Origin of the sequence: Actinophytocola glycyrrhizae, from assembly GCF_042653545.1 — a bacterium.
In the GTDB taxonomy this organism is placed as follows: domain Bacteria; phylum Actinomycetota; class Actinomycetes; order Mycobacteriales; family Pseudonocardiaceae; genus Actinophytocola; species Actinophytocola glycyrrhizae.
On record NZ_JBHSIS010000003.1, the window covers coordinates 1 to 109,534 of the forward strand.

General features: G+C 70.8%; 120 protein-coding genes and 1 pseudogene (2 of these 121 running past the window's edge). 83 read left to right on the plus strand and 38 right to left on the minus strand.

What is annotated here, in order from left to right; genetic code table 11:
• Window positions 1-411 (minus strand): helix-turn-helix domain-containing protein (locus tag ACFPCV_RS39005; protein WP_465251552.1); only part of this gene is annotated, 411 nt, incomplete at its 3' end.
• A 278-nt stretch (window positions 412-689) separates the two neighbouring features.
• A complete protein-coding gene (locus ACFPCV_RS06015; RefSeq protein ID WP_378055035.1) occupies window positions 690-1,445 on the minus strand; it encodes a MerR family transcriptional regulator in 756 nt (251 codons plus the stop codon).
• Between the two features lie 62 nt (window positions 1,446-1,507).
• Here ACFPCV_RS06015 and ACFPCV_RS06020 point away from each other — a divergent pair, with 62 nt between their 5' ends.
• Window positions 1,508-2,344, plus strand: a complete 837-nt coding sequence (locus ACFPCV_RS06020) for an ADP-ribosylglycohydrolase family protein (RefSeq protein ID WP_378055036.1) — start codon at window positions 1,508-1,510, stop codon at window positions 2,342-2,344.
• A 10-nt stretch (window positions 2,345-2,354) separates the two neighbouring features.
• Here ACFPCV_RS06020 and ACFPCV_RS06025 read toward each other — a convergent pair whose 3' ends face one another.
• Both ACFPCV_RS06025 and ACFPCV_RS06030 read right to left on the minus strand, forming a co-directional pair.
• Complete coding sequence (locus ACFPCV_RS06025) at window positions 2,355-3,179, minus strand: methyltransferase domain-containing protein (protein ID WP_378055037.1); 825 nt, start codon at window positions 3,177-3,179, stop codon at window positions 2,355-2,357.
• Window positions 3,158-3,646: a DUF2505 domain-containing protein gene (locus ACFPCV_RS06030; RefSeq protein ID WP_378055038.1), complete on the minus strand. Its 489-nt coding sequence runs from the start codon at window positions 3,644-3,646 to the stop codon at window positions 3,158-3,160. The genes ACFPCV_RS06025 and ACFPCV_RS06030 overlap by 22 nt, the downstream gene beginning before the upstream one ends.
• Before the next feature lie 25 nt (window positions 3,647-3,671).
• Here ACFPCV_RS06030 and ACFPCV_RS06035 point away from each other — a divergent pair, with 25 nt between their 5' ends.
• Window positions 3,672-4,739: a UDP-N-acetylmuramate dehydrogenase gene (locus tag ACFPCV_RS06035; RefSeq protein ID WP_378055039.1), complete on the plus strand. Its 1,068-nt coding sequence runs from the start codon at window positions 3,672-3,674 to the stop codon at window positions 4,737-4,739.
• Here the strand turns inward: ACFPCV_RS06035 and ACFPCV_RS06040 are convergent.
• Window positions 4,736-5,470, minus strand: a complete 735-nt coding sequence (locus tag ACFPCV_RS06040) for an SDR family NAD(P)-dependent oxidoreductase (RefSeq protein WP_378055040.1) — start codon at window positions 5,468-5,470, stop codon at window positions 4,736-4,738. The genes ACFPCV_RS06035 and ACFPCV_RS06040 overlap by 4 nt on opposite strands.
• 140 nt (window positions 5,471-5,610) lie before the next feature.
• Here ACFPCV_RS06040 and ACFPCV_RS06045 point away from each other — a divergent pair, with 140 nt between their 5' ends.
• The 5 genes from ACFPCV_RS06045 to ACFPCV_RS06065 all read left to right on the plus strand — a co-directional run bounded on the left by ACFPCV_RS06045 (window position 5,611) and on the right by ACFPCV_RS06065 (window position 10,669).
• Window positions 5,611-6,777, plus strand: a complete 1,167-nt coding sequence (locus ACFPCV_RS06045) for a L,D-transpeptidase (protein WP_378055041.1) — start codon at window positions 5,611-5,613, stop codon at window positions 6,775-6,777.
• Window positions 6,778-7,608 carry an alpha/beta fold hydrolase gene (locus ACFPCV_RS06050; protein ID WP_378055042.1) on the plus strand — a complete coding sequence of 277 codons (831 nt, stop codon included), beginning with the start codon at window positions 6,778-6,780 and terminating at the stop codon, window positions 7,606-7,608.
• A gap of 60 nt (window positions 7,609-7,668) precedes the next feature.
• Entirely contained in the window at window positions 7,669-8,949 is a 1,281-nt protein-coding gene (gene mshA / locus ACFPCV_RS06055) for a D-inositol-3-phosphate glycosyltransferase (protein ID WP_378055711.1), read from the plus strand.
• A 22-nt stretch (window positions 8,950-8,971) separates the two neighbouring features.
• On the plus strand, window positions 8,972-9,475 hold the full coding sequence (locus tag ACFPCV_RS06060) for a type III secretion system chaperone family protein (protein ID WP_378055043.1): 504 nt from the start codon (window positions 8,972-8,974) through the stop codon (window positions 9,473-9,475).
• Window positions 9,476-9,907: 432 nt separating this feature from the next.
• Window positions 9,908-10,669 carry a phosphoglyceromutase gene (locus ACFPCV_RS06065; RefSeq protein ID WP_378055044.1) on the plus strand — a complete coding sequence of 254 codons (762 nt, stop codon included), beginning with the start codon at window positions 9,908-9,910 and terminating at the stop codon, window positions 10,667-10,669.
• A 314-nt stretch (window positions 10,670-10,983) separates the two neighbouring features.
• Here the strand turns inward: ACFPCV_RS06065 and ACFPCV_RS06070 are convergent, their stop codons facing one another.
• The gene (locus ACFPCV_RS06070; protein ID WP_378055045.1) at window positions 10,984-11,616 is read right to left on the minus strand and encodes a helix-turn-helix transcriptional regulator; all 633 of its coding nucleotides are present in this window, start codon (window positions 11,614-11,616) and stop codon (window positions 10,984-10,986) included.
• A gap of 94 nt (window positions 11,617-11,710) precedes the next feature.
• On the opposite strand from ACFPCV_RS06070, the gene ACFPCV_RS06075 reads away from it, so the two are divergent.
• The 8 genes from ACFPCV_RS06075 (at window position 11,711) to ACFPCV_RS06110 (ending at window position 19,677) form a co-directional block, all read left to right on the plus strand.
• Complete coding sequence (locus ACFPCV_RS06075) at window positions 11,711-12,580, plus strand: oxidoreductase (RefSeq protein ID WP_378055046.1); 870 nt, start codon at window positions 11,711-11,713, stop codon at window positions 12,578-12,580.
• Window positions 12,581-12,687: 107 nt separating this feature from the next.
• Window positions 12,688-13,836: a sensor histidine kinase gene (locus ACFPCV_RS06080; RefSeq protein ID WP_378055047.1), complete on the plus strand. Its 1,149-nt coding sequence runs from the start codon at window positions 12,688-12,690 to the stop codon at window positions 13,834-13,836.
• Window positions 13,833-14,519 carry a response regulator gene (locus ACFPCV_RS06085; RefSeq protein WP_378055048.1) on the plus strand — a complete coding sequence of 229 codons (687 nt, stop codon included), beginning with the start codon at window positions 13,833-13,835 and terminating at the stop codon, window positions 14,517-14,519. Before ACFPCV_RS06080 ends, ACFPCV_RS06085 begins: the two co-directional genes overlap by 4 nt.
• Before the next feature lie 79 nt (window positions 14,520-14,598).
• Window positions 14,599-15,537 carry a Ppx/GppA family phosphatase gene (locus ACFPCV_RS06090; protein ID WP_378055049.1) on the plus strand — a complete coding sequence of 313 codons (939 nt, stop codon included), beginning with the start codon at window positions 14,599-14,601 and terminating at the stop codon, window positions 15,535-15,537.
• 118 nt (window positions 15,538-15,655) lie between these two features.
• A complete protein-coding gene (locus ACFPCV_RS06095) occupies window positions 15,656-16,912 on the plus strand; it encodes a hypothetical protein (protein ID WP_378055050.1) in 1,257 nt (418 codons plus the stop codon).
• On the plus strand, window positions 16,909-17,685 hold the full coding sequence (locus ACFPCV_RS06100) for a sugar phosphate isomerase/epimerase family protein (RefSeq protein ID WP_378055051.1): 777 nt from the start codon (window positions 16,909-16,911) through the stop codon (window positions 17,683-17,685). Before ACFPCV_RS06095 ends, ACFPCV_RS06100 begins: the two co-directional genes overlap by 4 nt.
• 158 nt (window positions 17,686-17,843) lie before the next feature.
• Window positions 17,844-18,770, plus strand: a complete 927-nt coding sequence (locus ACFPCV_RS06105; protein WP_378055052.1) for a proline dehydrogenase family protein — start codon at window positions 17,844-17,846, stop codon at window positions 18,768-18,770.
• Window positions 18,771-18,828: 58 nt separating this feature from the next.
• Window positions 18,829-19,677 (plus strand): thioesterase family protein, encoded by an 849-nt coding sequence (locus tag ACFPCV_RS06110; RefSeq protein WP_378055053.1) that lies wholly within the window; start codon window positions 18,829-18,831, stop codon window positions 19,675-19,677.
• A gap of 438 nt (window positions 19,678-20,115) precedes the next feature.
• Here ACFPCV_RS06110 and ACFPCV_RS06115 read toward each other — a convergent pair whose 3' ends face one another.
• Window positions 20,116-20,694: a ribosomal protein L7/L12 gene (locus tag ACFPCV_RS06115; RefSeq protein WP_378055054.1), complete on the minus strand. Its 579-nt coding sequence runs from the start codon at window positions 20,692-20,694 to the stop codon at window positions 20,116-20,118.
• 33 nt (window positions 20,695-20,727) lie between these two features.
• On the opposite strand from ACFPCV_RS06115, the gene proC reads away from it, so the two are divergent.
• The 5 genes from proC to ACFPCV_RS06140 all read left to right on the plus strand — a co-directional run bounded on the left by proC (window position 20,728) and on the right by ACFPCV_RS06140 (window position 24,261).
• Window positions 20,728-21,543 carry a pyrroline-5-carboxylate reductase gene (gene proC / locus ACFPCV_RS06120; protein WP_378055055.1) on the plus strand — a complete coding sequence of 272 codons (816 nt, stop codon included), beginning with the start codon at window positions 20,728-20,730 and terminating at the stop codon, window positions 21,541-21,543.
• A 135-nt stretch (window positions 21,544-21,678) separates the two neighbouring features.
• On the plus strand, window positions 21,679-21,897 hold the full coding sequence (locus ACFPCV_RS06125; RefSeq protein ID WP_184816121.1) for a helix-turn-helix domain-containing protein: 219 nt from the start codon (window positions 21,679-21,681) through the stop codon (window positions 21,895-21,897).
• Between the two features lie 147 nt (window positions 21,898-22,044).
• Window positions 22,045-22,146: a 30S ribosomal protein bS22 gene (locus tag ACFPCV_RS06130; RefSeq protein WP_018684825.1), complete on the plus strand. Its 102-nt coding sequence runs from the start codon at window positions 22,045-22,047 to the stop codon at window positions 22,144-22,146.
• A 178-nt stretch (window positions 22,147-22,324) separates the two neighbouring features.
• Window positions 22,325-23,245: an NAD-dependent epimerase/dehydratase family protein gene (locus tag ACFPCV_RS06135; RefSeq protein WP_378055056.1), complete on the plus strand. Its 921-nt coding sequence runs from the start codon at window positions 22,325-22,327 to the stop codon at window positions 23,243-23,245.
• A 65-nt stretch (window positions 23,246-23,310) separates the two neighbouring features.
• Window positions 23,311-24,261, plus strand: a complete 951-nt coding sequence (locus ACFPCV_RS06140; protein ID WP_378055057.1) for a lysophospholipid acyltransferase family protein — start codon at window positions 23,311-23,313, stop codon at window positions 24,259-24,261.
• Here the strand turns inward: ACFPCV_RS06140 and ACFPCV_RS06145 are convergent.
• The 5 genes from ACFPCV_RS06145 to ACFPCV_RS06165 all read right to left on the minus strand — a co-directional run bounded on the left by ACFPCV_RS06145 (window position 24,258) and on the right by ACFPCV_RS06165 (window position 27,583).
• Window positions 24,258-24,590, minus strand: coding sequence for a hypothetical protein (locus ACFPCV_RS06145; protein ID WP_378055058.1), 333 nt, complete (start codon window positions 24,588-24,590; stop codon window positions 24,258-24,260). The two genes, ACFPCV_RS06140 and ACFPCV_RS06145, sit on opposite strands and share 4 nt — an antisense overlap.
• 4 nt (window positions 24,591-24,594) lie before the next feature.
• Window positions 24,595-24,717 (minus strand): hypothetical protein, encoded by a 123-nt coding sequence (locus ACFPCV_RS06150; protein ID WP_378055059.1) that lies wholly within the window; start codon window positions 24,715-24,717, stop codon window positions 24,595-24,597.
• Window positions 24,714-25,619, minus strand: coding sequence for an HAD family hydrolase (locus ACFPCV_RS06155; protein ID WP_378055060.1), 906 nt, complete (start codon window positions 25,617-25,619; stop codon window positions 24,714-24,716). Before ACFPCV_RS06155 ends, ACFPCV_RS06150 begins: the two co-directional genes overlap by 4 nt.
• A gap of 118 nt (window positions 25,620-25,737) precedes the next feature.
• Window positions 25,738-26,910: a DUF5667 domain-containing protein gene (locus ACFPCV_RS06160; RefSeq protein ID WP_378055061.1), complete on the minus strand. Its 1,173-nt coding sequence runs from the start codon at window positions 26,908-26,910 to the stop codon at window positions 25,738-25,740.
• Between the two features lie 37 nt (window positions 26,911-26,947).
• Window positions 26,948-27,583 (minus strand): sigma-70 family RNA polymerase sigma factor, encoded by a 636-nt coding sequence (locus ACFPCV_RS06165; RefSeq protein WP_378055062.1) that lies wholly within the window; start codon window positions 27,581-27,583, stop codon window positions 26,948-26,950.
• 181 nt (window positions 27,584-27,764) lie between these two features.
• On the opposite strand from ACFPCV_RS06165, the gene ACFPCV_RS06170 reads away from it, so the two are divergent.
• The 20 genes from ACFPCV_RS06170 (at window position 27,765) to ACFPCV_RS06265 (ending at window position 47,352) form a co-directional block, all read left to right on the plus strand.
• Window positions 27,765-29,246, plus strand: coding sequence for an AMP-binding protein (locus ACFPCV_RS06170; protein ID WP_378055063.1), 1,482 nt, complete (start codon window positions 27,765-27,767; stop codon window positions 29,244-29,246).
• Between the two features lie 4 nt (window positions 29,247-29,250).
• Window positions 29,251-29,478, plus strand: a complete 228-nt coding sequence (locus ACFPCV_RS06175) for a glutaredoxin family protein (protein WP_378055712.1) — start codon at window positions 29,251-29,253, stop codon at window positions 29,476-29,478.
• 58 nt (window positions 29,479-29,536) lie between these two features.
• Window positions 29,537-31,090 (plus strand): molybdopterin-dependent oxidoreductase, encoded by a 1,554-nt coding sequence (locus tag ACFPCV_RS06180; protein WP_378055064.1) that lies wholly within the window; start codon window positions 29,537-29,539, stop codon window positions 31,088-31,090.
• A 218-nt stretch (window positions 31,091-31,308) separates the two neighbouring features.
• A complete protein-coding gene (locus ACFPCV_RS06185) occupies window positions 31,309-32,079 on the plus strand; it encodes a redox-sensing transcriptional repressor Rex (RefSeq protein WP_378055065.1) in 771 nt (256 codons plus the stop codon).
• On the plus strand, window positions 32,076-33,374 hold the full coding sequence (locus ACFPCV_RS06190) for a glutamyl-tRNA reductase (protein ID WP_378055066.1): 1,299 nt from the start codon (window positions 32,076-32,078) through the stop codon (window positions 33,372-33,374). Before ACFPCV_RS06185 ends, ACFPCV_RS06190 begins: the two co-directional genes overlap by 4 nt.
• Window positions 33,371-34,336: a hydroxymethylbilane synthase gene (gene hemC, locus ACFPCV_RS06195; RefSeq protein WP_378055067.1), complete on the plus strand. Its 966-nt coding sequence runs from the start codon at window positions 33,371-33,373 to the stop codon at window positions 34,334-34,336. Before ACFPCV_RS06190 ends, hemC begins: the two co-directional genes overlap by 4 nt.
• Before the next feature lie 26 nt (window positions 34,337-34,362).
• Entirely contained in the window at window positions 34,363-35,907 is a 1,545-nt protein-coding gene (locus ACFPCV_RS06200; protein ID WP_378055068.1) for a bifunctional uroporphyrinogen-III C-methyltransferase/uroporphyrinogen-III synthase, read from the plus strand.
• A gap of 62 nt (window positions 35,908-35,969) precedes the next feature.
• Window positions 35,970-36,941: a porphobilinogen synthase gene (gene hemB, locus ACFPCV_RS06205; RefSeq protein ID WP_378055069.1), complete on the plus strand. Its 972-nt coding sequence runs from the start codon at window positions 35,970-35,972 to the stop codon at window positions 36,939-36,941.
• 29 nt (window positions 36,942-36,970) lie between these two features.
• Complete coding sequence (locus ACFPCV_RS06210) at window positions 36,971-37,633, plus strand: MFS transporter (protein ID WP_378055070.1); 663 nt, start codon at window positions 36,971-36,973, stop codon at window positions 37,631-37,633.
• The gene (locus ACFPCV_RS06215) at window positions 37,630-38,067 is read left to right on the plus strand and encodes a hypothetical protein (protein WP_378055071.1); all 438 of its coding nucleotides are present in this window, start codon (window positions 37,630-37,632) and stop codon (window positions 38,065-38,067) included. Before ACFPCV_RS06210 ends, ACFPCV_RS06215 begins: the two co-directional genes overlap by 4 nt.
• A gap of 4 nt (window positions 38,068-38,071) precedes the next feature.
• A complete protein-coding gene (locus tag ACFPCV_RS06220) occupies window positions 38,072-38,620 on the plus strand; it encodes a hypothetical protein (RefSeq protein ID WP_378055072.1) in 549 nt (182 codons plus the stop codon).
• Window positions 38,621-38,633: 13 nt separating this feature from the next.
• A complete protein-coding gene (locus ACFPCV_RS06225; protein WP_378055073.1) occupies window positions 38,634-38,957 on the plus strand; it encodes a hypothetical protein in 324 nt (107 codons plus the stop codon).
• Window positions 38,958-39,008: 51 nt separating this feature from the next.
• Window positions 39,009-40,316, plus strand: coding sequence for a glutamate-1-semialdehyde 2,1-aminomutase (hemL, locus tag ACFPCV_RS06230; RefSeq protein ID WP_378055074.1), 1,308 nt, complete (start codon window positions 39,009-39,011; stop codon window positions 40,314-40,316).
• Entirely contained in the window at window positions 40,313-40,945 is a 633-nt protein-coding gene (locus tag ACFPCV_RS06235; protein WP_378055075.1) for a histidine phosphatase family protein, read from the plus strand. Before hemL ends, ACFPCV_RS06235 begins: the two co-directional genes overlap by 4 nt.
• A complete protein-coding gene (locus ACFPCV_RS06240; protein ID WP_378055076.1) occupies window positions 40,942-41,520 on the plus strand; it encodes a TlpA disulfide reductase family protein in 579 nt (192 codons plus the stop codon). The genes ACFPCV_RS06235 and ACFPCV_RS06240 overlap by 4 nt, the downstream gene beginning before the upstream one ends.
• A 64-nt stretch (window positions 41,521-41,584) precedes the next feature.
• Complete coding sequence (locus ACFPCV_RS06245; RefSeq protein ID WP_378055077.1) at window positions 41,585-42,337, plus strand: cytochrome c biogenesis CcdA family protein; 753 nt, start codon at window positions 41,585-41,587, stop codon at window positions 42,335-42,337.
• Between the two features lie 38 nt (window positions 42,338-42,375).
• The gene (gene resB, locus ACFPCV_RS06250; RefSeq protein ID WP_378055713.1) at window positions 42,376-43,923 is read left to right on the plus strand and encodes a cytochrome c biogenesis protein ResB; all 1,548 of its coding nucleotides are present in this window, start codon (window positions 42,376-42,378) and stop codon (window positions 43,921-43,923) included.
• On the plus strand, window positions 43,923-44,861 hold the full coding sequence (gene ccsB, locus ACFPCV_RS06255) for a c-type cytochrome biogenesis protein CcsB (protein WP_378055078.1): 939 nt from the start codon (window positions 43,923-43,925) through the stop codon (window positions 44,859-44,861). Before resB ends, ccsB begins: the two co-directional genes overlap by 1 nt.
• Before the next feature lie 156 nt (window positions 44,862-45,017).
• Window positions 45,018-45,752 (plus strand): hypothetical protein, encoded by a 735-nt coding sequence (locus tag ACFPCV_RS06260; RefSeq protein ID WP_378055079.1) that lies wholly within the window; start codon window positions 45,018-45,020, stop codon window positions 45,750-45,752.
• A gap of 280 nt (window positions 45,753-46,032) precedes the next feature.
• Window positions 46,033-47,352, plus strand: coding sequence for a MinD/ParA family ATP-binding protein (locus ACFPCV_RS06265; RefSeq protein ID WP_378055714.1), 1,320 nt, complete (start codon window positions 46,033-46,035; stop codon window positions 47,350-47,352).
• 224 nt (window positions 47,353-47,576) lie between these two features.
• On the opposite strand, the gene ACFPCV_RS06270 is transcribed toward ACFPCV_RS06265, so the two are convergent.
• A complete protein-coding gene (locus tag ACFPCV_RS06270) occupies window positions 47,577-47,795 on the minus strand; it encodes a hypothetical protein (protein WP_378055080.1) in 219 nt (72 codons plus the stop codon).
• 78 nt (window positions 47,796-47,873) lie between these two features.
• Window positions 47,874-48,089, minus strand: coding sequence for a BldC family transcriptional regulator (locus ACFPCV_RS06275; RefSeq protein ID WP_324922875.1), 216 nt, complete (start codon window positions 48,087-48,089; stop codon window positions 47,874-47,876).
• 176 nt (window positions 48,090-48,265) lie between these two features.
• Between ACFPCV_RS06275 and ACFPCV_RS06280 the strand changes: the two genes are divergently transcribed.
• The 3 genes from ACFPCV_RS06280 to cds1 are packed head-to-tail and all read left to right on the plus strand — an operon-like array spanning window position 48,266 to window position 50,123.
• On the plus strand, window positions 48,266-48,730 hold the full coding sequence (locus ACFPCV_RS06280) for an Lrp/AsnC family transcriptional regulator (RefSeq protein WP_378055081.1): 465 nt from the start codon (window positions 48,266-48,268) through the stop codon (window positions 48,728-48,730).
• A gap of 10 nt (window positions 48,731-48,740) precedes the next feature.
• Complete coding sequence (locus ACFPCV_RS06285) at window positions 48,741-49,025, plus strand: DUF4229 domain-containing protein (protein ID WP_378055082.1); 285 nt, start codon at window positions 48,741-48,743, stop codon at window positions 49,023-49,025.
• Entirely contained in the window at window positions 49,026-50,123 is a 1,098-nt protein-coding gene (cds1, locus tag ACFPCV_RS06290) for an L-cysteine desulfhydrase Cds1 (RefSeq protein WP_378055083.1), read from the plus strand. It abuts the gene before it with no gap.
• Here cds1 and ACFPCV_RS06295 read toward each other — a convergent pair.
• The 4 genes from ACFPCV_RS06295 to menE all read right to left on the minus strand — a co-directional run bounded on the left by ACFPCV_RS06295 (window position 50,109) and on the right by menE (window position 53,797).
• Entirely contained in the window at window positions 50,109-50,984 is an 876-nt protein-coding gene (locus ACFPCV_RS06295; RefSeq protein ID WP_378055084.1) for a 1,4-dihydroxy-2-naphthoate polyprenyltransferase, read from the minus strand. The two genes, cds1 and ACFPCV_RS06295, sit on opposite strands and share 15 nt — an antisense overlap.
• A 245-nt stretch (window positions 50,985-51,229) precedes the next feature.
• On the minus strand, window positions 51,230-52,414 hold the full coding sequence (locus ACFPCV_RS06300; RefSeq protein ID WP_378055085.1) for a hypothetical protein: 1,185 nt from the start codon (window positions 52,412-52,414) through the stop codon (window positions 51,230-51,232).
• A 44-nt stretch (window positions 52,415-52,458) separates the two neighbouring features.
• Window positions 52,459-52,659: a hypothetical protein gene (locus ACFPCV_RS06305; protein WP_378055086.1), complete on the minus strand. Its 201-nt coding sequence runs from the start codon at window positions 52,657-52,659 to the stop codon at window positions 52,459-52,461.
• 25 nt (window positions 52,660-52,684) lie between these two features.
• Window positions 52,685-53,797 (minus strand): o-succinylbenzoate--CoA ligase, encoded by a 1,113-nt coding sequence (gene menE, locus ACFPCV_RS06310; protein WP_378055087.1) that lies wholly within the window; start codon window positions 53,795-53,797, stop codon window positions 52,685-52,687.
• Window positions 53,798-53,835: 38 nt separating this feature from the next.
• Between menE and ACFPCV_RS06315 the strand changes: the two are divergent.
• A pseudogene (locus ACFPCV_RS06315) lies at window positions 53,836-54,624 on the plus strand (arylamine N-acetyltransferase family protein); the annotation flags it as partial.
• An 88-nt stretch (window positions 54,625-54,712) separates the two neighbouring features.
• Here ACFPCV_RS06315 and ACFPCV_RS06320 read toward each other — a convergent pair.
• Window positions 54,713-55,624 carry a 1,4-dihydroxy-2-naphthoyl-CoA synthase gene (locus ACFPCV_RS06320; protein WP_378055088.1) on the minus strand — a complete coding sequence of 304 codons (912 nt, stop codon included), beginning with the start codon at window positions 55,622-55,624 and terminating at the stop codon, window positions 54,713-54,715.
• Between the two features lie 63 nt (window positions 55,625-55,687).
• Between ACFPCV_RS06320 and ACFPCV_RS06325 the strand changes: the two genes are divergently transcribed.
• The 4 genes from ACFPCV_RS06325 (at window position 55,688) to ACFPCV_RS06340 (ending at window position 59,667) form a co-directional block, all read left to right on the plus strand.
• Window positions 55,688-56,854, plus strand: coding sequence for a hypothetical protein (locus ACFPCV_RS06325; protein ID WP_378055089.1), 1,167 nt, complete (start codon window positions 55,688-55,690; stop codon window positions 56,852-56,854).
• A gap of 28 nt (window positions 56,855-56,882) precedes the next feature.
• On the plus strand, window positions 56,883-58,568 hold the full coding sequence (gene menD, locus ACFPCV_RS06330; protein ID WP_378055090.1) for a 2-succinyl-5-enolpyruvyl-6-hydroxy-3-cyclohexene-1-carboxylic-acid synthase: 1,686 nt from the start codon (window positions 56,883-56,885) through the stop codon (window positions 58,566-58,568).
• An 86-nt stretch (window positions 58,569-58,654) separates the two neighbouring features.
• The gene (locus ACFPCV_RS06335; protein WP_378055091.1) at window positions 58,655-58,837 is read left to right on the plus strand and encodes a DUF397 domain-containing protein; all 183 of its coding nucleotides are present in this window, start codon (window positions 58,655-58,657) and stop codon (window positions 58,835-58,837) included.
• Window positions 58,834-59,667: an aldo/keto reductase gene (locus ACFPCV_RS06340; protein ID WP_378055092.1), complete on the plus strand. Its 834-nt coding sequence runs from the start codon at window positions 58,834-58,836 to the stop codon at window positions 59,665-59,667. The genes ACFPCV_RS06335 and ACFPCV_RS06340 overlap by 4 nt, the downstream gene beginning before the upstream one ends.
• 16 nt (window positions 59,668-59,683) lie before the next feature.
• Here the strand turns inward: ACFPCV_RS06340 and add are convergent, their stop codons facing one another.
• Both add and ACFPCV_RS06350 read right to left on the minus strand, forming a co-directional pair.
• The gene (gene add, locus ACFPCV_RS06345; RefSeq protein ID WP_378055093.1) at window positions 59,684-60,658 is read right to left on the minus strand and encodes an adenosine deaminase; all 975 of its coding nucleotides are present in this window, start codon (window positions 60,656-60,658) and stop codon (window positions 59,684-59,686) included.
• Window positions 60,659-60,794: 136 nt separating this feature from the next.
• Window positions 60,795-63,176: an immune inhibitor A domain-containing protein gene (locus tag ACFPCV_RS06350; RefSeq protein WP_378055094.1), complete on the minus strand. Its 2,382-nt coding sequence runs from the start codon at window positions 63,174-63,176 to the stop codon at window positions 60,795-60,797.
• A 223-nt stretch (window positions 63,177-63,399) separates the two neighbouring features.
• Here ACFPCV_RS06350 and ACFPCV_RS06355 point away from each other — a divergent pair, with 223 nt between their 5' ends.
• The 8 genes from ACFPCV_RS06355 to ACFPCV_RS06390 all read left to right on the plus strand — a co-directional run bounded on the left by ACFPCV_RS06355 (window position 63,400) and on the right by ACFPCV_RS06390 (window position 69,564).
• On the plus strand, window positions 63,400-63,828 hold the full coding sequence (locus ACFPCV_RS06355; RefSeq protein WP_378055095.1) for a DUF3592 domain-containing protein: 429 nt from the start codon (window positions 63,400-63,402) through the stop codon (window positions 63,826-63,828).
• Between the two features lie 41 nt (window positions 63,829-63,869).
• Entirely contained in the window at window positions 63,870-64,799 is a 930-nt protein-coding gene (gene paaA / locus ACFPCV_RS06360; RefSeq protein ID WP_378055096.1) for a 1,2-phenylacetyl-CoA epoxidase subunit PaaA, read from the plus strand.
• Window positions 64,796-65,092, plus strand: a complete 297-nt coding sequence (paaB, locus tag ACFPCV_RS06365; protein ID WP_378055097.1) for a 1,2-phenylacetyl-CoA epoxidase subunit PaaB — start codon at window positions 64,796-64,798, stop codon at window positions 65,090-65,092. The genes paaA and paaB overlap by 4 nt, the downstream gene beginning before the upstream one ends.
• Window positions 65,089-65,982 carry a 1,2-phenylacetyl-CoA epoxidase subunit PaaC gene (paaC, locus tag ACFPCV_RS06370; protein ID WP_378055098.1) on the plus strand — a complete coding sequence of 298 codons (894 nt, stop codon included), beginning with the start codon at window positions 65,089-65,091 and terminating at the stop codon, window positions 65,980-65,982. The genes paaB and paaC overlap by 4 nt, the downstream gene beginning before the upstream one ends.
• Window positions 65,983-66,084: 102 nt before the next feature.
• A complete protein-coding gene (gene paaD, locus ACFPCV_RS06375) occupies window positions 66,085-66,588 on the plus strand; it encodes a 1,2-phenylacetyl-CoA epoxidase subunit PaaD (protein WP_378055099.1) in 504 nt (167 codons plus the stop codon).
• The gene (gene paaE, locus ACFPCV_RS06380) at window positions 66,589-67,644 is read left to right on the plus strand and encodes a 1,2-phenylacetyl-CoA epoxidase subunit PaaE (protein ID WP_378055100.1); all 1,056 of its coding nucleotides are present in this window, start codon (window positions 66,589-66,591) and stop codon (window positions 67,642-67,644) included.
• A gap of 123 nt (window positions 67,645-67,767) precedes the next feature.
• Window positions 67,768-68,838: a glycosyltransferase family 4 protein gene (locus tag ACFPCV_RS06385; RefSeq protein ID WP_378055101.1), complete on the plus strand. Its 1,071-nt coding sequence runs from the start codon at window positions 67,768-67,770 to the stop codon at window positions 68,836-68,838.
• Window positions 68,839-68,859: 21 nt separating this feature from the next.
• Window positions 68,860-69,564: a demethylmenaquinone methyltransferase gene (locus ACFPCV_RS06390; protein WP_378055102.1), complete on the plus strand. Its 705-nt coding sequence runs from the start codon at window positions 68,860-68,862 to the stop codon at window positions 69,562-69,564.
• Between the two features lie 153 nt (window positions 69,565-69,717).
• On the opposite strand, the gene ACFPCV_RS06395 is transcribed toward ACFPCV_RS06390, so the two are convergent.
• Window positions 69,718-70,410 (minus strand): DUF4328 domain-containing protein, encoded by a 693-nt coding sequence (locus ACFPCV_RS06395; RefSeq protein ID WP_378055103.1) that lies wholly within the window; start codon window positions 70,408-70,410, stop codon window positions 69,718-69,720.
• A 138-nt stretch (window positions 70,411-70,548) separates the two neighbouring features.
• Between ACFPCV_RS06395 and ACFPCV_RS06400 the strand changes: the two genes are divergently transcribed.
• Complete coding sequence (locus ACFPCV_RS06400) at window positions 70,549-71,844, plus strand: geranylgeranyl reductase family protein (protein ID WP_378055104.1); 1,296 nt, start codon at window positions 70,549-70,551, stop codon at window positions 71,842-71,844.
• A gap of 100 nt (window positions 71,845-71,944) precedes the next feature.
• On the opposite strand, the gene ACFPCV_RS06405 is transcribed toward ACFPCV_RS06400, so the two are convergent.
• Both ACFPCV_RS06405 and ACFPCV_RS06410 read right to left on the minus strand, forming a co-directional pair.
• A complete protein-coding gene (locus ACFPCV_RS06405) occupies window positions 71,945-72,307 on the minus strand; it encodes a hypothetical protein (protein ID WP_378055105.1) in 363 nt (120 codons plus the stop codon).
• Between the two features lie 3 nt (window positions 72,308-72,310).
• Complete coding sequence (locus ACFPCV_RS06410; RefSeq protein ID WP_378055106.1) at window positions 72,311-72,814, minus strand: SigE family RNA polymerase sigma factor; 504 nt, start codon at window positions 72,812-72,814, stop codon at window positions 72,311-72,313.
• A 65-nt stretch (window positions 72,815-72,879) separates the two neighbouring features.
• On the opposite strand from ACFPCV_RS06410, the gene ACFPCV_RS06415 reads away from it, so the two are divergent.
• Window positions 72,880-73,980, plus strand: a complete 1,101-nt coding sequence (locus tag ACFPCV_RS06415; RefSeq protein ID WP_378055107.1) for a hypothetical protein — start codon at window positions 72,880-72,882, stop codon at window positions 73,978-73,980.
• A gap of 134 nt (window positions 73,981-74,114) precedes the next feature.
• Here the strand turns inward: ACFPCV_RS06415 and ACFPCV_RS06420 are convergent, their stop codons facing one another.
• A complete protein-coding gene (locus tag ACFPCV_RS06420; protein WP_378055108.1) occupies window positions 74,115-75,335 on the minus strand; it encodes an acetyl-CoA C-acetyltransferase in 1,221 nt (406 codons plus the stop codon).
• Between the two features lie 13 nt (window positions 75,336-75,348).
• On the minus strand, window positions 75,349-76,194 hold the full coding sequence (locus tag ACFPCV_RS06425) for an SGNH/GDSL hydrolase family protein (RefSeq protein WP_378055109.1): 846 nt from the start codon (window positions 76,192-76,194) through the stop codon (window positions 75,349-75,351).
• Window positions 76,195-76,391: 197 nt separating this feature from the next.
• Here ACFPCV_RS06425 and ACFPCV_RS06430 point away from each other — a divergent pair, with 197 nt between their 5' ends.
• The 5 genes from ACFPCV_RS06430 to ACFPCV_RS06450 all read left to right on the plus strand — a co-directional run bounded on the left by ACFPCV_RS06430 (window position 76,392) and on the right by ACFPCV_RS06450 (window position 81,384).
• Window positions 76,392-77,768, plus strand: coding sequence for a cystathionine beta-synthase (locus ACFPCV_RS06430; protein ID WP_378055110.1), 1,377 nt, complete (start codon window positions 76,392-76,394; stop codon window positions 77,766-77,768).
• A gap of 117 nt (window positions 77,769-77,885) precedes the next feature.
• Complete coding sequence (locus ACFPCV_RS06435) at window positions 77,886-79,148, plus strand: hypothetical protein (RefSeq protein WP_378055111.1); 1,263 nt, start codon at window positions 77,886-77,888, stop codon at window positions 79,146-79,148.
• Between the two features lie 89 nt (window positions 79,149-79,237).
• Window positions 79,238-79,828: a hypothetical protein gene (locus ACFPCV_RS06440; protein ID WP_378055112.1), complete on the plus strand. Its 591-nt coding sequence runs from the start codon at window positions 79,238-79,240 to the stop codon at window positions 79,826-79,828.
• A gap of 67 nt (window positions 79,829-79,895) precedes the next feature.
• Window positions 79,896-81,053, plus strand: a complete 1,158-nt coding sequence (locus tag ACFPCV_RS06445; protein WP_378055113.1) for a cystathionine gamma-synthase — start codon at window positions 79,896-79,898, stop codon at window positions 81,051-81,053.
• A gap of 70 nt (window positions 81,054-81,123) precedes the next feature.
• Window positions 81,124-81,384, plus strand: coding sequence for a hypothetical protein (locus tag ACFPCV_RS06450; RefSeq protein ID WP_378055114.1), 261 nt, complete (start codon window positions 81,124-81,126; stop codon window positions 81,382-81,384).
• A gap of 59 nt (window positions 81,385-81,443) precedes the next feature.
• Here the strand turns inward: ACFPCV_RS06450 and hppD are convergent, their stop codons facing one another.
• Window positions 81,444-82,607 (minus strand): 4-hydroxyphenylpyruvate dioxygenase, encoded by a 1,164-nt coding sequence (hppD, locus tag ACFPCV_RS06455; protein ID WP_378055115.1) that lies wholly within the window; start codon window positions 82,605-82,607, stop codon window positions 81,444-81,446.
• A gap of 147 nt (window positions 82,608-82,754) precedes the next feature.
• Here hppD and ACFPCV_RS06460 point away from each other — a divergent pair, with 147 nt between their 5' ends.
• A complete protein-coding gene (locus ACFPCV_RS06460) occupies window positions 82,755-83,249 on the plus strand; it encodes an Lrp/AsnC family transcriptional regulator (RefSeq protein ID WP_378055715.1) in 495 nt (164 codons plus the stop codon).
• Between the two features lie 298 nt (window positions 83,250-83,547).
• Here the strand turns inward: ACFPCV_RS06460 and greA are convergent, their stop codons facing one another.
• The gene (gene greA, locus ACFPCV_RS06465; RefSeq protein WP_378055116.1) at window positions 83,548-84,045 is read right to left on the minus strand and encodes a transcription elongation factor GreA; all 498 of its coding nucleotides are present in this window, start codon (window positions 84,043-84,045) and stop codon (window positions 83,548-83,550) included.
• A 176-nt stretch (window positions 84,046-84,221) separates the two neighbouring features.
• Window positions 84,222-84,662, minus strand: a complete 441-nt coding sequence (locus ACFPCV_RS06470) for a DUF4307 domain-containing protein (protein WP_378055117.1) — start codon at window positions 84,660-84,662, stop codon at window positions 84,222-84,224.
• A gap of 146 nt (window positions 84,663-84,808) precedes the next feature.
• Here ACFPCV_RS06470 and mca point away from each other — a divergent pair, with 146 nt between their 5' ends.
• Both mca and ACFPCV_RS06480 read left to right on the plus strand, forming a co-directional pair.
• Entirely contained in the window at window positions 84,809-85,690 is an 882-nt protein-coding gene (gene mca / locus ACFPCV_RS06475) for a mycothiol conjugate amidase Mca (protein WP_378055118.1), read from the plus strand.
• On the plus strand, window positions 85,687-86,010 hold the full coding sequence (locus tag ACFPCV_RS06480) for a hypothetical protein (RefSeq protein ID WP_378055119.1): 324 nt from the start codon (window positions 85,687-85,689) through the stop codon (window positions 86,008-86,010). Before mca ends, ACFPCV_RS06480 begins: the two co-directional genes overlap by 4 nt.
• Here ACFPCV_RS06480 and ACFPCV_RS39010 read toward each other — a convergent pair.
• Complete coding sequence (locus ACFPCV_RS39010; RefSeq protein WP_465251553.1) at window positions 86,007-86,843, minus strand: hypothetical protein; 837 nt, start codon at window positions 86,841-86,843, stop codon at window positions 86,007-86,009. The two genes, ACFPCV_RS06480 and ACFPCV_RS39010, sit on opposite strands and share 4 nt — an antisense overlap.
• A gap of 157 nt (window positions 86,844-87,000) precedes the next feature.
• On the opposite strand from ACFPCV_RS39010, the gene ACFPCV_RS06490 reads away from it, so the two are divergent.
• On the plus strand, window positions 87,001-89,007 hold the full coding sequence (locus ACFPCV_RS06490) for a thioredoxin domain-containing protein (protein WP_378055120.1): 2,007 nt from the start codon (window positions 87,001-87,003) through the stop codon (window positions 89,005-89,007).
• 295 nt (window positions 89,008-89,302) lie between these two features.
• Window positions 89,303-89,899, plus strand: a complete 597-nt coding sequence (locus ACFPCV_RS06495; protein ID WP_378055121.1) for a hypothetical protein — start codon at window positions 89,303-89,305, stop codon at window positions 89,897-89,899.
• 52 nt (window positions 89,900-89,951) lie between these two features.
• On the opposite strand, the gene ACFPCV_RS06500 is transcribed toward ACFPCV_RS06495, so the two are convergent.
• A complete protein-coding gene (locus tag ACFPCV_RS06500; RefSeq protein ID WP_378055122.1) occupies window positions 89,952-90,482 on the minus strand; it encodes a pyridoxamine 5'-phosphate oxidase family protein in 531 nt (176 codons plus the stop codon).
• A 681-nt stretch (window positions 90,483-91,163) separates the two neighbouring features.
• Here ACFPCV_RS06500 and ACFPCV_RS06505 point away from each other — a divergent pair.
• The 10 genes from ACFPCV_RS06505 to ACFPCV_RS06550 all read left to right on the plus strand — a co-directional run bounded on the left by ACFPCV_RS06505 (window position 91,164) and on the right by ACFPCV_RS06550 (window position 97,191).
• The gene (locus ACFPCV_RS06505) at window positions 91,164-92,297 is read left to right on the plus strand and encodes a DUF262 domain-containing protein (RefSeq protein ID WP_378055123.1); all 1,134 of its coding nucleotides are present in this window, start codon (window positions 91,164-91,166) and stop codon (window positions 92,295-92,297) included.
• Window positions 92,298-92,840, plus strand: a complete 543-nt coding sequence (locus ACFPCV_RS06510; RefSeq protein ID WP_378055124.1) for a HEPN domain-containing protein — start codon at window positions 92,298-92,300, stop codon at window positions 92,838-92,840.
• Window positions 92,841-92,914: 74 nt separating this feature from the next.
• On the plus strand, window positions 92,915-94,156 hold the full coding sequence (locus ACFPCV_RS06515) for a helix-turn-helix domain-containing protein (RefSeq protein WP_378055125.1): 1,242 nt from the start codon (window positions 92,915-92,917) through the stop codon (window positions 94,154-94,156).
• The gene (locus ACFPCV_RS06520) at window positions 94,156-94,710 is read left to right on the plus strand and encodes a flavoprotein (RefSeq protein ID WP_378055126.1); all 555 of its coding nucleotides are present in this window, start codon (window positions 94,156-94,158) and stop codon (window positions 94,708-94,710) included. Before ACFPCV_RS06515 ends, ACFPCV_RS06520 begins: the two co-directional genes overlap by 1 nt.
• Before the next feature lie 113 nt (window positions 94,711-94,823).
• On the plus strand, window positions 94,824-95,108 hold the full coding sequence (locus ACFPCV_RS06525; RefSeq protein ID WP_378055127.1) for a hypothetical protein: 285 nt from the start codon (window positions 94,824-94,826) through the stop codon (window positions 95,106-95,108).
• Window positions 95,109-95,110: 2 nt separating this feature from the next.
• Window positions 95,111-95,563, plus strand: coding sequence for a hypothetical protein (locus ACFPCV_RS06530; RefSeq protein WP_378055128.1), 453 nt, complete (start codon window positions 95,111-95,113; stop codon window positions 95,561-95,563).
• 80 nt (window positions 95,564-95,643) lie between these two features.
• Entirely contained in the window at window positions 95,644-95,868 is a 225-nt protein-coding gene (locus ACFPCV_RS06535) for a hypothetical protein (RefSeq protein ID WP_378055129.1), read from the plus strand.
• Window positions 95,868-96,116 carry an AMED_5909 family protein gene (locus ACFPCV_RS06540; RefSeq protein ID WP_378055130.1) on the plus strand — a complete coding sequence of 83 codons (249 nt, stop codon included), beginning with the start codon at window positions 95,868-95,870 and terminating at the stop codon, window positions 96,114-96,116. Before ACFPCV_RS06535 ends, ACFPCV_RS06540 begins: the two co-directional genes overlap by 1 nt.
• Window positions 96,117-96,337: 221 nt before the next feature.
• Window positions 96,338-96,598, plus strand: coding sequence for a hypothetical protein (locus ACFPCV_RS06545; protein WP_378055131.1), 261 nt, complete (start codon window positions 96,338-96,340; stop codon window positions 96,596-96,598).
• Window positions 96,595-97,191 carry a P-loop nucleotide/nucleoside kinase family protein gene (locus tag ACFPCV_RS06550; RefSeq protein WP_378055132.1) on the plus strand — a complete coding sequence of 199 codons (597 nt, stop codon included), beginning with the start codon at window positions 96,595-96,597 and terminating at the stop codon, window positions 97,189-97,191. The genes ACFPCV_RS06545 and ACFPCV_RS06550 overlap by 4 nt, the downstream gene beginning before the upstream one ends.
• 62 nt (window positions 97,192-97,253) lie before the next feature.
• On the opposite strand, the gene trhA is transcribed toward ACFPCV_RS06550, so the two are convergent.
• Together trhA and ACFPCV_RS06560 are read right to left on the minus strand one after the other, a co-directional pair.
• Window positions 97,254-97,931: a PAQR family membrane homeostasis protein TrhA gene (gene trhA / locus ACFPCV_RS06555; protein ID WP_378055133.1), complete on the minus strand. Its 678-nt coding sequence runs from the start codon at window positions 97,929-97,931 to the stop codon at window positions 97,254-97,256.
• A 52-nt stretch (window positions 97,932-97,983) separates the two neighbouring features.
• Window positions 97,984-98,421, minus strand: coding sequence for a CoA-binding protein (locus tag ACFPCV_RS06560; RefSeq protein WP_378055134.1), 438 nt, complete (start codon window positions 98,419-98,421; stop codon window positions 97,984-97,986).
• Window positions 98,422-98,469: 48 nt separating this feature from the next.
• Between ACFPCV_RS06560 and ACFPCV_RS06565 the strand changes: the two genes are divergently transcribed.
• The 3 genes from ACFPCV_RS06565 to ACFPCV_RS06575 all read left to right on the plus strand — a co-directional run bounded on the left by ACFPCV_RS06565 (window position 98,470) and on the right by ACFPCV_RS06575 (window position 102,076).
• Window positions 98,470-99,261, plus strand: coding sequence for an isoprenyl transferase (locus tag ACFPCV_RS06565; protein WP_378055135.1), 792 nt, complete (start codon window positions 98,470-98,472; stop codon window positions 99,259-99,261).
• Between the two features lie 716 nt (window positions 99,262-99,977).
• Window positions 99,978-101,321 carry a PhoH family protein gene (locus ACFPCV_RS06570; protein ID WP_378055136.1) on the plus strand — a complete coding sequence of 448 codons (1,344 nt, stop codon included), beginning with the start codon at window positions 99,978-99,980 and terminating at the stop codon, window positions 101,319-101,321.
• A 74-nt stretch (window positions 101,322-101,395) separates the two neighbouring features.
• Complete coding sequence (locus ACFPCV_RS06575; RefSeq protein ID WP_378055137.1) at window positions 101,396-102,076, plus strand: DUF998 domain-containing protein; 681 nt, start codon at window positions 101,396-101,398, stop codon at window positions 102,074-102,076.
• Between the two features lie 524 nt (window positions 102,077-102,600).
• Here ACFPCV_RS06575 and ACFPCV_RS06580 read toward each other — a convergent pair.
• From ACFPCV_RS06580 to ACFPCV_RS06590, 3 genes are read right to left on the minus strand one after another with little or no spacing between them, the layout of a single operon-like run.
• On the minus strand, window positions 102,601-103,062 hold the full coding sequence (locus tag ACFPCV_RS06580) for a GNAT family N-acetyltransferase (protein ID WP_378055138.1): 462 nt from the start codon (window positions 103,060-103,062) through the stop codon (window positions 102,601-102,603).
• 4 nt (window positions 103,063-103,066) lie between these two features.
• Window positions 103,067-104,539, minus strand: coding sequence for a GuaB1 family IMP dehydrogenase-related protein (locus tag ACFPCV_RS06585; protein WP_378055139.1), 1,473 nt, complete (start codon window positions 104,537-104,539; stop codon window positions 103,067-103,069).
• Window positions 104,540-104,552: 13 nt separating this feature from the next.
• Window positions 104,553-106,064: an ATP-dependent DNA ligase gene (locus tag ACFPCV_RS06590; RefSeq protein ID WP_378055717.1), complete on the minus strand. Its 1,512-nt coding sequence runs from the start codon at window positions 106,062-106,064 to the stop codon at window positions 104,553-104,555.
• Window positions 106,065-106,192: 128 nt separating this feature from the next.
• On the opposite strand from ACFPCV_RS06590, the gene ACFPCV_RS06595 reads away from it, so the two are divergent.
• Window positions 106,193-107,212 (plus strand): MerR family transcriptional regulator, encoded by a 1,020-nt coding sequence (locus tag ACFPCV_RS06595; RefSeq protein WP_378055140.1) that lies wholly within the window; start codon window positions 106,193-106,195, stop codon window positions 107,210-107,212.
• Here ACFPCV_RS06595 and pdxR read toward each other — a convergent pair.
• Entirely contained in the window at window positions 107,199-108,575 is a 1,377-nt protein-coding gene (gene pdxR, locus ACFPCV_RS06600; RefSeq protein WP_378055141.1) for a MocR-like pyridoxine biosynthesis transcription factor PdxR, read from the minus strand. The genes ACFPCV_RS06595 and pdxR overlap by 14 nt on opposite strands.
• 47 nt (window positions 108,576-108,622) lie before the next feature.
• On the opposite strand from pdxR, the gene ACFPCV_RS06605 reads away from it, so the two are divergent.
• Window positions 108,623-109,534 carry the 5' portion of a DMT family transporter gene (locus ACFPCV_RS06605; RefSeq protein ID WP_378055142.1) on the plus strand. Its footprint extends 3 nt past the window's final position, so 912 of the gene's 915 nt are visible here — the first part of the coding sequence; its start codon is at window positions 108,623-108,625; the stop codon falls past the right edge of the window.
• A protein-coding gene (locus ACFPCV_RS06610; protein WP_378055143.1) for a class II fumarate hydratase crosses the window boundary here: on the minus strand, window positions 109,489-109,534 show its 3' portion. The gene runs 1,349 nt beyond the window's last position; only the last 46 of its 1,395 coding nucleotides appear in the window; its start codon lies off the right edge, out of view; it ends in the stop codon at window positions 109,489-109,491. The two genes, ACFPCV_RS06605 and ACFPCV_RS06610, sit on opposite strands and share 49 nt — an antisense overlap.

A 109,534-nucleotide genomic window follows, 5' to 3' on the forward strand; every position in this document is an offset into this window, starting at 1 on the left:
CCGCAACTCGCGGTTACCGGCCTCAGCCAGCTTCGCGACCTTCGGCCGCCGCGCCCGCTCCCGCGCCGCCACCTCCGCCCGATACGCCCGATACCCATCCCGGCCACCGTTGTTCCTGACCTCACGACTGACCGTCGAGGGCTCACGACCCAACTTCCCGGCGATCTCCCGAAACGGACGCTTCGCGGACAGACCACGCGAGATCTCCTCCCGCTCAGCCAACGACAGATAGCGCTCGCCCAACGGGCGCGGTGCGTTCCCGATCACCCCACCAGCCTCACGAAACCACCGCCGCCCCGTCTCGTGCGACACGCCCGCCGCCAACGAGGCAGGCCTCACAGCCCGACCAGCACGAACCTCCTCCCAAAACCGCACCCGCACCACACGCGGCAACACCAACCCAGCAGCCATCACAAACTCCCAGCTCACAGAGGGTGTTGCAACGACCGAGTGAATCCACCCGTCTTTCGGGACGTCGGCGGGTGTCTCACCGGCGCGACATGACGGTTTGCCAGGGAACGACGCGACCAGGTCGGAGACCCTGGATTGCGGGCCGCCGGTACCCCCGGAACCGGCGGTCCGCCGTCTCGAAGGGCACCTTCGAGACAACGGGGTGCCGTGCGGGAGCAGGGCTCCTGCTTGGCACCGGTCACGTCCCGAGGGTGCCCTTCGGGACGTGCCTCCCCGGACTACAGGCGGGCCTGCGCGTAGGCGGCCATGGCCTTGCGCATGAACTCCGCCAGCCGTGGGTCCGTCTTGTCGAAGTTCGCGCGGAACCTCGGGTCGTCGGCGTACAGGTCGCCCAGACCGGTGTAGGACTCGCGGTTCGGCGTCCAGTGCCCGGACGACAGCCAGCGGTAGTGCCCGTCGACCACGTCGAGCACCTCGGTGTCAGCCGGCTCGTGGCCCGCGTCGATCAGTGCGACGAGTGCGGCGAGCTGCTCTGCCCACAGCTTGCCCTGGGACTGCCACCATTCCTTGGACTTGTCCTTGACGTGCGCGTTCGCGGCGTCCACCTGTTCGGCGCCCCACCGCTGTCGCGCCTCCTCCTGCAGTTCCTCCTGCTTCGTGGAGTCGAACCCCTCGAACCAGTGCTCCATCGATGTCACGTTGTCACCTCCTTCCAGTTCCTCGATCGTGCGTGTGACGGTGCGCGCGAGCCGTGCGAAGCGGTCCTGCTCGGCCAGCAGCCAACGCCGGTGCATCCGCAGCACCTCGACCGGGTCCCGGCCCTGCTGGACGATCTCCCTGATCGCGTCCAGTCCGACGCCCAGCTCCCGCATCACGAGGATCTGCTGCAGCCGCAGCAGTTGTTCCTGCTCGTAGTAGCGGTAGCCGTTGCCGCCGACCCACGCCGGCGGCAGCAACCCGATCTCGTCGTAGTGCCGCAGGGTGCGGGACGTCACCTTCGACATCTTCGCGACCTGCGCGATCGACCACGCCATGTGAACGACGATAGAAGTTGACGCAACGTCAAAGTCAAGCGTGCGTGTGGTAGAAGCACGACGTGCGCGAACACGCTTACGCGAGCCTGGTTGGCACCGCCGTCGGGGACGCTCTCGGCGAGGGCCTGTACCTGCGGGACAACGCGGTCCGCCGCCGCCTCCCGGCCGCCCCGTGGCGCTGGACCGACGACACGGAGATGGCCTGCTCGGTCTTCCGGGTGCTCGACACCCACGGCCGCGCCGACCCGGAGGCCCTCGCGGCGAGCTTCGTCGCGCACCACGACGTCGACCGCGGCTACGGCGCGGGCATCGACGCGATGATGCGGGAGGTCAGCCGCGGCGGGGACCTGCGTGCGCTGGCGATGTCGGCGTTCGGCGGCACCGGTTCGTGGGGCAACGGCGCGGCCATGCGGGTGGCGCCGCTCGGCGCGTGGTTCGCCGGTGACCCGCTCCGGGCGGCGGCGGAGGCCGCGGTGTCCGCGGCGGTCACGCACACGCACCCCGAGGGTGTCGCGGGAGCGGTGGCGGTGGCGGTCGCCGCCGCGGTGCCGCCGGGGCACATGTTCGCCGAGGTCCTGCGCCACACGCCGCCGGGCGAGGTGCGTGCCGGGATCTCGAAGGCCGCCGCGCTGGCCGCCACCCCGGAGGAGGCCGCGACCGAGCTGGGCACCGGCGGCCGGGTGAGCGCCCCGGACACGGTGCCGCTCGCGCTGTGGGTGATCGCCCGCCACCCCCACGACTACGAGGAAGCCGTGTGGGAGGTCGCCGCGCTGGCCGAGGACGTCGACACGCTGTGCGCGATCGTCGGCGGCGTCATCGCGACCCGCGTCGGTCAGGAGGGGATCCCGGCCGGGTGGCGCCGGTCCGTGGAGCCGCTCCCCGGCTGGCTGATGCCCTGACCGACGCTTTTCAGGGCGTCGGGGCCGCGGCCGACCAGTCGAGGGTCACCTCGCCGAGGCGCCACCGTTTGCGGCGGTCGCGCACCGGCCAGTCCCGCGCCAGCAACGCCACCGCCTCCGTCCACCTGGCGCGGGGCCCGAAGTTCGCGAACGGCGCGGCACGGGCCCAGCAACGGTCGAGCGCGGTGAACAGGGCGTGCACCCGCTCACCAGGCACGTTGCGGTGGATCAACGCCTTCGGCAGCCGTTCCGCCAGGTCGGAGGGCTGCTCCAGATCGTTCGGCAGGCAGGCGAGCGTCAGTGTGCGGGGACCGGCCGCGTCGAGCGTGACCCAGCAGCAGCGGCGGCCGAGCTCGTCACAGGTGCCCTCGACGATCAGCCCGCCCGGCGCGAGCCGCTCCCGCATCGCGGTCCAGGCGGCGGCGACCTCCGCCTCGTCGTACTGGCGCAGCACGTTGAACGCCCGCACCAGCACCGGCCGCGTGCCGGCCAGCTCGAACCCGCCCCGCCGGAACTCCAGCCTGGGCGGGTCGGCGGCGGGTGCCGCGGCCGCGACCCGCTCGGGGTCGATCTCCAGCCCGAGCACCCGGACGTCCGCGCGGACCGTCGCGGCACGGCGGGCCAGCTCGACGGTCGTGACCGGGGTGGCGCCGTAGCCGAGGTCGACGACCAGCGGGTCGGCGGCGTCGGCGATGGCGGCACGGACCCGGTGCGTGCCCGCGACCCAGCGGTCGCAGCGCCGCAGCCGGTTGGGGTTGGTGGTGCCGCGGGTCAGGGTGCCGAGCGGCTTCGCGGACCGGGCAGCCGGTCCGGTCAGGCGCGCTCGGCCAGCCACTTCTCTGCGTACTCCGCTTCGGCGGCGAGCAGCTTCGTGACCTGCTCGGCGACCACCTTCTCGATCTTCCCGCCGACCAGCGGGATGGCGACCTTCACCTCGGCGCTGATCACCAGCTCGGTGCCGCCGCCGCGTTCGGTCAGCCGCCCGCGCGAGGTGATGTCGGCAGGCACCCCGTTGATCGTCGCCCGGCCCGCCGACTCGTACCCGCGCCAGCGCTCCTCCCGCTCCACCACGAGGTCGCCGTTGACGATCGACCGCACGACACTCGGCAGCTTGCTCCCGTCGACGCCCTGGCGGAGGCGGAACGCGGCGCTCTCGCCCGTGCTGTGGTGGTCGAGCAGCGCGGCGGACTTGCCGCCGAGGTCGCGCAGGCGCGCGGTGAGGAACATCTCGTCCACCAGGGTCGAGAAGACGTCGCCGGCCTGCGCGGCGAAGGTGGCGCGGTGCTCGAAGCGGCTGGGCATGAACGGGAGGTTACCGTTGGAGCCCATGACGAGCCTCCCCCTCGCCGCCGTACCGCTGTCCGGCTACACGACGCTGCGTGTCGGCGGCCCCGCCGCCCGGTTCGTCTGCGCCGAGTCGGCGGAAGAGGTGGTCGCCGCCGTCCGCGCGGCCTCCGACCGGCTTCTGGTCCTCGGCGGCGGCTCCAACCTGGTGGTCTCCGACGACGGTTTCGACGGGACGGTCGTGCGCGTCGCCAACACCGGCAGCAAGATCGACTCCCTCGGCGACGGCCGGGTCGCGCTCACCGTCGAGGCGGGCGAGGACTGGGACACCGTCGTGTGCCGCACCGTCGAGGCGGGACTGGGTGGCCTGGAGTGCCTGTCGGGCATCCCCGGTTCGGTCGGCGCGACCCCGGTGCAGAACGTGGGCGCGTACGGCGTGGAGATCGCGCAGCTGCTGATCTCGGTCGACCTGCTCGACCGCGCGTCCGGCGAGGTCCGCACCCTGTCGACCGCCGAGCTCGGCCTCGGCTACCGCACCAGCATGCTCAAGAACACCGAACGTGCGGTGGTGCTGCGCGTCCGCTTCGAACTCGCCGACGGCGGCATGTCCGCCCCGATCCGCTACACCGAGCTGGCCAGGGTCCTCGGTGTCCGGCAGGGCCGCCAGGTCCCGGCGGCGGACGCCAGGGCGGCGGTGCTGGAGCTGCGGCGCGGCAAGGGCATGGTCCTCGACGCCGACGACCACGACACGTGGAGCGTCGGGTCGTTCTTCACCAACCCGGTGGTCGCGGACGGCGAGCTGCCCGGGGTCCTGTCCCGCATCGCGTCGGTCCTCGGCGCCGACACCCCGGTGCCGAGGTACCCGGCGGGTGTCGGCACCTCGAAGCTGTCGGCGGCGTGGCTGATCGAACGCGCTGGCTTCGCGAAGGGCTACCCGGGGGAGACGAGCCCGGTCACGCTGTCGACCAAGCACACGCTGGCCCTGACCAACCGGGGCGCGGCGAAGGCGGCCGACGTGGTGGCACTGGCACGGGAGATCCGCGACGGCGTCGACACGCGGTTCGGGGTGTCCCTGCACCCGGAGCCGGTGCTGGTTGGCTGCTCGCTCTAACCGCGGGACGCGCGGGTGGCCGATGCCTGCGCGCGTGGCTTCATGACGATCTGGTCCAGGTTGACGTGCGCGGGGCGGGTCACCGCGAACGTGACCACCTCCGCGACGTCGTCGGCGGTCAGCGGCACCAGCCCGTCGTACACCGCGGCCGCCCGCGAGGTGTCGCCGTCGAAGCGGACCAGTGAGAACTCCGTCTCCACCATCCCCGGCAGCACCTCGGTGAACCGCACCGGCTGCCCGAGCAGCTCACCGCGCAACGTCCGGTGCAGTGCCGACTGCGCGTGCTTGGCGCTCGTGTAACCGGCGCCGTTGTCGTACACCTCGGTCGCCGCGATCGACGTGATCGTCACCACGTGGCCGTCGCCCGACGACACCAGCGACGGCAGCAGCGCCTTGGTCATCCGCAGCGTGCCGAGGACGTTCGTCTCCCACATCCAGCGCCAGTGGTCCTCGTCGGCGTCGGCGACCGGCGCCATGCCCCTGGCGCCGCCCGCGTTGTTGACCAGCACCCGGCACGGCCCGGCGGCGGCCACGAACGACTCGATCGACGAGGGCTCCGTCACATCCAGCGGCAGCGCCACCCCGCCGACCGAGTCGGCCAGTTCGGTGAGCCGGTCGAGCCGCCGTGCGCCGAGGACCACCCGGAAACCCGCGTCGGCCAGGTGCCGGGCGGTGGCGGCGCCGATGCCCGAGCTGGCTCCGGTAACAATCGCTGTGCCGAGGTTGTTCACGTTGACGATCCTGCACACGCGGGTAACCCGATCAGTGGGAGGGTGTCGGGTGACGACTGTCACACCCCGTACTCGCGCACCAGGACGGCACTGGGGCGTCACTACAAAGAGGGACCCAAGCAAGGCGGAGGTTGGAAACGGTGAGATCCGGACGGCGGTTACTCGGCACGGTCGCGGCCCTGGTCGCCGCGCTCACGTTGCTCGCATCGTGCACGTCGGCGGTCGAGGGGAAGGGCAGTGGGCCGGCCGAGAAACCGGCGCCCGCCGCCAAGCTCGCGTTCGCGCCGGAGATCGGCGCCGTCGACGTGCCGCCGACCACGCCGGTGAAGATCACCGTCGCGGACGGCGAGCTGACCGAGGCCACCGTCACCAACCCGGAGGGCCAGCCCGTCGCGGGGGAGATCGCTCCCGACAAGAAGAGCTGGACCAGCGGTGAGGCCCTCGGCTACGCCAAGGCGTACACGTACACGGTCAAGGCGGAGAACGCCGACGGCGAGGTGACCGAGAAGACGGGCGCCTTCAACACCCTCGCGCCCGCCGCGACCCCGCGCGCCACGATCAACCCCGGCGACGACGCGACCGTCGGCGTGGGCATGCCGGTCAGCATCAAGTTCCCCGAGGGCGGTCCCGAGGACAAGGCGGCCGTGGAGAAGGCGCTGACCGTGGAGACCTCCGAGCCCGTCGAGGGCTCGTGGGCGTGGATCAGCGACAGCCAGGTCGACTGGCGGCCCAAGGAGTACTGGCCCGCGAACACGCAGGTCACGGTGAACGCGAAGCTGTACGGCCTGGCCTACGGCGGCGGCGCGTACGGCAAGGCGGACCTGTCGACGAAGTTCACGATCGGCCGCAACCAGGTCGTGAAGATCCACACCCCGGACCACGTGATGAACGTCTACCGCAACGGTGAGCTGTACGCGAGCTACCCGTCGAGCAACGGCGACGACAACGACCCGAACCTGAACACGCCGAATGGCACCGTCATCGTCATGGCGAAGGAGCCGGTCGGCGACTTCTCCAACCCGGAGTACGGGTACACGAACGTGATGAAGAAGTGGGCCGTGCGCATCTCCAACCACGGCGAGTTCATCCACGAGAACAACGACAACGCCGCCAACATCGGCAAGAAGAACAGCTCGCACGGCTGCGTCAACCTGCTCGAGGCCGACGCGAAGGCGTACTTCGACAGCGCGCTGATCGGCGACCCGGTGGAGATCACCGGGTCGAAGGTGAACTTCCCGACGACCTCCGACGTGTTCGACTGGCTGATCCCGTGGGACCAGTGGCAGTCGATGTCGGCGCTGAGCTGAATGGGGCGCGTCACCGGTGCGGGCGGCTCTCGCCTCGCCTTCCGCACCGCCGGTGATCCACAGGGGCCACCGATCGTGTTCGTGCACGGCTGGGCCGCGTCCGGTGCGGCGTGGTCCGGCCAGCTGAGTGATCCTGCTCTCGCCGGGCACCGGCTGGTCGCCGTCGACCTGCGCGGCCACGGCGCGTCCGACGTGCCCGCCGACGGCTACGACCGGCCCGAGGTGTGGGCCGGTGACCTCGCCGCCGTGCTCGACCACTGCCGCGCCGCCACCGGGCTCCCCCCGGTGCTCGTCGGCTGGTCCTACGGCGGCCTCGTCGTCACCGACTACCTGCGGGAACGCGGCACAGCCGGGATCGCGGGCGTCGTGTACGCGGGCGCGCTGACCGAGGTGGGCCGCGACCGGCCGGGCGGGGTGATCGGCCCGGCGTGGGACGGGATCATGCGGCCCGCCCTGTCCGACGACCCCGAGGATGCGATCCCGGCGCTGACCACGCTCGCCAGGCGGATGACCGCGGCGCCGCTGCCGGGCGCCGACGTCCAGCGGTACGTCGGTGACATGCTCCGCGTGCCGCCCTCGGTCAGGAAGGCGCTGTTCCGGCGGGACGTCGGCAGCGCCGAGGTGCTCGCGGCGATCGACGTGCCGGTGCTGGTGGCGCACGGCACCGCCGACACGGTCGTCGCCCCGGCGAGTGCCGAGTACACGGCCGGGAAGATTTCGACCGCCGTCGTGCGTTGGTTCGAAGAAGTGGGACACATGCCGTTCGTGGAACGCCGTGCGGAGTTCAACGCGGCCCTGCTCGAGTTCGCGGGGCCGGTCGCCAACCACTAGTCGGGAGTGGATGTGACGGTCCGAGCGGATCAAGAGGATTCCGAGGGGTCGGTACTGCGCATGCGGCGGCTGCCGCGCAGGGTGGCGGTGCTGTCGCTGCACACCTCGCCGCTCGAACAGCCGGGCACCGGCGACGCGGGCGGCATGAACGTCTACGTCACCCAGACCGCGACCCGCATGGCGAGCCGGGGCATCGAGGTCGAGGTGTTCACGCGGGCCACCTCGTCGGATCTGCCGCCGGTCGCCGAGCTGGCGCCCGGGGTGCTGGTCCGGCACGTCAACGCCGGGCCGTACGAGGGGCTCGGCAAGGACGAGCTGCCGGCCCAGCTGTGCTCGTTCACCGCGGGCGTGCTGCGGGCCGAGGCCCGGCACGAACCCGGCCACTACGACCTCGTGCACTCGCACTACTGGCTGTCCGGCCAGGTCGGCTACCTGGTGCGGGACCGGTGGGGCGTGCCGCTCGTGCACTCCGCGCACACGCTCGCGAAGGTCAAGAACGCCGCGCTCGCCCACGGCGACACCCCGGAGCCGCGCACCCGCGAGATCGGCGAGCAGCAGGTCGTCGACGAGGCCGACCAGCTCATCGCCAACACCGACGTCGAGGCCGCGCAGCTCGTCGACCTCTACGGCGCCGCGCAGGACAAGGTGCACACGGTCGCGCCCGGCGTCGACCTGGACCTGTTCCGGCCGGGTGACCGGGCCGCGGCCCGTGCCGCGCTCGGCATCGCGCAGGACGCCACGGTCCTCGCGTTCGTCGGCCGCATCCAGCCGCTGAAGGCACCCGACGTGCTGCTGCGCGCGGCCGCCGAGCTGCTGGCCGGCGGCGCGGTGAGCCGGGACCGGCTGGTCGTGGTGGTCGCCGGCGGGCCGTCGGGGTCCGGGCTGGAGGCGCCGACCGCGCTGCAGGAGCTGGCCGCGACGCTGCGCATCACCGACGTCGTGCGGTTCCTGCCGCCGCGCAGGGGTGCCGCGCTGCGGGACGTGTACCTGGCCGCGGACGTGGTCGCCGTGCCGAGCCACAACGAGTCGTTCGGGCTGGTCGCGCTGGAGGCGCAGGCGTGCGGAACGCCGGTGGTCGCGGCGGCGGTCGGCGGGCTGCCGGTCGCGGTGTCGAACCGCGAGTCCGGGCTGCTCGTGACCGGGCACCACGCGGGCAGGTGGGCCTCCGCGCTCGCGCACGTGGCGCTGCGGCCGGACGTGCGCGCCCGGCTGTCGGTCGGCGCCGTCGAGCACGCCACCCGGTTCTCGTGGGACCGTACGACTGACGCGCTGGTCGCCGGGTACGTCGACGCCGCGACCGCGTTCCGGCGCGCGTTGTTCGAGACCGAGGTGGCGGTGTGAACGGAGCTTGCGGAGTGGGCCGATGCCGTTGAGTGAGCTGAACGAGGTCATCGAGGAGACCCTCGCCGAGCGGGAGCTGAAGTATTCCAGTCCCGCGGCGGGGCGGTACTTCGTCACGCTGCCGGGCACCAAGAAGCTGCAGACCAACGTGTGGCTGCGGGTGAACCCGCACGCGCTGGTGCTGGAGGCGTTCGTGTGCAGGCGCCCGGACGAGGCGTTCGAGGACGTGTACCGGTTCATGCTGCGGCGCAACGCGAAGCTCTACGGCGTCGCGTACACGATCGACCAGCTCGGCGACATCTACCTGGTGGGGCGGGTCGCGCACGACGCGGTGACGCCGGACGAGCTGGACCGGCTGCTCGGCCAGGTGCTCGAGGCGGCCGACGGCGACTTCAACACGCTGCTGGAGCTCGGGTTCGCGTCGTCGATCCGGCGGGAGTACGAGTGGCGGGTGTCCCGAGGTGAGTCACTCGCGAACCTCAAGGCGTTCGAGCACCTGCTGACGCCGTCGAGCCCGCCGGTTTGAGATTTTGTATGCAGGTTCGCGGAGCGGCTCGGGCGAGGGGGGAGTCGCGATCCCGAGCCGCCCCGCGTTAGGTCCCGCCGCGTCGGAGCCCTGAGCGGGGGGCACCCATGGGAATCCGGGCGGGGTACGGCTCGGCAGGGGAGACGAGCCGTACTACTGCCCTTTCGGATCAGGGAGTGCGTGGGAGCTGATCCGCAAGGGCGGTGTCAACCTGTCAGAAGTCGGGCGGTTACACAAGGCCACTAACCGCGCCGCGATGGGGTAATCGCGTTCCGTAGGTAACAATTTGGCCACGACCCTCAGGGGAAACCTCGACGCAGTGTTGATCGGAGCACTCAGGTTGGCCCGAATGGGTGGCCCGAACCGGGTTGTTCCGATTTCTTCTGGGGAGGGACGCCCAGACCCCCGGTTGCGTCTGGCAGGCTGCTGGGCATGTCTGGATCGATGCACGAATCCTCGGTCGGAACGCTGATTCTGCTCCGCCACGGCGAGAGTCTCTGGAACGCGGAGAACCTGTTCACCGGCTGGGTGGACGTGGAGCTTTCGGAGAAGGGCAAGGTCGAGGCGGAACGCGGCGGCGTGCTGATGCGCGACATGGACCTGCTCCCGGACGTGGTGCACACGTCGTTGCTGCGCAGGGCCATCTCGACGGCGAACATCGCGCTGGACGTGGCGGACCGCCACTGGATCCCGGTGAAGCGCGACTGGCGGCTGAACGAGCGGCACTACGGCGCGCTGCAGGGCAAGAACAAGAAGCAGACCCTGGAGGAGTTCGGCGAGGAGCAGTTCATGCTCTGGCGCCGGTCCTACGACACCCCGCCCCCGCCGATCGAGCCGGGCGCGGAGTACAGCCAGGACGGCGACGTGCGCTACGCGGGCATCGACGCGCCACGCGCCGAGTGCCTGAAGGACGTGGTCGCCCGCATGCTCCCGTACTGGGAGGCGGAGATCGTCCCGGACCTGCGCGAAGGCAAGACGGTCCTGCTGGCCGCGCACGGCAACTCGCTGCGCGCACTGGTCAAGTACCTGGACCGCATCTCCGACGACGCGATCGCCGCACTGAACATCCCCACCGGCATCCCCCTCCGCTACGACCTGACACCAACCCTGGAACCAGTAACCCCAGGCGGCACCTACCTGGACCCCAACGCAGCAGAAGCAGCCGCAACAGCAGTAGCCAACCAAGGCCGCTAACCCCCCACCCACCCACCCCCGCGAGCCCCCGTCCAAAACCCGCGAGTCCCCCGTTCAGGACTCGCGAGTCCCCCGTTCGGAACCCGCGAGTCCCCGTTTCGGAACCCGCGAGTCCCCCGTTCGGAACCGGCGAGTCCCCGTTTCGGGACTCGCGAGTCCCCGATTCCGGACTCGCGAGTCCCTGGTTCGGGAGCGCCGAGTTGACGGTTCGTGTCTGTCGCTGTTCGACGCGAACCGACAACTCGCGAGTCCCGAACGGGGGACTCGCGGGTTTTGAACGGGGGACTCGCGGGTTCTGAACGGGGGACTCGCGGTTATAGCAGGCCTAGTTCGTGGGCTCTTGCGCCTGCTTGGAAGCGGGAGTTGGCGTCCAGGGTTGTCATCAGTTCCGCCACTCGGCGGCGGTAGGTGCGGACGCCGAGGCCGAGGGCTCTCGCCGCGGTCTCGTCCTTGCAGCCCGACGCCAGCAGCTCCAGCACCCGTGGCGCGAGCGCGGTCAGGTCGGCGTGCTGCGCGTCGTACACCGCCAGGTCCGTCGCCGACCGCCACGCGGCGTCGAACAGCGACTGGACGTTCTGCACCACCGCGGGCTCGGTCACCACGCCGTAGCTGCGCTGCCCGTCGCACAGGTCACCGGCGAGGATCGCGAAGCGGCGGTCGATGATGATCGTCTCGTTGATGTCGTCGCGCGTGACGCGGACCTGGGCGCCGTGTGCGGCGACCGCGCGCACGTGCTGGGCACTCGACGGGTTCAGCAGCATCGCGGGCCGGTACAGCTTCCGCACCTTCGGCTTCGTCTCCTGGACCATCCCGCTCGACGGGTGCCTCGGCGCCGCGAACGTGTTCAGGTCCCGCGCGGCGCACGTGACCTCACTCGCCGTCGCGAACAGGTGCGCCGTGCGCGCGAACAGTTCCTCTTCGCCGCGGACCGTGGTCACCGCACTCATACCGCCAGTCTCCACGCACGCGCCACCGCCCGTCGAACTCGGCAAGAAGTTGCCATTCGCGGCGCCGGGAACCCGCCGTGCACAAGGTGGAGCCATGACCACATCGATCGACGCCACCGCTGCCGGCACGTGGCAGCTGGGCGACCGCACCGTCAACCGCATGGGCTTCGGGGCCATGCGCCTCGTCATGAAGGCCGACGGCTCCCCCGCCGACCGGGAGCGGTCGAAGACCGTCCTGCGCAGGGCCGTCGAGCTGGGTGTCAACCACATCGACACCGCCGCCTTCTACGCCAGGGGCCCCCGCGCCGCCAACGAGCTGATCAACTCCGCCCTCGCGCCCTACCCCGACGACCTGGTGATCACCACCAAGGTCGGCCCCGGGCTCGACGTCGCAGGCGAGTTCCACACCGCGCGCACGAGGCAGGAGCTGCGCGAACAGGTCGAGGTGAACCTTCGCCAGCTCGGCCTCGACCACCTCGACGTGGTCAACCTCCGCATCGGCGAGACCCTCGACCGGGGTGAGGGCCCGCTCGCCGAACAGTTCGGCGTGCTCGCCGAGCTCCGCCAGGAAGGTCTCATCCGGCACCTCGGCATCTCCAACGTGACCGCGGAGCACCTGAAGGAGGCACTCGACATCGCGCCGGTCGTGTGCGTCCAGAACCAGTACGGACTCACCACCCGCCGCGAGGACGACGCGCTGGTCGAGCTCTGCGCCGGGCACGGCATCGCGTTCGTCCCGTTCTTCGCGATCGCGAGCGGCACCGACCAGACCGCGGTCACCGAGGTCGCGAAGGCGCACGGCGTCACCTCGGCGCAGGTCCGGCTCGCCTGGACGCTCCACAAGGGACCGAACGTGCTCGCCATCCCCGGCACCGGCGACCCGGCGCACCTCGAGGAGAACGTCGCCGCCGCGGGGTTGCGCCTGAGTGACGAGGAGCTGTCCCGGTTGGACACGATCGGGTGAACGCGGGCTTGCGGCCGGGCGAACAACGCCGATCTGGGTGTCAGGACAATCACCTAACCCCACACCGCACTGGTCCACACCACCCCTGACCTGCTTACGATTCGCCCGTGACCGACGTGGTCTGGATCGTCCTGACAGCCGGTGCGCTCGTCGTCGGCCTCGTCGTCGGCGCGGCGATCACCAGAGCGAGACATCGGTCGGCGGCGCAGCCGCCGGCCGGCCCGACCATTTCCGTCCTCCTGCAGCGGCTGGTGCAGTCCTCGCACAACGCGGTCGTCATCCTCAACGAGTTCGGCGACGTCGTGCAGCACAACCCGCGCGCAGAGGAGCTGGGCGTGGTCCGCAACCGGCGGGTCGACACCCACACCAAGATGGCCGCCGAGCTGGCCAAGGAGACCGGTGAGCCGGTCGAGATCGAGCTGCGCCCGCAGGAGCGTTCCCTCGGGCGTGGCCCGGAGGCCGTCCGCGGCGAGCTCCGTCCCCTCGGCGACGGGTTCCTCGCCGTGGACGCGGCCGACGAGTCCGAGGCGGTCCGCCTGGAGGCCACCCGCCGCGACTTCGTCGCCAACGTCAGCCACGAGCTCAAGACCCCGGTCGGCGCCATGGCGCTGCTGGCCGAGGCGGTACTGGACTCGGCGGACGACCCGGAGTCGGTCCGCCGGTTCACCGCCAAGATCCTGCACGAGGCCACCCGCCTCGGCACGCTGGTCACGGAGCTGATCGCGCTGTCGCGCCTGCAGGGCGCCGAGCGGCTGCCGGAGCTGAACGCGGTCGAGATCGACGCCGTCGTGCGCGACGCGCTGTCCCGCGCGAAGCTCTCCGCCGAGAACACCGGCATCGACATCGCGGCCGACGCCGACAGCTGCCTGCTCGTCGAGGGTGACCGGACACTGCTGGTCACGGCGCTGGCCAACCTCCTGGAGAACGCCATCGCCTACTCGCAGCCGGGCAGCCCGGTCTCGATCAGCCGCCGCCGTGTCGGCGAGTTCGTCGAGATCGCGGTCACCGACCGCGGCATCGGCATCCCCGAGGAGGAACAGCAGCGCGTGTTCGAGCGCTTCTACCGCCTGGACAAGGCCCGGTCCCGGGCCACCGGCGGCACCGGCCTCGGGCTCGCCATCGTCAAGCACGTCGCCGCCAACCACGGCGGTGAGGTCAAGCTGTGGAGCCGTCCGGGCACCGGCTCCACGTTCACGCTGCGCATACCGGCCCACCCCAACTCCACCAGCGTCAACGGCTCAGGAGGCAAGCAGTGACCAGGGTGCTGATCGTCGAGGACGAGGAGTCGTTCGCCGACCCGCTCGCCTTCCTGCTGCGCAAGGAGGGCTTCACGGCCGCCGTCGCGAGCACCGGCCAGCAGGCGCTGGAGGAGTTCGACCGCAACGGCGCCGACATCGTCCTCCTCGACCTGATGCTGCCCGGCATGAGCGGCACGGACGTGTGCAAGGCGCTGCGCCAGCGCTCCACCGTGCCGGTGATCATGGTGACCGCGCGGGACAGCGAGATCGACAAGGTCGTCGGCCTGGAGATCGGCGCGGACGACTATGTGACGAAGCCGTACTCGGCCCGCGAGCTGATCGCGCGGGTGCGTGCCGTGCTGCGCAGGGGCGGCGACTCGCCGGAGGGCGAGCTGCTGCCGCAGGTGCTGGCGGCGGGCCCGGTCCGGATGGACGTGGAGCGGCACGTGGTGACCGTCGACGGCGGCGAGGTCCCGCTCCCGCTGAAGGAGTTCGACCTGCTCGAGTACCTTCTGCGCAACGTGGGGCGGGTGCTCACCCGCGGTCAGCTGATCGACCGGGTGTGGGGCGCGGACTACGTCGGCGACACCAAGACGCTCGACGTCCACGTGAAGCGGCTGCGGTCCAAGATCGAACCGGACCCGGCGTCGCCGAGGCACCTGGTCACCGTGCGTGGCCTTGGCTACAAGTTCGAATCGTGAGCAGAAATTTCTGGGGAGCGATCCCCCAGACCCCCGAACCCCCTTCCCATAACGCGACCGCCCGGTAACCTTTCGCCCCGTGCGCCTTGGGGTTCTCGACGTGGGCTCGAACACGGTCCACCTGCTCGTCGTTGACGCGCATCGGGGCGCGCACCCGATGCCCGCCAGCTCGCAGCGGTCCGTGCTGCGCCTCGCCGAGCGCCTCACCGACGACGGCGACCTGTCCGAGGCGGGCGTCGACGACCTGGTCGGCACGGTCGCGCAGGCCAAGAAGTCGGCGCGCAAGCTGGGCTGCGCCGACCTGATGGCCTTCGCGACCTCGGCGGTCCGCGACTGCGGCAACGTCGCCGAGGTCCTGGCCAGGGTCCTGGCCGAGACCGGCGTCGAGCTGAAGGTGCTGACCGGCACCGACGAGGCGAAGCTGACCTTCCTCGCCGCGCGCCGCTGGCTCGGCTGGTCGGCGGGCAAGCTGCTGGTGCTCGACATCGGCGGCGGCTCGCTGGAGCTGGCCATCGGCATGGACGAGGCACCCGACTACGCGAAGTCCGTCCCGTTCGGTGCGGGCAGGCTGACCAGGGAACGCTTCTCCAGCGACCCCCCGAGCAGGGCCGAGGTGGCCGAGACCACGGAGTGGCTGACCGGGCAGCTCGCGCCGGTAGCGAAGAAGGTCGCCAAACGGGGGGAACCCGACCGGGTGGTCGCCACCTCGAAGACGTTCCGCACGCTCGCCCGCCTGACCGGCGCCGCGCCGTCGTCGGCGGGCCCGAGGGTGCGGCGGGTGCTGACCGAGCCGGGGTTGCGGCAGCTCATCGCGTTCATCTCGCGGATGAGCGCGGCCGACCTGGCCGAGCTGGAGGGTGTGAGCGCGAGCCGGTCGCACCAGCTGGTCGCGGGGGCGCTCGTGGCGCAGGCCACGATGCGTGCTCTGTCACGGCAGGAACTCGAGATCTGCCCGTGGGCGTTGCGTGAGGGAGTCATCCTGCGCCGCCTTGACCAGGTCAATGGGGAGGAGTCGTGATGCTCGCCGAAGACCCCGCCGGACGGCCGTTCATAATGGGGGTCGATCCCTGCGAGCATGAAGGGCAGACACGCGTCGCCGCTGGACGATTTGGCCGACGCCGGGCACGGTGGAGTCGATGAGTCACGAAGGCGGACCCGAGCAGCCGCAGCGCACGGTCGCGGAGCTGCTCGCCAAGTACGGTGCCGAGTCGGGCGAACGCGCCCCCCGGCGCCGCCGCCGGCGTGCGGACGACGTGAGTGACACCGGCGCGCAGGCGATCATCGACCGGGTCCTTTCGGAGTCGGGCGAGATGCAGGCCATCCGCGACGACATGCCGCCCCCGGAGCGCACCTCGCACCGCAGGGGCACCTCGACCGGCCAGTTCCCGCGCCCGCAGCAGCCGCCGCCGCCGGAGCCGCCGCCGCGCCGCCAGCCGCCGCAACCGTCGCAGCAGCTGCCCAGGCCGCTGCCGCCGCAACCGCCACCGCCGTCCCAGCCGCTGCCGTCCCAGCCGCCGCCGAGGCCGGTGCCGCAGCCCGGCCAGCAGTCGTCGAACCACCTCCCGGCCATGGCCCGGCCCGCCGAACCGACCACTCCCGTCCGCGGCGCCCCGCGTCCGGTGCCGGGCCCGGACCGGCAGCCGCCGCGCCCGCAGCCGTCGCAGCGCGTGCCGCTGCCCCCGCCGCAGGGCGGCACCCGGGAACGCAGCGGCATCCAGCCGTCCCTGCGGTCCCGGCTCGACGCGCCCGACGTGGCCCCGCCACCACCGCCGCCGCCGATGCCGGTCGCGCCGCCGGAGCCGACGACGGAGGAGCTGCCGAGGGTCCCCGGCCGCATCCCGGTCGACGGTTCGATGACCGGCCGCAGGCCCATCCCGGGCGCCGACAGCCGCACCCGCATCTCGCCGCCCGCGTACCCGCCGCCGCACGACCCGTACGCCGACCCGCCCGCCGAGGACGAGGACTACCGGTCCCCGTACCCCGCCGCGGACCAGGACGACCGCTACGACTCGGCCGAGTACGACGTTCTCGTCGACGAGGACGCCGACGACCGCGACTTCGACCGCGACCTCGACGAGCTGGCGGACGACGACCTCGACGACCTCGACGACGATGACGACCGCGTCCGCTCGCCGGCCAAGGAGTGGGCGATCATGGGCGGCCAGCTCGCGCTCGGCGTCATCGGCGGTGCCGGGATCTGGCTCGGGTTCAACTGGCTGTGGGGCTTCATGCCGCAGGCGGCGCTGGTCGCCGCACTGGCCGTGATCGTCGGTCTCGTGCTGATCGTCAGGAAGATCCGCCGGGCCGAGGACCTGCAGACGACGTTCCTCGCGGTGCTGGTCGGGCTGGTCGTGACGGTGTCCCCCGCGGCGTTGCTGCTGCTGAACAAGTGATCCGCGTCGGCGTCTCGACCGCGTCGGTGTGGCCGCAGACGGCGACCACCGCCTTCGAGCTGGCCGCCACACTGGGCTACGACGGCGTCGAGGTGATGGTGTGGGCCGACCCGATCAGCCAGGACCCGGCCGCGTTGCGGCGGCGGTCCCGGCAGTACGGGGTGCCGGTGCTGGCCGTGCACGCGCCGTGTCTGCTGATCACGCAACGGGTGTGGTCACCGCGGCCTGAGGAACGGTTGCGGCGTTCTGTACAGGCGGCACAGGACCTGGACGCCTCCACCGTGGTGATCCATCCGCCGTTCCGGTGGCAGCGGAAGTACGCCGAGGGGTTCGCGGACCTCGTGTGGGAGCTGGAGGAGTCCTCCGGGATCGCGATCGCGGTCGAGAACATGTTCCCGGTGCGCAGGTGGGGCGGGCAGGTCTCGGCGTTCGACCCGTCCATCGACCCGACTGACGTGGGGTACCGGAACTACACGCTGGACCTGTCGCACACGTCGGCCGCCGGTGCGGACGCGGTGGCGCTCCGGGCCCGGATGGGGGCGGGGCTCACGCACGTTCATCTCGCGGACGGCACCGGCGTGCCCCGCGACGAGCATCTGGTGCCCGGGCGCGGCACCCAGCCCTGCGCTGAGGTGTGCGAGTCGCTGAGCAGGGACGGGTTCGCCGGGCAGGTGGTGTTGGAGATCAACACCCGGCGCGTGCGCACCGCCGCCGAGCGGGCGAAGGATCTGGCCGAGGCGTTGCTCTTCGCTCGGCTGCACCTGGGGCAGTAGGCGCTCGCGCTCCGTTCGGTGACCTGAAGCGCCTTTTGGGACACTCGGCGTCCCGGGAGCGTCTTTTTTGGACACGGCGGCCGCGGTGACCGGCACAACCTCGCCGTCACCAGTCGGAACCGACCCATGGATGACCGGCGGGCCGTAAAGTCCCGCACGTGCACCCGCTTCGTAGCCTGATCCTGGCCGCGGCCGGCAACGACGTGATCCGTCGGCTGGTCGCGACCGCCCCGGTGAGCCGGGACGTCGTACGTCGATTCGTGGCAGGTGAGACCACCGCCGACGCGATCGAGGTCACCAAGAGCCTCGTGGACAAGGGGCTGACCGTCACCCTCGACTATCTCGGCGAGGACACCACCGACTCGGGCCTCGCCGAGCAGACCGTGCAGGCCTACCTCGAACTGCTCGACGGGCTCCGTCGCGACGGGCTCGCCAGGAGTGCCGAGGTGAGCGTGAAGCTCTCGGCTGTCGGGCAGGCGCTCGACGAAGGGCTCGCCATCGAGAACGCCGCCCGCATCTGTGCCAGGGCGCAGGAGTGCGGCACGACGGTCACCCTCGACATGGAGGACCACACCACCACCGACTCCACGTTGCGGGTGCTCGCGCAGTTGCGTGCCTCGTGGCCGTGGGTCGGGGCGGTGGTGCAGGCCTACCTGCGCCGCACCGAGGAGGACTGTTCCCGGCTCGCCACCGAGGGGTCGCGGGTGCGCCTGTGCAAGGGCGCGTACGCGGAACCGGCGCAGGTCGCGTTCCCCGACCCGCACGACGTGGACCGCAGCTATGTCCGCTGCGCCAACGCGCTCCTGCGTGGTGAGGGTTTCCCGATGTTCGCCACGCACGACCCCAGCCTGGTCGAGATCGTCGAGGCGCGTGCCGAGGTGCTGGACCGCAAGCCGGGCAGCTTCGAGTTCCAGATGCTCTACGGCATCCGCCCGGACGAACAGCTGCGGCTCGCGGGGCTCGGGCACACCGTCCGCGTCTACGTCCCTTACGGCGTGCAGTGGTACGGCTACCTGATGCGCAGACTCGCGGAGCGGCCCGCGAACACCGCGTTCTTCTTGCGCGCCTTGGTATCCCGCAAGTAGTCGCGTTTCGGGTACCGCGATCTGATCAAGCTCCCCCGGACGTGGCAGGGTAATAATCATGAGCAGTCTTGCGGGCCAGGGCGACACGCGCCCGGGACACGGTGGCGCCGGTCCCTTCACGACCGCGTCGCGCGTGCGGTCCCTGGGTGACGGCACGTTCGCCGCCACCCTCTCGGGCCCGTGGACGATCGGGGGCAAACCACACGGCGGGTTCCTCGTCGCCCTGCTGGCCCGTGCGGCCGTCGCGGCGGCGGGCAGCGGTTCCCCGGTGGCCGATCCGCTGTCGGTCAGCGCCCAGTTCCTCCGCGCGCCCGAGATGGGGCCGGTGCTGCTGCGCACGGAGGTGCGCAAGACCGGCCGCCAGGCGACGATCGTGGCCGTGCACCTCGTACAGCGCGGCCAGTCGTGCGTGGAGGGGGTGGTGACCACCGGCAGGCTGCCGCGTGACCGGGCGGCCTGGTCGGACCTGCCCAACCAGCCCGCCGAGCCGCCGGGCAACGCACTGGACCTGTCGACGCTGCCCATGGCGTCGGTGTTCCGCCTGACCGAGGGCTGCGACGTCCGCCTCGACCCCAACGGCGCCGGGTTCCTGCACGGCCAGACCAACGACCCGCCGCGCCTGCGGCTGTGGGCACGGCCGCGCAGCGAACAGGTCGACCCGATGTTCGCGCTGATGGCGGGGGACATCTCGATGCCGGTCACGTTCAACCTCGGCCGCTTCGGCTGGACCCCGACGGTGCAGCTCACCGCGCTGCTCCGGTCCCGCCCTGCCCCTGGCTGGCTGCGCATCCAGGTCGACTGCCGCGCGGTCCACGGCCCGTGGTTCGACGCCGACGCGACCGTCGTGGACTCCACCGGCCGCCTCATCTGCCAGGCCCGCCAGCTGGCCCTGTCGGCGAAGGCCTAGACGATCGAACCCGCTATCAGGCACGACCCCACACCCACGCGGTCGCCCGACGGGGCTGGGCCGATGCCGTGAAAGGCGCGTTCACGGCACAACCGGTGCCGTCAATGGCACATTGACGGCGTTGAGCGCTGTGAACGGCCCATTGACGGCATCCCGGATGCCGTGAACGCGCCTTTCACAGCACCAAAGCCCGGCCGCTACGCGCCCCGGGCCCGCGAAGCGGGCCCCAGCCCACGCAACCCTGACGGTGGCGCAAGCCCACCCATAGGGGCTCCCTGCCATCCCGTCGACCTGGCAGGGAGACCCGAACCCAACCGCAGCCGACCCTCCCCTCCGCCACCCCCGAGACCTGCCCGTCCGGCGAGGACAAACCCACCACAACGTGAACCGGAGCCACGCGACCAGCACACGAGAACCGACCGCCCACTCACACCGACTTCACGGAATCAACCATCTAGAGCGCGGGACACTAGCGCCCCCGCTGGATCCCGTCCACGACGTCCTTGGCGTGCTTGAGGCCCCAGCCGGTCGCCGCGCCAGCTTCACCGCCCGCACGGTCTCGCCCGCCGCGACCAGCTCACGGGCCCTGGCCATGGTCTCCTCGTCGACCTCGGCGGGCCGCGGTGCGGGCGGCTCGCCGGCCGACTCCATGGCGTCGACGTAGTCCTTGGCCTCGCGCAGGCCCATGCCGGTCTGCTCGCGCAGCTCCTTGATCGCCTGGATCTTCCTGCCGTCCGCGAGCAGGGCGCCCACCCGGTCGGTGACGCGCCTGCGTGGTTGCGGGGTCAGGCCCAGCACGTGCTCCTTCGCCTCGCGCAGGCCCATGCCGGTCTCCCGGCGGAGCTCCCTGATCGCCAGGACCGTCTTGCCGTCGGCGACCAGCTCGGCGAGGCGGGCGTCGAGGTCCCCGGACGCCGGGCGGCGCTCGGCCGGGGTGCGGCGGCGCAGGGCCAGCCAGCCGCTGAAGAGCACGACGGCGGCGGCGACGCCGAGCAGGATCTGCGTACCGGTGGACATACCGCGTCACGCTAGCGTGGGACGCTGTCCGCCATGACCAACGCCATCGCGGTGCTCGGCGCCGGCAAGATCGGGGAGGCGCTCCTCTCCGGGCTGCTCACGGGCGGTCGCCGGGTCGACGACCTCATGTTCACCGAACGCCACCCGGAGCGGGCCGCGGAGCTGACCACCCGGTACGGCTTCCGTGCCGTGGACGTCCCCACCGCGGCCAGGGCGGCCGACGTCATCGTCGTGGCCGTCAAGCCGCAGGACATCGAGCCGCTGCTGGACGACCTGGCGCCCAACCTCGACAGGGGCACGCTCGTCGTCTCGCTGTGCGCCGGGCTGCCGACCGCGCTGTACGAGCGCAGGCTGCCCGAGGGGGTGCCGGTGGTGCGGGTCATGCCGAACACGCCGATGGTCGTCGGCGAGGCCATGTCGGCGATCTCACCCGGCCGCCACGCCACCGGCGACCACCTGTCGATCGTCGAGGAGCTGCTGTCGGTCGTCGGGATGGTCGTGCGGGTGCCGGAGTCGCAGCAGGACGCCGTGACCGCGTTGTCCGGCTCCGGACCGGCCTACTTCTTCTACCTGGTCGAGGCCATGATCGACGCCGGGATCCTGCTCGGGCTGCCGCGTGCGGTGGCCGAGAAGCTGATCATCCAGTCCGCGGTCGGCGCCGCCACGATGCTCGCGAAGACCGGGGAGCACCCGGTGACGTTGCGCGAAGCGGTCACCTCGCCTGCCGGGACGACCATCATGGCCATCCGTGAGCTGGAGAAACACGGGGTCCGGGCCGCGCTGCTCGCGGCCATCGAGGCGGCCAGGGACCGTTCGCAGGAGCTGGGCCGCCAGCACGAGGACGGGTGATCTTTTGCGGGCGAATATCGCCCGCGGCATCGCAATCGTCACACCAGTCCCGCTAGTCTCGGGAGTAGCACGTGCGTGTCGATACCGTCGGTGGGGAAGCCGACGGCGCGACACGTGTCGAAGGACGCGGTGAGCATGCCGGCGAACAAGAAGGACCCGGAGCCGCCTGGCCTCGCACAGGTGCGGTTCCTCACCGTGGCCGAGGTGGCCACGATGATGCGGGTATCGAAGATGACGGTGTACCGGTTGGTGCACAACGGAGAACTGCCCGCGGTGCGGGTGGGCAAATCGTTCCGGGTACCGGAACAGGCAGTGCACGACTACCTGCGAAGTGCGTATTTCGACGCGGGCTAGGGGCACCGGTGCCGAGCGTCCCATGACCCCCAGGTAATCTTGACGCTCGTTGCCTGGTGTCATGGGGCGCGTCCGTGGCCGGATCTTGGTCGTGTGGTCGTTGCCGTTCCAGGTTGTACCGACTACCGACTGAAGCAGAGGTTCCGCATGGGCTCGGTCATCAAGAAGCGCCGCAAGCGCATGTCCAAGAAGAAGCACCGCAAGCTCCTTCGGAAGACGCGCGTTCAGCGTCGCAAGCTGAAGAAGTAGTACGCGGGTGCCGGGGTGGATGCCGCCAAAAGGGTGACATCCACCAATACGGCATGTGACCTGCGTTAATTACTCGTTGCCAGCGACAACTCGATCACGATTCGGATGTAAAGTCGCGGTTGGTCCGCCACTGTGCTAGCCGGATCGCTTCCCACTCGTGATCGGTCATCGGAGTCGTATGGCGCCCCAAGTCGTCCTTGTCACCGGCGTCGCCGACCAGCTCGGCGGCCGCCTGGCCGCGCGGTTGGCCGAAGACCCGGACATCGAACGGGTCCTGGGCGTCGACACGGCGCCACCGGCGGCGAAGCACTCGAAGGAATCGACGCAGGCAGGGCGCGTCGAGTTCGTGCACGCGGACATCCGCGACCCGAGGATCGCCAAGGTGCTCGGCTCGGCGGGGGTGGACACGGTCGTGCACGCCGCACCGCGTCCCGGTCCGGGGGCCAAGGAACGCAACGTCATCGGCACGATGCAGCTCATGGCCGCCTGCCAGCGTTCGAGCACGGTGCGCAAGCTCGTCGTCAGGTCGACGGCCGAGGTGTACGGCGGTGGCGCGAGCGCGCCCGCCGTCTTCACCGAGCAGGACACGCCCCGCAAAGGTGACGCCGCCGAGGTCGAGGGCTACGCCCTGGGGCTCGCACGCAGGCGACCCGACGTCGTGCTGACCGTCGTCCGGCTCGCCGAGATCATCGGGCCGCACGTGGACAACGCTCTGACCAGGTACTTCTCGCTGCCTGTCGTGCCGACCGTGCTCGGGTTCGACGCCCGCGTGCAGTTCGTGCACATCAGTGACGCGCTCGCGGTGTTCGAGCGCGCCGTCGCCAACGACCTGCCCGGGGTGTTCAACGTGGGCGGGGACGGGGTGCTGATGCTGTCCCAGGCCATCCGCCGCGCCGGCCGTGTCCCGCTGCCGGTGCCGAGGGCCGCCATCGGACCCGCCACCCGGCTCGCCGGTGGCCGGGCCGACCTGTCGCCGGGCCTGTCCCGGCTGCTCAGCCACGGCCGTGTCATCGACACGACCCGGCTGAAGACGACGTTCGGGTTCACACCGAAGTGGACCACCACCGCCGCGTTCGACGACTACGTCCGCGGCCGCTGAGCAGCGGGCAGCCACCGCGCAGCGAAACCACAACCGAACACCATCGCTGAGGGGAAGCTGAGAAAGTGCAGGTCAAGGAAGCCGACGTCATCCCGTTGCGGCCCGCGCCGAGCGACGACGCGCCGACACCACCTGCCCGCGACCTGGCGACCGTCACCGAGCTGCGCCCGCGCCGCGCGCCGGAGTCGTTCGCCGACCGGCTCGCCGGGTTCGTGCGCGGTCGGCTGACCGGGGACTACCCGGTCGACGAGTTCGGCTTCGACCCGCAGCTCACCGACACGGTGGTGCTGCCGCCGCTGCGGATGATCTACGAGAACTGGTTCCGCGTCGAGGTCACCGGCGCGAACAACCTGCCCGTCGACGGCGGTGCGCTGATCGTCGCGAACCACTCCGGCACGCTGCCGTGGGACGCGGTGATGACCTCGGTCGCCGTCCACGACAACCACCCGCGCGGCAAGCACCTGCGGATGCTTGGCGCCGACCTGGTGTTCAGGCTGCCGGTGCTCGGCACGCTCGCCCGCCGCACCGGCCAGACCGTCGCGTGCGGCGCGGACGCGCAGCGGCTGCTGCGGGCCGGTGAGCTGGTCGGCGTGTGGCCGGAGGGCTTCAAGGGCATCGGCAAGCCGTTCAGCGAGCGGTACCGGCTGCAGCGCTTCGGCCGCGGCGGGTTCGTCGCGACGGCGGCGAAGGCGGGGGTGCCGATCATCCCGTGCTCGATCATGGGCGCGGAGGAGATCCACCCGAAGATCGGTGACCTCAAGCCGCTCGCGAAGCTGCTCGGCCTGCCCTACTTCCCGGTCACGCCGTTCTTCCCGCTGCTCGGCCCGCTCGGCGCGATCCCGCTGCCCACCAAGTGGCGCATCGACTTCGGCGCGCCCGTCCGCACCGACCTCGCGTCCGCCGACGCCGCCGACGACAACGCGTTCGTGCTGGAGATGGCGGCCGAGGTGCGCGAGACGATCCAGCGGACGCTCGACAGCATGGTCGCCGAACGGGAGTCCGTCTTCCGCGGTTAGGTCTGGCCGTACCGTTCCGCCAGTTCGCGGAGGCGGCGCACCGCCGTGGCCGCGTCCTCGGCGCTGACCGGCGCGCCGGGCAGCCTGCTCAGGTTCGCCACCTGCTCGGCGAACGCCAGGTACTCGCGCCGCGCGTGCTCGCGGCACGGCAGGCAGGTGACGCGTTCCGGGTGCGGCGAGGTCGTCGCGTACGGGACCTGGAGCCCGCACCCGGTGGTGACCTCGGCAGGCGCGTCGGGCACGGCGCCGAACGTGGCCGCGATCAGGTTGCGGTAGTCGGCGCCCGCCTGCGCCACCCGGGTCTCGACGTGGATGTGCGGGTCGGCCATGGCGTCAGTAGTCGTCGCGTCCGCGCAGCTGCCTGCGGATCTCCGACTCGATGCCGTGACGGCGACCCATGGCGAACCCGACGCCGAGGCACACCACCGCCACGATCAGCACCAGCAACGCGATCATGTGCCCCGCTTCCGGTAGGCGAGGCCAGCGGCGACGGCCCCGGCGACCGCACCCGCACCAAGCACAGAGGGAACCCCGATCTTCGCAGCCTTGCGGCCGGTACGGAAGTCGCGGATCTCCCAGCCCCGCTTGCGTGCGGCCTCCCGCAGGCTGCCGTCGGGGTTGACGGCGACGGCGGTGCCGACGACCGACAGCATCGGCACGTCGTTCGCGGAGTCCGAGTAGGCGGTGCACCGGCGCAGGTTGAGTCCCTCGCGGGCGGCGAGCGCGCGGACGGCGTGCGCCTTGGCCGGCCCGTGCAGCATCTCGCCGACGAGCCTGCCCGTGTACACGCCGTTCTCGCTCTCGAGCACCGTGCCCAGCGCCCCGGTGAGCCCGAGACGGCGGGCGATGATCGTGGCCAGGTCGACGGGGGTCGCGGTGACCAGCCAGACCCGCTGCCCCGCGTCGAGGTGCATCTGCGCGAGCGAACGGGTGCCGGGCCAGATCTTGTCGGCCATCAGCTCGTCGTAGATCTCCTCGCCCAGCGCCATCAGCTCGGCCACCGAGTGCCCGGCGACGAACGACAGCCCCGACTCGCGCGCGTTGCGGATCCCGTCGTGGGTCTCCCGCCCACCGATCCGGAACACCACCTGCTGCAGCGCGAACCTGGCCAGGTCGGAGCTGGTGAAGAACTTCCGCGCGGCCATCCCACGGGCGAAGTGGAAGATCGACGCGCCCATCATCATCGTGTTGTCGACGTCGAAGAACGCCGCGGCGGTCAGGTCGACCGGCGGCGCGGGCCGGACCGTCGTCCGGTCGGCGTGCTCCAGCGCGACGGCCGCCTCGGCGGACGCCTCGCCCGCGATGGTGGCGATCTGCTCGCGCGCGGGCTCCTTCTCACGGCCACGCCACAGGGACACGGCATCGCCTCCGCGGTCGATCGGACACCAGGTACTCCATCCAACAGCGTAGCGAGCGCGCCAGCCTGGAATTCGCCTGATCCACGGCCCGCCCACCCACACCGGGCGGCGGGGTGGCTCAGCCGATGCTCAGTCCGGGCAGTCCGGGCAGCAGCGGAGGAAGCTCGAGCAGCGGCGGCTGATCCGGCGTGCTCTCGGCAGGCGGTGTGGCCGGCGCGTCCTTCGGTGCGGGGACGGACGCCGTCGCGCCGGGGACCGGGACCAGGGGCAGGCCCGGGGTCGGCGTCGCGGGCGGCAGTTCGGGGCTGGGGGCCTGGGGGCCGGTCGGCGGCGCGGAACCGCCGGTGGGCGCGGGCACACTCGGGGCCCGCGTGCCGGAGGTGGGGGTGAGTGGCGGTCGCTCGCAGGTGCCGGTGGCGGGGAGCGCGCCGATGTCGTCGTGGGAGCCGGAGGTGATCTGGAAGCAGTCCATGCGGGCGGAGAGTGCTTCGGCCCTGGCCGTGATCTTGTCGAGGAGTGCGTGGGTGGCGCTCTCCCGGCTGCGGGCGGCCTCGGGCAGCCGGGGGGCGACGCCGGTCAGCCGGGCGGCCTGCTGGGCCGACCAGTCGCGGAGCGAACCGAGCAGGCGGCCGTCGGTGCCGGTGGCCAGTGCGATCAGCTGGCGGGAGCCCGCGGTGGCGTCGTTCTCGAAGTCGGTGAGTGCGGTGAGGTAGGCCCCGACGGGTGCGTCGCCGGGGTCGGGGTAGCGGCGGGCGAGCGTCTCGATCTCGCTGATCCTGGCGGCGGCGAACTCCAGGTGCTTGAGCGCCTTGGGCTCGTCGCCGAAGGTGAGGCCCAGTTCCGCGGCCTCCGCGCTGCGCTTGACGCCGTACAGCGCGTCGCCGGGCAGTGCGTCCCTCGCCATCAGCAGGCTCATCCCGGCAAGCGACCCGACCAGCGCGAGCACGGCCACCGCCGCGACGGCGAACCGGCCGCGCACCCCCGACAACGCCGCACGGCGGGACGCGCGGCCGGTCGCTCGGCTGTGGGGGCTGGACGGCCCCGGCCTGGACGCCGGTCTCCCGTCGCCGGGTCTGTCCCCGGCTCTGGCGGACCGTCCGGGTCTTGGTCTGTCCGCCCGCTCAGCGGGCACCACCGGTGCGGGTGGTGCCGTGACCTCGTCGTCCAGCGCGAGCAGGACGCGGTCGCGCATGCGCCTGCGTTCCTCGCCGGTCGGCGCGGTCAGTGGCACGAGCGAGTTCATGGCACGCACGACGGTGCGGTCGTGGTCGTCCCAGTTCTCGCCGTTCACGTCTGGAAAACGATTCTCGGGTGCCAGAAGTTACGGTTCACCGGACCTCCGGGGGCAGGAGCTGCGCGAGCCTGCGCACCGCGCGGTGCTGCAGGGCCTTCACCGCGCCCTCGTTGCGGGCCATCACCGCCGCCGTCTCGGCGACCGACAGGCCCTGCAGGAACCGCAGCACGATGCATTCCCGCTGGTCGTCGCCCAGCTGGCGGACGCACTCGAGCAGCGCGTCCCTGGTCGCGCCCGCGAGCACCTGCTGCTCGGGGCCACCCTCTACCGGCCGCGAGTCGTCGATCTCCGCGGTGGTCACCTCGAGGCGGTAGCGGCTCGACTTCACGTGGTCGAGCACCAGGTTGCGGGCGATCGTCACGAACCAGGCGCCGACGTCGCGGCCCTGGTAGGTGACCGTCGCGATCTTGCGCAGCGCGCGCAGGAACGTCTCGCTGGTGACGTCCTCGGCCAGCTCCCGGTCGCCGACCCGGAACAGGACGTAGCGGAACACCACGTCGACGTACTTGTCGTAGAGCAGCGCGAACGCGGACCGGTCGCCTTCCTGGGCGGCGTGCACGAGCTCCCACGTCCCACCGGCCTCCGGTGGTTCCACGGCGGACTCCTGTCGCGAGATCCGGGCATCCCGCGCCCCCACTGCGTCCCGTTGAACTGGGCGCACGGACGGCATGCTCGACTCCCTCGGCCGGGTCCTCCGCCGGGCCGCACCGCCCGGGGAGACCACAGCAGCATACGTGTGGTTACTGAATAGTAGGTAGTTCTCGCACCCTAGGGACGCATGACGGGGTCGACCATGACGTGAGTGAGTCGTGCCACACTGCCCCAAAGGCTGGTCGGAGGAGAGGTTTCCCATGGTCGACACGCAGCGTGGCAACGTCGCCGACCTGGTGGCGGAGGCAGCGAGGAAGGCGCCCGGCCGGGTCGCCGTCGTCGACACCGCGTCGGGCCGCACCCTCACGTGGGAGCAGACGGACCGCGCGGTCGGCGCGTTCGCCGCACGGCTCGCCGCCGAGGGCGTCGAGGACGGCGACCGGGTGGCCATCGTGCTCGGCAACAGTGCCGAGTTCTGCGTCGCGCTGTTCGGGGTGTTGCGGGCCGGTGGCATCGCGGTCCCCGCGGCCGCGCGGTCCCCGGAGCTGCCCCGGCTGCTCGGCGACAGCGGCGCGCGGTTCGTGGTCGGCGACGACTTCCCGGCCCCCGACCTGGACGCCACCGCCGACGAGCCGCACACCACCACGCGGGGCGGCGAGGACATCGCCGTCCTCTGCTACACCTCCGGCACGGCGGGCGTGCCCCGCGGCGTGATGCTCTCGCACCGCGCGCTGCTGTCCAACGTCGACCAGTGCGCCCGGCTGCAGCCGGCACCGGTGACCGCGAACGACCGCGTGCTGCTGGTGGTCCCGCTGTTCCACCTCTACGGCCTGGGCCCCGGCCTGCTGCAGGTCGCCGCCGCCGGCGCGACGGCCGTGCTGCTGGAGACCTTCGGCACGGAACGCGCGCTGACCGTGTGCGCGCAGCACCGGGTGACCGCGCTGGTCGGGGTGCCCGCGATGTACCAGGCGCTGTCCGTGGCCAGCCCGGACCGGCTCGCGGAGGGCCTGTCCACGGTCCGGCTGTTCACCTCGGGCGCCGCGCCGCTCGCCCCCGCGGTGCTCGCCGCGATCACGCAGGCGACCGGCCTGCCCGTGTACGAGGGCTACGGCCTCACCGAGACCGGCCCGGTGCTCACGTCGACGCTGGTCGGCGGGGTCGCGAAGCCGGGGTCGGTCGGCCGCCCGCTGCCCGGCGTCGAGCTGGTGCTGGTCGACAGCGACGGCCGCCCGGTCGGCGCGCCGGCGGACCCGGACGAGACCGAGTGGTTCGACGGCGACGAGTTCGAGACCGGCCGCGTCGCCGCCCGCGGCCCGAACCTGTTCAGCGGCTACTGGCCCGACGGCGCGCACGGGCCGGACGAGGACGGCTGGTTCCGCACCGGCGACGTCGGCTACCTCGACGCCGAGGGTGACCTGCACCTCGTCGACCGCGCGAACGACCTGATCATCGTGAACGGCTTCAACGTGTACCCGAAGGAAGTCGAGCAGGTGCTCGACGAGCTGCCGCAGGTGGCCGAGGCCGCCGCGGTCGGCGTCCCGGACGAGCGCACGGGCGAGCAGGTGATCGCGGTCGTCGTGCTGCGCGAGGGCGCGACGCTGAGCGAGGAGGAGGTCCGCGACCACTGCGCGGAGCGGCTCGCGCGGTTCAAGGTGCCAAGGGCCGTGCGGATCGTCGACGAGCTGCCCCACTCGGCGACGGGGAAGGTCCGCCGCGCGTCGCTGCGGGGTAGCGTCGCGTGACGTGGTGACTGTGGTTTCCAGGCAGGGCTGCCACCTGTGCGAGGTGGCCGAGGCCGAGGTGGCGCGCATCTGCGCCGAGCTGGACGTGCCGTGGGAGGTCACGGACGTGGACGCCGACCCGGAGCTGCGTGCCGAGTACGGCGACCAGGTCCCGGTGATCCTGATCGACGGCCGGGAGCACGGCTACTGGCGCGTCGAGGAGGACCGCTTCCGCGCCGCGCTGAAGGGGTAAGAAGCCCGTAACCGGTTTTGGGTTGAACCGGGTGGCCCTCGGCGACGAACGTGGGGGTGTGCAGCTCGATACCCGCCCGGCCGCGGCGCCGACGCCCGCGAGCCGGCTGCCGAGAGGACGCGCGATCTCCGTCGCGGTCGTCTCGCTCCTCGCCGCGCTCGCCGCCGGGCACCTGGTCGCCGGGTTCGTCGGGGCCGGTGCGTCCCCGTTCCTCGCGGTCGGCAACTGGGTGCGGGACAACTCGCCGCACGCCGTGGTCGAGTGGGCCAAGGCCACGTTCGGCACCGCGGACAAGACCGTCCTGTTCATCGGCGTCGCGGTCGTCGTGCTCGGGGTGACCGCCGTGGCCGGGCTGCTGTCCCGCGACCGGCCGACACCCGGTCTCGTCGTCGCCGCGGTGCTCGGCGTGCTCGGGTTCCTCGCCGTCCTCACCCGCGCCGACCTCGGGCAGCTGGCCATCGCCGCGCCCGCGGCCGCCATGGTCGCCGGCCTCGTCGTCTTCAACTGGCTGCACGGCAAGGCCCAGCCGGCCGAGCAGGACCGGGAGAGCCGCAGGTCGTTCCTGCGGGCGGGGGCGGGGGTGGTGCTCGGCGCCGGGGTGCTCGGCACGGTCGGTCAGCTGACCGGCAGCCGCGTCGACGTCGAGGCGTCGCGGGCGGCCGTCGGCAGGCTCACCCCGGCCAGCCCCGCGCCGAAGCTCCCGCCGCGCGCCGACTTCGCCGCCGACGGCACGGCCAGGTTCATCACGGGCAACCGCGACTTCTACCGCATCGACACCGCGCTGACGCTGCCCCGGCTCACCGCGCGGGACTGGCGGCTGCGGATCCACGGCCTGGTCGACGAGCCCGTCGAGTTCACGTTCGCCGACATCCGGGGGCGGCGCCTGATCGAACGCCCGGTCACGCTGGCCTGCGTGTCCAACGAGGTCGGCGGCGGCCTGATCTCCACCGCGAACTGGATCGGGGTGCCGCTGCGCGAGCTGCTGCTCGAAGCCGGCGTCAAACCGGGCGCCGACCAGCTGTTCTCCACCAGCACCGACGGCTTCACCGCGGGCACGCCCGTCGACGCGCTGCTGGACCCCGACCGCGGCGCCATGCTCGCCATCGGCATGAACGGCGAACCGCTGCCGCAGGAGCACGGCTTCCCGGCCCGCATGGTCGTCCCCGGCCTGTACGGCTACGTCTCGGCCACCAAGTGGGTCGTGGACATGGAGCTGACCACCTTCGCCGACAAGCAGGGCTACTGGATCCCGCGTGGCTGGTCGGCCAGGGGGCCGATCAAGACCCAGTCCCGCATCGACAGCCCGCGCGACGGCTTCGACCTGCCCCGGGGCGCGAACACGGTCGCGGGGGTCGCGTGGGCGCAGACGATCGGCGTCCGCCAGGTGGCGGTCCGCGTCGACGACGGCGAGTGGCACCGCGCCGAGCTGGGCGCCGAGGTCGGCCTCAACACGTGGCGCATGTGGCGGGTCACGCTCGACCTGGAGCCGGGAGAGCGCACCATCCAGGTCCGCGCCACCGACAACCGGGGCCACACGCAGACCGACGCGGAGGCGCCGCCCGCACCGGATGGCGCCACCGGGTGGCACACCGTCCGCGTGGCGGTCCACTGACGGTCCAGGGTCGCGTTACCCGCGGTTGCCAGACTCGGAGACAGGCGCGAAACCGCCGCTCACCGGCGACTTTGTGCCTGCGTTCACAAGCGGCTACCGTATGAATGATCCCAGGGGCGAGTCTTTCGAGGAGTATCAGCGTGGCGCAGCGTGGCCAGACTGGCGCGAACGGTAGAAAGCCAGTTCCCGCTGAGAACGCTGCGGAGGTCACCGCCCCCATGCCACCCCTGGCCAACGGTCAGGGAGCGCTCTCCCCGCGGGCGATCCCCGAGGCGGCCGTCGCGCGCCTCGCGGTCTACCTGCGCGTTCTGTCCGGCATGAAGGAGCAGGGCATCACCACGGTGTCCAGCGAGGAGCTGTCGGTCGCGGCAGGCGTGAACTCCGCGAAGCTCCGCAAGGACCTCTCCTACATCGGCACCTACGGCACCCGTGGCGTCGGTTACGAGGTCGAGGTCCTCATCGACCAGATCGAACGTGTTCTCGGCCTCACCCGTGAGCAGAGCGTGGCAGTAGTCGGCATCGGTAACCTCGGACACGCACTCGCCAACTACGGCGGGTTCCCTGGCAGAGGTTTCCCGGTGACCGCACTCTTCGACGTCGACCCCGACCTGATGGGCGTGCCCGTCGGTGGGATCCCGGTCCACCACATCGACGACATCTCGTCGGTGTGCGCGGCCAAGGAGATCACCATCGGCGTCATCGCCACCCCGCCGGCCGCCGCGCAGGTCGTGTGCGACCGGCTGGTGCAGGCCGGTGTCGAGTGCATCCTGAACTTCGCCCCGGTGGTGCTGCAGGTGCCCGAGACGGTGGAGGTCCGCAAGGTGGACCTGGCCGTCGAGCTGCAGATCCTGTCGTTCCACCAGGCCAGGCGCGCGGACAGCGCTCCCTCCGGGGAGACCGCACCGCAGCCCAGGGGCAACGGTCGGGTCACCGGTTCGCCGCGCCACAGTGTCGAGAACAGGCCGAACGGGGCGGTGGTCAGACGATGAGTGTGCTGGCGGTCGGTGTCTCACACCGGTCGGCGGACGTGCGGGTGCTCGAGCGCGCGACGGTTCCGCCCGGCGAGGTCACCAAGGTGCTCGACGAGCTGATGCGCTGCCAGCACGTCGTCGAGGCCACATTGGTCACGACCTGCAACCGGGTCGAGGTCTACACGGTCGTGGACGCGTTCCACGCCGGTCTCTCCGACGTCGTCGGCGTCCTGGGCAGGCACTCCGGCCTCGACGTGACCGAACTGTACGAGCACCTCTACGTGCACTACGCGGCGGCCGCCGCCGAGCACCTGTTCCGGGTGAGCGCGGGCCTCGACTCGATGGTCGTCGGCGAGGCGCAGATCCTCGGCCAGGTCCGCACGGCGTACAACACCGCACGCGAGGCGGGCACCGCTGGCCGCACGCTCCACGAGCTCTTCCAGCGCGCGCTGCGGGTCGGCAAGCGCGTCCACGCCGAGACGGGTCTGGACGCGGCCGGTGGCTCCGTGGTGTCCGAGGCGCTGGCCGACGCCGACCGCGTGCTTGGCGGGCTCGACGGCCGCCGCGCGCTGATCGTCGGCGCGGGTTCGATGGGCGGGCTGTCCGCCGCCGCGCTGCGCCGCGCGGGCATCGGCGAGATCGTGATCGCCAACCGCACGGTCGGCACCGGCGCCCGGCTCGCGCAGCTGCAGCTGGAGCAGGGCACCCCGGCCCGCGCGGTGGGTCTCGACGACCTGCCCGCGCACCTCGCGGCAGCCGACGTCGTGGTGGCGTGCACCGGCGCGACCGACACGGTGGTCGACGCGAGCATGGTGGCCGACCGGGTCCGCCCGCTGGTCGTGTGCGACCTCGGCCTGCCGAGGGACGTGGCCGCGGACGTGGCCGACGTGCGTGGCGTGACGATCGTCGACCTGGAGAGCCTGCAGCGGCGGCTGGTCGCCGCGCCAAGCGGCCTGGACACCCGGCGGGCTGGCGAGATCGTCGCCGACGAGGTCGCCGCCTACCTCGCGACCCAGCGGTCCGCGGCGGTCACGCCGACCGTCACCGCGCTGCGCCGCCGCGCCGCCGAGGTGGTCGACGCCGAGCTGCTGCGCCTGGACTCCCGGCTCGAGATGGGCGCCTCGGCGCGCGCCGAGGTCGCGCAGACCGTGCGCCGCGTGGTGGACAAGCTCCTGCACGCGCCGACCGTGCGCGTGAAGGAGCTGGCCTCGGGCCCCAACGGCGTCGAGTACGCGGAGGCGCTGCGCGAGCTGTTCCTGCTCGACCCGGCCGCGCCGACCGCCATCAGCCGAGTGGATGGTGAGACACGGTGAGCCGCACGATCCGCATCGGCACGCGCGGCAGCGCGCTCGCGCTCGCCCAGACCGGCACCGTCGCCGCCCTGCTCGAGGCCGCGGGCGCCACGGTCGAGATCGTCACGGTGGTGACGCCCGGCGACAAGTCGTCGGCGCCCATCGCCGAGATCGGTGTCGGCGTGTTCACCTCGGCGCTGCGCGACGCGCTCGCCGACGGCACGGTGGACGTCGCCGTGCACTCCTACAAGGACCTGCCGACCGCACCCGATCCCCGTCTCTCCCTCGCCGCGGTGCCGCCGCGGCAGGACCCGAGGGACGCGCTGATCGCACGGGACTCGCTCACACTCGGCGAGCTCCCGGCCGGTTCCCGTGTCGGCACGGGGGCGCCCCGCAGGGCGTCACAGATCCAGGCGCTCGGCCTGGGCCTCGAGATCGTGCCCATCAGGGGCAACGTCGACACCAGGATCCGCAAGGTCCACGACGGTGAGCTGGACGCCGTCGTGCTCGCCCGCGCCGGGCTCGCCCGGCTCGGCAGGCTAGACGTGATCACCGAGGTGCTCGACCCGATCCAGGTGCTTCCCGCGCCCGCCCAGGGGGCGCTGGCCGTGGAGTGCCGGGTCGACGACGTGGACACAGAGCACCTCCTCCAGTCCATTGTGGATGATGAAGCCACCAGGGCGGCGGTCGCCGCCGAGCGGGCCCTCCTGGCCGCGCTCGAGGCGGGATGCCAGGCCCCGGTTGGCGCACTGGCCGACGTGGTCGAGGACCTCGACGCGGACGACAGGGTCGTGCACCGCCTGTCGTTGCGTGGGGTCGCGGCCGCGAACTGGACGGCCGGCAGCCAGGCCGAGGGGCCCGCTGTCGACCTGATCCGCGCGTCGGCCACCGGTGACCTGACCGAAGGTGAGCAGCTCGGGCGTGCGTTGGCCGCCGAACTGCTCGAGCTCGGCGCCGGCGCGCTCGCCGGTGACGAGCAATAAGTAATCAAGAGGGAAGTGGCCCAGGAATGACCACCCGTACCCGTAAGTCCTCCGGACGCATCGCGTTCGTGGGCTCGGGGCCCGGCGATGCCGGGCTTCTCACCGTCCGGGCACAGGAGCTCATCGCGCGCGCTGAGCTCGTGGTGATCGACCCGGACGTACCGGCAGGCGTGCTCGAGCTCGCCGGCCGTGACATCGAGGGCGAGGCCGAGGTCCGGCCCGCCGTCGGCGAGCCGGCCGACGTCGCGAAGGACCTCGTCAACGAGGCAAGGGCGGGCCGCGTCGTGATCCGCCTGGTCTCGGGCGACCCGCTCACGCACTCCGGTCTCGTGGCCGAGGCGCAGGCGGTCGCCAAGACCAGTGCCGTGTTCGACGTCGTGCCCGGCGTGCCAGCCGCGACCGCGGTCCCCGCCTACGCGGGCATCGCGCTCGGTGGCACCCACACCGAGGTCGACGTCCGGGGTGAGGTCGACTGGGCTGGGCTCGCGAAGACGCCCGGCCCGCTCGTGCTGCTCGCCGGCTCCAGCCACCTCGCCGAGGCCGCGTCCGCGCTCGTCGAGCACGGCCTCGCGCCCCAGACACCCGTCGCGGTCACCGCCGACGGCACCGGCGCCGGTCAGCGCACGCTCGACAGCACCCTCGCCACGCTCGCGCAGGACGCGGGCGAGATCGCGGGCAACCTCGTCGTCACCGTCGGCCAGGCCGTCGCCGCCAGGACCAAGCTGTCCTGGTGGGAGTCCCGCGCCCTCTACGGGTGGCGCGTGCTCGTGCCCCGCACCAAGGACCAGGCCGGTGAGATGTCCGAGCGGCTGCGGCTGCACGGCGCCATCCCGTCCGAGGTGCCGACGATCTCCGTCGAGCCGCCGCGCAGCCCCGCCCAGATGGAGCGCTCGGTCAAGGGCCTCGTCGACGGCCGCTACCAGTGGATCGTGTTCACCTCCACCAACGCGGTCCGCGCGGTGTGGGAGAAGTTCGAGGAGTTCGGCCTGGACGCCCGCGCGTTCTCCGGTGTGAAGATCGCCTGCGTCGGCGAGGCCACCGCGGAGAAGGTGCGCGGCTTCGGCATCATCCCCGAGCTGGTGCCCTCCGGTGAGCAGTCGTCCGAGGGGCTTCTCGAGGAGTTCCCGCCCTACGACGACATCCTCGACCCGGTGGACCGCGTGCTGCTGCCGCGCGCCGACATCGCCACCGAGACCCTCGCCGCCGGTCTGCGCGACCGCGGCTGGGAGATCGACGACGTCACCGCCTACCGGACCGTGCGTGCCGCCCCGCCGCCGGCCGACACCCGCGAGATGATCAAGACCGGTGGCTTCGACGCGGTGTGCTTCACCTCGTCGTCGACCGTCCGGAACCTGGTCGGCATCGCGGGCAAGCCGCACACCCGCACGCTCGTCGCCTGCATCGGCCCGAAGACCGCCGAGACCGCGCGTGAGTTCGGGCTGCGGGTCGACGTCCAGCCGGAACTCGCCCAGGTCCCGGCACTCGTCGACGCGCTGGCCGAGCACGCCGCCCGCCTCCGTGCCGAGGGCGCGCTCCCGCCGCCCCGCAAGACGAAGCGGGCCCGCCGCTGATGCCGTGGAAGACGCTTTCGGGCCACCCCGAAAGCGTCTTCCACGACACGAAGGAGCCGACCATGTACCCAGCCCACCGGCCCCGCCGGTTGCGCGGCACCCCGGCCATGCGCCGGATGGTGGCCGAGACGACCGTGCGGCCCAGCCAGCTCGTGCTGCCCATGTTCGTCAAGGAGGGCGCGACCGAGCCGGTCCCGATCGCGACCATGCCCGGCGTGCTGCAGCACACCCGCGACAGCCTGCGCAAAGCCGCGGTCGAGGCGGTTACGGCCGGCGTCGGCGGGCTGATGCTGTTCGGCGTCCCGGAGCACAAGGACGCGGTCGGCTCGGGTGGTGTCGACCCCGACGGCGTGCTCAACGCGGCACTGCGGGACCTGCGGTCGGAACTGGGTGACGAGACGGTCCTCATGTCCGACCTGTGCCTCGACGAGTTCACCGACCACGGCCACTGCGGTGTGCTCGACGAACACGGCCGGGTCGACAACGACGCCACGCTGGCGATCTACGGGCAGATGGCCGTCGCGCAGGCCGAAGCGGGCGCCCACCTGCTCGGCCCCAGCGGCATGATGGACGGCCAGGTCGCCGCCATCCGGTCCGCGCTCGAACGCGAAGGGCTCGTCGACACCGGCATCCTGGCCTACTCGGCGAAGTACTCGTCGGCGTTCTACGGCCCGTTCCGCGACGCCGTCGAGTCGTCCCTGCAGGGCGACCGCCGCACCTACCAGCAGGACCCCGCGAACGTCCGCGAGGCGCTGCGCGAGGTGCGGCTCGACCTCGACGAGGGCGCCGACATGGTCATGGTCAAACCGGCCATGCTGTACCTCGACGTGCTCCGCGCGGTCGCCGACGAGTCCGACGTGCCGGTCGCCGCGTACCAGATCTCCGGCGAGTACGCGATGATCGAGGCCGCTGCCGCGAGCGGCTGGTGCGACCGCACGACCGCGATCCTCGAGTCGCTCACGTCCATCCGCCGTGCCGGCGCGGACGTCGTGCTGACCTACTGGGCGGTCGAGGCGGCGGGCTGGCTGCGCTGAGGCGAAAAGGCCCCGGTAACCTGCCCGCCGTGACGAAGCCTGGCAATTCGGACCCCGCGGAGCCCAACGCCGACAAGGCGGTGCCGGACGAGGACACCACGTCACCGGCCCCCGGACCCGCCGACCCCGGGCCGGCCAGGGCCGAGCCGAAACCGAAGGCCAGGCCGAAGGTGGCGAAGGCGCCCCGCCTCCGCGACGACGAGCCCATCATGCCCACCGCCGACGAGGCGGCCATGCGGGCACAGGCCAAGCGCCGCTTCGAGGAACCGGCCCCGAGGACGCTGCGCATCTCGGTGTACTTCTTCGTCGCGGCCGGCCTGATCTGGCTCGCCAGCATGGTCCTGTCGCTGTACTACAAGCAGGACCTGATCGACGCGCAGATCGACGCAAGCAAGGACACCGACCTCTCGCCGGAGCAGATCGCCGACGGCGTCACCCAGATCCTGTGGGTCGTCACCATCGCGGCGTTCACGTTCACCGTGTTCCTCGGCCTGTTCGGCTACAAGGCCACCGAGGGCACCCGCCGCGCACGCACGCTCGTCACGATCGTCGCCACCGTGCTCGTGCTGTTCCACCTGCTCCTCAACGGCACACCGCCCGGCATCCTGTCCGCCATGTTCGCGCTCGTCGGGCTGGGGCTGCTGTGGTCGCCGACGGCACGCAGGTACTTCCCGCAACGCGAGCGCCGATGACCGAGGGGCCGGTCCTCTACGCGGAACCGGGCTCGACCCGGTGGCCGCTGCTCTGGGGGCCGGCGTTCGCCGGGACCGGCGCCGGGGTCGAGGCGCTGTCCGGGCCGGTGCACACGGTCGCGTGGCTGATCGTCGGCATCACGCTGTTCGGCGTGTTCGCGTTGTGGGTCAACGTGCGCCGCAAGGTGTACCGCGTGGAGCTGACCCCGGCGACGCTGCGGCAGGGCCGCGAGGAGCTGCCCGTCGCCGACATCGCGCGGGTCACCGACGTCGGCGCCGCGCCGGGCGCGAAGGTCCTCGGCGGCGGCTGGACCGTGCCGCGCAAGACCTACGAGGTCCCGCTCCGCCTCGGCGACGACAGCACGGTCCTCGCATGGGCCCGCGACGACGAGGCCCTCAAAGCCGCCATCGCCCGCCTCGTAGAGGAAGAATGACATCGTGAGCATGCCGCCCCCGCCGCCCCTGCCGCCGTCGGAAGCCCCGATCACCCGGCCCAAGGCCGTCGACTCGGCGTTCCAGGCGGTCCTCGCGAGCATCGCCATCAGCGCGCTGGGCACCGTGTTCACCGTCATGCTCGACAAGGCGCTCCTGACCAGCATGGTCGAGGAGATGATCGCCGACCTGCCGCCGGAGTCGGCCGGTTCCCCCGACGTGCCCGGCTCGGTCTCCGTGGCCGGTTCGGTCGGCATGTTCCAGGTCATCCTCGGCTTCAGCATCGCGATCTTCGCCGGCCTCATGCTGCTGTTCGCGGTCAAGATGCGGGCAGGCCGCAACTGGGCGCGGATCCTGCTCACCGCCTACACCGGGGTGGGCGTGTGGAGCTTCCTGTCGGCCATGGCGAGCAGCGGCGCCGAGCTGGAGCTGATGTGGAGCCTCGCCGAGGTGGCGTTCGGTGTCACCGCCGTGATCTACATGTTCCGCCCGGAGTCGACCAGGTACTTCGCCGAGCACAAGCAGCGCCGCCTGCGGGCCCGGCAGCGACCGTGAGAAAGTAGACGGCGTGACCGCTGCCACCGACGAGCTCGTCGCCCCGCCGCCGACCGAACCGGGCAGGCTGAACCAGCCGTGGCGTGTGTTCGTCGCGCTGGCCGAGCTGGTCGTCGCCGGGGTCGCGGTGTGGTTCGCGTTCGACTTCTGGCCCCGCGGCATCGCGAAGATCGTCGAGCGCTACCCGGGCGGCATCGTGCTCGAGTCGACGCGCTGGATCGGCAGCTGGATGGCGCTCGCGATCCTGCTCGGCACCGTCGCGGCCGTGCTCGTCGTCGACGCCGTGCGGCAGGTCGCGCTCGCGGTCCGGGCCCGTCCCAAGCGCGGGGGACGGTGACATCTGGGGAGCGACCCCCAGACCCCCGATAAGCGATGTAAGACTGGGGCCGTGACGACTGAACAGTCCCGGGCCCTCTTCGAACGCGCCCAGTCGGTGACCCCCGGCGGCGTGAACTCCCCGGTCCGCGCGTTCCAGGCGGTCGGCGGCACCCCGCGGTTCATGGTCCGCGGCGAGGGCGCCTACCTGTGGGACGCCGACGGCAACCGCTACGTCGACCTCGTCTCCTCGTGGGGACCGATGATCCACGGGCACGCGCACCAGCCGGTCGTCGATGCCGTGCGGGCCGCCGCCGTGTCCGGGCTGTCGTTCGGCACCCCGACCGCGGGCGAGATCGACCTGGCCGAGGAGATCATCGCCCGCGTCGCCCCGGTCGCGCAGGTGCGCCTGGTGAACTCCGGCACCGAGGCCACCATGAGCGCGATCCGCCTCGCCCGCGGCTTCACCGGCCGGTCCAGGATCGTCAAGTTCGCGGGCTGCTACCACGGGCACGTCGACGCGCTGCTGGCGGAGGCGGGGTCCGGCGTCGCCACGTTCGCGGCCACGTCCGCACGGCCCAACTCGCCCGGCGTCACCGGTGCGCAGGCGGGCGACACCGTCGTCCTGCCCTACAACGACCTCGACGCCGTCCGCGCCGCGTTCGCCGAGCACGGCGACGAGATCGCCGCGGTGATCACCGAGGCCGCGCCGGGCAACATGGGTGCCGTCCCGCCGGAGCCCGGCTTCAACGAGGGGCTCCGCGAGCTCACCCGCCGTCACGGCGCGCTGCTCGTGATGGACGAGGTGATGACCGGTTTCCGCGTGTCGGAGGCAGGCTGGTTCGGCATCGACGCGGTGCCCGGCGACCTGTACACGTTCGGCAAGGTCATGTCCGGTGGGCTGCCGGCCGCGGCGTTCGGCGGCCGCGCGGACGTGATGGCCCACCTCGCCCCCGCCGGCCCGGTCTACCAGGCGGGCACGCTGTCCGGGAACCCCGTCGCCGTCGCGGCCGGGCTCGCCTCGCTGCGGGCGGCGACCCCGGCCACCTACCGCGCGCTCGACGCCAACGCCACCCAGCTCGGCGCGCTGATCGGCACCGAGCTGACCGCGGCCGGGGTGCCGCATCGCGTGCAGTTCGCGGGCAACCTGGTGAGCGTGTTCTTCAGCGAGACGCCGGTGCGGAACTTCGCCGAGGCCAAAGCGGCGGACACCGGCCGGTTCCCGGCGTTCTTCCACGCGCTGCTCGACAACGGGGTGTACGCGCCGCCGAGCGCGTTCGAGGCGTGGTTCGTCAACGCCGCCATGGACGACGACGCGTTCGAGATCATCCGGGCGGCACTACCGGTGGCCGCGCGAGCCGCAGCAGAGGGGGGCAAGTGAGTACCCGGACGGTGGTGCACCTGGTGCGGCACGGGGAGGTGGACAACCCGGCGGGCATCCTGTACGGCCGCCTCGAGGGCTTCAAGCTGTCCGAGCTGGGACAGCGGCAGGCGCTGACCGTGGCGGAGCACCTCGCGGGTGGCGACATCACGCACGTGGTCGCGTCGCCGCTGTTGCGCGCGCAGGAGACCGCGCGGCCCATCGTCGACTCGCACCAGCTCGACCTCGCCACCGACGAGCAGCTGATCGAGGCCGACAACGTGTTCGAGGGCCAGCGGGTGTCCATCGGCGACGGCGCGCTGCGCTCGCCACGCCACTGGCCGCACATGCACAACCCGTTCCTGCCGTCGTGGGGCGAGCCGTACCTGCAGATCGCCCGCCGCATGCTCGGCGCCGTCTACCGCGCCCGCGCGGCGGCGGAGGGCCACGAGGCGGTGTGCGTGTCCCACCAGCTGCCGATCTGGACGCTGCGCCGCTTCATGGAGGGCAAGCGCCTGTGGCACGACCCGAGGCGGCGCCAGTGCTCACTGGCGTCGCTCACGAGCCTCATGTTCGACGACGAGAGCCTGGTGGCGATCCGGTACCGCGAACCGGCGGGCGCCAGCAGCCCGAAGGTGACCGGCGCATGAAACGCATCGCGCTGCTTCTTGCCGCCCTGTTCGTCGTCGCGGGCTGCTCCACGGGCTCGGACGCGGTCGCCACCGGCACGGAGTTCAACTTCGTCAGCCCCGGCGGGCAGACCGACATCACCTACGAGGGCGACGAACGCCAGCAGATCCCGGAGATGCGGGGCGACTCGCTGATGGAGGAGGGCACGGAGCTCAGGCTGTCCTCGTACCGGGGCGAGGTCGTGGTGCTGAACATCTGGGGCGCGTGGTGCCCGCCGTGCCGCGTGGAGGCGCCGCAGCTGCAGAAGGTGCAGGACGCCTACGCGGACAAGGGCGTGCAGGTCCTCGGCATCGACTTCCGCGACCCGCAGCGCAGCGCCCCCCAGGACTTCATGCGTGACACCGGCCTCACCTACCCGTCGATCTACGACCCGTCCGGCCGCTCGCTGCTGCCGCTGAAGGGCTACCCGAGGGCGGTCGTCCCGTCGACGATCGTGCTCGACAAGGAGCACCGGGTGGCCGCGGTCTTCCTGCGTGACCTGCTCGCCGAGGACCTCACCCCGCTGATCGACAGGCTGCTCGCCGAGAAGTCCTGACAGCCGCCGAGAGCACCGACCCCGTCGGGGGCGGGACCTAAGTCCCACGTTTACCCTGGTCGCCGTGGACCCGACCGCCATCGCCACCAGCGGGCCGCTCCTGCTGGCCGCTGGTGTCGCGCTGCTCGCGGGCATGGTGTCCTTCGCGTCCCCGTGCGTGGTCCCGCTGGTCCCCGGCTACCTGGCCTACCTGGCCGCGCTGGTCGGCGCCGACACCGGGGACGAGAACAACAGGAAGGCCAAGGTGCTCGGCGCCGTCGGCCTGTTCATCCTCGGGTTCACCCTGGTGTTCGCGGCCGGTGTCGGCGGCATCGTGTGGCTCGCCGACTCGCTGTTCGCCAACCAGGAGACGCTCCAGCGCTGGGGCGGGGTGGTGCTCATCGCGATGTCGTTCGTGTTCGTCGGCCTCATCCCCGGCCTGCAGCGCGACGTCCGCTTCCACAAGGTGCCCCGCATGGGCCTCGCCGGCGCACCCGTCCTCGGCGCGATCTTCGGGCTCGGCTGGACGCCGTGCATCGGCCCGACCCTGTCCGGTGTGATGGTCATCGCCGCGAGCACCGGAGAGGCCGCGGCCCGCGGTTTCCTGCTGGTTCTCGTCTACTGCCTCGGTCTGGGCATCCCGTTCCTGCTCATCGCCCTCGGCGCGCGGTGGACCGTCCGCGCCAACGGCTGGCTGCGCCGCCACGCCCGCGCCATCCAGCTCACCGGCGGTGCGCTGCTGTTCGTCGTCGGCGTGCTGCTGGTCACCGGCCTGTGGGCCGACCTCACGACCTGGCTCAAGTACACCGTGGTCACCAACACGGAGCTGCCACTGTGATCGCTTTCCTGCGCAACACGTGGCGCGGCCTCACGTCCATGCGCACGGCACTCGTGCTGCTGTTCCTCCTCGCCGTCGCGGCACTGCCCGGCGCGCTGCTGCCGCAGCGGTCACTGAACTCGCAGAAGGTCGACGAGTACATCGCCTCGCACGGCTGGTGGGGCGAGCTGCTCGGCAGGTTCGAGTTCTACAACGTCTACGGCAGCGTCTGGTTCTCCGCGATCTACCTGCTGCTGTTCGTCTCGCTCGTCGGCTGCCTGCTGCCCCGCACGCTGGAGTACGCCCGCGCGCTGCGCGGCAGGCCGGTGATCACCCCGCGCAACCTGGCCCGCCTGCCCCACCACCACGAGGCCACCACCACCGCCACCCCCGACGAGGTCATGGTGGCGGCGAAGGAGCGGCTCAGGGGCTGGCGGATGGTGGTGCGCGAGGAGGAGGACGGTGCCCGCAGCGTCTCCGCCGAGCGCGGCTACCTGCGCGAGACCGGCAACCTGCTCTTCCACTTCGCGATGCTCGGCCTGATCGTCGCGCTCGCCGTCGGCAAGATGTTCCAGTACGAGGGCCAGGTCATCGTGGCCGCCGACGGGGCGGAGTTCTGCAACATCGGCACCGCGGGCTACGACTCGTTCCGCCCCGGCCTGCGGGTCGACGGCACCGACCTGAACCCGTTCTGTGTCCGGGTCAACGGGTTCGACGCGCGTTTCCTGCCCACCGGCCAGGCCGACTACTACCGCGCCGACATCGAGTACCAGTCCGGCGCGGACCTCGACAGCGGCACGTGGCGGCCCTACCAGCTGGAGGTCAACTCCCCGCTGCGCACGGCAGGCGACCGGGTCTACCTGCTGAGCCACGGCTACGCGCCCACGTTCGAGGTCGAGTTCCCCGACGGCCAGGTCCGCACCCAGACCATCCAGTGGCGCCCGGTCGACCAGCTCACGTACCTGTCCGAGGGCGCGACCAAGTTCGACCCGCCCGGCGTGACCGACCCGGAGGAGCGGCGCGAGCGCCAGCTCGCGATCACCGGCCTGTTCGCGCCGACCGCGGTGCTGCACGACAACATCCTCACCTCCGGCTTCCCGGACCTGCGTGACCCGGCGGTCGCCGTCGACGTGCTGAAGGGCGACCTCGGCAACGACTCCGGCCGCGGCCAGTCGATCTACGAGGTCAACCAGGAGATGGTCGACTCGGGCCGGCTCACCAGGGTCGCGCGCGAGAACCTGCGGCCCGGCGACGACCCGATCGTCCTCGACGACGGCACGAAGATCAGTTTCGTCGGGGTCGAGCGCTGGGTGTACCTGCAGGTCTCGCACGACCCCGCGCAGGGCTGGGTGCTCGGCTTCGCCGTGCTCGTCATGGCCGGTCTCGGCCTGTCGCTGGTGGTCAAGCGGCGCAGGCTGTGGGTACGGGCCGTCCCCGGCGGTGACGACAGGACAGGCGGCGGTACCGTGCTGCTGTTCGGCGGTCTCGCCCGCACCGACCAGGCGGGATACGGCGAGGAGTTCGGTCGCGTGACCGAGGACCTGCTCGCGGAGCTGTCCCCGCACGACCAGGAACGTGAAGGCGCCACCGCTTCGAGGGAGTCCTGATGGACGTCAACGAGACGTTGTCCGGCTACAGCGACTGGTGCTACGGCATCGCCGTCGGCGCGTACGTGGTCGCGATGCTGTTCTACCTGTACGAGCAGGCATTCGGGTACCGCGAGCGCACGGCGGTCAAGGAGCTGGCCACGGTCGGCGGCGGGGACACCCTCGCCGAGGAGCGGCCCGGTGAGCCCGAGGGCTCCGCGCGGACCGCGCGGGCCGTGCGCATCGGCAAGCTGGCCGTGTCGCTCACCGCGTTCGGCGCTCTGCTGCACCTCGGCTCGCTCGTGCTGCGCGCCATGGCGACCAGCCGTGCGCCGTGGGGCAACATGTACGAGTACGGTGCCACCCTGTGCCTCGTGGCCGTGGCGACGTGGCTGGTGGTGCTGCGCAAGTACCCGGTCCGCCACCTCGGGGTGTGGGTGCTGCTGCCGGTCATCCTGCTGATGTTCCTCGGCGGCGTCCTCCTGTACACGACGGCCGCGCCGGTGCAGCCCGCGCTGCAGTCGTACTGGCTCGTGGTCCACGTGTTCGCGATCGTGCTCGGCAGCGGCATGGTGCTGGTGCCCGGCGTGGTCAGCGTGCTGTACCTGCTGAAGGTCAGGAAGCCGGAGTGGGCGACCCGGCTGCCCGCCGCCGACGTGCTGGACCAGGTCGCCTACCGCACGACCGTGTTCGCGTTCCCGATCTACACGGCCGGGGTGGTGTTCGGCGCGATCTGGGCAGAGCAGTCGTGGGGCCGGTTCTGGGGCTGGGACCCGAAGGAGACCGTGGCGTTCGTCGCGTGGGTCGTCTACGCGGCGTACCTGCACTCGCGGGCGACCGCGGGCTGGCGCGGCGGACGGGCCGCGGTGATCAACATCGTCGGGTTCGCGGCTATGATCTTCAACCTGTTCTTCATCAACTTGGTAACGGCGGGGTTGCATTCCTACGCGGGCGTGTGACCTCGGAAGTTGGACAACCCGCGTTGTGATCAGTACTCTCCGCTGCGGGGTTCGCCGAGTTTCACCCATATGGGTGATGCTGAAACTGGCCAGGAGGGCGTTGTGACGTATGCAGGTGCTTACGGTCGGGATGAACGGCTGCCGGTCGACCGGTTATTGCGCAGGGAGAACCACCCGCTGGGTGTCCGTCGCGAGGTAGCAACCAAGATCGCCACCGAGGAGGCCGAAGAGGCCGCCTCGTCGAACAAGCGCTGGACCTTCGGTGCCGCCGCGGGCGCGCTGCTCGTCGCGGGCACGTTCGCGGCCGGCGCGCTCGGCATCTCGGGTGGCGCCACCCCGGTCGCGGGCTCCGCGCCGGAGCACGCCCCCGCGTCGCCCGGCCACAGCCCCGTCAACGGCAGCCCGGTCGTCGGCGCCCCGGCGCCGGACAAGGACGACACCAAGCAGAAGCCGCGGGACCCGCGCGCCGAGCAGACCAGCCCCGCGTCGGCCGGTGGCCCGGCCACCGGCACGCAGGCCGTGCCCGGCACGGGCGTCGAGCAGGGCGGCAGTGGCAGCGGCGGTCAGGGCAGCGGCGGGGCCGTGGCGGGTGGCACGAGCGCCGAGACGCCCGCTCCCGCACCGCGGCAGCCCGCTCCGCCGCAGCAGTCGCCGGCTCCCGCGCCGGCTCCCGCACCGGCCCCCGAGCAGCCGCAGGGCGGCCTCGGTCAGGTGCTGACGCCGGTCACCGACACCGTGGGCGACGTGCTGACGCCCGTCACGGACCTCGTCGGCGGTGTCCTCTCCCCGCTGTCGGGCGGCGGCTCCTCTGCGACGACGCAGAGCGCCCCGGCCCCGTCCGGTCCCGCGCTCACGATGATCAATCCGCTGGGCGACCTGCTCGGTGGCTGACGCCACCGCTCACTGACCCACACCGGTTGCTGGTGCGAACACCCGAAGCCCCCGTGTCGACGGTGCCGAGCACCTGCGACTACCGTCGCGTGCGGAGGCGGTCCAGGTCGGTGCTTTTGGGAGGAATCCAGCGGTGAGTGCGCGCGAAGGAGAGCCGGAGGGGGGCGTTCCCCGCGCGGGTGTCGGGCAGGAACCCGCGCCCAGGAGCGACTTCGCCTGGGTGCCGCCGGAGGCAGCGGGGGACTCGGACCGGCCGACCCACGACTTCGGCCCCAACCCGCTGGTGCCCTCCTACGAGGAGGAGCGGACCGACTCGACCCCGTACCCGGACTCGTCGGGCCCGCACCAGGACCCCACCCCGTCGGGTTCGCAGCCGGTGCAGCCGCATTACATGGACCCCAACCCGTCGGGCTCCCAGCAGGTGCCGCAGCACTACATGGACCCCACCCCGTCCGGTTCGCAGCCGGTCCAGCCGCACTACATGGACCCCGGTTCGTCGGGTTCGCAGCGGGTGCCGCAGCACTACGTGGACCAGACCCCGTCCGGCTCCCAGCCGGTGGCCGGTGTCTCCGGTCCGCACCAGGTGCCGCAGGGCCAGTACCCGCCGCCGCACTACCAGCAGGGCTACCCCGGTCAGCCGGGCCCGCCGAGGCAGGGCCCGCCTGTGCACGGCGAGGACCTGTCCTCCGCGAAGCTCATCAAGCAGACGAAGCGCCCGCCCCAGTCCGGTTGGCGCAAGGCGGTCTTCGTGGCCAGCGGCCACCTGATCAACGTCGGCGAGAGCCCGGCCGAACAGCACCGCCGTGAACTGATCGCCAGGGTGAACCAGCCCCTGCGCGGGTGCTACAAGATCGCGATGTTGAGCCTCAAGGGCGGCGTGGGCAAGACCACGACGACAACGACCCTTGGCTCGACGTTCTCGTCGCTGCGCGGCGACCGGGTCATCGCGGTGGACGCCAACCCCGACCGCGGCACCCTGAGCCAGAAGATCCCGCTGGAAACCACCGCGACGGTCCGCCACCTCCTCCGGGACGCGGACCGGATCCACCGCTACAGCGACATCCGCGCGTACACGTCCCAGGGCCCGAGCCGTCTGGAAGTACTGGCGAGCGAGCAGGACCCGGCGGTGTCGGAGGCGTTCAGCGAAGACGACTACCGCCGCACGGTCGCGCTGCTGGAGCACTTCTACAACATCGTCCTGACCGACTGCGGCACCGGCCTGATGCACTCGGCCATGAAGGGTGTCCTGGACATAGCGGACGCCCTGGTGGTGGTCTCGTCGGGTTCGGTGGACGGCGCCCGCTCCGCGTCGGCCACCCTGGACTGGCTGGACGTCCACGGCTACCGCGACCTGGTCTCCCGCTCGGTGGCCGTCATCAACTCGGTCCGCCCCCGAGCGGGTTCGGTCGACCTGGACAAGCTGGCCCAGCACTTCGGGGCCCGCTGCCGGGCCGTCTGCCGCATTCCGTTCGACCCGCACCTGGAAGAGGGCGCGGAGATCGAGCTGGACCGCCTGGGCAGCGACACCCGCCTGGCCCTGCTGGAACTGGCAGCCACGGTGGCGGACGGTTTCCCCAGCGAGTTCTACTACATGCGCTGAGCGGGTCGGGCTGGCGAACCATCAGCCCGACCTGGCCTTCCTCGGCTCGTTGACGGACGAGGAAGCAATGCCTGGTGTGTCCCCCCGCAGCCGGGAGGCCGCGACGATCAGCGCCCACACACGATCCCGAGCAGGGACAGCATCGACGCGTCGCCTTCGCGAGGGTCGGCTGTGAAGGCGTTGCCCGGGCCGGCCGTCAGCGGGGTCGCGGACGGTGCCGTTCGTCAGGCGGGTGGCTGCGTGCCGTCCGCGTCCGGCGGGTTCTTCCGCTTGTTGAGGCTGCGCAGGAACTCCGGGTCGTCGTCAGGTGCGACGGGACCGGTGCGGCGGCTCGGCCGGCTCACGCGACGTTCTCCCACCGTGGTGGTGGGCTTCGCCACGAACGCCCGCCACAGCAGCACAACGACGCAAACCGCGCCGATTGCGGCGAGCAAGTACAGCATCTGCTACCTCCCGAGGTCCTGCCATCGAGGTTAGCCCTTTTGTACCGATTTAGGGCCCTCAGGGGGTTCAACGCTGGATCAGGCGTGCCCGTTCCCGAGATTGGCCTCGGTCGTCAGTTCGGCGAGCAGGGTCTTCACCTCGGACTCGCGGAAGCGGCGGTGCCCGCCTGGCGTGCGGATGGAACCGATGCGGCCTGCGGTCGCCCACCGCGTCACGGTCTTCGGGTCGACGCGGAACAACGCCGCGACCTCGCCGGGGGTCAGGAGCCGCTCGCCGACATGTGCCGCTGTCACGTGTCCTCCTCAGTAGTCTGAACTGGACACGCCAATCGTCGCATCTCGACCATCGGGTACTCGAACGGTTGTCTGATGGTAAAGAGGTAGTAAGGGACAAAACGGCGGGATCGGACACGATCAACAGCGATGTTCGCTCCGGCAAGCTCCGCTCAGCCACCCGCTAGAGTGCCGCCGTGGACGCCGTCGACCGCCGCATCATCGCCGCACTCCGTGAGCACGGCCGCGCGACCTACGCCGAACTCGGGCGTCAGGTCGGCCTGTCCGCGTCCGCGGTGCACGAGCGCGTCGGCAAGCTCGAGACCAGCGGCGTCATCACCGGCTACCACGCCGTGGTCAACCCCAGCTCGGTCGGTCTCGGCGTCACCTCGCTGATCGGCATCTACTCGACCGACACCGCGGACGACGAGGACGTGGCCGAAGCACTCGCCCGGCTCGACGAGGTCGAGTCCTGCTACCGCGTCGCGGGTGACGAGTCCTTCATCGTCAAGGTGCGGGTCGCGACCGTGGACGACCTCGAGCGCACGCTCGGGCGGCTGCGCCGCATCGAGGGCATCGCGCGCACGCGCACCACGCTGGTGCTCTCCACCCGGTTCGAGGGCAGGCCGAACACCTCGGAGGTCGACGACGGTGACGAGTAACGTCTTGCCCGTGGCGGAGCACAACCTCGGACGTGACCTGACGCTGTACACGTTGGGCAGGATCGCGCTGATCGCCGCGGTCACGGTCCTGCTGGTGGTGTTCGGCGTGCCGTTGCTGGTGGCCGTCGCCGTCGCCGTCGTGGTCGGCTTCCCGCTGGGTCTGCTGGTGTTCCGCGGTCTCAACGAGCGGGTCACCGCCGCCCTCGCCGAGCGCGGGAAGGACCGCACGAACACCCGCGAGCGCCTCCGTGCCGAGCTGCGTGGCGAGCAGCCCGACCGCGACGCGGACGCGTAGATGGCCGCGGTCGACCGCTGCAGCGAGCGGACACGGGACTGGGTGTGCGAGGCCGTCCGCATCATCGACGCGGACGCCAACCGCAGCGCGGACACGCATCTGCTGCCGTTCCCGCTGCCCCCCGAGTGGAACATCCAGCTCTACCTCAAGGACGAGTCGACCCACCCGACCGGCTCGCTGAAGCACCGGCTCGCGCGGTCGCTGTTCCTGTACGCGCTGTGCAACGGCTGGATCGTCGAGGGCACGCCCGTCATCGAGGCGTCGTCGGGTTCGACGGCGGTGTCGGAGGCGTACTTCGCGCGGCTGCTCGGCCTGCCGTTCATCGCGGTCATGCCGAGGACGACCAGCGCGGGCAAGGTGGCGCTGATCGAGCGCGAGGGTGGCCGATGCCACTTCGTCGACGAGCCGAGCCAGCTCTACGCGGAGTCCCACCGCCTCGCGGCCGAGCTGGACGGCCACTTCATCGACCAGTTCACGCACGCTGAGCGGGCCACCGACTGGCGCGGCAACAACAACATCGCCGAGTCGATCTTCGAGCAGATGGCGCTGGAGCCGCACCCGGACCCGGAGTGGGTGGTCGTCGGTGCCGGCACCGGCGGCACCAGCGCCACGATCGGCCGCTACATCCGCTTCCAGCGGCGCCGCACCCGCCTCGCGGTCGTCGACCCCGAGCACTCGGTGTTCTTCGAGGCGTGGCGGGACACCGTGCCGGACCTCACCGCGTGCCAGGGCTCACGGATCGAGGGCATCGGCCGCCCCAGGGTGGAGCCGTCGTTCGTGGGCCAGGTCATCGACCGCATGGTGAAGGTCCCGGACGCCGCGTCGCTGGCGACGATCCACGCGGTGGAGCCGATCCTGGGCCGCCGCGTCGGCGGCTCGACCGGCACCAACCTGTGGGGCGCCTTCCAGATCGTGGCCGAACTGCGCGCCGCCCGGCAGGAAGGCAGCGTCGTGACCCTCCTGTGCGACGGCGGCGAACGCTACGCGAACACCTACTACGACACCGACTGGCTCGCCGCGCACGACCTGGAACTGGAACCCCACAAGGAAACGGTCGCCAAGTTCCTGTCCACCGGCGAGTGGTCAGGACAGGGCTAGCGCCAGGCCGGTCAGTACGGCCCACGCGAGCATCGCCAGCGACGTGTCCCGCAGCACCGGGATCAGTGCCAGGCCGTCGCCGCCGCGGGTGACGGTGCGCACGGCGGGGGCCACCAGCGCCACCGCGAGCAGGCCGAGCAGCAGCCACGGGTGGGCGATCGCCGTGAGCGCGCTCACCACGAACGGCACCGCGACCAGCACGACGTACAGGATCCGGGTGCGCCGGTCGCCGAGCCGCACCGCCATGGTGATCTTGCCCGCGGTCCGGTCCGTCGGCAGGTCACGCAGGTTGTTCGCCACCAGCACGCCGGCCGAGATCGAGCCAAGTGCCACCGCGCCCGCCACCCCGGGCCACGTGACCTCGCCCGACTGCACGTACAGCGTGCCGAGCACCGCGACCGGGCCGAAGAACGCGAACACCGCGACCTCGCCCCAGCCCGCGTACCCGTACGGCTTCGGGCCGCCGGTGTAGAACCAGGCCGCGGCCACGGACACCACGCCGATGCTGAGCAACCACCAGTGGCCCGTCAGTGCCACCAGCAGCAGCCCGGCCGCGCCCGCGACGCCGAAGCACCCGAACGCCGCCAGCTTCACCGCCGACGCCGACGCGACCCCGGACGCCACCAGCCGCAACGGACCCACGCGTGTGTCGTCCGTGCCCCGGACGCCGTCTGAGTAGTCGTTGGCGTAGTTCACGCCGACCTGCAGCGCCAGCGACACCACCAGTGCGAGCAGCGCGGCCCACCAGGTGAACTCGCCGATCGCGCCCGCGGCGCCTGCCCCCACGATCACCGGAGCGACCGAGTTCGGCAGTGTCCGAACCCGCGCGCCGGCCACCCACTGTCCTGCGGTTGCGACCATGGGCCCCATCTAACTAGATGACTGATTCCGCGAAGTCGGTGTGAGTGGGCGGCCGGTCGACGGGATGGCAGGGAGCCCCTTCGTGGTGGGTTTGCGCCACCATCGGGGTTGCGTGGGTAGTGCCCTGAAAGGCGCGTTCAGGGCGCTGAGCGCCCTGAATGGCCCATTGACGGCACCTGTTGTGCCGTGGACGCGCCTTTCGCAGCACCGAAGCCGGGCACTACGCGGGGGCGGCGCGGCGCCGATCAGCAGGTCGGCACAGGCGCCGAGCCGGGTCCGGGCGCCACATGGGCGGCCGACACGAACATGCCCTTGGCGAGCCGGTACCACTGGTCCGTCGTGCCCTGCGAGCCTTTCACCTGCTCACCGGCCACCACGCACTCGATGCGCACCTGCGCGTGCTTCGCCGCGAGCCCGACGTTCGGCGACTGGCTGTCGGGCCCCGGCCGGACGTTCAGCACCGGGCCGGATGTGCGCACGATCCCGTGCGGGTGCGTACCGGTCCACTGGTAGGTCACCGTGACCCACGCGTTGGTCTTGAGCTTGAGCCCGTCCCAGAACGTGCCGTCGGCGAGGTCGATGCCCGCCGGGTTCTTCACCTTCCGCCCGAACTGGTCCTTTCCGCCGTTGTAGCCGTCCTCGTACGCCGCCTGCGCCGCGGGTTTGCCCTGCGGCAGGTCACCCCACTGCTGCCGCACCCCGGGCGCGGCCCAGTAGTCGTCCCGCGTGTTCCACGGCCCGACGTCCCACGTCGGCGCCCACTCGCACCGGCCGTTGCCCGCGCACACCCGCACGCTGTAGTCGCCGGTCCCCTTGGCCGACAGCCCGCGCCGCGACGGCAGTGCCACGAAGTGGTCCCGCTGCACGATCTTGTGCCCGTTGGCCGTGGTGTGGCCGACCAACCCCTCCCGGGTCGCGAACACCCGGTACGTCAGCCCCGGTGTGGCCGCCGTGGCCCGTTGCCCGGTCACGGGGGTGATCGTCAGCGCGTCGACGCTGGGTGCGGCCACCCCGTCCGGCGCGCTGAGCACGACCCGGACCTCGACGTCCCGCGCCGCGGCGGACAGCACACCGGGTGCGTCCGGCCGGATCTCCGCCCACTCGGTCCACCGCCCGGCGGTCCGCCCGCGCACGTCGACCGCGACCTCGGCGCCGTCGGGCACGGTGCTGGTGACCGTGGCCGTGAACGCGTTGGCCGGTGTGGCGAGCGTGTGCGGGTACGACGCCATGCCGGTGCGTGCCGCCGACTCGGCGCTCGCGGCACGGTTGTCGGCCGACCCGAGCCGCAACGGGCCGGTCTCGACGTTCGTGCTGCCCGCGCCCGGCTCGGCCAGGCCGACCTGCCAGCCGGTGGCGGCGGAAGCGGAGGGCACCGCGAGGAGTGAGCCGGTGAGCACAGTGCTGACCAGCAGGTAACGGCTCAGCTTCATCCATTGAGCCAAGACCGGTTTCGGTGATCTCGCAACCGGAAGGGTCAGTGCCCGGGTAATCGGTCCCGCGGAACGACCCGGTTGCCGTCCAGGTCGACCTTCATCGCGGGCGGCGCCCCGTCAGTGCTCGCGGCGCCACGGGAGCCAGTTGCGGCCGCGGCCAACAGCCCGAACCGTTCCAGGGCGGCCACCAGCACGAGCAGGAACACCAGCCCGGGTAGTGACATGGCCCACAGGACTCCCATGCGGTGTCAACGTGCGCCGCCGGAGTCAGGTTCCGCGAAGCAGGTCCTTTACCCCGATCCGGTCCACCTTTCCCGGTCCCAGCAACGGAAGGTGACCGACGACGCGGATGAGCTTCGGTGCGGCGGGGCCGCCGAGCCGTTCCCGCACGGCCGCCCGCAACGCGCCGACCTCCGGTGGGGCGGCGGGATCGGTGGGCACGACGGCCGCGGCCACGAGCTGGCCCCACTCCTCGCTCGGCAGGTCCACGACACACGCCTCGGCGACACCCGGTTGGGCGGTCAGCACCTCCTCGACCGCGGTGGGTGCCACCTTCACCCCGCCGGTATTGATCATGAAGTCGGTGCGGCCGAGCACCTTCAGGGTCCCGTCCGGCCGCAACTCGCCCGCGTCCGTGGTCCGGAACCAGCCCTCCGCGAACGCCGTCGCCGTCGCGGCCGGGTCGAGCCGGTACCCGGTGGCGAGCACCGGGCCCGCCAGGTGGATCACACCGTCGGCGAGCCGCACCCGCACGCCGTCCAGCGGTGTCCCGTCGTACACGCAGCCACCTGCGGTCTCGGACATCCCGTAGGTGGTGGCGACCGGCACCCCGGCCGCGCGTGCCCGCGCGAGCAGCGGCCCCGGTGTCGCCGCGCCGCCGAGGAGCACGGCGTCGAACGTCCGCAGCGCGTCGAGCCCCTCGGGGGTGTCGAGCAGCCGCAGCAGTTGCGTCGGCACGAGGGAGGTGTAGCGGCGTGGCCCGCTCATCGTGGCCGCCGCCTCGGCGAACGAGCGCGGGCCGCGGAGCACGGGCGGCAGACCCGCCAGCAGCGACCGGACGATGACCTGCACACCCGCGATGTGGTGTGCGGGCAGTGTCAGCAGCCACTGGCCCGGCCCGCCGAGCCGGGCGTGCGTCGCGGCCGCGGACGCGGACAGCGCGGCTGCCGACAGTTCCACCCCCTTGGCCTCGCCGGTCGACCCGGAGGTCGCGACCACCACGGCGGTCCCGGCAAGAACCGGTTTCTCCGGCGCCATGGCGGCACGCAGCGCCCGCGTGCGTGGTTCCTCGGCGGACAGCGGCAGAACCGCTGGTCCACCGGCCAGGGCGGCGGCGAGCGCGGTCACGATCCCGGAGTTGTCCACAGGCGTCAGCAACACGATCGAAATTGTCGGTCACCGGACATAGGCTCCGCGCCATGACATCGACCAGGCCGGCACTCGACGAGTCGCTCAGGGACGCGTACCTGCGCAGACTGGGCTTCGACGCGCCGCCGCCCGCCACCGTGGCGACGCTCCACGCGGTGCACAGGGCACAGGTCGAGCGCGTGCCGTACGAGTCGGTCTGGGTCTGGCTGGGCGAGCGCCGCACGATCGAGCCACTCGACTCGGTGCGCTACCTGGTGAGCGGCCGGGGCGGCTACTGCTACCACCAGAACGGCGCGCTGGCGACGCTGCTGGGCTGGCTCGGCTTCCGCGTGCACTGGCACGTCGGCGGTGTGCAGGGCCATCCGGACGCGAGGCCGAACGTGGACGGCAACCACCTCGCGCTGACCGTCAGCGGGCTGCCGGCCGAGGACAACCCGGGCGGCGAGTGGTTCGTCGACGCGGGTCTCGGCGACGGCCCGCACGAGCCGATGCCGTTGCGCACCGGCACCTGCACGCAGGGCCCGCACACCTACGGCTTACGCCCGTCCGGGGTCGCGCCCGGCGGCTGGCGGTTCGACGCCGACCCGGCCATGTCCTTGCACGGCATGGACTTCACGCCCGGCGAGACGACCCCGGACGACCTGGTCGCCGAGCACGAGCACCTCCAGTCGGCGCCCGAATCGAGCTTCGTGCGCACCCTGGTGGCGTTCCGCCGGGACGCGGACGGCGTCGACTTCTTACGCGGCCGCGTGCTCAACCGCCTCGACACCACCGGAGAGACCACCCGGGAGCTGACGAGCGCTCCCGAGTGGCACACCTGCCTCGCCGACGTGTTCGGCCTTCCCTTGTCCGATGTGGACGCAAAGAGAAAGACGTTGTTGTGGAACAGAGTCACGGCAGCCCACGAGAAAGGCTCGCCGGTTCACGTCAGTAGTAGTGGGGAAAGCGCGACCAGTCCGGTGGGCGCTTCTCCAGGAACGAGTCGCGGCCCTCGACCGCTTCGTCGGTCATGTACGCGAGGCGTGTCGTCTCGCCCGCGAAAAGCTGCTGCCCCACCAGTCCGTCGTCGATCAGGTTGAAGGCGTACTTCAGCATCCGCCGCGCCGTCGGCGACTTGCCGTTGATCTCCGTCGCCCATTCCAGGGCCGTCGACTCCAGCTCGGCGTGCGGCACGACCGCGTTGACCGCGCCCATGTGGTGCATGTCGGCGGCGGTGTAGGTGCGGCCGAGGAAGAAGATCTCCCGCGCGAACTTCTGGCCGACCTGCCGGGCGAGGTAGGCGGACCCGAAACCGCCGTCGAAGCTGCCGACGTCGGCGTCGGTCTGCTTGAAGCGGGCGTGCTCCTCGCTGGCGAGCGTGAGGTCACAGGTGACGTGCAGGCTGTGGCCGCCGCCCGCGGCCCAGCCGGGGACCACGGCGATCACCACCTTCGGCATGAACCGGATGAGCCGCTGGCACTCGAGGATGTGCAGCCGCCCGGCCCGCGCTGGGTCGACCGTCTCCGCCGTCTCGCCGGACGCGTACTGGTACCCCGTGCGGCCGCGGATCCGCTGGTCACCGCCGGAGCAGAACGCCCAGCCGCCGTCCCGCGGCGAGGGCCCGTTGCCGGTCAGCAGGACACAGCCGACGTCGGCGGTCATCCTGGCGTGGTCGAGGGCCCGGTACAGCTCGTCGACGGTGTGGGGCCGGAACGCGTTGCGCACCTCGGGGCGGTCGAACGCGATCCGCACGGCACCGGTCGAGACGGCGCGGTGGTAGGTGATGTCTGTGAAGTCGAACCCCTCGACGACCTGCCACGCGGTCGGGTCGAACAGCTCGGACACGGTCGGGGTAGCCACGCGCCCGAGCATATGGGTGGACAGAAATCGCGGGGCCTGCGACCGCCGTGTCAAGCTGGGGCAATGCGGGATGTCGAGGCCGTCGTCGAGGAGCTCGTGGACCGCGACGACGCCGGGCTGGTGGTCGCCGCCTGCTGGTACGACGTCTCGAACGACCGTCCGAACTACCTGATGTCGCAGTTCGACGTGCAGAACTTCCTGTGGCTCACGCTGCCGCAGCTGCTGCGCGAGCCGCCCGGCGACCTCAGCCCGATGCCGGACTGGCGCGCGGTCGTGGAGGAGGCGGCGTGGTTCTTCGAGCGGCTCGACCAGCCCCGGTACGCCGCGCTGTGCCGTGACGACCGGACCAGGCAGATCCTGGCGGCCGCCGACGACCCGCTGCACAGCTTCGAGCTGTACGCGGTGGCCACGCACGAGTCGGGCGTCATGCCGCCGCCGGGCCTGCGCATCACCTGGCTGGACCGGCCGGGCCCGCGCGAGGAGGCCCTGTACGACGCGATCACCAGGGCACTCGAACGGGCGATCGCGTCGGGTGAGCTGGACCCGGCCGACGAGTCGAAACGCCTGGCGGTGGCTGCCGGTGTGCTCGAACAGCCACCGGACGGGCACACGGAGACCATGCAGGAGCTGATGCTCGCCGAGCGCATCGCCCGGCTGTACGACATGAGCGGCAGTCAGATCCTCCGTGAGCTGCTGGTCAGGGTCGCTCCGGACGTCGCGAACCCGATGGACCTGACCCCGGAGATCCTGCTCGCCGGCACGCGGCCCCTCGCCCAGGTGGTGCACGCGGGCGAGGGCTCGCCGCCCATGACGGCGGTCGCGGAGAAGTTCGGGCTGCTGGACCACCTCGGTGAGCTGACCGACGACGGAGAGCGTGCGCTCACCCACCCGGTGCTGCTGTTCGAGGCGGTGGTGAACGGCATCGCGGCGCCGGCGGACCCGGTGGCGCGGCAGGCGGTGCTGCCGCTGCTGGCCATGCTGGTGCTCGGGGACGTCGTCGACGTCGACATGCTCGTCGACCGCCTCGGCGTGGTGTTCTTCGAGACAGGCGCGCACGACCTCCCCGGCCCGAGCGATACCGTGCGGGAGGTGGTGGCGGAGCTGCTGGCCGACATGCACACGGCCGGCGTGCTGACCGCCCCCGGCGAGCACCAGCGCCTGACCGACTACGGCAGGCGGGTGGCCCTCGCCGGGATCCGGGCGCGGGCGATGCAGGGAGCGGAGCAATGAGCGTGCGAACCGTGGAGGCGGGTGGCGTGTGAACCCCTCCACAGCCCAGGCCATGGTCATCGTCGACGAGCTGGTCCGCAACGACGTGCGGCACGTGGTCGTCTGCCCGGGGTCGCGCAACGCGGCCATCGCGATGGCGCTGCACGAGGCCGCCGGGGCGGGCAGGCTCACCATGCACGTCCGGATCGACGAACGGTCCGCGGGCTTCCTCGCGCTCGGGCTCGCCAAGGCGAGCGGGCGGCCCGCCGCGGTCGCCTGCACGTCCGGCACGGCCGTCGCCAACCTGCACCCGGCCGTGCTCGAGGCGTTCCACTCCGGTGTCGGCCTGCTGCTGCTCACCGCCGACCGCCCACCGGAGCTGCACGGCACCGGCGCCAACCAGACCATCGACCAGCGCGGCCTGTTCGGCCCGGCCGCGGTCCCGGTCGAGTTCCCCGTCGCCGAACGGCGCGAGGGCCAGAACCAGGTGTGGCGTGGTCTTGTCTGCCGCGCGGTCGCGCAGGCCGAGGCCGGGCGGCCGGTGCAGGTCAACATGCCGTTCCGGGAACCGCTGGTGCCCACGTTCGAGCCGCGCTGGCCAGAGCCGCTGGAGGGCAGGCCGGAGGGACTGCGCTGGACGACCTCCGCCGCGCCGGTCACGATGGCGGGCAGCCGCGTCGACTTCCCGTTGCCGGCACGGACCCTGATGGTCGTCGGCAGTGGGCGCGACGACCGGGCGCGGGCGGCGGCGGCGGTCGCCGCGAGTGCCGGGTGGCCCGCGGTCGCGGAGCCGTCCGGGCAGGCGGCGGCACTCGCGGGCGGCGCGGCTGTGCTCCGGTGCGGTGCGTTGCTGCTGGCGGCGGGCGAGCTGCCGGTGTCGTTACGGCCCGAGGCCGTGATCGTGGTCGGCCGTCCCACGCTGTCGCGCGGGGTGCGTGGACTGATGGGCCGCGCACCGGTGTACGGCATCGGCGACCATCCACAGTGGACGGATCCGCAGTATGTCGCCACGCACGTGCGCGGCTGGCTCGACCTCGACGACATGTCGCGTGTGGACGGTGTGGACCCGGGCTGGTTACCGGCGTGGCGGGACGCCGACGCGGCCGCGGTCGACGCCGTGGAGAAGCTGCTGGCCGAACAGGAATGGCCGACCGGGCTGCGGATCGCGGCCGAGGTGCTGGACGCGTTGCCCGCGGGCGCCGCGCTGTTCCTCGGCTCGTCGAACCCCGTTCGGGACGTGGACCTGGTCGCCGAACCGAGGTCGGACGTGGTGATCCACGCCAACCGCGGCGTGGCGGGCATCGACGGCAACGTGTCGACGGCCGCGGGCATGGCGCTGGCGGCCGATCGCCCGGCGTACGCGCTGATCGGTGACCTGACGTTGCTGCACGACCTCAACGGCCTGCTGGTCGGCCCGCCGGAACGGCGCCCCGACCTGACGATCGTCGTGCACAACGACGACGGTGGCGGCATCTTCACGCTGCTCGAACAGGGCGCGGCGGAGTACCAGCCGAGCTTCGAGCGGGTGTTCGGCACCCCGCACGGGGCCGACCTGGAGTCGCTGTGCCGCGGCTACCACGTGGCGTACACCCGTGCCGGCACCGCCGACGAGTTACGCGCGGCTCTCACGCCGCGGCGTGGGTTACGCGTCGTGGAGGTCCGGTCGGACCGCGCGCTGCTGCGCGACCTGCACGCCCGCCTCCGCGCCACGGTGGCGGACGCGGCACTGCGTTAGCGGCGGGTTGTTCGTCACCGGTCCGGGGGAGCGGTCGTCGCGGGCTAAGGTGATACGCCCAGCCGAACTGCCGGAGGAGCTCCACGATGATCGCAGCCGATTCGCCGAAGCTCGTGTGGCGCAGGAGCAGCCGGAGTGGTGCGGACGGCGACTGTGTCGAGGTCGCGTCGATCGAAGGGGTGCTCGCGATGGTCCGGGACTCCAAGGACCCCGCCGGGCCGGTGCTGGCCTTCCCGGCGGCCGCGTGGGTGTCGTTCCTGCCGAGGTGAGCACCTGGCTTCTCGGGGACCGGCTCGTCAACCGGGTCGGGTTCGGGGCGATGCGGCTGCCCCAGACCGGTGCCGCGTTCGAGCCGGGCAGCCCACCACGCGACCGCGACCAGGCCATCGCCGTGCTGCGCACGGCGGTCGAACTCGGCGTCAACCACATCGACACGGCGGCGTTCTACTTCTCGTCGCTGCGGTCGGCGAACGAGCTGATCAACTCCGCGTTGTCGCCGTACCCGGAGGATCTGGTCATCGCCACGAAGGTCGGGCCGAGCCGGGACCCGGCGGGCGGGTGGCGGCCCGCCGCCGGCCCCGGCGAGCTGCGTGGGCAGGTCGAGGAGAACCTCCGCCAGCTCGGGCGGGACCACCTCGACCTCGTGTACTTCCGCGCCGACGGGCCGGACGACCTCACGGACCGGTTCGCCGCGCTCGCCGAGCTGCGGCAGGCCGGGCTGATCCGGCACCTGGGCATCTCCGCGGTCGGGCCGCGGCAGCTCGCGCAGGCGCAGGCGGTCGCGCCGGTGGTGGCCGTGCAGAACTCGTACGGTCTCGGCTACCGCCCGCAGCAGGACGAGTTCATCCGGCTGTGCGGCGAGCAGGGGGTGGCGTTCGTGCCGTTCTTCTCCATCACGGGTGCCAACCGCGAGGCGGGCGGCGGCACCGACGCGGCGGTCCGTCTCGCGTGGACACTCGCACGCGGTCCGCACGTGCTCGTCATCCCGGGCACCGGGGACCCCGGGCACCTCGCGGAGAACGTCGCCGCGGGCCACCTGCGGCTCTCCGCCGAGGACATGGCGCGGCTCGACGCGCTGCACCGCGCAGGCGGCGCATGACCGACCGGCGCCACCCTCACAGCGCGGCGAGCCGGTCCAGCACCTCCTGCCGCACCGCGGGCGGCGCCCACGACGCCTCGATCGCGTTGCGCTGCAACGTGACCAGCTCGTCGCGGGTCAGGTCCAGCTCCTGCTGCACGGTGACCAGGTTCTCCAGCACGTACGCGGTGAAGTAGGCCGGGTCGTCGGAGTTCACGGTGACGCGCACACCCTCGTCGAGCAGCCGCCTCAGCTCGGCGGACTTGGTGCCGTCGGTGACGAACCGGTTCGACACCGGGCACAGCGTCAGGCCGATCCCCCTGCGCTTCACCTCGGCGACGAGCTCGGAGTCCTCGAGGATGTTGACGCCGTGGTCGACCCGGTCGACGCCGATGTCCATGACCGCCTGCCGGATGTGCTGGACCGCGTCCTGCTGGTCGACGTCGCAGTGCATGGTGAGCAGGTAGCCCTCCTGCCGTGCCCGCGCGAACACGGCGGCGAACTTCGACGGCGGGTTGCCGCGCTCGTCGGAGTCCAGGCCGACGCCGACGATCCAGTCCTTGTACGGCAGCGACTCCAGCAGCGTCGCCATCGCGTACTCCGCCTGGAAGTCCCGCAGGAAGCACATGATCAGCTGTGAGTGGAGGCCGAGGACGCGGCGGGCGTCGAGCTGCGCGCGGCGCAGCCCGCGGATCACCGTGCCGAACGGGATGCCGCGGGACGTGTGGCCCTGCGGGTCGAAGAAGATCTCCGCGTACACGACACCCTGGGCCGCCGCCTTCTCGAAGTAGGCGTAGGCCAGCTCGTAGAAGTCGGGTTCGTGCACCAGCACCGACATGCCCTCGTAGTAGCCGACGAGGAACGACGTGAGGTCGTGGAAGTCGTAGGCGGGGCGAGACGGCAGCGTGACACCGTTGCGTGCGGCGAGCCGGTCCCGCAGCCCGGGCTCCAAGGTGCCCTCGATGTGCAGGTGCAGCTCACTTTTCGGCATCCGCCGGATGAAGTCCTCCATGTGGTGAGCCTAGGCGCGTGGCCTGGCCGGGAGGTGCGCACGATCGTGGCGTGCCGAACAAGACCCCACGATCGTGCGTGCGGTGTGTGGACAGACGGAGGGCCCCGCACCTCGTGCGGGGCCCTCCGTTGCCGTGTTACTTCGTGCCGATCCGGATCTTCATGGTCGTGCCCTTCACCGAGACGACGCGGATGGTCGTGCCGGTGGCCGGGAGTTTCACGCCCGCGTTCGGCTGTTCGGCGTACCAGTACTTCCTGGTGTCGTCGAACAGCGGGACCGCTGCCTGGCCGCGGATGTAGCTCGGCTTGCCGTTCACGTGCAGGGTGAACGAGTCCGCCTTCTTCAGCGAGAACGGCGCGTCGTAACCGGCGATCCGCTCACGCCACGGCACCCCCTCCAGGTTGTAGATCGGCGCGGGGTGCGCGTCGACCGGCAGCGCGAGGCCGCCGCCGTGGTGCTGGCTGGTGTTGTTGTCGGTGTACGAGGTGTCCCAGTACCAGACGCCGAGGCCGGTCTGGTACGGGAAGTGCTCCACCCAGTCCGTGTTGGCCGGGTCGACCACGTTGTACGGCCCGGTCCTCATGTACTGGCCGTACGACTCGTACGTGCGGTGCGACGCGATGTAGAAGTTGTCGAACATGACGGTCTCGGTGGCCTGCGCGGCGCGGAAACCGTTCAGCGTCCAGCCGTTGGCGCCGCTCTCCGCGCCGTCGGTGAACACCGGCTGCCCGTCGGCGGTGATCGTGATCTCGTCGGCGAAGAAGCCGTCCTCGGCCACGGCGCCGTCGGTCTTGTACCGGAACCGCAGCTGTGCCGACGTGCCCGCGAGCGAGTCGAGCGACACGTGCATGTCGGCCCACTCGCCGCCGGTGGTGCCGGTCAGCGCGGGCTGGTTGTCGGCGTCACGCGTGAACGGCTGGCCGTCCACGGTGCCGTCGAGCGCCTGCCACGTCGCGCCGCCGTCCGTCGACGCCTGCACGTACAGGTAGTCGAAGTCCACCTCGATGCTGTAGCGGGTCTGCAGGTCGAGCGAAGCGCTCGTCTTGCCGGTCAGGTCGACCGTGCGGGTCATCGTGGTGTCGATGTCGTCGCCCTTGGTGCTCCACCACTGGTTGGCGCCGGCGGCGGGCTGGCCGTAGGCGAACTCGACCGGCTTGTCGGGCAGCACCACGACGACCGCCTGCGGCTTCGCCGAGTTGTACTCGTGCGGGCCGAGGTTGAGCGTTCGCGACTGGCCTGCCACCGCGACCTCGTAGTCCAGCCAGCCCATCTGCAGCTTCGACCACGGGTCCATGTCGTTGACCCGCGAGCCGAGCACCTCACCGGGGCCCGACACGCGCTGCTGCGCCATCAGCGACCACCAGTTGACGTGGTTCTGGCCGCCGCTGCCGGAGAAGTCGTACAGGTCCGGCAGGCCGAGGTCGTGGCCGTACTCGTGCGCGAACACGCCGATGCCGCCGTTCTCCGGCTGCACCGTGTAGTCGCCGACCCAGAGACCGGTGTCACCGATCTGCGCGCCGCCCTGGAGGTTGCCGTCGGGGCCGGAGGTGGTGTTGGAGTACACGAAGCTGCGGTGGCTCCACAGCGCGTCCTCACCCTGGATCGGGTCACCGTCGGCCTGGTCGCCGCCCGAGTGCACGATCTGGAAGTGGTCGATGTAGCCGTCGGGCTCGTCGAAGTTGCCGTCACCGTCGTGGTCGGTGCGGTCCCACACGTCGTACTCGGCGAGCTGGGCCTTGACCTCGGCCTCCGACTTGCCCGCCGCGAGCTGGTCGCTGTACCACTGGTTCACGCCGTCGGCGACGAGCGCGTAGGAGTTGCTGCAGACGTTGCCGCCGCACGGGTAGCCGTTGGAGCGGCCGTAGCGGGCCTCGTTGTAGCGGACCTTCACCCAGTCGGTGACGTGGCCCTCGACCGTGTACCGGCCGGAGGACTGCTTGTCGTAGTAGTTCGCGACCGAGTCGGCGCCGGGATCGGTGGAGAAGTACAGGTCCTGGTAGTGCTCGCGGCTGTAGTCGGGCTGCCAGATCGTCGAGTTGTCCCTGGAGCGGTCCGGCTCGGGGATCTCGTTGTGCAGCGGGCCGTCGAACTTGACCGGGCCGGGAGTCGTGGGGTCGGTGTCCTGGTCAGGGTAGTTCGGGTGCCGTTCGTTGCCGAACTCGGTGAGGACCACGAAGATTTTGTCGGTCTTCTCGCGGCTCAGTTCGACGTACTGGTCGACTTTGCCCTTCTTTGTCCTGTTCTTGGACTTGGGCGCGGCTTTCTCACCCATCTTGACAACGGTGCTGGAGCCGCGTTTCTCGGCCTTCTTCTCACCGCTGAGCACGTCGGCGAGGGCTTCCTGGCGCAGCGCGCGGCGCTTCTCCTCAGCGGGGCCTGGCAGGTCGTCCACCGGTGCGGCGACGGCCTTCGCCTTGTCCGCCGCGGGTGGCGCCGCCTGCGCGGTCGGTCCGAGTGCCGTCAGCCCGGCCGCCACCACGGCGGCGCTCGTCAGGCCGACGAGAATTCTTCGTTGCAACGCATCCTCCAGGATCGACTGAGCGCTGATCACCCGATGGGCTGACCTGGCGCGCAGCGCGATATTACGTACAGCGAATATGTTTGGGACCCGACGAAAGGAGTAATCCGAAAGGAGTAAACAGTTCGAGTTGGGCCAGGTGGTCGAAGGAAACGGTCCGAGACGGCTATCGCGTGGACGCCATGCCGCCGAACGGGTGATGCCGGGAGCTAGGCTCAGGGGCGTGACCCAGGTGAGGGACGGCCGGAAGCCGCTGGTGCTGCGGTGGGTGACGCGGGGCCTGCTGGCGTTCGGCGCGATCGTCACGTTCCTGGGCGTCGTGCTCGTGATCGCCGCGTGGACCGAGGACATCGCGATCGACGGCGACATCGGCTACGCCGACGCGGAGGTCGTCTCCGACGACTTCTCCCGCACCCTCGTCCGCTTCTACTCACCCGACGGCGCCGAGCACATCCCGCAGGTCGGCGTGCTGTACCCGGCGGGCCTGACGGCCGGCGACGTCGTCGAGGTCGAGTACAACCAGGAGAACCCCGAGCTGGTCCGCGTCGCGGGGCGCGGCGCCGTGGTCACGCTCCTGCCGGTCGGCGTCACGCTGCTCGTGATGTGGGCGGTGCTGATCCCCGCGGTGTGGTGGCTCCGCCGCCGGTTGTAACACTTCTCCTCAATTCGCGCGTTCGCGTGTAACATCGGGTCGTGGGTGAGGACGACTTCAAGCGGCTGGTCGAGGCCGAGCAGCGGATCGAGCCGCGGGACTGGATGCCCGACGGCTACCGCCGCACGCTGATCCGCCAGATCGCACAGCACGCGCACTCCGAGATCATCGGCATGCAGCCGGAGGCCAACTGGATCAGCCGGGCGCCGTCGCTGCGCCGCAAGGCGATCCTGCTGGCCAAGGTGCAGGACGAGGCCGGGCACGGCCTGTACCTGTACGCGGCGACCGAGACGCTCGGCGCCGACCGGGCGGACCTCACGGACAAGCTCGTCGAGGGCCGCCAGAAGTACTCGTCGATCTTCAACTACCCGACGCTGAACTTCGCGGACGTCGGCGTCATCGGCTGGCTGGTCGACGGCGCCGCGATCTGCAACCAGGTGCCGCTGTGCCGCACCTCGTACGGGCCGTACGCGCGCGCCATGATCCGCATCTGCAAGGAGGAGTCGTTCCACCAGCGGCAGGGCTACGAGCTGCTGATGACGATGATGCGGGGCACCGACGCGCAGCGGCGGATGGTGCAGGAGTCGGTGAACCGCTGGTGGTGGCCGTCGCTGATGATGTTCGGCCCCTCGGACGCGGAGTCGTCGAACACCGCGCAGTCGATGGCGTGGCGGATCAAGCGGCACACCAACGACGAGCTGCGGCAGAAGTTCGTCGACATGTCCGTGCCGCAGGCCGAGGCGCTCGGCGTGACGCTGCCGGACCCCGAGCTGAGGTGGAACGCCGAGCGTGGCCACCACGACTTCGGCGAGATCGACTGGGACGAGTTCTGGCGGGTGGTGAACGGGAACGGGCCGTGCAGCCGGCAGCGGGTCGAGCACCGGCGCAAGGCACACGAGGACGGCGAGTGGGTCCGGGCGGCCGCGACGGCGTACGCGGCCCGGACCGCGTCGTCGGAGGAGGTCGCATGACCGGCTCGGCCAGGTCCCGGTGGCCGCTGTACGAGGTGTTCGTGCGCGGCAAACGCGGGCTGAACCACGTGCACGTCGGCTCGCTGCACGCGCCGGACCCGGAGATGGCGCTGCGCAACGCCCGTGATCTGTACACGCGGCGCAACGAGGGCGTGTCGATCTGGGTCGTGCCCGCGGCGAAGATCACCGCGTCGTCGCCGGACGAGAAGGACTCGTTCTTCGCGCCCAGCGGCGACAAGGTGTACCGGCACCCCACGTTCTACGCGATCCCGGAGGACGTGCCGCACCTATGAGCTTCGACAACGCGTACGACGCCATCACCGATTCCGGCGACGACCAGCACTGGGCGTTCGGCACCGGCTTCGACGACCCGCTGTCCGGAGTGGACAGGGCGCTGCCCGCCGGTGTGTCCACCGAGGACCTGACGGCGTACTGCCTGATGCTGGCCGACGACGCGCTGATCCTGTCGCAGCGGCTGACGGAGTGGTGCTCGCGCGCGCCGGAGCTGGAGGAGGACGTCGCGCTGGCGAACATCGCGCTGGACCTGCTCGGGCAGGCGCGGCTGCTGCTGACGCGCGCCGGTGAGGTCGAGGGCGCGGGCCGCGACGAGGACGCGCTGGCGTACCTGCGCGACGAGCACGAGTTCCGCAACGTGCGCATGGTGGAGATCGACTGCGGCCCAGGCCCCGGCGGCGACTTCGCCGTGACGATCGCGCGGCTGCTGGTGTTCTCGACGTGGCGGCTCGCGGTGTTCGGGCGGCTGGTGTCGTCGAGGGACCCGGTGCTGGCGGCGATCGCCGAGAAGGGCGTGAAGGAGCTGGCATACCACCGCGACCACGCGGCGCAGTGGACGCTGCGGCTGGCGGGCGGCACGGAGCTCTCGCGGGAACGGATGGTCGCGGGGCTGGCGCTGGTGTGGCCGCTCCAGGACGAGCTGTTCACCACCCACGAGGTGGAGGCAGCGCTGCCGGGGGTGGCGGTGCCCTCGGCGGACGTGCGTGCCGAGGTCGACGGGGTGCTGGACCAGGTGTTCACCGCGGCGGCGCTGGACCGCCCGGACGTGGCCCCCATGTCAGCGGTGGCGGGCAGGACCGGCCGCGACGGCGTCCACACGGAGGCGATGGGCTACCTGCTGGCCGAAATGCAGCACCTGGCGCGCTCGCTACCAGGGGCGAAGTGGTGAACACCGCCCACGCGCGCCCGGTGCCCAACCCCCACCCTGTCCCGGGGGCGTCCCGCCTTGCCAGCTTACCGGTGCCCACCGACATTCGCGGGGGTGAAGTGCGTGCCTGTGGATAACCTGCCCACCTGTGGACAAGCTCGCGCCATCGCCGAGCAGGTGCTCGATCCCGAGCTGCCCGTCCTCACCCTCGCCGACCTCGGCGTGCTCCGCGACGTGCGGGAGGACGGTGAGGGCGTGACGGTCACCATCACGCCCACCTACTCCGGCTGTCCCGCGCTCGACGAGATGCGCGCCGACCTGCGCCGCGCGCTGCTCGCCGCCGGTTACGAGCGGGTCGAGATCCGCACCGCCCTCACACCAGCCTGGACCACCGACTGGATCAGCGAGGACGGCCGCCGCAAGCTCGTCGAGCACGGGATCGCGCCACCGCAACACAAAGCCGGGCCGGTCACGCTGAACCTCACGCCGCCGACGTCGAAGGTCCCCTGCCCCCGCTGCGGGTCCGTGCGCACCACCGAGCTGTCCCGTTTCTCGTCCACCGCCTGCAAGGCACTGCGCCGCTGCCAGGACTGCAGCGAGCCGTTCGAGCACGTCAAGGAGATCTGAATGGCCCGCCCCGCCTTCCACGAGCTGCCGGTCGCACGCGTCGACCGGCTGTGCGCGGACGCGGTCGCCGTCACCTTCGACGTCCCGCCGCACCTCGCCGCCACCTTCACGTTCCGGCCCGGCCAGTACCTCACCCTCCGCCAGGACGTCGACGGCACCGAGGAACGCCGCTCCTACTCCATCTGCGCACCCGAGGGCGCCGCGCCCCGCATCGGCGTCCGGCGCGTCGAGGACGGGCTGTTCTCCGCCCGCATCGTCGACCGGCTCACCCGGGGCGACACCCTCGAAGTCCTTCCCCCGCAAGGGAAGTTCACCCCCGACGAGACGACCGGGCACCACGGGTTCATCGTCGCGGGCTCCGGCATCACACCGGCACTGTCCATCATGGACAGCGTGCTGACCGCGGGCGGACAGGTGACCCTGCTGTACGGCAACCGCCGCACGGACACCGTGATGTTCGCCGACGACCTCGCCGACCTGAAAGACCGCTTCCCACAACGGTTCCAGCTCGTGCACGTCCTCTCCCGCGAGCCACGTGACGTCGAGCTGTTCTCCGGTCGTCTCGACGCCGACCGGCTCACCACGCTGCTCGGCACCATCGTCCCGACGTCCGATGTGGACCACTGGTGGCTGTGCGGCCCCTACGGCATGCTGCAGGACGCGGACGTCGCGCTCACCGCGCACGACGTGCCCCGGCAGCGGATCCACCGCGAGCTGTTCTACGTCGACGAGCCGCCGCCGGTGCCCAGGCGCGCCGACGAGTCCACGGTGGAAGGCCCGGTCGCCGAGGTGACCGTGGTGCTCGACGGCCGCGAGACCACGCTGAACCTGCCGGCCGACACCCCGATCCTCGACGCGGCACAACGCGTGCGGGCCGACCTGCCCTTCGCGTGCAAGGGCGGCGTGTGCGGCACCTGCCGCGCCAGGGTCACCGCGGGCGAGGTCGAGATGCGCCGCAACTACGCGCTCGAGGAACACGAGGTCGCGGCCGGATTCGTGCTCACCTGCCAGGCGCTGCCGCTGTCGGCCGGGGTCACCGTGGACTACGACGCCTAACTCTTGGCGCAACGTTCGCCAGGACGTCATGCCTGCGTTCCTCCCGCGGCAGTGCGGGTTTGCGACGGTCGTGCCGTGCGAGTCGCCATCGTCACTGAGAGCTTTCTGCCGCAGGTCAACGGTGTGACGAACTCGGTTCTCCGCGTCGTCGAGCACCTGCGGCTGCGAGGTCACGACGCACTGGTCGTGGCACCCGGACCGGGCCCGGAACGGTACCGGCACGCCGCGGTCCGCCGGGTCCGCGCGGTCGACCTGCCCGTCATCAGCTCGCTGCCGATCGGCGTGCCGTCGCCGAAGGTGCACGCCGCGCTGGCGGAGTTCGAACCGGACGTCGTGCACCTCGCGTCGCCGTTCGTGCTCGGCGCCGCCGGACTGAGATCCGCCCGGCGCCTCGGGGTGCCGACCGTCGCCGTGTACCAGACCGACGTTGCCGGTTTCGCCGCCGCGTACGGGCTCAGGCACGGCGCGCGGGCGGCGTGGCGGTGGATCCGCAAGCTGCACGCCGGAGCGGACCGCACGCTGGCGCCGTCGCACGCCTCGGTGCGCGCGCTGACCGACCACGGGGTGCCGCGTGTGCACCGCTGGGGGCGTGGCGTGGACACCGAGCTGTTCGCACCGCACCGCGCGGACCTGCGGCTGAAGTCGAGGCTGGCGCCGAACGATGAGCTGCTCGTCGGCTACGTCGGCAGGCTCGCGCCGGAGAAGCACGTGCACCGCCTCGCCACGCTGAACGGCCTGCCAGGCGTGCGGGTGGTCGTCGTCGGCGAGGGCCCGGAGGAGGAGAACCTGCGGCGGCTGCTGCCGGACGCGACGTTCCTCGGTTTCCGCACCGGCACGGAGCTGGCGACCGCGTACGCGTCGCTGGACGTGTTCGTGCACCCCGGCCCGTACGAGACGTTCTGCCAGGCAGCGCAGGAAGCGCTCGCGTCCGGACTTCCCGTGCTGGCACCGGACGCGGGCGGTCCGCGTGACCTGGTGACGCACGACCACACCGGTTACCTGCTGGAGCCGTACGACGACAACCGGTTCGCTGGTGAGCTGTGGTCCTACGTGGAGCTGCTGCGGGAACGCGGGCTGCGCAGACGACTCGGTGCGGCGGCGCGGGAGTCGGTGCTGGAGCGGACGTGGGAGGCCGTTTGCGACGAGCTGCTTGGGCACTACGAGCAGGTGAGCGCCAGCGTGCTGGCGGCGTAGCGGGTGTCGTAGGGTTCGGTCATGTCACGTGCCGGACTGGACAAGAACCCCCGCGACGTGGCCGAGATGTTCGACGGGGTGGCCAAGGGCTACGACCGGACCAACTCGGCGATGACGATGGGTTTCGACCGCCGCTGGCGCTGGTTGACCAGACGCGTGCTGGACGCGAGCCCCGACGAGCGCATCCTCGACCTGGCGGCGGGCACCGCGGTGTCGACGACCGAGTACGCGAAGTCCGGCGCGTGGTGCGTCGCCGCGGACTTCTCGCTGGGCATGCTGAAAAGCGGTGCGCACCGCGACGTGCCGAAGGTCGCCGCGGACGCGTTCCACCTGCCGTTCGCCAGTGACTCGTTCGACGCGGTCACGGTGTCCTTCGGGCTGCGGAACATGAGCCCCACCGTCGAGGCGCTGCGCGAGATGTGCCGCGTCGTGCGCCCCGGCGGGCGGCTGGTGATCTGCGAGGTGTCGCAGCCGCCGTTCCGGCCGATCCGTTGGCTGCACTACAACGTGGTGCTGCGGCTGCTGCCGATGATCACGCGGCCGTTCTCGTCGAACAAGGACGCCTACTCCTACCTGGCCGAGTCCATGCGCCACTGGCACGACCAGCGCGAGCTGGCGCTGCTGATCTCGGAGGCGGGCTTCGACGAGGTGGAGTGGCTCAACCTCACGTTCGGCGTGGTGGCGCTGCACAGGGCCGTCAAACCGGCCGCCCTCCCGCAGGCGTAGTTGTCCACAGCCGCACCAGTTGTCCACAGGCAAGATCGACATCCCCCCACCCGTCAGTGGGTACCGGTAAGCTGGCAAGGCGGGACGCCCCCGGGAACGGGTGGGGGTTTCGCTACGGTCCTGGGGGCTGCCGCGCGCGAGGGAAAGTGCTGGTCAGCGGTGTTCTCGGCGGATCGTGTGCCAGTGGGTGACCTGGCGGATCACCTGGCTCAGCAGGATCGCGGCGACCAGGAGCAGCAACGTGCTGACCGTGCCGTACAGCGCCGCCGACCTCAGGTCCTCGATCGTCACCGCACCGCGCGTCTCGATCCGCGGCAGCGCCACCACCAGCACGTCCGCGAGGATCGTGTACCACCACGCGCGCACCAGCGGGCTCTGGCCCAGCCCGTCCACGCGGTACGTGTCCGCGGGCACGCCCGGCTTGCTGGTCCGCCAGATGTCGTCCACGACCTGCCGGGGGAACCACAGGTTCACGACCGGCACGAACCAGGCGCCGATCGTCCAGCCGCGCGACCTGCGGTGCTCGGCACGGCAGAGGCGTTCGGCGTTCAGCCGCGCCCGCCACAGCCACGTCAGGAACACCGTCGCCGCCGCGGCCAGCGCCAGGAACGTCAGCCACGCCGCGCCCATCGCCAGGTTGTCCGCGCTCACCAGGTCCGCGACGCCCATCCCCGGCTCGCCGGCCACGTAGTCCGCCACGACCCGGTAGCGGCGCCAGTCGGTCCACGTCGCGAACAGGTTCGCCGCGCAGCTCACGAACAGCAGGGTCGTCGCCACTCTCGCGATCGACCCCAGTGGGCGCAGGTCCGGTGTCCGGGCGGGTGACAGCGGGTCCTGACGCGTCAACGGGCCCCCCAGGTGTGCGTTGTGACACTCTGAAATCGTTCGTCAAGATGTGTCTGTTTCGGCACACGGCTGGGTTGTTCTCGCCGGGATAAAATGCACACAGTTCGTGAACGTTTTCACAAGCACGAGGGAGCCGTCATGGGAACGCCCAGCCGACGCAAGCCGGCCGAGGACGCCGAGGTCATCGTGGTCGGCGCCGGGCCGGCAGGCTCGACAGCGGCGACCTACCTCGCCCGCGCGGGCCTCGACGTCCTGTTGCTGGAGAAGAGCTCCTTCCCCCGCGAGAAGGTCTGCGGCGACGGCCTCACGCCACGCGGTGTGAAACAACTCATCGACCTCGGCATCGACACGCGCGAGGAGGCGGGCTGGCTGCACAACAAGGGCCTGCGCGTCGTCGGCGGTGGCGTCACGCTCGAGCTGGACTGGCCGGACCTCGCGTCCTTCCCGCCCTACGGCGTGGTCCGCCCGCGCCAGGACTTCGACGAGATGCTCGCCCGCACCGCCCAGCGCGCGGGTGCCCGCCTTCTCGAGCAGACCAACGTCACCGGCGCCGTCACCGACGAGCGCGACGGCCGGGTCGTCGGCGTCACCGCCAAGGTCGGGCCGGAACGCGAGCCCGTCACCTACCGGGCGCCGATCGTCCTCGCGTGCGACGGCGTGTCCGCGCGGCTCGCGCTGTCCGTCGGCATCGAGAAGGTCGAGAGCCGCCCGATGGGCGTCGCGGTCCGCCGGTACTACGCGTCGCCGCGCAGCAAGGACGACTTCCTCGAGTCGCACCTGGAGCTGTGGGACCGCGCCAACCCCGACGAACCCCGGCTGCTGCCCGGCTACGGCTGGATCTTCGGCATGGGCGACGGCACCGTGAACGTCGGGCTCGGGATCCTGTCCACCTCCAAGGCGTTCGGCAAGACCGACTACCGCGCGCTCATGCGGTCCTGGCTCGACGGCACCCCGGAGGAGTGGGGTTTCCGCGAGCACAACGCGATCGGCAAGGTCGGCGGCGCCGCGCTGCCGATGGGTTTCAACCGCACCCCGCACTACTCGCGCGGGCTGCTGCTCGTCGGCGACGCCGGTGGCATGGTCAACCCGTTCAACGGTGAGGGCATCGGTTACGCCATGGAGTCCGCGAAGATCGCCGCCGAGGTGGTCGTGCAGGCGCTGGCGCGGGCGGAGGGACCGGCGCGGGAGAAGGCGCTGCACGGGTACCCGGTCGCGATGAAGCAGGCGCTGGGCAGCTACTACCGGCTGGGCAACATCTTCTCCAGGCTCATCGGCAACCCGCTCGTGATGCGCACCGCCACCAAGTACGGGCTGCCGCGCCAGACGCTCATGAAGCTCGTGCTGAAGCTGCTCGCCGGACTGTACGACCCGAAGGACGGCGACGCGTTCGACCGGATGATCACCGCGGCCACGAGGATGGCGCCCAGCGCGTGAGGACCCCCGGCACGGGGGCCATGCCCTGAAAGGCGCGTTCGGGACGCTCAACGCCCTGAAAGCGCCTTTCGGGACATCGGGGCGGTAGCCGGGGGCCGCGTCACGACGTGGTGGTCGGCGTGGTGGTGGTCGTCGTCGTGGTCGTTTCCGAGGTGGCCTCGGTTGTCGTGTGCCCGGGGCTGTCCGTCGTGGTCGGGACATCCGGGGTGGCCGGGACGTCGGTGGTCGTGATCTCGGGGGCGGGTGGGGTGCCCGGCTGCAGGTCCCGGTTCGCGGTCAGCGCGATCGTGGTCGTGATGGCCGCGGCGACGACGGCGCTCGCGGCGGCGCCCGCGCCCCAGCGGGCGAGGCGGATGCGGCGGCCGCGGCGGGCGATGCCGTCCGCGGTGAAACCCAGCGGTGGGCCCGGTTGTTCACCCACCGAGGTGAACAACGCCTTCAACCGGTCGTCCTCGTGGTCCACGACTCACCTCCCGCCCTTGGACAGCACGTCGAAGTGCGGGCCCAGCCGTTTGCGCAGCGTCGCGATGCCGCGGGCCGCCTGGCTCTTCACCGTCCCGGCCGAACAGTCGAGTGCCTCGGCGGTGTCCTCGACGGACAGGTCGTTCCAGTACCGCAGCACCAGCACGGCCCGCTGTCGTGGTGGGACGGTCGCCAGCGCCGCCTCCAGCAGCATGCGCTGGTCGGGGTCGCCGTCGGCCACCGGGGGCTCCGGCAGTGACTGCGTCAGGTGCTCCCGCCGTCGCCACAGCCGGCGGTTCTCCGCGAGGAAGGTGCGCACGACGACCTTGCGCGCGTAGGCGTCCATGCCGCTGTCGCGCAGCCGCGGCCACGCCAGGTACAGCTTCGTCATCGCCACCTGCGTGATGTCCTCCGCACGGTGCCAGTCGCCGCACAGCAGGTACGCCGTGGCGCGCAGCGCGTGCGCGCGCGCCGCGAAGTACTCGCTGAATTCCTCCTGGGTTCCCACCGCCGCCGAGTATGCCAGCGGAAACCGGTGCAACCCCCGCGCGTGCTCGCGGCATAGGTAGCCACGTGCAGAGAACTCTTGCCCCGCGCCTGACCGCGCACGTGCTGGCCCCCGCCGCGGTGTACCTCGCCGTGCGGCTGGCCGGGCTGGTCGTGCTCGCGATCATGGCCGGCGCCCACGACCGCACGCTGCTGGACGTGCTGACGTCGTGGGACGGCGACTGGTACCTGTCGATCGCCGAGCACGGGTACACCCACAACGATGGGCTCGTCGACGCGGCCGGCAACTTCACGCAGGACACCACGCTCGCCTTCTTCCCCGGATACCCCATGCTGATCAGCCTGTTCACCGTCGCACCGGTGCTCGCGGGGCTGCTGATCAGCCTCGCCGCCGGGTTGACCGCCGCATACGGCATCACGCGCCTGGCCGACGACCGGCGCACCGGGCTGGTCCTCGTCGCGTTGTTCGCGTCAACGCCGATGGCCGTGACGCTGTCGATGGTCTACTCCGAGGCGCTGTTCAGCGCGTGCGCCGCCTGGGCACTGGTCGGGGTGATGGAACGGAAGTGGTGGCTCGCCGCGCTGTGCTGTGTCGGCGCCGGGCTGGTGCGGCCCAGTGCGGGCGTGCTGATCCTCATCGTGATCGTCGCGGTGGTGCTGCACGGCCGCACGTCCCGAGGGGTGTTCGCGGCGATCGTGTGCCCGCTGGGACTTGGCGGGTTCCTGCTGTTCGTCGCGGACCGGACGGGCAACCTGTTCGGCTGGTTCGCACTGCAGGAAGCCGGGTGGGGCACGACGTTCGACGGCGGCGTGAACACCGGCGAGTTCGTCGGGCGCGTGCTGACCTCGGACGCGCCGCTGATGGAGACCGCGAACGTGCTGACGGTGCTGGGCGCGGTCGTGCTGTGCGTGGTCGTGGTGGTGCGCGGGCTGCCGTGGCCGCTGGTGGCGTACGGCATCGGGCTCGTCGTGATGACCGCCGGGTCCAGCGGGGTGACGTACTCGAAGATGCGCCTGCTCGTGCCCGCGTTCACGCTGCTGCTCCCGGTCGCGGCCGGGCTGGCGCGGCGGCGGACCGGCACCGTGCTCGCCGTGCTGTCCGCCACCGCGCTGCTGTCCGGCTGGTTCGGCGGCTACGCGCTCACCGCCTGGCCGTACGCCATCTAGGAAGGCGCGTCGACGGCGTTGGAATGCCCTGAAAGGCGCGTTCAGGGCGCTGGGCGCCCTGAACGGCCCATTGACGGCACTCGTTGTGGCCCAGCCCCGTCGGGCGGCCGCAGGGGTGTGTGGGGGCCGACCGGTTAGTTCAGGCGCTCCAGGACCATCGCCATGCCCTGCCCGCCGCCGACGCACATCGTCTCCAGGCCGAACTGCTTGTCGTGGTACTGCAGGGAGTTGATGAGCGTGGTGGCGATCCGGGCGCCGGTCATGCCGAACGGGTGGCCGACCGCGATGGCGCCGCCGTTGACGTTCAGCTTGTCGATGTCGATGCCGAGGTCCTGGTAGGACGGGATGACCTGCGCGGCGAACGCCTCGTTGATCTCGACGAGGTCGATGTCGTCGATCGTCATGCCCGCGCGGGCCAGCGCCTGCTTCGACGCCTCGACCGGGCCGAGGCCCATGATCTCGGGCGACAGCCCGGAAACCCCGGTCGACACGATGCGGGCCAGCGGGGTCAGTCCCAGCTCCGCCGCCCTGGTGTCGGACATGATCACCAGCGCGGCGGCGCCGTCGTTGAGCGGGCAGCAGTTGCCGGCCGTCACGCGGCCGTCCGGGCGGAACACCGGCTGCAGCGTCGCGGTCTTCTCGTAGGTGACCCCGGGCCGGGGGCCGTCGTCGGTGTCGACGACGCGCCCGTCGGGCAGCGTCACCGGCGTGATCTCCCGCGCCCAGAACCCGTCCTTGATGGCCTGCTCGGCCAGGTTCTGCGACCGGACACCGAACTCGTCCATCTCCTGGCGGGTCACGCCCTTCTGCAGCGCGAGGTTCTCGGCGGTCTGGCCCATCGCGATGTAGACGTCCGGGACGTTGCCGTCCCCGCGCGGGTCGTGCCACTCGCCCGCACCCTTCTCGGCGACCGACGCCGTGCGCGCGACCGCGTCGCCGAACACCGGGTTCTGCGTGTCGGGCCAGCTGTCCGAGCTGCCCTTCGCGAACCGCGACACGGTCTCCACGCCCGCGCTGACGAACACGTCACCCTCGCCGGCCTTGATCGCGTGGAACGCCATCCGCGTGGTCTGCAGGCTCGACGCGCAGTACCGCGTGACCGTGCAGCCGGGCAGGTGGTCGTAGCCGAGCAGCACGGCGAGCACGCGGCCCATGTTGAAACCCTGCTCGCCACCGGGCAGGCCGCAGCCGAGCATCAGGTCGTCGATGTCCGCCGGGTCGAGGGCCGGGACCTTGTCCAGCGCCGCGCGCACCATCTGCGCGGCCAGGTCGTCCGGCCGGATGTCGATCAGGGAACCTTTCCCGGCCCGCCCGATCGGCGAGCGGACCGCGGAAACGATGACGGCCTCTGGCATGCCAACTCCTTCGTCAGGTACCTGACGAGGAGGCTACGCGGCCCGGCCCCGCATGGCCTTGTGCTTGCCGCACAGCATCACACAACGGGGCGAGCAGGACGTTCGCCGCGAGCTCGTAGCCTGCGCCGTTGGGATGGAAGCGGTCGTCGCTGAACAGGTCGTGCGGGCGGACGAGGAACTCCGGCGACAGCAGCGCGGCGAGCGACACCGCACGCGCGCCGACCCGGTCCAGCTCGCGGCGCTGCGCACGGGCCAGCGACAGCCCGTACCGGCTCGCGATGGTTCGCAGCGGCTGCGGGATCGGCTGGATGATGCCCAGGTCGGGGCAGGTGCCCACGACCACCGTCGCGCCCGCCGCCAGCAGCCGGCCCACCTGCCCGGCCAGCAGTTCGGCGGACGTGCCGATGCTGATCCGCGAGGTCACGTCGTTGCCGCCGATGATCACCAGCGCCAGGTCCGGCGGGTCGATCAGCGCGCGGTCCACCTGCGGCTCCAGCTCCACCGTGCGGGAGCCGCTGATCGCGTGCGTCGCGAGCCGCACCGGGCGGTCCAGCTCCTCGGCGAGCGTCCGTGCGAGCCGCACGCCCGGCAGCCGGTCCGGGGACTCCGCACCGAGCCCGGCGGCGAGCGAGTCACCCAGAACGGCGAATGACAGAGCGTCACCGCTGGTGGGGACGAACGGCCCGGAACCGTCCGGAAGGTAGCGCCCGTCCGCGTTCAGCGGGAGGCCCCGCGCCTTGCCGATGATCGTCCGCGCACGCTTCGACTGGCCCGTGAGCAGGCCGTACACCGCGCCTGACAGCCCGCCGATCGAACCGGCGGCGAAGAGCAGTGCCTTGAGTGCTCGCGCTCCAGCCATCGCCGTCCTCCTGACTACCAGTGTCGCAGCCCGTAACCGCTTCTGCGATGGGTATCGCTCGGTCGTTATCGAGTGTGTGCCCGGTCACTGGGGGGTAACTCGAAGAAGGCTCGATTCCGCTAGGTGAACAAATGGCACCGTGGTAATGCGAGCTAGGCTCCCTGGCCGGGGGGAACTAGTTCTCACAAGGAGCGCAGGTGGAGTACGTCGAGCATGTGACCGACCTGGTGGGCAACACGCCCCTGGTCAAGCTGGGATCGCTGGCGGAGGGGGTGTCGGCGACAGTGCTCGCGAAAGTCGAGTACTTCAACCCCGGCGGCAGCGTCAAGGACCGTATCGCGCTGCGGATGGTCGAGGCGGCCGAGGCATCGGGCGAGCTGCGGCCGGGCGGCACGATCGTCGAGCCGACCTCCGGCAACACCGGCGTCGGACTCGCCATGATCGCGCAGCGCAAGGGCTACAAGTGCGTGTTCGTGTGCCCGGACAAGGTGTCCGAGGACAAGCGGAACACGCTGAAGGCCTACGGCGCGGAGGTCGTGGTCTGCCCGACCGCGGTCGCGCCGGAGCACCCGAACTCGTACTACAACGTGTCCGACCGGCTCGTGAAGGAGATCGAGGGCGCCTGGAAGCCCGACCAGTACTCCAACCCGCAGAACCCGGAGAGCCACTACCAGCAGACCGGACCCGAGATCTGGAAGCAGACCGATGGCCGGATCACGCACTTCGTCGCGGGTGTCGGCACCGGCGGCACGATCTCGGGCACCGGCCGCTACCTCAAGGAGGTGTCGGAGGGCCGGGTCAAGATCATCGGCGCGGACCCGGAGGGCTCGGTGTACTCCGGTGGCACCGGCCGCCCGTACCTGGTCGAGGGCGTCGGTGAGGACTTCTGGCCGTCCACGTACGACCGGGAGATCGCCGACCAGATCATCGCGATCTCCGACGCGGAGTCGTTCGAGGTCACCCGCCGTCTCGCCCGCGAGGAGGGCATGCTGGTCGGCGGCTCGTGCGGCATGGCGGCCGCCGCGGCGATCAAGCTCGCGCGCGGGCTCGGCCCGGACGACGTGGTGGTCGTGCTGCTGCCCGACGGGGGCCGCGGCTACCTGTCGAAGGTCTTCAACGACGACTGGATGGCCTCCTACGGTTTCCTGCCGCCGGAGCACTCCGGCGCGACCGTCGGCGACGTGCTGCGGCGCAAGGGGTCCGGCGGTGCCATGCCGGACCTGGTGCACGCGCACCCGACCGAGACCGTGGCCGACGCGGTGACCATCCTGCGTGAGTTCGGCGTGTCCCAGATGCCGGTCGTCAACGCGGAGCCGCCGGTGATGGCCGCCGAGGTCGTCGGAGCCGTCAACGAGCGGGACCTCCTCGACGCGCTGTTCACCGGGAAGGCGGCGCTCGCCGACCGGCTCGACCTGCACATGTCCCCGCCGCTGCCCACCATCGGAGCAGGTGAGCAGGTCACCGCCGCCATGGGTGCGCTGTCGTCGGCCGACGGCGCGCTGGTGCTGGTGGACGGCAAGCCCGCCGGGGTGGTGACCCGGCAGGACCTCCTCGGTTTTTTGGCGGGCCGGTGAATCGTCCGTGTCGTTCCGGGCGTTACACGCAAAGCCCCGGACCATGCACTAGCGTTGGCGCGCACGCAAGTCGACATCCGGTTGATGTGAAGTAGATGTGAAGAGGGGTTGTACCCGATGAGCGCTCCGCAGCCGCCGAACCAACCGTGGCAGGGCGGCCAGCCACCGCAGCATGGGGAAGGTGGGGAGTCGCAGGACTCCGGCCAGAACCCGGCCCTGACCAACGCGGGCCCGACGCAGGCCATCCAGCCTGGTCAGCCGCTGCCGCCCCCGGGCGGCCAGACCGGCGCTGACGGTGTGGAGCGCACGCAGCACATCCAGCCCGGCCAGCCGCTGCCTTCGGACCAGGGCGACTCCGGCGCGACGCAGGTCGTGCCGCCGGGCTCGTTCGGGCAGCAGACCCAGCCGGGCCAGGCACCGGACTCGGGCGCGACGCAGATGGTGCCGCCGGGGTCGCTTCCCCCTCAGCAGCCGCCATACGCCCCGCCGCCAGGGGCCGACGCGTCGCCTCCCGGCGGGTTCCCCGGGCAGCAGCCTCCGCATGGCTACGGCCAGCAGCCCCAGGGCTTCGGTCAGCAGCCGCCGCAGGGGTACGGCCAGCAGCAGGGCTTCGGGCAGCAGCAGGGCTTCCCTGGGCAGCAGCCGCCGCCCGGCTACCCGCAGCAGGGCGGGTTCGCGCAGCAGCAGGGCCTCGGCCAGGGCCCGAGTTTCGGTGGCCAGGGCCAGAACACCCAGATGATCTCGTGGGGCATCGCCGGTCTCGCCGCGCTGCTCGGCCTGCTCGTGGCGATCTTCGCGCTGGTCGACTTCGGTGACCTCGGTGACTACAGCGACATCTACGACACCCTGCCGGAGGAGCAGGTCGACGCGTTCGGCCTCCCGTCCCCCGGCCTGCTCACGCTCTGCACCGTGCTCGCGCTGGTCGGTGCCGTCGGCGCCATCGGCGGTGGCGTGCTGGTGTTCCTCAAGCACAAGCTGGCTCCGCTGGTGCTCGTGGTCAGCGGCGGCCTGATGCTGGTCTTCGGCATCTTCGAGCTGATCCTGTGGGGTGGCATCGAGGGTGACAGCGGCGACATGCCGAACGTGCCGGTGTGGGCGCTCATCGCGGGCATTCTGGTCGCCGGTGCCGGTGCACTGGGCTACTTCCCGCAGACCAAGAAGTTCCTCGGTGGCGAGTCCGCGCTGGGTGGTCCCGGTGGCGGTGGCGGCTTCGGTCCGCCGCCCGGTGGCGGGTTCGGCCAGCCCCCGCAGCAGCAGGGTTACGGTCAGCCCCAGCAGGGCTACGGCCAGCCGCCGCAGCAGGGCTACGGGCAGCAGCCGCCCCAGCAGGGTGGTTACGGCCAGCCGCCTCAGCAGGGTGGTCAGCCGCCGCAGTGGTGAGCGTGAACTGAACCGGATTCGCCGGTCGGCCCTCGGGCCGGCCGGCGTTTTGGTTTGATGGGGTCCGCACAGGGGGAAGGAGCAGGGGGATGGGCTATCCGGGGTATCCGCAACAGAACTGGCAGGGCGGCGGTCACCCGCGGCCACCCGGCTACGCCGGGCCCGTCCCGGACCGGTCCGGGCCCGGTCTCGCGATCACGTCCGGCATCCTCGGACTCGGCGCCGGCGGTGTGCTGCTCACCCAGACGATCATGCTGCTGTCCGACATCCCGTCCGGCGTGGAGGTACCGACCGGCTGGACGGTCATGAACGTCATGCACTTCGCGGTCGTCGGCATCGTGCTGCTCGGCGCGGTCCTGGTGTTCGCCAGGCAGCTGGCGGGCGCGTTCCTGCTCGTGGCCGGTGCGGTGCTCACCGTCGCCGTGCTGCTGCTCGACCCGGCGCTGGCGGAGGGCGTGTGGGGGTCGATGCTCGGCGCGCTGCCCGACTTCGAACCGTCCGGCGACTACGCCAACTACTTCAAGGCGATGTTCGAGTTCGGCAACGAGCAGGCCGTGCTGCGGTTCGTCGCGTTCGTGCTCGGCGTCATCCTGCTGACCATCGCCGTGCTGCCGCCGTCACTCGACTGGCTGCGTGGCCCCACCCGGAGCAACCACGACCCGTATCGACAGGGCTGGTAGATGTTCCCCCATCAGGGCTCCAGTCCCAGATGCTGGGCATTCGACCCGGGCGTCGTACGCTGGCGGCATGGCAGAGGACACGAGTCGATGGGGATTCGAGACACGCGCTATCCACGCTGGTCAGCGGCCTGACCCGCGGACCGGCTCGGTGATCGTCCCGATCTACGCGACGTCCACCTTCGCCCAGGACGGCGTCGGTGGGCTGCGCGAGGGCGGGTACGAGTACTCACGCACCGCGAACCCCACCCGCAGCGCACTCGAGGAGGCACTCGCCTCGCTCGAAGGCGGCAGACACGCGCTCGCGTTCGCCTCCGGCATGGCCGCCGCGGACATCGCGCTGCGGGCCATCACCCGTCCCGGCGACCACGTGATCCTCGGCGGCGACGCGTACGGCGGCACGTTCCGCCTGCTGGACAAGGTCATGACGCTGTGGGGCGTCGAGTACACGACCGTCGACCTGGCCGACGTCGAGGCCGCGCGGCACGCGGTCCGCCCCAACACCAAGGTCATCTGGACCGAGACGCCCACCAACCCGTTGCTGGGCATCGCCGACATCGCCGCGCTCGCGCAGGTCGCGGCCGACGCGGGTGCGCGCCTGGTCGTGGACAACACGTTCGCCACCCCGTACCTGCAGTCGCCGCTGGGCCTGGGCGCGGATGTGGTGCTGCACTCCACCACCAAGTACCTCGGCGGCCACTCCGACGTCGTCGGCGGCGCGCTCATCACCTCCGACGACACGCTGCAGGAGCAGTTCGCCTTCCTGCGCAACACGGTCGGCGCGGTGCCCGGCCCGTTCGACGCGTTCCTCACCCTGCGCGGCGCGAAGACCCTCGGCCTGCGGATGGAGCGGCACAGCGACAACGCGGAGCGGGTCGTCGAGGCGCTGCTCGGGCACCGGAAGGTCACGAAGGTCTACTACCCGGGCCTCGCCGACCACCCCGGCCACGAGATCGCGGCCAAGCAGATGCGCCGGTACGGCGGCATGGTGTCGTTCGAGGTCGCCGGTGGCGAGGAGGCGGCGCTCGCGGTCGCGGCCCGCACGGAGCTGTTCATCCTCGGCGAGTCGCTCGGCGGTGTCGAGTCGCTGATCGAGCACCCGGGGAAGATGACGCACGCCAGCACGGTCGGCTCGCCGCTGCAGGTGCCCAACGACCTGCTGCGCCTGTCGGTCGGCATCGAGGAGGGCACCGACCTGGTGCAGGACCTGCTGACCGCCCTCGACTGATCGGGCACCACGGTCGCGCGAAGGCCGGGTATTCTCGATTGCAACAAGAGTGCGAACGCGGGAGACGAGCATGGCGGTCGGGGCACGGGTCGCGGGTGCGCTTCCCTTGGCGGGGGCGACGCTGGCCGCTGTGACGCTGGCCGGGGTCGCGGTGTTCACCGTCCACCAGGCCGGTTGCGCGGACCCCGGCCGCTACATCCAGCGCGACGACGGTCAGGTCGAGCTGGTCGGCAGCTGTGTCGACCCCGAGCACCTGTCGCCAGCGCCGAACACCCCCGCCGAGGACGCCCCGGCCGTGAACAACCTGGGGAAGGTCGACAAGGCCCCGTAGAACGAACAGGTGGCGGCGGCCTGAACAGGCCGCCGCCACTGTGTTCGTCCTGCCCCGGCTCAGAGGTTGCCGCGGCGCTCCTGCTCACGCTCGATGGCCTCGAACAGCGCCTTGAAGTTGCCCTTGCCGAAGCCCAGCGAGCCGTGCCGCTCGATCAGCTCGTAGAACACGGTGGGCCGGTCGCCGACGGGGGCCGTGAAGATCTGCAGCAGGTAGCCGTCCTCGTCCCGGTCGACCAGGATCCGGTGGCGCTTCAGCTCCTCGATCGGCACCCGCACCTCACCGATGCGGGCCCGCAGCTCGGGGTCGTCGTAGTACGAGTCGGGCGTCTCCAGGAACTCGACCCCCGCCTCCCGCATGGCGACGACGGTCCCGATGATGTCGTTGGTGGCGAGCGCGATGTGCTGGCAGCCCGCGCCGCCGTAGTACTCGAGGTACTCGTCGATCTGCGACTTCTTCTTCGCGATGGCCGGCTCGTTGAGCGGGAACTTGACCCGGTGGTTGCCGTTGGAGACGACCTTCGACATCAGCGCGGAGTAGTCGGTGGCGATGTCGTCGCCGATGAACTCCGCCATGTTCACGAAGCCCATGACGCGGTTGTAGAACTCGACCCAGTAGTCCATCCTGCCGAGCTCGACGTTGCCGACGCAGTGGTCGACGGCCTGGAAGAGCCGCTTGCGCGCCCGGCCCGCCTTGCTGACGTACCCGGGCAGGTACGGCCCGGAGTAGCGGCTGCGGTCGACGAGCGTGTGCCGGGTCTCGCCGTAGGTGGCGATGGCGGCCATCCGGACCGTGCCGAACTCGTCGGACACGTCGTGCGGTTCCTCGAGGACCGTCGCCCCCTGCGCGCGGGCGTGCGCGATGCACTGGTCGACGTCGGCGACCTCGAGCGCCAGGTCGACCACGCCGTCGCCGTGCTTGCGGTGGTGGTCGTGCAGCGGGCTGTCGGGTGCGACCCCGCCGTTGACCACGAACCGCGCCGACCCGGCTTTCAGCACGAACGACTTGTGGTCGCGCTGACCGGTCTCCGGTCCCGAGTACGCGACGAGTGTCATCCCGAACGCGGCCTGGTAGAACCAGGCGGTCTGCGTGGCGTTACCGACCGTGAAGACGACGGCGTCCATCGCCTTGACGGGGAAGGGGTCCTTCGTCGCGTCGTAGTCGACCAGCCCGACGAGCTGGCGCATCTGGTCGAAGGTGACGTCGTCGATCGTGTCGGTCATGGCGTCCTCCTGGTACTGCGGCGGTACCCGCAGCTTCGTTCGCGTAGGCAGTCTGCGCAACAGCGCCAGGATTTACTGGACAATCTGCGCAGAAGATGCGCATAGTTGACGGACAAGATGAGCAGTATGTGCAGGGGGTTCCCGGAGATGTCGGAGATCGACCGGCTGGACGCGAGGCTGCTGCTCCTGCTCACCGACGAACCGAGGCTCGGTGTGCTGGAGTGTTCCCGCCGCCTCGGCGTCGCACGGGGCACCGTGCAGGCCCGGATGGACCGCCTGGAACAACGCGGAGTGCTGACCGGCTTCCCGCCGGCGGTCCACCTGGCGGCGATGGGCTACGGCCTGACCGCGTTCGCGGTCCTGGAGATAGCGCAGGGCAAACGAGCGGAGGTCACCGAACGCCTGCGCGCGATCGACGAGGTCTGCGAAGTCCACGCGACCACCGGAGAAGGCGACCTGCTGGTCCGCATGGTGGCGACGTCGAACGCGGATCTCCAACGAGTGATCGACGAGGTCGTGGACCTCAGGTGGGTGAGCAGGACCTCGACGTCGATAGCCCTGTCGACCCCGATCCCGTCCCGCGTCCGCCCACTGCTGGAGAAGGTGGCGAAAGCCGACTCCCCACCGCCCGCGCGCGGATGACGGCACCCGGTTCCCAGCGCCGCAACATGAGGCGCGAAACCTGCGAAAACCCGCGAACCGGCCGGAACGCAACCCCCACCCGAACCCGGGGGCGTCCCGCCATGCCAGTCTACCAGTGCCCGCCGGCGAATCAAGGGACGTGAGCCGAACTGTGGACAACCGGGGCGGCTGTGGACAACTCCACCGGATGCGGCGACTCCGGAACGACAAAGGCCCGGGTCGGCGATGCCGACCCGGGCCCCCTCGTCAACCAGGTATCTCTCCCCAACCGGCCCGCCCCGGACCAGCCGCGGAGAAATTAGCCTGAATAGGGCACAGCCTTGATGAGAGTCACCTTCTGCGTGGACCCGTTGGGCAGCTCGTAGGACCGGGTCTCGCCCTCCTTGGCGCCGAGCAGAGCCTTCCCCAGTGGCGACTCGGGCGAGTACACCTCCAGCTCGCCTTCCGCACCCTCCTCGCGAGTGGCGAGCAAGAACTTCTCGTCCTCGTCGTCGCCCTCGTACCGGATGGTGAGGACCTTCCCGGGCTCGGCCAGGCCGTCGTTGCGGGGCGCCTCGCCGACCTTGGCGTTGCGCAGCAGCTCCTGGAGGTGGCGGATCCGCGCCTCTTTCTGCCCCTGCTCCTCACGGGCCGCGTGGTAACCGCCGTTTTCCTTGAGGTCACCCTCCTCGCGGCTCGTGTTGATCTTCTCGGCGAGTACCGGGCGATTCGCGATCAGCTCGTCGAGCTCCTGCTTGAGCCGACCGTAGGCCTCCTGGGTCAGCCAGGTCACCTGGGTGTCGCTCACGGTCACCAACTCCTCGTCAATACTTCCGGATCCCGGGGATTCGGGGCGGTAGTCCCGGGTGGGCGGCGGACACCCGGAATGGAAAAACACGGCCCGCCAGGGGGCCGTGCAGGTACGTCAGAATACCACGGATGCAAGCCGGAGCTTGTCCGTTATGTCCGATACGCCGAGGGTGACGGTCTAGTTCACCCTGTTGGCGGCATGTGCGTGGACAGATATGCCGGTACCTGATAGGAGCACCCGAAGACATCGGCGGTGACCGGTTCGCCGCTGCTCGTGATGACCGTGGACATGGTCATGGTGCCCGCGCCAGGCGGGACGTACACCTCCTTGCGACCACCTTCGCTGCCGTCCAGCACCCGAACGCGCACGATGCACACCGCGGGCCGCTCCGGCGTGTCCCTGGTGACGTCGAACGTCAACTTCATGCGGTCGTCGGGCAGGTTCGCGAAGCTCATGGTCTGTGTCTCGATGGCCGCGGTCCCGAAGTTCTGGTAGCCGATCCACGCCAGCACACCGCTGACGATCAGCGCGACCGCTCCGATGACCCAGTAGGTCCGCCTGGAGGTGCGCCGCGGCTTCGTGCCGTAGCGGTCCTCCATCAGCGTGCTACCGGGGGCGGTCATCCTCGGGCCTCCACGACAACTCAAAAATGTCGGTCCCGGCGGGAACAATGCACCCCGCCGGAGTGGTTCGTATGTCCGAGCCGAGTATCCGCTCACCGCAGAGGGCGGGTGACTCCGGGGGACGTTCAGGGAGGAACCGAAGGGTCATGGCTGAGAAGCTGCGTCTGATGACGGTGCACGCGCATCCCGACGACGAGTCGAGCAAGGGCGCCGCCACGATGGTGAAGTACGTGGCCGACGGGCACGAGGTCATGGTCGTGACCTGCACGGGCGGCGAGCGGGGCGACATACTCAACCCCGCCATGGAGCGGCCGGAAGTGCTCGACAACATGGTCGAGTACCGCCGCAAGGAGATGGCCCGCGCCGCCGACATCCTCGGCGTGCGGCACCGCTGGCTCGGGTTCGTCGACTCCGGGCTGCCGGAGGGCGACCCGATGCCGCCGCTGCCCGATGGCTGCTTCGCGCTGGTGCCGCTGGAGGAGTCGGTGCCGCCGCTGGTCAAGCTCATCCGTGAGTTCAAGCCGCACGTCGTCATCACCTACGACGAGAACGGCGGCTACCCGCATCCCGACCACATCCGCTGCCACGAGGTGTCGGTGGCGGCGTTCGACGCGGCGGGCGACCCCGACCTCCACCCGGAGGCAGGCGACCCGTGGACGCCGCTGAAGCTCTACTACTCGCACGGCTTCTCGCGGAAGCGGATGCAGGCCATGCACGACGCGCTGATCGAGCGCGGCATGGAGTCGCCGTACGTCGAGTGGCTGGCGAGGTGGGACTCCGAACGGGGCGATGTCGCCGACCGGGTGACGACGCGCGTCGAGTGTGGGGAATACTTCGAGAAGAGGGACGCCGCGCTGCTCGCGCACGCGACGCAGATCGACCCCAACAGCCGCTGGTTCTTCGTGCCGCTGGAGGTCCAGCGGGAGGTCTGGCCGTACGAGGAGTACGAGCTGGTGCGGTCCCTGGTGGACACGACACTGCCTGAGGACGACCTGTTCTCGGGGATCACGGAGAAGGTAAGCGCATGACTTCAGGTTCCGGCCCATCGTTCTTCGGGCCGGACGTGGCCGCCTGGCAGGCGACCGCCGAGGTCGTCGCCCAGCCCTCCCAGCCGAGCGAGCCGGGTGGGCGGGGCGAGGACTTCGGCAAGTCGTCGCCGGTCGGCCTGCTTGTTCTGCTGCTGTTCTTCATCGCCGTCGCGTTCCTGGTCCGGTCGATGACCAAGCACCTCAAGCGGGTGCCCGAGTCGTTCGACAAGCCCCAGGACGGCGACGGTGGCTCGGACGAACCCGCGGACGGGACCGGGGACAAGGCCGACGAGGCACCGGCAGAGGACAAGAAGGGCTAGTCCCGGGAGGGCTGCTCAGTCATCCCGGCCTCGTAGGCGGTGGTGGCGGCCTGGACGCGGTTCTGCACGTCCAGGCCCCGCAGGATCGACGAAAGGTGGGCCTTCACGGTCCCTCCGCCAGGTGCAGCTCCCGCCCGATCTCCTGGTTCGACAGTCCGCGCCCGACGAGCGCGAGCACGTCCCGCTCCCTCGGGATGAGTGCCTCGACCTTCTTCCGCGCGGTCGCCGGCCTGGTCAGCCCGGCCGTGCGCAGCCCGGCGATGACCCGGTGCGCGTGCGTCAGCTCGACGGCCGCCCACCCGTCGGCCGCCTCCGCGACGACCGTGATGCCCTGGTCGGTCGCGAGGACGGCTTTCAGACCCAGCGCGGATCATGGCCTCGTCGCGGAGCATCGCGATGGTCTGGCGGAGCCGGTCGGTCGCCGGGACCGCGAGCTCGTGGCCGAGCGAGTCGTGCAGGTCGGCGGCGACGCGCCCGCGCTCGGCGAGCCGGGCCCGCTCGGCGAGCCACGGCAACACGACGAGGACCCCGAGGATCAGCGCGCCGCCGCCGAGGAACCACCACGCGATCCGCTGGTCGATGTGTCTACCGTGCAGGTAGGCGAGGAGGCCGAGCAACAGGTAGGCGGCACTCCGCCAGAGCGGCATGCCGTCGACGTCCAGCCCACCGACCAGCCCGAGGACGGCTTGCACCACGGTCAACGGCAGCGCGAAGTAGAACAGCTGCGGCCACGACACGGCCCGCCCGGCACCGATGACCGAGACGACCCGCGGGTAGAACGCGAACAGCAGCGCGGGCAGGAGGCACGGCGCCAGCCGCGGACAGGTCCTCACCCACCGCCGAAGTTCTGTTGTGCCGCACGGACTATTGTCACGATCGACGGCACGTTCTCGCGCACCGGTCGCGAGCGCGCTGCCCCTGCCGCTCCGAGGGCAGCGCCCAGAAAGGGCGGGACGGGCGACACCGGCGTTGGTTTGAGACGCTGGTGGTATGGCGAACCGGCTGGCGCACGCGACGAGCCCGTACCTGCTGCAGCACGCGGACAACCCGGTCGACTGGCGGCCGTGGTCGCCGGAGGCGTTCGCCGAGGCGCGGCGCAGGGACGTACCGGTCCTGCTTTCGATCGGGTACGCGGCCTGCCACTGGTGCCACGTGATGGCACACGAGTCGTTCGAGGACGCCGAGACCGCCGCGGTCATGAACGAGAACTTCGTGAACATCAAGGTGGACCGCGAGGAACGACCGGACGTGGACGCGGTGTACATGACCGCGACGCAGGCCATGACCGGTCAGGGCGGCTGGCCCATGACGTGCTTCCTCACCCCGGACGGTGAACCGTTCCACTGCGGCACCTACTACCCGCCCACACCGCGGCCGGGCATGCCCTCGTTCCGGCAGCTGCTCGGCGCGGTCGACGAGGCGTGGCGGACCCGCGACGCGGAGGTGCGGAACGCGGGCGGCCGCATCGTCGCCGAGCTGCGCAAGCAGACCGCGGCACTGCCGTCATCCACAGTGCACGAAGGGGTGCTCGCGTCGTCGGCCGCGGCGATGCTCGGCGAGTACGACCGGCGCAACGGCGGATTCGGCACCGCGCCGAAGTTCCCGCCGTCGATGGTGCTGGAGTTCCTGCTGCGCCACCACGAACGCACCGGCTCGGTCGAAGCGCTGTCCATTGTGGAGGGCACGGCGAAGGCCATGGCCGCCGGCGGCATCTACGACCAGCTCGACGGCGGCTTCGCCAGGTACAGCGTCGACGCGGGCTGGGTGGTGCCGCACTTCGAGAAGATGTTGTACGACAACGGTCTGCTGCTGCGCCTGTACACCAGGCTGGCGCTGCGCACGGGGAACACGCGGTACCGCGTGGTCGCGCAGCAGACCGCGGACTTCCTGCTGCACCGCCTGCGCACCGACGCGGGTGGGTTCGCGGCGTCACTGGACGCGGACACCGACGGCGTCGAGGGCCTGACGTACGCGTGGACCCCGGCGCAGCTCACGGAGGTGCTCGGCGCGGAAGACGGCACGTGGGCGGCGGCCCTGTTCGGCGTGACGGCCGAGGGCACGTTCGAACACGGCACGTCGACGCTGCGGCTCCTGGCCGAACCGGACGACGACGAACGGTTCCACGAGGTGTGCCGCAAGCTCCTGGAAGCCCGGCTGACCCGCCCGCAGCCTGCCCGCGACGACAAGGTGATCACCGCGTGGAACGGCCTGGCGATCGGCGCGCTCGCCGCCGCGGGCAGCGCGTTCGACGTGCCGAGGTGGCTTGGTGGCGCGGTGGCGGCGGCCGAGTTCGTGACGACGGCGCACCTGGTGGACGGTCGCCTGCGCCGCGCGTCCCGGAACGGCGTCGTCGGCGCGGCGGCTGGCGTGCTGGAGGACTACAGCTGCCTGGCCGATGGCCTGCTGACCCTGTACCAGGCGACCGCCGAGCCACGCTGGCTGACGGCGGCGACGGCCCTGCTCGACACGGCGCTGGCGCACTTCGCGGACCCGGAGGCCCCTGGCGCCTACCACGACACGGCGGACGACGCGGACGCACTGGTGTGGCGCCCGGCCGACCCGAGCGACAACGCGAGCCCGTCCGGTGCGTCGGCGCTGGCCGGCGCGCTGCTGACGGCGTCGTCGCTGGTGGGCGCGCAGGACGCGGCCCGCTACCGCGCGGCGGCGGAAGAGGCGGTCGCCAGGGCGGGTCAACTGGCGGCAAGGGCCCCGAGGTTCGCGGGCCACTGGCTGAGCGTGGCCGAAGCACTGGCGAAGGGCCCGCTGCAGATCGCGATCGTGGGCCCGGCGGACGACGCGTGCCGCGCGGCCCTGCGGGAGACGGCACTGCACCACGCCCCGGGCGGCTCGGTGATCCTGGCGGGAGAACCCGACGAAACCCCACTGCTGGCCGACCGCCCCTTGGTGGACGGCAACGCGGCAGCCTACGTCTGCCACGGCTACGTCTGCGACCGCCCGGTAACAGCGGTAGCCGCCCTGACCGCCGCCCTGACCTAACCACCCCGCGAGTCCCCCGTTCAGAACCCGCGAGTCCCGGTTTCGGAACCCGCGAGTCCCCGGTTCAGAACCTGCGAGTCCCGGTTTCGGAACCCGCGAGTCCCCGGTTCAGAACCTGCGAGTCCCGGTTTCGGAACCCGCGAGTCCCCGGTTCAGAACCTGCGAGTTCCCCGTTCGCGACCGTCGAGTCGGCGGTTCGCGCTGCCCCGTCCGCCTGCGGCGAACGTCCACCCCTCCCACCGCAGCCTTCCGTAAGCTCGGTATCGGTGTAATCATGTAAGCAAGGAGGTGCGACATGGGACCGAGAGGACACCGCTGGGGCCAGGGGCGCGGCTGGGGCGGGCCAGGTGGCCGAGGTCGCGGCCGAGGCGGTCAGGCGGACCTGCCGTCAGCGGACGACGCGTCCGCCTGGTTCTCCGGCAGGCTGCCGGACGCCTGGTTCACCGAGTCGCCGGTCGTGGTCGTGGACCGGGAAGAGATCACCGTGGTCGGCACCCTGCCCCCACTCGATGGCGAGTTCGCCGACGACGCGGCCCGCGCGGCCGCCGAGTCCGGCCGGATCAGCCGGTTCCGCGAGGACACCCGCGAGGAACGCATCGAGATCGCGCGCCAGGCCGAGCACCGCTACGGCCGCAAGGTCGCGTGGGGCGCGAAGCTGGGCAGCACAGAGGAGCTGTTCACCACCCTGTCCGTGCCGGTGATGACCCGCCTGCGACAGGAGGAACGCCTGGTACTGGACACGCTGGTGGACGCGGGCGTCGCCCGCTCCCGGTCCGAGGCCCTGGCTTGGGCGGTCCGCCTGGTCGGCGAACACGCCGAGGAATGGCTGGCGGAACTGCGCGACGCGATGTCGAAGGTCGACGACCTACGCACGAAGGGCCCCGACCTGTAACCGTGCACGGTCCGCCCGATGGCACGGGTGACCATCGGGCGGCCGCGGCGGCTCAGTGGGCAAAGTCCCAGCGGCTGGCCCCGTGCGGCTCGGCACCGGCCACACCGAACGCGGTGTGCAACGTGAGGCGGTACAGGTGCCATGGGGCGGGCCCGGCGCTGGGCGCACTGAACGGGGCGGTGAGCGCGTCCCCCTCGACTTCCACCGGCCAGCCACCCGTGCGGTAGACCGCCACAACCCGCTCCAGGGTGGCCGGGTCGGTGACGCGGTGGGCCTCGCCTTCCATCACCAGGTCAAGCCCACGCAACCGCGTCGACACGGTGCACGCCGGGTTCACCGCCAGGTTGCGCGCCCTGCGCGTACCCGGCCCGCTCTTGAAGTACAAGGCGCCGTCCACCCACACGGCCCCCACCCCAGCCGAGTGCGGCCGCCCGTCCGGCCGCACGGTGGACACGAAGAACGTCAGGTCAGCGGTGGGCGTATCGGTTTCGAGCACATCGCATGCCCGACTCCACGGCAACGGCGCGGACCCGTACCGGTCGAGGTTGGTGGTCGAGATCGGCGCGGTCTTGGTCTCAGTCATGCCAGTACGTCGAACGAGCCATGCCCGTTTCGACACCCACTCACGGATACATGGCCAGCCAGATCGCGATGTAGTGCTCACAGGTGGCGGCACTCTCCGCTCTGACCGGGTCACGATGTTGTCTACCTGCGCAAACGTCTGCCAACAGTTCTCGCGCGTTCTCGGCCGTCCTTGACCTCTGACGGCCTGGACACGGCCTGATCTTGGCTGCCCACACCTCCCCTTTCCCCTCGCCCCTGCCGATCCGTAGCACCGGGACGTCGGGGTCAAGGGACGAGCGAAGCGAGATCGCGCTAGCGACGCCGACAGGCGCCCTTTAGGCCGATGGCCCGGTGCTAGACGATCACCGGGCGCTGAGGGGTCGGCAAGTGATACACCGGCAGCTCGCCGGACGATGTGACCTTGCATGAGGTGCGATCATCTGCGCCGCCGGTGGCGGCGCTCCCCGCCGCGGGCCGTGGGCTGCGCCGCGCAGGCCGGGCGGCGTGAGCGGAGCGGAAGCCGCCCGTGCCGCGATGGATGCAGGCCACGTCGCCAACGCGACGGGCACAGCGCGCCGCCGCCGGCGGCGCGCCTTGATCCCATAGAGCCGGGTTCGGCAGCACAACGCCCGCCAAACACCAACTCCGGATGGGCTCTCGTTCACCGTGGAGAACGGATAAGCACAGTAGGCTGCGCGTTATGGCCAAATCTGACGGGACCGATGAAGATATGACTGATGATATTGCCCTTACTGCTGATGAGGTCGAGGAGCTGATCGAAGCAGAGGACGATGTCACCCCAGTTGCATATATGGGGTCAGACTTCGATGTTGAAGGCTTAGTGCGTCGGTTGAAGAGGAATGACATTGTCATCCCTTCGTTTGGCTATAAAGGTGAACCAATCGACTTTGCCGGGTTTCAACGCGCTTTCGTCTGGACGCGAAATCAGATGGATCGGTTCATAGAGTCACTGCTCCTGGGGTTCCCTATTCCGGGTATTATGTTAGTGCAGCAGGTTGACAATAAATATCTGGTTTTGGATGGGCAGCAACGTCTGCGCACGCTAGCGGCGTTCTATGATGGCGTGTACGACGGCAAGGAGTTCGCTCTCCAGAATGTGTCACTTCAGTTCAAGGGCCTCACGTATAAGACTCTTGAGCCGGACATGCGACGTCAGTTGGACAATACATTTATCCAAGCGACGATAGTCAGAACTGACGGTACTGCTGGCTCGCGTGAGGCGGTATATCAAGTATTTGAAAGACTGAACTCTGGTGGCACACAACTTACGCCCCACGAGATCCGAGTCGCTCTGTATGCAGGACCGTTGATCGACTATCTAAATGACCTAAATCATCAGCCTGTGTGGAGAGAAATTTACGGAGCGGTGTCGCCTCGGCTCCGTGATCAGGAACTGGTGCTACGTATCATAGCACTATATGTGCAACAAGGTGCGTACTATCGTCCGTTGAAGAAATACCTGAATGACTTTGCCGAAGAATATCGCGAGCTAAACAACCTTGACGGCGATAATGTTAAGCGCCTGTTTATCGCCGCGGCGGCCTATCTGGCAATTGCTGGCGGAAGGGACGCGATCCGCTACCAAAGTCGTCAGGTAAATGCGGCCCTCACTGAGGCGCTGTTTGTGGCGCTCATGAGGCGTATTGATGAAAGTCCGAAGAGTGCAATCGAGCCGGATATAATAAGCAATTGGATCGAAGATCTTTCTGGCCATAAAAATTTTGTGCCAGCCATTACTAGGTCGACTGCAAGTGAAGAGAATGTTCGCATCCGTCACGAGCTAGCGTTCAGTGCGATTATGAGGAGATCGTAAATGTCGCAGACGCCCGTGCGATGGCCCCCATCTGGGCTTGTTTCTATTAGGAATCAGTTGGATCAGCTTGCAGCTGCTGTTGAGAATCCTCCGAGCGGCTGGGGAGACGATGAGCGCACCTGGATACCTCGATTTCTGGTAGTCCGTTCATGCGGGTACCTTGAGCAAGTGGTTATTGAAGTGTTCCAAGCGTATGTAAGAGCTAAGTCTCATGGCTTGGTCCGTTCGTTCGCGATTTCGCACATGGCGTACTTTCCGAACCCATCGCCTGGAAACCTCTCCAGCTTGGTTGGGCGACTTGATAGCGGTATGGCAGAAGAATTTGACACCTTTCTAAACAAGGATGACGAGTATCTATTTCGAGAATTATCCGCTCTTGTTGATAAGCGGCATCGGATTGCGCATGGGCTAAATGAGGGAGTTAATCGCAATCGTGCAGTTTCCCACTATCAAGCAGCATGTGAGATTGCGGAGTGGTTCATAGCCAAATTCGATCCCCGTGAAGGCGTGCAGGCACGCCTTCGGGCGCGCGCTGGTGCCTGAATAGCGGAAACAGTCAGTTCTGATTGTGCTTCCGAGTTGCGGCAACTGCCTCTCGCCACTGCTAGCCTCGAAGTATGCGTGGTGCAGGTGATCCGTTGACGGTGGGAGAGCGTGTTGCGTTCTACCGACGTCGGCGGGGGCTTGCTCAGGCCACGTTGGCTGGGTTGGTCGGCCGATCTGAGGACTGGCTGTCCAAGATCGAGCGTGGTGAGCGGGAGATCCGCCGTCTGGATGTGCTGGTCGAGGTCGCTCGGGCGCTGCGGGTCACGCTTGGTGATCTGTTGGGTGAGCCGGTGCTTATGGAGGATGAGCACAAGAATGATGATGTCCCGGCTATCCGGGATGCGCTCATGGCTCCTCAGCGGCTGTCCAAGACGCTGTTCGGCGGCGGGTTCGAGCCCGAGTATGTCGACCCCAAGCCGGTCGCTCAGTGGACCGAGGATGCCTGGTCGGACTACCAGGGTGGCCGGATCGGCAAGGTCGTCGCCGCGCTCCCTCGGTTGATCAAGACCGCTCAACAGATGGAAGCCGCTGGCGGGGACGGCTCCTACAAGCGGCAGTGCGCTGCTGTGTCTGCGCGCATCCATCACCTGGCTGCGACCACATTGTCCAAGGTCGGAGAGGCTGATCTCGCCTGGATCGCGGCAGAGCGGGCCATGCAAGCCGCGGACACCGCCGACGATCCGCTGGTCCTGGCCTCGGCTGCCCGGTCCGGTACTCACGCGTTGCTGGCGGTCGGTCGGTTCGATGACGCTATGCAGCTCGGCGACGCTGCTGCCCGCTGGCTCACGCCCCGCATGAACGAGGGCGACCCAGCCGCACTCAGCCTGTACGGCATGCTTCACCTCCGCTCGGCCATCGCTGCCGCGCGTCAGCAGGACCGGGGCATCGCCAACGAACTGCTCTCCAAGGCCGGGATCGCAGGTGACGCCCTCGGTGAGGACGCCAACCACTGGCTGACCGGGTTCGGGCCAACCAACGTCGCCCTGCACCGGATCTCCGCCGGGCTCGACCTCGGCGACATCCCGCTCGTGATCGAGCAGGCCGAGCAACTCGACACCAGCGGCATGCCGGTCGAGCGGCAGGTCACCCACCTGATCGACTACGCCCGCGCGTTGAGCCTGCTCGCCAAGGACGACGACGCCGTGCAAGTCCTGCTGTCCGCCGAGGAGAAGTCGCCCCAACTCGTCCGCCACTCCGTCATTGCGCGGGAGGTCGTGCGGACGATCTACCGGCGCGCACCAGTCACCGGCGGCAAGAAGTCCTCCTTGCTGCTGGCTCTGGCCGAACGCTGCCGCGCGGTGAGTGAGGGCTGATGGCCGCGCCCGTGCTCGGCCTGGTCGGCTCCGCCGCCGGCGGCGTGGAGGAGATCCTTCCCAAGCTCGTCGAGCCCATGATCGAACGTGGCTGGCGGGTGGCTGTCACGCTCACGCCGACCGCCGCGACCTGGCTCGACGCGACCGGCGATATCGACAAGATTGAGCAGGTCACGGGTCTGCCGGTGCGGGTGAAGCCGCGGCTGCCTGGCGAGGAGAGCCCGCACCCGAAGGTCGACTGTTACGCGGTCGTCCCGGCCACTTCGAACACGGTCGGCAAGCTCGCGCTCGGCCTGGCCGACAACCAGGCACTGACCCAGGTCTGTGAGGCCATCGGCGGCGGCACCATCCCGGTCGTCGTGTTCCCGCGCATCAACGCCGCTCACGCTCGTCAGCCCTCGTGGGACAGCCACATCGGCGCACTCCAGCGCGTCGGGGTGCGTCTCGTGATGGGTGAGGACGTGTGGCCGCTGCACGAGCCGCGCTCCGCGCCGGGCAAGCAACTGCCCTGGGACGCGATCATCGACGCCATCGTTTCCGCAGTTCAGCGGTAGCCGCAACCCCCTCACCTGAGGCACCCGGACAGTTTGTCCGGGTCGTTGGCGTGTTCGCCGGTTTCCTTGGATCACCGCACCCGACCGGGTGCCCCGAGGACGGCGGAAGGCGCATGAGTGTGCACGTAGTCATCCAACCCACGGCCGGTTTCGGCGCTGAGGTCATCGAACCCCTGCCAGGCGTCCGGCAGCTCATCGCAGGCAGCGGCGACGTCGGCATGACCGTTCAGGTCCCCGCACGCATCGGCGGACTGGCCGACACCGCTCGGTTCGCCCGCTCACTGGCGGCGGCCGCGAACGACTTCGCCGACTGGTGTGACGAGCAGAACCGCTCCCGCACCTTCGACGACCGTCCGAGCGGCTGGGCCGGACTCACCAACCATCCCGAAGGAGACTGATCATGGCTGTAACCCACGGCGCGCGGTTCCCCATCGCGTTCGACGACCTGTTCCCGCAGGGCGCTTACCTGATGGGCGACATCCAGCCCCTGACCGAGTACCAGTCGCAAGAGGACAAGGCGCGTAACCGTCCTATCCGGCCCCGAATCGACGAGGCCACCGGCAAGCGGCTCTACCGCGCGACGATCGCTGACCCGTCCGCTGAGAAGGAGCGCGACAAGTCCATCTCGGTCGAGATCGCGGCCGACGTCCAGCCCGTGCCGCCCGAGGCCATGGGCAACTTGCCGTTCCGGCCCGTGGTCCTGGAAGGGCTGACGGTCCAGCCTCGCGCCGAGGCGTCCGGCCAGGCGAAATGGATCACCTGGGTCGTCCGGGCCACTGGCCTGCGTGGTGTCGACGCACCCGCGTCTGGCCGTTCCAGCTCGGCCAGGGGTGAGGGGAAGTCGGCGGCATGAGCGGCTACAGCACAGCCTTTCAGGTCGCCTGCTTCCCCGGCCGCAACGCTGGCGCTGCCGCCACGCGCGGTCCCGGTGGCATGCCTGTCCTGATGGTCTACCTCGACCCGGTGAACATGACCCTCCACAGCGAACGGTCCGAGACAGGCACGCGTGAACTCGCGTCGTTCTGCCGCGAGCTGGCGCGGGAGGCCGCCAAGCTGGCCGCCGAGATCGATCCGGACGGTGAGCCCGCACCACCGGAGCGCAGGCCCCGGCACCTGCTGGTGACCGGTGACGACGGTGATTCTGGTGGTGGGTACTGATGGCACAGCAGGTGGTGCCGTCGTCTTTGTTCGAGGCGCGTGAGGTGTTGTGGCGGCAGCGGCCGAGTCGGGAGGCGGCTCCTTCGGAGTGGGTGGCGTTCCACCGCCGCAGTGCGGAGGTCTACGCGGCTACGGCGAAGGTGGATGTGCGGCATCGGCATGAGGCGACGCAGTACGCGGCGGTAGAGATTCGGCGGGCTCGGGAGATTGAGCATCGGCTTGATCCTTCGGTGGACGACGAGCCCTGAGGGACCGGGCGTGTAGTGGATGCGGTGCCGGACCAGGCGATCGGCCGAACGACTGGTGAGGGTGGTCGCGTGGGTTCCTGGTCACGCGGTTGCCGTCGGGGATCGGTGCGCGGACGCTGCTCTCGTACGAGCACGGTCTGCCGGGTCTTGGGCGTCGACGCGCCGCACGTGCTCGGTCTGGGGTTGCAGCGGGCGCGGATCTACCTGGACAACCTCGCGTTGTGGTGCGGGCGTCGGCCGCTGACAACACGGTTGATGGGCATGTGGCGCACAACAAGCTGATCCAGCACTCCGGTGGGATCGTCCAGGTCGCCTCGGCCGGGGTGCGGGAGTTTGGCGACGATGATCGGCGCGGGCACAACGATCCCGGCTTCACCCTGCGCGTCTACACGCACCTCACGCCGACCAGCCACGAGCGGACCCGGCGAGCGGTCGACGCCTTCCTCGGCTCGGGCAGACCGATCCGTAATGTGGGCGGATGAACTCTGTGTCGGTAGACGCGTTCACTGATGGGGGCACGGAAGAGCCACGCCGCAGCCGTTCGATGCTGGTGGTGGTCGGTGGTCTGCCAGCGACCGGCAAGACAACCGTCTCCCGCGCGGCGGCGGGGAGAATTGGTGCGGCATACCTCCGTATCGACACGATCGAGCAGGCACTTTCTGAGTTCGCGGACAGGGAGGGGCCATGCGACGAGTTGCGCCATGCCGTCACCCAGGGCCTCGGGTACGACGTCGCCTATGCCGTTGCCAGGGACCTGCTTCGCCAAGGACGGCATGTGTTCGCGGAGTGCGTGAACCCGTTGATGATCACCCGGAAGGCCTGGCGCGACGTGGCCGAGACCACTGGCGCCCACCTGGTCGAGGTGGAGCTTGTGTGCTCAGACCCTGCCGAGCACGAGCGACGAGCGACCACTCGTACGGTCGACATACCCGGCCTGTTCCTACCGTCCTGGGCCGACATCCTGGAGCGCGAGTACGAGCCATGGGACCGAGCACATGTCGAGCTGGACACGGCTGGGACGTCGGCCGAGGCCACGGTCACCTCGCTCTGCGAGGCACTTGGCATCGACACCTGAGGACTGGCGGCCTGAGCGTGCGGTACACGGCCTGGGCCATGATCCAGACGGTAAAACTCCTGCTAGGGGTACATGGCGAGCCAGATCGCGATGTAGTGCGAGATCGCGGCCAGCACGGTTGCCGCGTGGAAGAACTCGTGGTGGCCGAAGATCGTGGGCCACGGGTTGGGCCAGCGGGTCGCGTAGAAGACCGCGCCCAGGGTGTAGAACGCGCCGCCGATCAGCAGGAGCACGACGGCCGCCACGCCTGCGTGTGCCAGCAGTTCCGGCAGCACGAACACCGCGACGTAGCCCAGCGCGATGTAGATCGGGGTGCCCAGCCACCTCGGCGCGTGGGGCCACAGCAGCTTCAGCGCGACGCCCGCGAACGCGCCGCCCCACACCACCGCCAGCACCACGTACCCCGTCGGTTGTGGCATGGCCAGCAGTGAGAACGGGGTGTACGTGCCCGCGATGAACAGGAAGATCATCGAGTGGTCGAGGCGTTTCATCCACGCGCGCACGCGCAGGCTCACCCACCACCGCCGGTGGTAGAGCGCGCTCACGCCGAACAGTCCGAGCACCGTGACGCCGTAGATCGACGTGGCGATCGCCGCGGTGGCGGACACCGTGGACGCCGACACCGAGATCAGGGTGGCACCGAGCACCAGTGACACCCAGAACGACCAGTAGTGGATGACGCCGCGCATGCGCGGCTTCACGTGCTGGGCTGAGGGCTGGTTCTGTGTCGGGGCTGGCACACCGACAAGGCTACGGGACCTCGGTTGGTGCTTCAGAACGCTGTGAAACGGCTCACGACCAGCCAGTTACCTCGCGGTGTTCGACCGCGAGGCAGCGGTCCATCACCACGTCCAGCCCGCCGTCGGCGGCGATCGCGGCGCCTTCCCGGGAGATCACTCCGAGTTGCAGCCACAGCGCGCCGGCACCGGCCGCCACCGCCTGCTCGGCGATCGCCGGCACGTGCTCCGGGCGGCGGAAGACGTCCACGATGTCGATGTGCTCCGGGACGTCCGCGATCGAGGGGTACGCGGTCAGGCCCTGCCACGAGGTCAGCGCCGGGTTCACCGGGAACACGGTCAGGCCCGCGCGCACCAGGTACCTCGCGATGCCGGAGCTGGGCCGGGTCGCGTCGGCGCTGAGGCCGACGACGGCCACGGTGCGTGACTCGTGCACCAGCCGCTCGATGACCGTGATGTCCTGCCACCGCGGGTCGATCTCCGTTCGCCGCATGCTTACAGTGTGCTCCACCCGCGACAGGGCGGCGTACCCTGCGGGGACGTGACAACAGCTTGGCGGAGATTCCGCAAGAAAGCGGCGAAGCTCGTCTACGGCCTCTATGACAAGCGGCTCATGCAACAGGCCGCGGGCCGGCACCCTCGGCATGTCGGGGTCGTGCTCGACGGCAACAGACGATGGGCGCGGGAAGCCGGGTTCACCGACGTCAGGCACGGCCACATCGCGGGCGCGAAGCGCATCGCCGAGCTGCTCAGCTGGTGCCGGGAGGCCGACGTGAAGCTGGTCACGCTGTGGCTGCTGTCGACCGACAACGTCATGCGGCCCGAGACCGAGCTGAAGCCGTTGCTGCAGGTCATCGAGGGTGTCGTCGACGAGCTGGCCGAGCCGGACCAGCCGTGGCGGCTGCGGATCATCGGCGCGCTGGACGTGCTGCCGGACGACACCGCGGCCCGTCTGTCGGCCGCCGCGCGGCGCACCCAGGACCGCGCAGGCATGGAGGTCAACATCGCGGTCGGCTACGGCGGCCGCCGCGAGATCGCCGACGCCGTGCGCAAGCTGCTGCAGAGCCAGGCCGAGGCGGGCACGACCATCGAGGAGCTGGTCGAGGTCCTGGACGTCGACCACATCGCCGAGCACCTGTACACGTCGGGGCAGCCCGACCCCGACCTGGTGATCAGAACATCCGGTGAACAGCGGCTGTCCGGGTTCCTGCTGTGGCAGTCGGCGCACTCGGAGTTCTGGTTCTGCGAGGCCTACTGGCCGGACTTCCGGCGCACCGACTTCCTGCGTGCGCTGCGTGACTACGCCATTCGCCATCGACGCTTCGGCTCATAACACAACAACGCGGGCTCCGGAAAACCGGGGTCCGCGTTGTTGATTGTCTTGGAAATCAGTCCGCGGACGCGTGGGCGATCAGCCGCGGGGTGGTGGAGCTGCCAGTGCGGCGCCTGTCACGAGGGGGCGCGGCACCGTAGCCGAGGGTTCCGCTGCCCACGATGAACATTTCGGAGGTATCGGGAAAACGTCACGGCGGCCGTTCTTCGTGCTCCGTCCGCGCAAAGCTGTCGGCGAATACCCCATCGTGTTACAAGAACTGCAATATTTACCATTTCCGGTTTCCTCGGCGATCACCTGCTGGTCACTTCGTGATCACCTCCGCGTGCCTTGTTGCTGGTAGAGCACCTGTGGAGCCTCCCTGTAGCCCAGGTGGATGATGGTCCGAACGACTGTGTTGATCACGCCGGGTAGTCGTCTGATCGTCCGCAACCGGCATTCGCGTGGATCTCGAGTCCGGTCACGAAACGAAAATCACCTGCGTTGCCTCCTGTCCGAGACGGCGATTCGCGGGTAGCGTCCAAAGTGACGGGTCGTGCCCACGCGGTCCGTCCGGGAGGCCCTGGTCGTGACGGCAACGATCGCGAGGGGGCCGGCACCCGGCCCTCACGGGCGGTGCGGCTGACGCTTCGGCGCAGACGTTTCGCCTGGTCAGGGAAGTGCCCGGCCCTTCGAGGAACACGCGGACGTCGGTGCGCGTTCGCCGAGGAGTTGCCGTGACTGCTTCGCATTCCTCTTCCCCCGACCCTGGCGACCAGCGCCGGACGTACGTCCTGGACACCTCAGTCCTGCTGTCGGACCCCTGGGCGATGTCCCGGTTCGACGAGCACGCCGTGGTCCTGCCGCTGGTGGTCATCAACGAGCTGGAGGGAAAACGCCATCATCCGGAGCTTGGCTGGTTCGCGAGAGAGGCCCTTCGGTTGCTGGATGACCTGCGGAAACGCCACGGGCGGCTCGACTCGCCCGTCCCGGTGGGCACGGCAGGCGGCACGCTGCACGTCGAGCTGAACCACTCCGACCCGGCGGTGCTGCCGTCCGGGTTCCGCACCGACACGAACGACGCGAGGATCCTCGCGTGCGCGCTCAACATGGCCGCGCACACGCCGGGGGTCGCGCTCATCACCAAGGACATGCCGCTGCGCATCAAGGCGGCGTCGGTGGGCCTCGACGTCGACGAGTACCGCGCGCACGAGGTCACGCCGTCCGGCTGGACGGGCATGGTGGACCTCGAGGTCGCGGCGGAGACGCTGGACGGGCTGTACCGCGACGGCTCAGCGGAGCTGGTCGACTTCGGCGTGATGTCGCCTGCCGACTTCCCGACGAACACGGGCCTGCGGTTGATCTCCGGGTCGCAGAGCGCGCTCGGCCGGGTCACCAGGGACAAGCAGGTGCAGCTCGTCCGCGGCGACCGCGAGGCGTTCGGCCTGCACGGCCGGTCCGCGGAGCAGCGGATCGCGCTCGACCTGCTGCTCGACCCGGAGGTCGGCATCATCTCGCTCGGCGGCCGGGCAGGTACCGGCAAGTCGGCGCTCGCGCTGTGCGCGGGCCTCGAGGCGGTGATGGAGCGGAACCTGCACCGCAAGGTCGTGGTGTTCCGCCCGGTGTACGCCGTCGGCGGTCAGGACCTCGGCTACCTGCCGGGTTCCGAGAGCGAGAAGATGGCGCCGTGGGCGCAGGCCGTCTTCGACACCCTCGGCGCACTGGTCAGCCAGCCCGTGATCGACGAGGTGCTCGACCGCGGGATGCTCGAAGTGCTGCCGCTGACCCACATCCGTGGCCGGTCGCTGCACGACTCCTTCGTCATCGTCGACGAGGCGCAGTCGCTGGAACGCAACGTGCTCCTGACCGTGCTGTCGCGGTTGGGCGCGGGCTCCAGGGTGGTGCTGACGCACGACGTCGGACAGCGCGACAACCTGAGGGTCGGCCGGTACGACGGCGTCGCGGCGGTGATCGAGAAGCTCAAGGGCCATCCGCTGTTCGCGCACGTGACGTTGACGAGGTCGGAGCGCTCGCCGATCGCGGCGCTCGTGACGGAGATGCTGGAGGACCACGGGGCGTAGGTAGGGGAAACCCCCGGTCTGATTCGGGAGTTTCCCCGATGGTTTGACGGTCGTCGGAACGAGACCGTTGAGCCATGGCGAACCTGGCTCTGACTTCCCGCTCGTTGCCGGCCCGCGGCGTGGTCCTCACCGCGCCGCGGCCGGCACCCGTCGGTGTTTTCCTCGGGGTGGCCGGGCTGGTGTTCGCCGCACTGCTGATGGGTGGCCTCAACATCGTCGCGGCGGACCGGATGAGCCCGCTGAACACGACGATGTCCGACTACGTGTTCGTGCCGGGGGCGGGCTGGATGTTCCCCGCCGCGTTGCTGGCGATGTGCGTGGCGGGCGTGGGTGTCGCGGTAGGACTGGCGGCACGCGGCCTGCTCCACGGTGTCCTGCCGAAACTGGCGCTGAGCCTGGCGATGCTGGGTCTGCTGCTGGCCGCGGTGTTCCCGACGGACCTGGGCGCGGTGTCGGTGACGCTGTCCGCGCAGATCCACCGGTACGCGGCCGGGGTCGTGTTCTTCTGCGTGCCGATCACCGCGGTCCTGATCGCCCGGCGCCTGGAGAGGCGACGCGCGCTGTATGTGGGCGCCGCGGTCGCGACGGTGCTCCTGACGCTGTTCCTCACGTGCCACCTCGGCCCGATGCCGGACGCGCTCGGCGAACTCAGCGGCCTGCTGCAGCGCCTGCTGTTCGTGGCGGAACTGGTGGTCCTCGGACAGTTGGTGCGGGTCGTGTTCCAGCCGCCGGTCGAATACGCCCTGGCCGCGTGACGGGCCCCAGGTCCGATTGAACGGTCCATTCAATCGGCCAGGGGGTCCCCCGTTCTTTCACGCTACCGGAGTGCACCGACATTTTGGGCCCCTGCGACCCGGCCGCCGGACTTGATCACCCAACAGTGCGAACGCCGATTGAACGGCCCATTCAATCGCCCCGGGGCCCCCGGCTTTCACGTTATCCGAGGGCACCGACATTTCTGGCCCTGCTGTGACGCTCGATCGGATCGTCAGGAGTCACGAAGGGACGTGGGTTTGGCTGCGCGCCCAGCCACGAGGGCACGTCCTCCGGAGCTCTTGTCCGGTACCGACGAGCGGCCTGCGTGAGGCATGTCTGTCAGGTCCACCTACCCAACCAGCGTGGTCAGATTGTGAGGTCGCTCTATCATTCCCCCTTCGTCGAGGGGAACGCGGATCGGGCCTGCTGCCGAAGGTGTGGTGCTGATTGAAAGGACCGTTCAATCGGCCCCAGGGGGTCCCCCGGTGTTTACATTACCTTGGGAGACCGACATTTTGGTGGGCTACGGATAGTGGGTCCAGATCAGGCAGTCGTGGGATTCGCAGTGGTTGGGGATGCGGCGTTCGTAGGTGTATCCGGCTCGTTCCGCCACGCGTTGGGATGCCTTGTTGTCGGGGCGGATCTCCAGCCAGGTGCGTGTGTGGCCGTTGTCGTGGGCCCAGTCGGTCAGGTGGCGCAGCGCGGCCACCGCCACGCCGCGGCCGCGGCACTCCGGGCGGACCCAGTACGCCAGTTCGGCGCTGCCGTCGCCGTCCGGCATCAGGCCTGTCGCCGCGACCAGTCGGTTGTTCTCGAACACGCCGAAGGACTGGTCTTCGTCAGTCCACCTGCTCAGGGCGGCTTCCGCGTCCGCCAGCGTGTACGGGCCTGCCGGTTGGCTGTCCCACAGCGCACGGCCGGTTTCCTTGCCGGTGGCCTCCACCAGCAAGGGTGCGTCGTCCGCGGTCAGGCGGCGGAACTCCACACCGCTACCAGCCGCGCGGTAGTGGGGCGCCTTCGGCGAAACCGGATGCCGACTGGATGCCGACCACCGCTTTGGCGTGGAACTCCTCCAGCGTGGTCGCGCCCGTGTACGTGCAGGCCGAGCGGACGCCGGAGCAGATCCCGTCCAGCAGGTCCTCCACGCTGGGGGCCGCCGGGTTCAGCTTCATGCGTGACGTCGAGATGCCTTCCTCGAACAGCGCCTTGCGGGCACGGTCGAACGCGCTGTCGGCGCGCGTGCGTGCTGTCACCGCACGTTTCGACGCCATCCCGAAGCTTTCCTTGTACGGCTGGCCCTGCTCGTCGCGCAGCAGATCGCCAGGGGACTCGTACGTGCCCGCGAACCACGAACCCACCATCACGCTCGACGCGCCTGCCGCCAGCGCCAGCGCCACGTCGCGGGGGTGCCGCACGCCGCCGTCCGCCCACACCCGCGCACCCAGTTCGCGGGCCGCCTGCGCACACTCCAGCACCGCCGAGAACTGGGGACGGCCCACGCCGGTCATCATGCGGGTCGTGCACATGGCGCCCGGGCCGACGCCGACCTTCACCACGTCCGCGCCCGCCGCCACCAGGTCACGTACGCCCTCCGCGGTGACCACGTTGCCCGCCACCACCGCGACACCGGCGTCCCCGTGCTGCTGAACACTCCTGCCCGCGGCGTCCACCACGGCACGCACGGCCTTCAACGCGGAGATCATCTTCTCCTGGTGACCGTGCGCGGTGTCGACGACGAGCGTGTCGACCTCGCTGTCCAGCAGGGCCTGCGCCTTCCCGGACACGTCGCCGTTCACGCCGACGGCAGCCGCCACCCGCAGGCGGCCACGCGCGTCGAGCGCCGGGCGGTACAGCTCCGCCCGCAGCGCCCCGACGCCGGTCAGCGCACCCGCCAGCCTGCCCTTCTCGTCGACACCCAGCGTGATCCGCGCGGTGCGGCCGTGCAGCTGGTCGAACACCTCCCTGGCCGAGGCAGTGATCGGCATCGTCAACACCTCGGGGTCCGCGACCTCGCTCAGCCTTGTGAAACGGTCCACGCCCGCACACGCCGCATCGTCGACCACGCCGACCGGGCGGGCCTCCTCGTCGACGATCACCACCGCGCCGTGGGCACGCTTGGGCAGCAGGTTGATCGCGTCCGCCACCGCGTCGCGCGGGGTCAGGACCAGCGGGGTGTCCCACATCGGGTGCCGTGACTTGACCCACGCCACGATGTCGCCGACCGCCGCGGGATCCACGTCCTGCGGCAGCACGACCAGGCCGCCGCGCCGCGCCATGGTCTCCGCCATCCGCCTGCCCGCGACGGCCGTCATGTTCGCCACGACCACCGGCATGGTGGCCCCGGTGCTGTCCGACGTGGACAGGTCCACGTCGAACCGTGACGCCACCGCCGAGCGGTTCGGCATCAGGAAGACGTCGTCGTAGGTCAGGTCGAAAGGAGGAGTGTCCGAGTAGAAGCGCACGGGTCGAGCGTACTTATCCGCCTCCCTTCGGGAGCATGGCGCGCACCGTGTCGATCGTGTCGGCCTCCGGTGGCTCCTTGTCCGGGCGGTACCGGACCACCCGCGCGAACCGCAGCGCTACGCCACCCGCGTACCGCGGGCTGACCTGCACCCCGTCGAGTGCGATCTCCACCACCAGGCGCGGCTTCAGGTACACCGCCCAGTCGTCCCGATGGTCCTCGTACTTCGGGAACTCGCTGGTCTGCCACGCCAGCAGCTCGTCGGTGAGGCCCTTGAACGTCTTCCCGACCATCACCGGCGGGCCGCCGTCCGGGTCGCGGGCGCCCAGGTGCAGGTTCGACAGGCTGCCGGTGCGCCGCCCATGGCCCCACTCCGCGGCCAGTACGACCAGGTCGAGCGTGTGCACCGGCTTGACCTTGCGCCACGATCTGCCACGCCTGCCCGCCTGGTAGACCGAGTCGAGCGTCTTCACCACGACACCCTCGTGCCCGTGCCGCAGCGCGTCTGCCAGCACCTGGTCGGCGTCCTCCTGCGACGGTTCCAGCACACCCGGGATCACCAGGTCGCCGACCGCCTCGCGGAGCGCGGCGTTGCGCTCCCGCAGCGGCGCGTCGATCAGGTCGGTGCCGTCGAGGTGCACGCAGTCGAAGAAGTACGGGTGCAGCAGCAGCTCCGTCTCAGAGGTCGCGCCGAACCGGCTCATGGTCTCCTGGAACGGTCGCGGCCTGCCGTCGTCGGCGAGCGCCAGGGTCTCGCCGTCGAGCACGACCTGCCGCACGGGCAGGTTCCGCACCAGCTCCACCAGCTCCGGCACCGCTGCGGTGATCTCCCGCAGCGTGCGCGTGTACACGTGGACGTCGTCGCCGTCCTTGTGCACCTGGATGCGGGCGCCGTCGAGCTTGTACTCGACGACGCACGGCCCGGCCGCGAGCGCCTCCTCGAGGTTCTCGGCGGGCGAAGCCAGCATCGGCCGGATGGGCCTGCCGAGCCGCAGCCCGAACGTGTCCAGGGCCGCCGCGCCGCCGGTGAGAGCGGCAGCGGCGGTGTCGGGTAACTGGCCGGAGAGCATGAACGCCCGCCGGACGGTTTCCTTGCCGACGTCGGCCGCCTTCGCGATGGCGTCGAGCATGACGCCCTCGAGCGCGCCCTGCCGGAGCTCCCCGGTGAGCAGGCGCAGGAGGAAGTCCTGTTCGTCCTTGGTGGCGGCACCGAACAGGGCGCCGAGTAACTCGTTCCTCCTGGCCGTGGAGCCCTTTCCGCTGGTCACGGCCACCTCGTCGAAGGTGTGGTCGACCTCGGCGACCGTGAGGCCGGGCTGGTGGGCCGGCGTCTCGCGCAGTTTGACCAGCGTCCGCCAGCCCGCGCCGATGCGGCCCTGCAGCGGCGTCCCCGCCAGGAACGCGACGACCGCGCGGACCTGGTCGCCCGCACGGCGCAGCAGGCCGGCCAGGGCGTCCACCTTGGCCAACCGGGATCGGGTCGCGGAAACCACCGAGGAGGTGGCAACCACGTCGTTCAGCAACACGTCAGCCATCATGCACCGCCGCACCGACAATTTCCGGGGAGCGGATGCCCGCTGTGGACAACCGGCCGGGCGTTGACCTTGACCAAGGGGCAAGGCCGACGCTGGCGTGGTCCGTACGAGGAGGGGTCGTGGAACTGCTCACCATCGGCGAGTTCGCCAGGGCGTCCCGCTTGTCCGCCAAGGCGTTGCGGCTCTACGACGAGCTCGGGTTGTTGCGGCCGGCCGTCGTGGATCCGTTCAACGGGTACCGGCGGTACGGGCCGGAGCAGCTGGAGACCGCACGGCTCGTGGCCTGGTTGCGGCGGATCGGGATGCCGCTCGCCGAGATCCGGGCCGTGGTCGGCATGCCGGGGGCGCAGGCCGCCGCGGCGGTCGCCGGGTACTGGCGCCGGGTCGAGGCCGACACCGACGACAAGCGGCAGCTCGCGGCCGTCCTCGTTGAGTACCTGTCAGGAAAGGGCGCAACCGTGTCCACATCACTTGCCGTCACCTACGCCGTTCGCACCGACCGCGGCCTGGTCCGGGACGCCAACCAGGACTTCGCGTTCGCCGGGGAGAAGGTCTTCGCCGTCGCCGACGGGTTCGGGCACCACGGGACCCGTGCCTCGCGGGCAGCTGTCGAGGCGGTCCGGCAGGTCGCCGTCGGGGACCTCCTCAACGCCATGGACGACGCCGCGAACCGCGCGAGCGAGGCCGTCAGGGGCCTCGACGACAGCGGCACCACGCTCACGGCGCTCATCTGGGAGGGCTCGCAGCTCGGGCTCGTCCACATCGGTGACTCACGTGCCTACCTCCTGCGGGGAGGCGAGCTCTTCCAGATCACCCACGACGACACCGTCGTGCAGTCCATGGTGGACGAGGGGAAGCTGACGCCGGCCGAGATCACGTCGCATCCGCAGCGGTCCATCCTCGTCAAGGCACTCACCGGTGGCGTCAGTCCCGGTGTGCAGGTGCGGGACGTCCAGGCGGGGGACCGTTACCTGCTCTCGTCCGACGGGCTGCACACCGTGCTCGACCTCGGCACGATCCGGCGGGTACTCGCCGAGGACGAGCCGCAGCAGGCAGTAGACCGGCTCGTGCGGCTCGCCAACGAGGCGGGCGGGCCGGACAACATCAGCTGCGTCGTCGCCCACCTCATCGCACAGTGAGCGCGATTTCCCTTACTGCTTCCCGTAATCGATCGGGTGAGGTGGCGGCATACCCGATCACCAGTCCGGGGTAGGTGCCCAACTGGCTGTAGCCGGACAGGGCGGGTGCGTGGATGCCCGCGTCATCCAATCGTTGCGAGACAACGGAATCGTCGGTCCCCGCCGGTAGTCTGAGAACAACATGAAGACCAGCCGCGACGCCGACCGGTTGCCACGACGGCAGGTGCTCGGTCACCGCCGTCAGGAGCGCGTCACGACGGCGGCGGTAGACCGAGCGCGTACGGCGCAGATGGCGGTCGTGACCACCGCCACGAAGCAGCCTGGCGAACGCGGCCTGAGGGAGAGGAGAACAACCGAGATCGGTCAACTGTTTGCGGGACACGATGTTCGCGCGCAACGCGGGAGGCAGCACCAGCCAGCCCAGCCGCAGAGCCGGGGCGAGCGTCTTGCTCACGCTTCCCAGGTACGCCACGTGGTTCGGGTCCATCGCCTGCATCGCGCGTAGCGCGGGGCGGTCGTAGCGGTGCTCGGCGTCGTAGTCGTCCTCGATGATCACGCCGTCGTGCTCGCGAGCCCAGGTCAGCAGCGCGTGCCTGCGTGCCGGGTGCAGCGTCGTGCCGAGCGGGAACTGGTGTGCGGCCGTCACCACCACCGCGCGGACCGACGACGGCAGCGCGGACACCACCAGTCCGTCGCGGTCCACCGGGACCGGGACGGGGCGCACACCGTGCTCGCGCAGCAGGTCCGCCTGCCCGGGGTGGCCGGGGTCCTCCACGCCGACCGCGTCGTGGCCGTGTGTGCGCAGCACGGCCGCGAGCATCGACAGGGCTTCCGCGCCGCCGTGGGTGATCGCCACGTCGTCGGCGGTGGCGGTGACCGCGCGGACCCGGCCCAGGTACGCGGCCAGTTCCGTGCGCAGCTCCGGCAGGCCTGCGGGATCGGGGTAGCCCAGCGCATCGTCCGGCAGGTCGGCCAGGGCCGCGCGGGTGGCCGCCACCCACTCGGCGCGGGGGAACTCGCTCAGCGCGGGCAGGCCCGGACGCAGGTCGTAGCGCCACTGCCGGGCCGTGGGCGCCGGGGGTGGGACCGGCGCCGGGGTGGCCAGCGTGGCCGTGACCGTCGTGCCCGACCCACGCTTCGCGGTCAGGTAGCCCTCGGCCGTGAGCTGGCCGTAGGCGGCGGTCACCGTGCCGCGGGCGACGCCGAGCTGGGCGGCCAGGTCGCGGCTGGACGGGAGGCGCAGGCCGGGCGCGAGCTGCCCGTCGCGGATGGCGCCACGCAGGGCGGACTCGACGGCACGGCCCCGGCCGGACGTGCCGTCGGGGAGCAACAGCTCCCGCAAAGTGGTCCAGTTAGCACTCATCGAAGTGGAGCTTACGTATGTACCAATGATTCGGTGAGGGTGTGGTCGTGCAACTCGAGACCACTCCCCGGACCGGGCGCGCCGTGGGGCTCGCCGCGTCCGCGTCGGTGCTCGTCGGGGCCGCTGTGCCGGTCACCGGCCTGCTCGACGGCTATCCCGTGTTGTCCGCGCAGGCGGTCCGCTACGGCATCGGTGCCGTGCTGCTGCTCGGCTGGCTCCTCGTGACCGGCGGGCGGGTGCCGGTGCCCAACGCGAAGGACCTGGTCGGCCTGGGGGTGATGGTCGGGTTCGGCATGCTCGGGTTCAACGCGGCGATCCTCGTGGGGCAGCGATACGCGACGCCCGGATTCGTCGCGGCCATGCTCGGCGCGTCGCCGCTGGTGCTCGCGGTGGTCGCGCCCGCTCTGCGGGGCAGGCGGCCCTCGCCCTACGCCGTGGGTGGGGCCGTGGTCGTGGGGCTCGGCGTGGTCGTCCTGAGCGGCGGCGGGGCGTGGCACGGGCCGGGACTGGCGCTCGCGTTGCTGGTGATGGCGTGCGAGGTGGCGTTCACGCTCGGCGGGGTGGGCGTGGTGGCACGGCTGGGTGCGGTGGCCGCGTCGATGTGGGCGTGCGTGCTCGCCGCGGTCGGCGGGGCCGTGCTGGCCACGTTCCTGGACGGCACGGCGGCCTGGCCGACGCCGACCGCGACCGAGCTGGCCGCGATCGTCGTGCTCGGGTCGCTGGTCACCGCGGTCGCGTTCGGGTGCTGGTACACCGGGGTGTCGGTGCTCGGCGCGGACCGGGCCGGGGTGCTGGTCGGGCTGATGCCGGTCGCCGGGCTGGTGGCGGCCGTGGTGCTGGGTCGGCAGTCCCTGACCGTGGTCGCGGCCGGCGGTGCGCTGCTCGTCGCCGCCGGCTGTGCCCTCGGGCTCGCTCAGCCGCCCCGGGCCATGCGCAGCACGTCGAGTGCCTCGTCGAGC

Excerpts from the sequence above, each read along its gene's own strand:
- ACFPCV_RS06065 (WP_378055044.1), top strand. The coding sequence starts at position 9,908 with ATGTCTGGATCGATGCACGAATCCTCGGTCGGAACGCTGATTCTGCTC.
- ACFPCV_RS06520 (WP_378055126.1), top strand. The coding sequence starts at position 94,156 with ATGGCCGCGCCCGTGCTCGGCCTGGTCGGCTCCGCCGCCGGCGGCGTG.
- pdxR (WP_378055141.1), bottom strand. The coding sequence starts at position 108,575 with ATGAGTGCTAACTGGACCACTTTGCGGGAGCTGTTGCTCCCCGACGGC.
- ACFPCV_RS06110 (WP_378055053.1), top strand. The coding sequence starts at position 18,829 with ATGAGCAGTCTTGCGGGCCAGGGCGACACGCGCCCGGGACACGGTGGC.
- paaE (WP_378055100.1), top strand. The coding sequence starts at position 66,589 with ATGGCCCGCCCCGCCTTCCACGAGCTGCCGGTCGCACGCGTCGACCGG.
- ACFPCV_RS06540 (WP_378055130.1), top strand. The coding sequence starts at position 95,868 with ATGGCACAGCAGGTGGTGCCGTCGTCTTTGTTCGAGGCGCGTGAGGTG.
- mca (WP_378055118.1), top strand. The coding sequence starts at position 84,809 with ATGGCTGAGAAGCTGCGTCTGATGACGGTGCACGCGCATCCCGACGAC.
- ACFPCV_RS06165 (WP_378055062.1), bottom strand. The coding sequence starts at position 27,583 with ATGCCGTCCGTGCGCCCAGTTCAACGGGACGCAGTGGGGGCGCGGGAT.
- ACFPCV_RS06510 (WP_378055124.1), top strand. The coding sequence starts at position 92,298 with ATGTCGCAGACGCCCGTGCGATGGCCCCCATCTGGGCTTGTTTCTATT.
- ACFPCV_RS06300 (WP_378055085.1), bottom strand. The coding sequence starts at position 52,414 with ATGAAGCTGAGCCGTTACCTGCTGGTCAGCACTGTGCTCACCGGCTCA.
- ACFPCV_RS06560 (WP_378055134.1), bottom strand. The coding sequence starts at position 98,421 with ATGCGGCGAACGGAGATCGACCCGCGGTGGCAGGACATCACGGTCATC.
- ACFPCV_RS06450 (WP_378055114.1), top strand. The coding sequence starts at position 81,124 with ATGGCGGTCGGGGCACGGGTCGCGGGTGCGCTTCCCTTGGCGGGGGCG.
- ACFPCV_RS06130 (WP_018684825.1), top strand. The coding sequence starts at position 22,045 with ATGGGCTCGGTCATCAAGAAGCGCCGCAAGCGCATGTCCAAGAAGAAG.
- ACFPCV_RS06185 (WP_378055065.1), top strand. The coding sequence starts at position 31,309 with ATGCCACCCCTGGCCAACGGTCAGGGAGCGCTCTCCCCGCGGGCGATC.
- ACFPCV_RS06530 (WP_378055128.1), top strand. The coding sequence starts at position 95,111 with ATGGCTGTAACCCACGGCGCGCGGTTCCCCATCGCGTTCGACGACCTG.
- ACFPCV_RS06305 (WP_378055086.1), bottom strand. The coding sequence starts at position 52,659 with ATGGGAGTCCTGTGGGCCATGTCACTACCCGGGCTGGTGTTCCTGCTC.
- mshA (WP_378055711.1), top strand. The coding sequence starts at position 7,669 with ATGCGGCGGCTGCCGCGCAGGGTGGCGGTGCTGTCGCTGCACACCTCG.
- ACFPCV_RS06190 (WP_378055066.1), top strand. The coding sequence starts at position 32,076 with ATGAGTGTGCTGGCGGTCGGTGTCTCACACCGGTCGGCGGACGTGCGG.
- proC (WP_378055055.1), top strand. The coding sequence starts at position 20,728 with ATGACCAACGCCATCGCGGTGCTCGGCGCCGGCAAGATCGGGGAGGCG.
- ACFPCV_RS06550 (WP_378055132.1), top strand. The coding sequence starts at position 96,595 with ATGAACTCTGTGTCGGTAGACGCGTTCACTGATGGGGGCACGGAAGAG.
- ACFPCV_RS06335 (WP_378055091.1), top strand. The coding sequence starts at position 58,655 with ATGATCGCAGCCGATTCGCCGAAGCTCGTGTGGCGCAGGAGCAGCCGG.
- ACFPCV_RS06200 (WP_378055068.1), top strand. The coding sequence starts at position 34,363 with ATGACCACCCGTACCCGTAAGTCCTCCGGACGCATCGCGTTCGTGGGC.
- ACFPCV_RS06480 (WP_378055119.1), top strand. The coding sequence starts at position 85,687 with ATGACTTCAGGTTCCGGCCCATCGTTCTTCGGGCCGGACGTGGCCGCC.
- ACFPCV_RS06170 (WP_378055063.1), top strand. The coding sequence starts at position 27,765 with ATGGTCGACACGCAGCGTGGCAACGTCGCCGACCTGGTGGCGGAGGCA.
- hemB (WP_378055069.1), top strand. The coding sequence starts at position 35,970 with ATGTACCCAGCCCACCGGCCCCGCCGGTTGCGCGGCACCCCGGCCATG.
- ACFPCV_RS06505 (WP_378055123.1), top strand. The coding sequence starts at position 91,164 with ATGGCCAAATCTGACGGGACCGATGAAGATATGACTGATGATATTGCC.
- ACFPCV_RS06470 (WP_378055117.1), bottom strand. The coding sequence starts at position 84,662 with ATGACCGCCCCCGGTAGCACGCTGATGGAGGACCGCTACGGCACGAAG.
- ACFPCV_RS06525 (WP_378055127.1), top strand. The coding sequence starts at position 94,824 with ATGAGTGTGCACGTAGTCATCCAACCCACGGCCGGTTTCGGCGCTGAG.
- ACFPCV_RS06030 (WP_378055038.1), bottom strand. The coding sequence starts at position 3,646 with ATGCCCAGCCGCTTCGAGCACCGCGCCACCTTCGCCGCGCAGGCCGGC.
- resB (WP_378055713.1), top strand. The coding sequence starts at position 42,376 with ATGCGCACGGCACTCGTGCTGCTGTTCCTCCTCGCCGTCGCGGCACTG.
- ACFPCV_RS06075 (WP_378055046.1), top strand. The coding sequence starts at position 11,711 with ATGACCACATCGATCGACGCCACCGCTGCCGGCACGTGGCAGCTGGGC.
- ACFPCV_RS06145 (WP_378055058.1), bottom strand. The coding sequence starts at position 24,590 with ATGGCCGACCCGCACATCCACGTCGAGACCCGGGTGGCGCAGGCGGGC.
- paaB (WP_378055097.1), top strand. The coding sequence starts at position 64,796 with ATGACCGGCTCGGCCAGGTCCCGGTGGCCGCTGTACGAGGTGTTCGTG.
- ACFPCV_RS06425 (WP_378055109.1), bottom strand. The coding sequence starts at position 76,194 with ATGGCTGGAGCGCGAGCACTCAAGGCACTGCTCTTCGCCGCCGGTTCG.
- ACFPCV_RS06400 (WP_378055104.1), top strand. The coding sequence starts at position 70,549 with ATGGGAACGCCCAGCCGACGCAAGCCGGCCGAGGACGCCGAGGTCATC.
- ACFPCV_RS06115 (WP_378055054.1), bottom strand. The coding sequence starts at position 20,694 with ATGTCCACCGGTACGCAGATCCTGCTCGGCGTCGCCGCCGCCGTCGTG.
- ACFPCV_RS06420 (WP_378055108.1), bottom strand. The coding sequence starts at position 75,335 with ATGCCAGAGGCCGTCATCGTTTCCGCGGTCCGCTCGCCGATCGGGCGG.
- ACFPCV_RS06515 (WP_378055125.1), top strand. The coding sequence starts at position 92,915 with ATGCGTGGTGCAGGTGATCCGTTGACGGTGGGAGAGCGTGTTGCGTTC.
- ACFPCV_RS06490 (WP_378055120.1), top strand. The coding sequence starts at position 87,001 with ATGGCGAACCGGCTGGCGCACGCGACGAGCCCGTACCTGCTGCAGCAC.
- cds1 (WP_378055083.1), top strand. The coding sequence starts at position 49,026 with ATGGCCGCGGTCGACCGCTGCAGCGAGCGGACACGGGACTGGGTGTGC.
- ACFPCV_RS06035 (WP_378055039.1), top strand. The coding sequence starts at position 3,672 with ATGACGAGCCTCCCCCTCGCCGCCGTACCGCTGTCCGGCTACACGACG.
- ACFPCV_RS06535 (WP_378055129.1), top strand. The coding sequence starts at position 95,644 with ATGCCTGTCCTGATGGTCTACCTCGACCCGGTGAACATGACCCTCCAC.
- ACFPCV_RS06575 (WP_378055137.1), top strand. The coding sequence starts at position 101,396 with ATGGCGAACCTGGCTCTGACTTCCCGCTCGTTGCCGGCCCGCGGCGTG.
- ACFPCV_RS06150 (WP_378055059.1), bottom strand. The coding sequence starts at position 24,717 with ATGATCGCGTTGCTGGTGCTGATCGTGGCGGTGGTGTGCCTCGGCGTC.
- ACFPCV_RS06325 (WP_378055089.1), top strand. The coding sequence starts at position 55,688 with ATGCGGGATGTCGAGGCCGTCGTCGAGGAGCTCGTGGACCGCGACGAC.
- ACFPCV_RS06390 (WP_378055102.1), top strand. The coding sequence starts at position 68,860 with ATGTCACGTGCCGGACTGGACAAGAACCCCCGCGACGTGGCCGAGATG.
- add (WP_378055093.1), bottom strand. The coding sequence starts at position 60,658 with ATGGAGGACTTCATCCGGCGGATGCCGAAAAGTGAGCTGCACCTGCAC.
- ACFPCV_RS06135 (WP_378055056.1), top strand. The coding sequence starts at position 22,325 with ATGGCGCCCCAAGTCGTCCTTGTCACCGGCGTCGCCGACCAGCTCGGC.
- ACFPCV_RS06060 (WP_378055043.1), top strand. The coding sequence starts at position 8,972 with ATGCCGTTGAGTGAGCTGAACGAGGTCATCGAGGAGACCCTCGCCGAG.
- ACFPCV_RS06215 (WP_378055071.1), top strand. The coding sequence starts at position 37,630 with ATGACCGAGGGGCCGGTCCTCTACGCGGAACCGGGCTCGACCCGGTGG.
- ACFPCV_RS06445 (WP_378055113.1), top strand. The coding sequence starts at position 79,896 with ATGGCAGAGGACACGAGTCGATGGGGATTCGAGACACGCGCTATCCAC.
- ACFPCV_RS06070 (WP_378055045.1), bottom strand. The coding sequence starts at position 11,616 with ATGAGTGCGGTGACCACGGTCCGCGGCGAAGAGGAACTGTTCGCGCGC.
- ACFPCV_RS06095 (WP_378055050.1), top strand. The coding sequence starts at position 15,656 with ATGAGTCACGAAGGCGGACCCGAGCAGCCGCAGCGCACGGTCGCGGAG.
- ACFPCV_RS06015 (WP_378055035.1), bottom strand. The coding sequence starts at position 1,445 with ATGGCGTGGTCGATCGCGCAGGTCGCGAAGATGTCGAAGGTGACGTCC.
- ACFPCV_RS06125 (WP_184816121.1), top strand. The coding sequence starts at position 21,679 with ATGCCGGCGAACAAGAAGGACCCGGAGCCGCCTGGCCTCGCACAGGTG.
- ACFPCV_RS06240 (WP_378055076.1), top strand. The coding sequence starts at position 40,942 with ATGAAACGCATCGCGCTGCTTCTTGCCGCCCTGTTCGTCGTCGCGGGC.
- ACFPCV_RS06495 (WP_378055121.1), top strand. The coding sequence starts at position 89,303 with ATGGGACCGAGAGGACACCGCTGGGGCCAGGGGCGCGGCTGGGGCGGG.
- ACFPCV_RS06500 (WP_378055122.1), bottom strand. The coding sequence starts at position 90,482 with ATGACTGAGACCAAGACCGCGCCGATCTCGACCACCAACCTCGACCGG.
- hppD (WP_378055115.1), bottom strand. The coding sequence starts at position 82,607 with ATGACCGACACGATCGACGACGTCACCTTCGACCAGATGCGCCAGCTC.
- ACFPCV_RS06440 (WP_378055112.1), top strand. The coding sequence starts at position 79,238 with ATGGGCTATCCGGGGTATCCGCAACAGAACTGGCAGGGCGGCGGTCAC.
- ACFPCV_RS06435 (WP_378055111.1), top strand. The coding sequence starts at position 77,886 with ATGAGCGCTCCGCAGCCGCCGAACCAACCGTGGCAGGGCGGCCAGCCA.
- paaC (WP_378055098.1), top strand. The coding sequence starts at position 65,089 with ATGAGCTTCGACAACGCGTACGACGCCATCACCGATTCCGGCGACGAC.
- ACFPCV_RS06460 (WP_378055715.1), top strand. The coding sequence starts at position 82,755 with ATGTCGGAGATCGACCGGCTGGACGCGAGGCTGCTGCTCCTGCTCACC.
- ACFPCV_RS06270 (WP_378055080.1), bottom strand. The coding sequence starts at position 47,795 with ATGCTGTACTTGCTCGCCGCAATCGGCGCGGTTTGCGTCGTTGTGCTG.
- ccsB (WP_378055078.1), top strand. The coding sequence starts at position 43,923 with ATGGACGTCAACGAGACGTTGTCCGGCTACAGCGACTGGTGCTACGGC.
- ACFPCV_RS06295 (WP_378055084.1), bottom strand. The coding sequence starts at position 50,984 with ATGGTCGCAACCGCAGGACAGTGGGTGGCCGGCGCGCGGGTTCGGACA.
- ACFPCV_RS06050 (WP_378055042.1), top strand. The coding sequence starts at position 6,778 with ATGGGGCGCGTCACCGGTGCGGGCGGCTCTCGCCTCGCCTTCCGCACC.